The sequence below is a fragment of the Sinorhizobium glycinis genome, from assembly GCF_001651865.1.
Lineage (GTDB): Bacteria > Pseudomonadota > Alphaproteobacteria > Rhizobiales > Rhizobiaceae > Sinorhizobium > Sinorhizobium glycinis.
Genome location: NZ_LPUX01000062.1, coordinates 1 through 113,941 on the forward strand (window position 1 = coordinate 1; position 113,941 = coordinate 113,941).

Here is a 113,941-nt window from a genome sequence, read left to right on the forward strand (position 1 = left end):
CTATCTTCTGTCCTCACGCGCCAAAGGCGCTGCGGACGGCGCGCCGGACAACCGGCGGCTCGGCTCTGCCGGCTGCTGGAATCTCCGGACAAGGCGCAAAAGACGTGTTCAAAAAAACGAAGCAATCGCTTCACCAGCTTCTCGATTAAAGTTTGCGCCCTCCGGGCGCAAAAGCTTGCGCTTTGCCGACCTGGTGGTTCTGGCGGGGTGGCTGCACCCGTTCCCATTCCGAACACGGCCGTGAAACGCCCCAGCGCCGATGGTACTTCGTCTCAAGACGCGGGAGAGTAGGTCGCTGCCAGGTCTGCAAAGCGCAAGACAAACTCAAACAAAACATCTTCTCTCACACACTCGGCCCAGCCGAAAAGAAAGGGGCCGCAACACGCGGCCCTTATGTTTTGAAGAAATAACGCGGGGTGGAGCAGCCCGGTAGCTCGTCAGGCTCATAACCTGAAGGCCGCAGGTTCAAATCCTGCCCCCGCAACCAACGGCCAAATCCCCCCAGCCAGACCAATCACACAGAGCTCCTCCGCATCCGCGTCGACGGGCTCGTGCCGCTCCAAGCCCCCCCAAAAAGCACCCCGTTCAAGCACCACAGGTCGTCGTGACGACGCACATCAGGAAACGGTCTTCGGGAACGGCCGCGGTTTTCACGGACAGCAGGAATGGCGGCAATCCGGCAAGTCGTCGCCTTTGCCGGCGAGCGGCCACGGCCCTTACCGCCCGATCGAACGCTCCTGCATCTCCTCGCCGACAAACAATTGCACCATTGCACAGAGGGCATTTTACAGTCAGGTGGAACCACCTGACGTCGCAATAAAGGGTTGGAGCGGCGGAGCAAACGCATGATGTGCAGCGGTTTTTGGGAACACGTGACGTGCACAAAAGCAAAGACCTAAAGCGGGTCGCGATTTTTAAGTTCCCGATTCCCGAACGGGGTTGGCTGTGATTCCCTCGCTTTGACGGGGGGAGCTCATGGGCAACATCCGCTTGCTTTAAGTAGTCGTGTCGTTGCGTTTGTCGAGGACGGTCACAGCCACCGGGCTGCGGCCCGGCACTCCCGGGTGTCGCCGCGTTTCGTGAACAATCTGGTGAAGCTCAAACGCGCGACCGGATCGCTGGCACCGTGGCGGCGCGTGGCACACCTCGTGTTATGTATTAACGTTCGAAGGGTTCGCCGAGCGAGGCGACGCCGTTCAGCTTCAGCAGGCGGCGGTCTGCCGAAATGATGCCAAGCACGATGATGGTGACGACGTACGGCACGCTCGCAAGCACTTGTGACGGAACGTCCAATCCGCTCGCCTGGGCTGCCAGGCCCATTAGGGAAACGGCGCCGAAGAGGCATGCGCCGAGGAAGATCCGGCCGGTGAGCCACGTCCCGAATACAACAAGTGCGATGGCGATCCAGCCGCGCCCGGCGATCATTCCATCGGCCCAAAGCGGGGTGTAAACCACCGCCGCGTAGGCGCCGGCTAAGCCTGCCATCGTCCCGCCAAATGCGACGGCGGCGAAGCGGACGGCGATGACCGAATAGCCGATGGCGTGGGCGGCATTGGGGTTCTCGCCGATCGCCCGGATGACGAGACCGATCTTCGTATAGGCGAACATCGCCCATATGGCGAGGGTTGCGACAAGGGAAAGCCATACGACGACGTCCTGGATGAAAAGGACGCCGACTACCGGGATTTCGGGAAGCCATGGAAGGGCAGTCTTTGGAATCCCCTTGACGGTGAGGCTCTCATAGGTCTTGCCGAAAAGCGCCGAGAGACCTTGGCCCAGGATGCCTATGGCAAGGCCTGTCGCCACTTGGTTGGCCCGAAATCCGAGCGTGATGACGGCGAAAACAAGCGAAAGGACGGCGCTGCCGAGGCCGGCGGCGACGAAACCCAGAACATGTCCCCCGCCATGATGGACGATGATGAAGGCGAGCACCGCGCCAAACGCCATCAAGCCCTCTACGCCGAGGTTGAGAACCCCGGCGCGCTCGACCACCAGCTCGCCGAGAGCCGCCAGCAGAAACGGCGTCGCAGCTGCGAGCATACCGGCAAGAATGAACTCGATGGCGTTCATGGCTGGCTCCTGCAGGCGGCACGGCGCCATTCAAGACGGTACCGCACGAAGGCGACGGCGACGAGGTAGGCAAGAAGGAGGCTGCCCTGGAAGACGCGTACTGCTGCGATCGGCAGGCTTGCCGATACCATGGCATTGTCCCCCCCGATATAGAGCACCGCCATGCACAGCGCCGAGACAACGATGCCGATCGGATGCAGGCCGCCGAGATAGGCGACGATAATGGCCGCGTAGCCATAACCGGTCGAAATCGAGCGCTGCAACTGGCCGAGGGGACCGGCGACCTCCGCTGCGCCAGCGAGGCCGGCGGCGCATCCGCCAATGAGAAGGGAGAGCCAGATCGCCCATCCTTCGTTGAAGCCGGCGTAGCTGGCGGCACGCGGCGCCAAGCCGCCGACCTGGAGCTTGTAGCCGATGAAGCTCCTCTGCATGAAGATCCATGCCGCGATCGACAGGGCGATTGTCAGGAGCAGCGAGACGTTGACGCGCGTACCGGAGATCAGAATCGGCACCATCGCGTCATACTGAAACATCACGGACTGGGGGAAATTGAAGCCGTCAGGATCCTTCCAGGGACCAAGGAGAAGGTAATTGAGGAACTGCGCGGCAACGAGGCTCAGCATCAGGGAAACGAGGATCTCGTTCGCGTTGAGCCTGACGCGCCAGAAAGCGGTTAGCGAAGCCCATAGTGCGCCGCCGAGGGTACCCAGCAGCAGCATTGCCGGCCAGATCCACTGGCCGGTTGCCTGCGGAAACCATACCGGAATGGCCGAGGCGAATATCGCGCCCAGAATGAACTGGCCCTCGGCACCGATGTTGAAGACCTTGGCGCGAAAGCCGATCGCCAGGCCCTGTGCGATGAGGAGGAGCGGACCTGTCTTCAGCAGCACCTCCGAGAACGACGCCCAGGAGAGGAAGGGCTCGAGAAGCATCGCATAGACGACGGCGACCGGATCGCGGCCCATCAGCACGTAGAGCCCCAGATTGACAACGGTCGCCGCGGCGAGCGCGATCGGAGGCGCAAGCAGGGTCGCGGCAAGCGAGGCGTGCTCCCGGCGGACAAGCGTGGGAAGGAAGGCCCCGGAGAGAGTACTCATGCCAGGGCCTTCTGGTCTGCGGTTTGCGATGGAGTGTGTGCTCCAATCATGTATCGGCCGATCTCCTCGGGTCGCGTGTGCCGCGTGACGAGTGGCAGGCTGAGCCGGCCGTGGTGCAGCACCTGGATGAAATCGCAAAGTTCGAAGAGCTCCTCGAGCTCCTCGGAAATAACCAGGATTGCCATGCCTTCGTTGCGCAGCGTGATGAGCCGCCTGCGGATGGCGGATGCGGCCCCGACGTCGACGCCCCAGGTTGGCTGCGCCACGAACAGCAGTTTCGGAGAGAGCATGATCTCGCGCCCAATGATGAACTTCTGCAAATTGCCGCCTGAAAGCGACCCGGCTACTGCGTCCGGGCCGGGCGTGCGGACATCGTATTGGCCGATGCACGCGTTGGTAAACGCCGTCGCCTTTGCCTTGTCGATGAGACCATGGCTGAGAAGTTTGAGCGAATGCGCAGTCAGCAGACTGTTCAGGACGAGCGACATTTCGGGTACGACGCCGCGTCCGAGCCTGTCTTCGGGAACGAAGGCGAATCCAAGCTGCCGGCGGGCAGCTGCGTCGAGCGTCCCCGCGTCTTGTCCCATCATGAAGATCCGGTCGCGCAGTGCTCGCGGCAGGATCGTTTCGCCGGATATCAGCGCGGCAAGCTCGCTTTGCCCGTTGCCAGAAATTCCGGCTATTCCGAGGATTTCGCCGGCACGTACCGTGAGGCTGATATCGGAAAGCGGCATGGCAAAAGGGTCGTCCGACCGGTAGTCGAGGCCGATGATCTCTAGGCGCTTCTCGCCGCTAGACTGGGGAAGTGCCGGCATCGGTTCCGGCATATCGCGGCCGATCATCATGCGGGCAAGGTCATGCGCATCATGCTCGCGCGGGTCCACATGGCCCGTGACGCGCCCGCCGCGAAGGATCGTCGCCCTGTCGCAGATCGACCGAATTTCCTCGAGCTTGTGGGAGATGAACAGGATGGAAACGCCGCCGTCGCGCAGGCGACGCAAGGTGTCGAAGAGCTTGTCCACCGATTGCGGCGGCAGGACGGAGGTCGGTTCATCGAGGATCAGCAGCTTCGGATTGGTCATCAGGCATCTGATGATCTCCACCCGCTGCCGCTCGCCGACGGAAAGCGCATGGACATGGGCAAGCGGATCGACCTCGAGGCCGAAGTCGCGTCCGAGCGTCCGGATGCGTTGCGTGAGATCGGCTTTCCGGCCGGGCACGACCAGCTGGATGTTCTCCACGACCGTCAGGGTCTCGAAGAGCGAGAAGTGCTGGAAGACCATGCCGATCCCCTGGCGCCTCGCCTCCGCAGGGGAGGCAAGGCTCAAGGGCTGTCCGTCCCAGACGACGCTCCCGCCGTCCGGCTGCTCGACGCCGTAGACCAGCTTCATCAGCGTCGATTTGCCCGCCCCGTTCTCTCCGAGGATCGCATGGATCGACTGCGGAGCCACGTCCAGATCGACATCCTGGTTGGCTGTAATCTGGCCGTAGCTTTTGGAAATGCCGCGGAGCGACAGGAGAGGGGCGGTCATGGCTCACTTCGGCAGAGGGGTGGTGACGCCCTTGACGTGCCAGTCCATCGCAACGATTTCGCCATCCGGGAGCGTTGTACCGGTGGCCACCCCTTCGCTGCCGTCGGCCTTGGTGATCGGCCCGGTAAAGGGCGAGAAGCTGCCATCGGCGATCTTCGCCTCGATCGCCTTGATCCTGGTCATGACGTCGGCCGGGATATCCGCGTTCCAGTCGACGACCTCGACGACCGTGTCGGATACGCCGAGGAAGGCGTTGGCGCCCTTGAAGGTGCCGGCGAAATGGGCGTCGACCGAGGCCTTGAAGAAGGGCGACCAATCCGTCGCCACGCAGCCGAGATAGGTCTTGGGGGCGTATTTCTTCATCGACGAGTTGAGATTGAACGCGTAGACGCCGGCCTCCTCGCAGGCCGAGATGACGGACGGCGTGTCCTGCGCGTTGGAGAAGATCACGTCGCATTTCTGCGCCATGAGAGCCTTGGCGGCCTCCTGCTCCTTGGCCGGATCGAACCACGAGTTCACCCATACGACCGACACCTCCACATCGGGATTCACGGCTTGCGCGCCGAGCGTGAAGGCGTTGATGGATGTGATCAGCTCCGGGATGGCGAAGGCGGAGACCGAGCCCAGCTTTCCGGTCTTGGAGAGTGCGGCGGCAGCCATGCCGAGCAGGTAGGTCCCCTGGAAATATTTGGCTGCGAAGGGCGAGAAATTCGGCGCCACCTGGAAGCCGGAAGCGTGCAGTACGGTCACCGCGGGATTGCGGCGGGCGATCTGCAGGGCGCCGTTTTGGTAGCCGAAGGAGCCGGCGATCAGGAAGTTGTTCCCGTCGGAGACCGTCTTGTTCATGATGCGGTCGGCATCGGGACCTTCCGGGATGTTCTCGATAACGGTGACCTTCACCTTGTCGCCGTAGGCGGCTTTGACCGGATCGAGGCCGGCGGCAAGCGCATGACCCCAGCCGACGTCGCCGACGGGAGAGGGGATGACGAGGGTGATCCCGAGCGGCTCGTCGGCCGCCATTGCGGCCCGGCCGCCAAGCACGCTTGTGAGGCCGGCGGCGGCAATGCCCTTCATCAATGTTCTGCGGGTCAGGTTGTTCAGCATGTCAGTCCCCCTGTTGTGAATTTCAGAATTCTACCGTCGCAAGAGCGGCCTCGGCTTTCGCAAAGAGCCGGGCCTCGTCGAGCCCGATGAACTCGCCCTTCGCCCAGACGATGCGGCCGTTGATCATGGTCATGTCGGTCGGCATGCCGATGCCCACCTTGGCAATCAGGCTCAGCGGATCATGCCGCGTGCCGACGTAGTCCATGCGCCGCGTGTCAATCGCAAAAAGATCGGCGGCCATGCCGGGAGCAAGCCGGCCGATGTCGCGGCGGCCGAGAAGGGCCGCGCCGCCCGTCGTTGCATAGCCGAGGAAATCCGCCGGCGGCGGCACGGGATGCGCGCGCGTCGATGCCGTCAGGCACTGCAGCATGTAGGCGGAGTGTATGCAGTGCATCAGGTTCGAGTTGTCATTGGAGGCCGCGCCGTCGCAACCGAGACCGACGCGCAGACCAAAGGCCGACATGGCCGGAATATCGGTAATCTCGGCGCCGACCAGATAGACCGGCTCGGGGCAGTGTGAGACGCCGGTACCGCTTGCGGCCATTGTCCTGAGCTCGTCGTGGCTCAGTTCCCAGCAATGGGCGTAGAAAGTATCCGGGCCGGCAAATCCGAGCTCCGCGCAGTAATCGACCGTCCGCATGCCGTGCCGGGCCTCGATGACCGGGCTCTCGCCTTCGCCCACATGCGTGTGCATCTGCACGCCGCGATCGCGCGCCAGTGCGACCGACTCCACGAAAGTCTCGCGGTAGCAGTTAACGGGCTGGCAGGGCGCGACCACGACCTGCCGCATGCTGAAGGGGCTGGCATCGTGGTAGGTGTCGATCAGCCGCGCGCAATCGGCGACGAACTCGTCCGTCGTTTCCAGCATGGCGTCCGGGATGGTGGATCCTTCGGATTTCGGCAGCGTGTTGCCGCCGCGGCCCGCATGGAAGCGCATGCCGAGAAGGTCGGCGGCCTCGAACTGGCGGTCGATCAGCCGTTTGCCGGCGTGCCGCGGGAAGCAATACTGGTGGTCGAAGGCCGTGGTGCAGCCATGCTTGATCATCTCGGCCATCGCCGTGACGGAGGCGTGGTAGAAACAATCCTCGTTGAGCCGCGAGAAGATCGGATAGATGCGGTCGAGCCATTCGATGACCGACAGCTTCGTCCAGTCGAGATCCGCGCGGTTGCGGACGAAGCATTGGAAGAAGTGGTGGTGGGTATTGACGAGACCGGGATAGACGAACCAGCCGGTGGCGTCTTGCGTGATCGTCCCGGGCGGCAGCGGTCCTTTGTGAAGGTTTTCGCCGATTGCCTCGATCGCGGGGCCATTCGTCAGGAGGTCCACGTTCCGGGAGACGCCCGGACCGTTGCCCTCGTCCACGATGACGGCCGCGCAGTTCCTGAGAAGATAACCGGCCATGTCACACCTCGCCCGGTTCGACATGGGGTTCGGGCTTCAGCTCGTGCAGCCGGTGGATTCCGGGCATCTCGATGAAATTATCGAGGCCGCGGATCGCGCGGGACCAGAGCCTTATGGCGGGGTAGGGGTCGAGCGGGATACCGCCGTCCGGCGCGAGCGCGACGTAGGGGAAACAGGCGATGTCGGCAACCGTCGGCTGGTCGGAGGCGAGGAACCGCATGCCGCGCAGGCGCTGCTCCACCAGGCCCGCTTCCAGCTCGCGAAGCGCGGCGATGCCCTGCGCCTGAAGTGCGCCGATGTCGCCCGGCCGCTGGAGCATTTCGTGAAGGCGCGCGCCGCCGAGGCTCGCGGTCAGCCGGTGCGCGAACGAAAGCCACTGCTGGATGCGCGCCGCTTCCTCCGGCGCGCCGCTGCCGAGCCATTCCGGCGCGGCCCTGGCGGCAAGATAGGCGAGCATGGCGGCGGATTCGGTCAGGATCAGATCGCCATCCTCGAGGATCGGAATGGATCCCGCCGGATTGAGTGCCAGCAGCTCGGTGCCGCGATGCTCGGCGCCGGGATGAAAGTCGACCGGTCTGGTTTCCAGCTTCACGCCGGCCAGAGCCGCCATCAGGCGCACCTTGTAGCAGCTCGGTGAAAGGACGTAATCGTAGAGCTTCATTGCGCCACCAGCTGTGCGCCGTAGGTATAGTTATGGCGTTTCAGCCAGCGTCTGTAGGCGACCGAGGTAAGGTCGGCTCTCGTCGGGATTTCCATCCCGGGATCGAGCGGCAGGAGCCGCGGGATCTGATTTTCGAGGATCGAGCGGTCCTGCAGGAAGATCGTCTGCTGAAAGTGGATGAGGTCGGTCATCGGTGTGACATCGTCGAAGAGTGCCATCCATGGCCAGACGTCGCACAGATCTTCGGCGAGCGGCTGGACGAAGAGGGTGATGACGTCCCATTCGCCGGGCCGGGGCGGACAGGTCTTGTAGAGAACCGAGCAGGTCGGCGCCGGCACACGGTACATGTACTCCGTCGTGATGCCGCCGCTTGCCGATTTGGCAGCCTTCGGCTGGTAGAATTTCACCTGCGTCGCCCAGACCTCATCCTCTTTCTGCCGGATCTCGACCTTGTAGTCCTGCACCTCCGTATGCGGCTCTGCACCCAGGATGTCGGTGTGCACAAAGGGGAAATGCGCGATGTCGAGAAAGTTCTCGACGGCGCGCAGCGGCGAGCAGCGCACGCGAATCGCGCCGACGTCGACGAGTCGGCGGCCGGGCTGGTCAGCCTCGGGAATCGCGAAAAGATCCTTCTGGGGTTTGCCGAGAGAGGACCAGACATGACCGTAGCGGACGCAGACGGGGAGGGTACGCCCATCGCCGCACGTCACTCTAGCGCGGCGCTCGGCGTCGAGCGCCACCTCAATGGGCTCTCCCATCAGGGCGGTTTTGCGTCCCTTGACGTCGAGCTGGCTGAAAAGGCCGACCGGATACCACTCGTCGATCATCGCGTCTTGCATCATGGCGCGATCCCTTTCGTCTGAAGATCTTCGGCCGCCCGCCGCAGTCTCTCGACCGCACGTGACGCGCCGATGCGCTGGGAGAGGCTGCTGTTGTGGTCCAGCAGAACATGGATCAGCGTCTGCTCGTCACCCTGCGGGGCAAGCAGCAGCCGGATCTGCTGCGCATCCTGCGCTTGCCAGACCAGGCCGACGGCGCCTGCCTTTGCGCCGGCCGCGGCCTCGACAGCCGCAACACCTGTATGTGCTGTCAGTGAGCGCAGGGGAACGACGCCTTCAAGCCGCGGGGGCTGAGCTGTGGGTACTCCCACGGCAACCCAGATGACCCCGTCGGACTCTTCAACCGCATGCGTTCCTACACGTATTGTTTCCGGCGGCGTGAGACCCGGATGGGCCGGGATGCGCAAGCAGTTTCCGCTCCGGGCGTAACTCCAACCGTGATAGATGCAGGAAAGGGCCTCGCCACGCACGAAGCCATGCGAGAGGCGCATGCCCCGATGCGGACACCTGTCCGCCGATGCTGCTACCCGGCCCGACTGACTACGCCACAGGGCGATCGGTCCGGCTGGCGTCCGTGCCGGCATTACGGTTCCCGCTGGCAAATCCGCGGAAAGGGCGACTGGCGTCCACGAGTCCGTCTTGTCGGACAGCATAAATAGACTTTCTGAATGATACCAATGCTTTGGCTTGGCGAAAAACCGGAAGTCGACGCGAGCCTTTGCGGCTCAGTGTTGCCACGCTTGCATAATTTTTCTGCATTGGCAACTTTGATTAAATAAACGGCAGAATAAACTTTAGACGGTCAAGAGGGCCAGTCGCGCCACTGGTCGCCTCCGCCGTCGATCGGTCTGCGGTGTATCGTCTCGACCCAGACGTCGAACGGCCCGAGCGAGCATCCCAGCTCCATCATGTCGATCAGATCCACCGGTCCGGCGACCTCGAGTTCGATCCGGTCGGAACTGGTATGAGATATGGCCTGGGAGAGACCAAGCTTGGCGGCATGGCGCCGGATCCAGGGAATGAAGGAGACGGCGTCAAGATCGCCAAGAATAGTCATCCGCTCCCGGGAGTGGCTCTGATGTCGCTCCGTCATGAGGCCTCACGCTTCGTTATTGGCTCACAGCATAACGCCTGAATGAGCTTGCGAAAGGGTGATCGACGAAGGATAAGCTTTGCGGCGATGCAGAGAGCCCCCCGTCCATACGCATTTTCCCAGCGTCGTTCGCCTAAGTCGGCGCCATCCGCTATATGCGACGCTGCAGTGAGAGGCGGCGAATGTCGCTAGGATGTTCGCCGTGACCCTCCGCCAGAACACATTGTTCATGCCTCCCCCCAAGAAAGCCGGGCCTATGGAGTTCCCGTGCGGTACTGATCGACAAGGTTCCGACAGGCGCGGATCGTCAGCGCCATGACGGTAAGGGTCGTGCCGGCGATGCCGCTGCCGGGGAAGGCGCTGGCGTCGGTGACAATGAGATTGGGTGCGTCCCAAAGCTGGTTGTAGGAATTGACCACCGATTCTTTCGGTGTTTCCCCCATCCGCGCCCCGCCCGTTTCATGGATCGCCGCGCCCATGCACATGGTCTTGCGGAACCACTTGCGGAACACGAAGCGGCTGAAAGCGTCGGCGTCGGGGAAGGCGCCACGGCCGATCTCCTTGAGGCCTAAGGGCGAACCAATGAATTCCAGGTCGCCGCCGACCTCCCGGATCATATCGATCAGCGTTTCCTCCTGTCGGTGGAGCAATGCGTGCTCCTCATCATGCATCACGCAGCGGATGTGCGGCACGGGGATGTTCCAGGCGTCCCTGCGCCGGCTATCGAGCGTGACGCGGTTGTTGGCGTAGGGCAGCATGCGGCCGAAGCCGAAGAAGGCAAGCCGTGCATCGGCATCGTCTGGCACGGGGGCGCGGCCAATGCTGCCCTGATAATCGAAATCGCCACGGCCGGCGTCGCCCTCACCGAAGCGCGGAATGAAGATCCCGCCCGAAGGATTGTAGAACGGATCGACTGGCGCAGATGGGTCATGCGCCCAACCTTTGGCCCCTGAGAACGAACCGAAGGCGAGGCATGGAAGCTGGTCCATGAAATAGCGCCCAAGCGCTCCCGAGCTGTTACCGAGCCCGTCCGGATGTTTCCCTGAGGCAGAATTCAGAAGGAGCCGGACACTCTCGATCGGAGAGGCGCAGAGAACCACGTTTGCAGCACGGACCGTCTCCAGTTTGCCAGTGTGGCGGTCGATGAATTCCGCACCCGTAGCGCGGCCCGTCTTGTCATCGGTGTTGATGCGGCGAACGACAGCGTCATAGCGGATTGTCAGACGCCCGCTCGTCGCGGCATCGCGCAAGGGGCGCGGTACGCGCTCGGCGTCCGGGGCGATATAGCGCCATGAGATCACGTGCCTCTCCGGCCAGCGGCTTTCGACGGCCTGCTTGAAGGCCTGCTCCGCCGGCGTGACGCTTGCGGGCTTGGCATAGACGCCGTCCGGCAGCGTCGGCACGTTGTCCTTGTTCCCGTAAAGCCCGAGATAGGCCTCCACCTCGTCGTAGAAAGGCGCCAGTTCGTCATAGGAGATCGGCCAGTCTACGCCTTTTCCGGTGCGCGACCGGATCTTGAAATCCTCGTCTGTCCAACGCAACAGAACCCGGCCGAAACTGTGCAGGCGGCCGCCGCCCTGCCGGCCCCGGATCCAGAGGAAGGGCGCGTCTTTCGGCGTGGTGTAAGGGTTCTTGCGGTCATTGACGAAGAAATGGCTGAAACGTTCCGTGAAGAAGGCGGCGCGTGCCTGGATCGGCTGGCCCTTGATCGTGGCTCGCGCGCGTTCCCAGATATTGATGCTGCTCGCGGGTTCCTTCTTGCGCGAGGGGTCAAAGTCCTTCGGGCCGATGAAGGGGCCAGCCTCCAGAAGCAAGACTGACAAGCCCTTCGCGGTCAGCTCCCTGACCGCGAAGGAGCCCGCCGCGCCGGAACCGATCACCAGCGCATCAAAAATTTCCTGAGACATGTATTTTCAAACCCTACTTGTGAGCGTCACAGACGGGAACCGTCGGAGCCGAAAAGCGATGCCTTCGCGATGTCGAGCCCCGGTGCCATGTCGTCTCCCGGCTGCAGGGTCACGTCGCCCATGATTCGCAGAGACAGGCTCTGGCCGGCCCAGTCGAACCAGACAACGGCGTCTGCGCCCATCGGCTCCACGACGGAGACGCGGCCCGCAATGACGGGCAGGCCGCTTGCCACGCCGTCGAGCACCAGATGCTCGGGCCGGAAACCGAGCGTTGCCGGTCCTTCCGGCGTGAGTGCCCGGAAGGAGTGACCAGAGAGATCGACGGCAAGTCCGTTGCTGACGAAGACCGGCGAGCCGCTTGCGCGTTCGATCCGGCCCTCGACAAAGTTCATCGCGGGCGCGCCGATGAAGCCGGCGACGAAGAGATTGGCCGGGCGATGATAGATCTCGGCGGGGGAGCCGAGCTGCTGGATCACACCGTCCCGCATGATCGCGATCCGATCGGCCAAGGTGAGTGCCTCGACCTGGTCGTGGGTCACGTAGATCATGGTGTTGCCCAGGCCATGGTGCAGCTTCTTGATCTCGACGCGCAATTCGTTGCGCAGCTTGGCGTCGAGGTTCGAGAGGGGCTCGTCAAACAGGAAAACATCGACCTCGCGCACCAGCGCCCGCCCGATGGCGACACGCTGACGCTGGCCGCCCGAAAGCTCGGCGGGGCGCCGGTCGAGCAGCTTGTCGAGGTGGAGGAGGGCCGCAGTGCGCGCGACACGCGTCTCGATCTCGGCCTTCGGCAGGCCGGCGACGCGCAGGCCGAAGGAGAGATTCTTCCTGACGGACATGCGCGGATAGAGCGCGTAGGACTGGAAGACCATGCCGATGCCGCGGTCCTTCGGCTCTTCCCAGGTGACGTTCTTGCCGGAGATCCATATTTCGCCGGCGGTGATGTCCTGAAGGCCGGCGATCGCGTTCAGCAGCGTGGACTTGCCACAGCCGGAAGGGCCGAGCAGGACCAGGAACTCCTGGGGCGCGATGTCGATCGACATCTTCTCGATCACTGTATGGCCGCCATAGGCGATCTTCAGGTCCTTGATGGAGACGGCGGATTGCATGATTACCCCTTGACTGCGCCGGCGGTGATGCCGCGCACGAACCAGCGGCCGGACAGGAAATAGACGGCGAGCGGAACGATGGCGGTCAGGATCGTCGCCGCCATGTTCACGTTGTAGGTGCGTTCGCCCATGGTGGTATTGACGATGTTGTTGAGCTGAACCGTCATCGGCAGGTTGTCGCGCCCTGCGAAGACCAGACCGAGCAGGAAGTCGTTCCAGATGCCGGTGAACTGGAGCATCGAGACGACGACGATCATCGGAACCGCCATGGGCAGCATGATCTCGAAGAAGATGCGCCAGAAGCCGGCGCCATCGACCCGTGCGGCCTTGCACAGCTCCTCCGGCACGCTGACGAAGTAGTTGCGGAAGAGCAGCGTCACCAGCGGCAGACCGAAGATGACATGCACGAGGATGATGCCGGCCAGCGAATTGTAGAGACTGATATTTGCCATGGCCCGGACCATCGGATAGAGGAAGATCTGGTAGGGGATCAGGCCGCCGGCCATCAGCAGCCCGAACAGCACGCTTGCCCCGCGCGGCCGCCAGAGCGACAGCGCATAGCCGTTGACGGCGCCGATGAAGACAGAGAGCGCGACCGAGGGAACGGTGATCGCCACTGAATTCCAGAAGCCGATGCGGATGCCGACGCAAACCGTTCCCATGCAGGCGCCGGACCAGGCGGTGACCCAGGCGGAGAAGTCGGGCGCCTCCGGCAGGGCGAAGATGTGCCCCAGCCGGATCTCGTCCATCGTCTTCAGCGACGTGACGATCATCGTGTAGAGCGGCAGCAGGAAGAAAAGTGCGGCGACAAAAAGGAAGGCGTAGAGGCCGATGCGTCCGGCCGTAATCTGCGCCGGCTTCGGGCCGTTCGGATGAGGACGGGCCATCACGCGGCTCCTTTCGCCCTGTTGCTGCGCAAGTACATCGCGTAGCGGAACGGGGCGACGGCAAGGACGACTCCGAGGACGAGCATTGTCGCACCGGCCGTTGCAAGGCCGAGGTTCTGGCGACCGAACAGATTGTCCATGATGAATTTCGCCGGCACCTCCGTCGAATTGCCGGGGCCGCCATTGGTCATTGCGACGACGATGTCATAGGTTTTGATCACGCCCATGGCGAGTAGCATGCCGGCGGCGGCCAGCGCCGGCCCGAGCTGGGGCAGGATGATCGAGACATAGATCCGCCAGACGGGAATGCCGTCGATACGGGCGGCCTTCCATTGCTCGGCTTCGATGCCGCGCATGCCGGCAAGGGCGATGACCATGACGAGCCCCGCTCCCTGCCACACGCCGGCCAGGACCAGGGCGTAGATCGCCATGTTGCGGTTGACGACCCAGTCGAGGACAAACGTCTCCCAGCCGAGCGAGCGCACGCTCGCCTGGATACCGAGCGTGGGATTGAGCATCCACTGCCAGACCAGGCCCGTCACGACGAAGGACATGGCATAGGGATAGAGGAAGATGCTCCTGAAGGCGCTTTCGAAGCGGATTTTGCGGTCGAGAGCGGCAGCCAACAGGAAGCCGAGCACGAGACAGCCGCTCACGTAGAGCACGCCGAAAATCAGGACATTTTGAAGCGAGGCGAGCCATTTGGCGGAGTGGAACAGCTTCACGTATTGGGCGAAGCCGACATAGTTCGACGAGGGAAAGAGGGTCGAGTCCGTGAACGACATGCGGATCGACCAGAACATAGTGCCGATGTAGACCACGACCGCGGCGAACCATGTCGGCAGCAGCGCGAGGGTCACGGACAAGTTGCGCTTGCGTTTGGTGTGCATCGGCCAGCTCTCTGGACGGACGGAAGGCAAAGGGCTCGTGCCGCCGCAAGAGGCGGCGGCCGGCGACTGCAGCGCCGGGGTCAGACCGGCGCGGCCCCTATCTTACTCGAAGATCGCGAAGAAACTTTCGGCGCCAGAGGCCGCGTCCTGCGAACCGCTGCTCCAGTATTCGTCGACGAAGTCATCGAGCAGGCCGACCTGCTGGGGCGTGAGCACGATTGCCTGGTCCGGCACGATGCTGCCGGCGGTCATCAGTTCGAGGCCCTTCTTAGCGCAGACGTCCAGCTTGGATTTGTCGACGTCGGAACGCATCGGAACCGAACCTTTCTTGACCGAGAACTCGAGCTGGACCGCCGGGTCCATCACGACTTCGGCGAGCAGCTTCTGGGCCTTGTCGGTCTCGGCATTGCCGGTCTTGGGGAACCAGATGGAGTCGGCGATGTAGACCATGCCCGACGATTCCGGGGCGATCATGCAGCCGTAATCCTTGCCCGCCTCCTTGCCGGCGACGGTGAATTCGCCCTTGGCCCAGTCGCCCATGAACTGCACGCCGGCCTTGCCGGTGATGACCATGGCGGTGGCGTCGTTCCAGTTGCGGCCGGCGGCGCCGTCATCGACATAGGCACGCAGCTTGCCGAGGATTTCGAGGGTCTTCTTCACGCCCTCGACGGAGGCCTCGCCCTTGTCCTTGTCGACATAGATTTTCACGAAGCCGTCGATCCCGACCTGGGAGAGGAGGATCATGTTGAAGACCTTGCTCTGCTGCCACGGCTGGCCGCCCCAGGCGACCGGAACGATACCAGCAGCCTTCAGCTTGTCGAGGCCAGCGAAGAATTCGTCCCAGCTCTTGGGCTCATCCGCGATCCCCGCCTTTTCGAAGGCCTCCTTCGAATAGAAGACCCAGCTCTCACCGTGCGCGCCGGTCGGCGCAAGATAGACTTCGCCATTGTAGGAGATGAGATCGTAGATCGACTTCGGCAGGGCATCGGCCCACTTGCCGGCTGCAGCCAGGTCGGCGATCGGGTTCATCAGGCCCTGGTTGACGAAATCGGCCGCCGCAAGACCGATGACGCCCTGCTTGGCGCCCGGCGCATCACCTGCGACGATGCGGTTCTGGAAGGCGGCATCGGCGGCGCCGAAGCCGGCGATGGAGGAGTCTTTCCATACTCCGCCGCGCTTCTCGAACTCGGTCTTGATCACGTTCAGCGCGGCCGCCTCGCCGCCCGAGGTCCAGGACGACATGATCTCGATCGTCGGCTTGTCCTCAGCGTGGGCTGTGCCGAAAGCGGCGGTGAGCGCCGCTGCGGCAAGAAACAGTTTCATCGTATTCTTCATTGTTCCACCTCTTCAAAAGGGCCCTCTTTTCGGGGCGTTCGTCGTCTTGGGATTTAGACTCAGCGATAGATGGGCAGCAGGGCCTGCCGGACGAGCGTGAGCCCGTTGGCAATGTCGCGGACCGGATCGGACGCGGCATCGAGTTCGAGGATCGCCCAGCCTTCGAAGCTCCTGTCACGCAGGAGGCGGATCCAGGCCGGCCAGTCGACCCGGCCGAGGCCGAAGCCGCAGAAATAGGGCCGGTGGCGATCGTGGATATGCTCGTCGATAAGGGTATCGGCGGGCATCGGCCCGATCGCATCCTTCCAATGGGCGATGATCATCCGCTCGTGATGACGATCGACAAGCTGGACGGGATCAGAGCCGGCGACAATGATATGGGCCGTGTCCGGGCACATGTGCACGTAGGCCGGATCGGTCAGCAGCATCATCAGATCCACGTCACGCGCAGCGGCAAAGATCGAATGGGCCTCGGTGTGCAGGGCAAGCCGGAGGCCTCGGGCATAAAGGATCGCGCCAAGCCGGTTGAGGAAATCGGCGATCACCTTCGCGCGGTCGAAATCGTGGAACCTGACCGGCCGGGCGCCAAGCGTCTGACGAAGCGGCGCGCCGATCACCATGATGTCGCTGCCGCAGGCCCTGAGGAAGTCGGCATATCTTTCCGCCTTGTCGATGATGGCGCGCTGGGCTTCGGCTTGCGTGAAATCACCGGCGGCTTCCAGTTCTGCGAAAAAACCGCTGCACAGCGTGAGGCCGCGTCCGGAGAGTTCCGCCTCGAAAGCCTCCACGGATCCATAGGTCTTGATCGCGTCCTGCCAGTTGAAGGGAGAGAAGGTCAGCTCGACGCCGGTGACGCCAGAGGCCTGGACGCTGTCCAGGATCTTGTCCCAGAAGGCGCGCGGCTCCGTGCGCGCGTATTCTACGATGGCGCCATCGTCGGCAACGCCCCAGAAGCCGGGATGGAAGAAAGTCACGAGATCGACGCCGAAGCGGAGCCTGTCGCCAGAAGCCATAGTCAGTCCATTCCTCAGGCATGCTTACCGTTTGCGGAAACGTCGCTGCCGCATCAAATAAGCCGTTACTTTTCAACGCATTACCCGATGGCAATCGTTTGCCATGATTAGATAATAACCGGGCTGCTTTTTTATGCAAGCAAATTCTGGCAATCGTTTGCCATGGCGCAACGGTTGCCCTACAATTCTGAACCGAAGCATCCGGAGGAAAGAAAGAAACATGAGCAACAACAAGGATGTGCTCGGGGAGGAGCCGTCAGGCCCATTGATGGCGGACGTAGCGCGGCTCGCCGGGGTTGCGATTTCGACGGTCAGCCGGGCGCTCGCCAATCCCGGGCGCGTGAACGAGAAGACGCGCGCCAAGATCGATGCTGCGGCCAAGCAGCTGGGCTACACGCCGAATGCCATGGCGCGTGGCCTGAGGGTCGGCAAGTCCAACACGATCATGATCATCCTTCCGGGGTCGCTCTATTACGGCGCGTCTCAGGTCATTCCACAGGTGTTGCAGAGCATCAACAAGTCGCTGAGCCAGAATGGCTACAACCTGATGATCGCCAACCTCGATCGCGACGAGATTTCCGAACGGCACATTCTCGACCTCGCCTTCGGCGGCACGGCGCGGGGGGCCATCATCCTGTCGTCTAAACTCCCGGAGGTGGACGGGCGGTCTCTTGCAAATGCGGGCCTCCCGATCGTCTCGATGCTGCTCGACATGAGCGATGCCGGACTACCGAGCGTCGTGACGAACGACCGCGAGGCGGTGCGCGAAGCGACGGCGGAGTTGATCCGATTGGGTCATCGGCGGTTCCTTTACATTGCCGGCCCCGAGGGCAATTACCATGATGTAGAGCGTTACGGCGGCGTGCTCGAGGCGCTGGATGCAGCAGGATTGCCAGAGGAGGCCGTGGTGCGATCCGGAGGCAATCTGGATTATCAGCAAGGTTTCGAGATCGGTATCCAGGCCGCTGACGACTTTGCCGCACTCGCCGTCAAGCCGACGGCGGTGATCGCGACCAGCGACGACATGGCGATTTCCTTCATGAGCCGGATGCAGCAGGGGGGCCTGACGATCCCGGGCGACCTCTCGATCGTATCCTTCGATGGCTCGCCCGTCTGCGCCTTCTGCTCGCCGCCGCTGACCACGATCGAGCAGCCAGTGGAACATATGGGCCAAGCTGCCGTGGCCCTGCTGCTTGACGCTATCGATCGATCTGGAAAGGAACCGGCGACGCGCACGGTTGTCCGCAGCAGGCTCATCCTGCGGGAAAGCATAGCCGCTCCGACGGCAAGCCCTCGCAAACACACTGCTCGTTGATTTTCCAAGAAACGGCATAGCTCGCATTTCCAGCTAATACTTCGCCGAGCGAAACCTGCCGGTTGACGATGCGGTTGCTACACGTGGCGCGCACCTGCACATCCCCGACCGGCGCAACGAGGCCGACACGCTGATTGCGGCGAGGGCTCTCGTCCACGGCATGATGGTCGTGACGCGAAGCATCAGAGCGGCACTGGCGCCGTTGTTGTTGATCCTTGGCAAGGCTGAACTGCACCACTTCCACGCGGGTGCCTCCGGGCGACCTCGACTGCATGGTCGTCGTCTGATCGAATCCGTTCAAGGCGCCCAAGGTTCAAATTGTTGGGCCCGGAGACATAGGTGACAGAACGTACCTAAGACATGGGTGACAATCTCGTGCCCCGCGCTTTCACGACTCCTTCCGCGTGTTGGATGTCCGCCGAAGCGAGGCCCGGTCCGAGGCCTTAAGACCAGCAAAGCGAAAAGCCATGCCCGCGAAGACGAGCTGTCGCCAGTAAATCAAGACATTGGTAATGGCGCGCATATCCATCTCCTCACGCGAAGCGTCACGCAACGAAGGCCAAGCCAATACCGGCGCCCATGATCCCCGTCCCGATTGCGCGAAGCGCCGACGTGGGGCCGGCTCCGTGTCGGGCAAGTGAATGGACGGCGGCGATGCCGGTGATGTGGAGGATCACCGTGCCGCCGACGAAACCGAGGATATGGCCGAGCGGCGCTGCGGCCGGGCCCTCCGTCCCATGGGCAAAGCCATGGAAAAAGCCGAAGGTGACGGCGCCGGTGATGGCGAGCGCAACTGGTATGTTCGCGTTCGCGATCAACGCCGCGCCCAAGAGGACGACGGAGGTGATGATCGCCGTTTCGACGAGGGGGACCGTTACGCCGGTCAGGGCATACGCCGCGCCCGCAACCATGGCCGAGACGAAGGCGAGCGGCAGCCGGAAGAGCGCCGAGCCGCCGAGCCGTGCTGCGATCAGTCCGACCGCGATCATGGCGAGCAGGTGGTCGAGGCCGGAAAAGGGATGCAGGAAGCCGCTTGCAATGCCGTGGACATGATCGTTGCCGGTATGGGCGAGCGCCTGGCCGGGAAGGCTCGCGGTGATGATTGCGAGCGCCGTCAGAGTCTTGAAATTCATGGTGTTGCCTTTCTGAAGGAGGAATTCATTTGATCGGCTCGATGTCGAAATGCGAGGCGTCGGTCCGGTCCTCGAGCTTGCGCGCCTCGGCGAAGGAAAGCCGGACGACCGCCTGGCCGTCGTGATAGAGGAACGAGAGGTCGTGGCGGCGCGAGGTCATGCGTGCCGGCAGCACGTCGTAGCGCACGCCGCCGCCGCCGAGGAGCGGCACGACCGTGCCGATATCGGTACGATCCGTGGTCTCGACGCGCAGCAGATGCAGCGCTTTCCCGGAAGCGTCGACGCCGACAAAGGGGACGCCTGCAAGCCTGAGGAAGCTTGTCGGATCGCTCGCGCGAGTGAAGTTCTCGACGAAACTCGCCTCGACCAGATCGAGGTCGCGCTCGCGTGGCGGCGAGAGGTCCTCGCTTTCCGGTCGATGCGGCACCTGCCATTGTACGGTGCCGCGCGACCGGTTGTGGCCGGGTCCCGCATGCTGGTGATGGTCTTGATCATGGTCATGATGGTGCGACTGGGCGCCGTGGTGGTGATGGTGTCCGCCGTGCATGTCCGCCTCTCAGAAGCTCACTGGCTTGTCGATCAGGTGCTTGTGGGAGCCGAGCTTGCCATGTGCCAGCATCGAACCCAGCGCCTCCACCACCACCCGAACGCCAAAGAGCGCCGTGATGTCGGAGGTGTCGTAAGGCGGGCTGACCTCGACGACCTCGAGGCCGCAGAGCCCCTCTGCCGCGACCAGCCCGAGAATCTTCAGGGCTTCGCGCGGCAGGAAGCCGCCCGGTTCCGGCCAGCCGGTGCCGGGCACGAAGCCGCAATCGATGCTGTCGACGTCGAAGGAGATGTAGACGGCGTCCGCGTCCTTCCAAGCGAGTTCGAGCGCGATTTCCGCAGTCTTCTCCGGTCCGAGCTTCTCGATGTCGTCGATCGTCAGAACGTTGGTTCCGCGCTCGCGCGCCACCTTCACGCCGTCGCGCGGCACCTGCCAGCCGCCGATACCGAGCTGGACAAGATTTTTCGGCGAGACATTCGGCAGATTGGTTGCCCAGTACCAAGGCGTCGTGTGCATGCGCTCGTCGAGATCCTTTTCCTGGATGTCGATATGCCGGTCAAAATGGATGATCCCGATGCGCTTCGAGGTGCATTCGGCAATGCCGCGCACGCACGGAAAGCCGATCGAGTGGTCGCCCCCGAGCATGACCGGAAGCGCTCCGGAGGAGAAGACATGGCTGACGCCACGGGTGATCTGGTCGAAACTCTTTTCGAGGTTGGCTGGAATGGTGAAGACGTCGCCGGCATCGCAGAGGGTCATCTGTTCGCGCAGGTCGACGCCCATTTCGTAGTTGTAGGGCGTGTAGAGCGCCGAGATGCGGCGAATGCCCTGGGGGCCGAAGCGCGTGCCCGGCCGATAGGTCGTGCCGCTGTCGAAGGGAATGCCCAGCACGGCGGCGTCATATTTACCGACGTCGCGCACGTTTTCGACATAGGGCGCCTTCAGGAAGGTGTTGATGCCGGCAAAATGCGGCAGCTCGCCCCGTGCGAAGGTCGGGATCGACTTGTCCGTCAGGCTCTCGGAGCCCGGCAGGCCCATGTCGAGTGCCCACTGCTTTTCCCGCCCCCAGCCCTTGCCGGAGAGCTTCGCCTCCGCCTCGAGCGCCTTCCAGCCCTGGCTGTCGAGCATGTTGAAGTCGGGGTGGTGCCGGCGTTTGCGAACGGGCGTCCGGATCGCGCCGGCGCGGCGAGATTGGCGGCTTGGGGGTTCACGCATGGGACATGCTCCTCTTCGTTTCCTGGGATGCGGTGCTGGGCTCGATCGGCGGCGAAAAGCCGAGTACCGGGACAGGCCCGTCACGGCTCAAATCGAGGTCGTAGGTGATGCGGGCGCCGTAGCGCTCAGGCGCTTGCGGATCGATGCGCGGCCGATCGAAGGCGAGCAGTCGCGTCCCGAGGCCGAAGGCCTCCTTGAGGTCATGGGTGACCATGATCACGGTCATGCCGCGCTCGCGCCATAGCGGCTTGATCAGCGCGTGCATCTGCGCCCTGGTACCCGGGTCGAGCGCGCCGAAGGGCTCGTCGAGCAGCAGCACCTTCGGTTTCCTGGCGAGCGCCTGGGCGATCGCCAGCCGCTGCTGCTGGCCGCCCGAAAGCGCGCTCGGATACTTCCAAGCGTGCTCGCTGAGGCCCACCGCTTGAAGAAGCGCTTCCGCCTTCTCGCTGGCCGCCCTTCGCTTCGCTCCAAACAGCTTGGCCGTGAACGGGCTTTCGGCGAATTCGAAGGCGATCAGGACGTTCTGCACAACGTTCAGGTGCGGAAAAACCGAATACCGCTGGAAGACCACGCCGCGGTCCGGACCCGGCTCGCCCGGCAGCGCCGCGCCATCGAGCGTGATGATGCCGCGCGTGGGGCGCTCCTGCCCGAGGATCATCCGGAGAAAGGTGGATTTGCCGCAACCCGAGGGGCCGACGACGGAGACGAAGGCGCCGGAGGCGATGTCGAGCGAGATGTTTTCGAGCACGATCTGGTCGCCATATTCCATCCAGACATTGTGGACGCGGATCTCGCTCATCGGCGCGTCTCCTGAACGTAGGCCCAGGGGAAGGTGCGCCGGGCGAGCCGCGCCAGCAGCCAGTCGAGAAGGTAGGCGATGAGGGTGATCCAGGCGACGTAGGGCAGGATCACGTCCATGGCGAGATAGCGCCGGACGAGGAAGATGCGATAGCCGAGGCCGCTCTCGGCGGCGATCGCTTCCGCCGAGATCAAGAAGAGGAAGGCCGGGCCAAGTGAGAGCCTGAGCGCCTCGATGAGCCGCGGCATCGCTTGCGGCAGTGCCACGCGCAACATCAGTTGCCACGTCGAAGCGCCGAGCGTCTGCGCCTTGACGATCTGCTCGGTCGGGATGGCGGCAACGGTCATGGCGAGGTCGCGAACTAGGAACGGTGCAATGCCGATCACGATCAGCACGACCTTGGAGAGTTCACCAAGACCGAAGATGATGAAGAGCACCGGCAGGATCGCCATCGGCGGGATCATCGAAACGACGGCGACGAGCGGCGACAGCCCGGCGTCTGCCACCGGAAGCACGCCGAGGGTCAGCCCGAGCACCAAGCCGATGGCGGCGGCCGTGCCGAGGCCGATGAACAGCCGTTGGAGGCTCGCCGCTGTATCCGACCAGAGGGTCAGGTCTCCCGACCGGCGGTCGGGCTCGGTCGCCAGCCGGTCCATGCTTGTGGCCATTTCCGCGATCGGTGGCAGCAGCTTGTCGCCCGGATTTGCTGCCTGCCGTTCGGCCGAGACGACGACATAAAGGCAGGCGATCAGCAGGAAGGGCAGGAGGGCCAGCAGGATCCGCGTTCCCGATCCCGGGACAATATTGATGGCACGTCGCATGAGCCGATTCCCATCTTGAAGAGGCACGTCGGAGCTAAGATCGGCAGGGTGCGCCAGCCCCGCCGCCCGAGCGGATGGACCTAGAGCGAGCCGTCGGCGGCGAGCTTCATGTAGCTCGCGTCGAAGCGCAGCTTCACATTGTCTGCAGAACCCAGCACCCGGCCGCCCGGGAAGGCGATGCCCACGACGTCCTTATCCGCGGCGCCGTCGCCGAGAAGGCCATGGTCGAACGAGAAGGTCCGCACCAGATCCATGGTCTTGACGAGATCCTCGCTCTCGGTGAAGGCGACCGCCTCCTGAGGCGTCGGGAACAGCTTGGTCGCCGCCAGCTGGGCCTCGAAGCCGGCAAGGTCCGTGCCGGACATCGAGCCCATCGCGGCGCGCGCCGCCTTGCCCTTCTCGCCGGGATCCATGAGGGCCGACATCGTCTCGAACCAGATGCCGACGAGTGCCTTGCCGAGGTCCGGATTGTTGTTGAGTACCTCGGTATTGACCATCAACGTGTCGATGATCTCGCCCGGAATTTGCGTGGAATCGAAGAGCGCGGCGGAACCGGGCTCGGCCTTGACCTCGGCGAGCAACGGGTTCCAGGTGACCACGGTCGAGGTCTCGGGTGACTTGAAGGCGGCGACCATGTCGGCATCGGAGGTGTTGACGATCGTCACGTCCTTTTCGGAAAGGCCCGCCGTTTCGAGAGCGCGCGCCAGCAGGTAGTGCGAGACCGACAGTTCGACGAGATTGATGCTCTCACCCTTGAGGTCGGCAGGTGTCTTCGCCGTCTTGGAGACGATGCCGTCATTGCCGTTCGAGAAATCGCCGACGATCAGGATCGTCGTGTCGATACCGCCTGCGGCCGGAATGGTCAGGCCATCCATGTTCGTCGCCGTCACGCCGTCGAAGCCGCCGGCGGTGTACTGGTTGATCGACTCGACGTAGTCGTTGATCTGCTTGACGTTGATGGTGATGCCGTATTTGTCGGCCCATTTTTTGACGATGCCGGCATCCGCCGCATAGGGCCACGGCATCCAGCCGACATAGATCGTCCAGGCGATATTGAATTCCTTCTTCGGCTCCGCCTGGGTCCCGCCCGCCAGGAGCGTGAGCGAGAGGCCGAGGGCGGCCGAGAGGGCGCGAAAACCGAATCTGCCAGTTCCGAAACGCATCGTCTGTTCCCCTTGTTCAACTTGGGGCTCACGCTGCGCTCTGTTCTCGGAAATCATAGGCGGGATTCCCAAAGCAACGGCACCGCTGCATGAGCCTCCCGGGCTTTTATCCCGCCGTGGACCCGGTGGATGTCTCCCCACCGGAGGTTCTCTCGGTCCAGTCACGCCTTATCGGCATCGGAACCCTAGAAACATTTCCAGTATAATTCCATGTCTTCAAAAGTAAAGCGGAAGTTTTGCCGATTCACGCCCATAATTTGTGCGTTTAATGCTTATAAATTAATCAAATAGACCAATACTTATTACGCCAACATTTCAGGCGACCTTGTCGTCCCGTTCTTCCTGCGCTGAAACGTGACTGGCGATCGGCGCGTTTGGCAGGCCCGCCGAGAGTTATCTTGAGCAGAAGCGACGTTTCAAGGCCGCTCTCCCTCACCACGCGGCCTCCCCATCAGCACGCGGAGCGCTCTCAGGCCGCCAGGCTGGCGATGTAGGCACGCCACCCGCCATAGCGGCTGATGTCTGCAGCTCCGGCGAGCCCGGCCGGCTCGACTAAAAAGCCCTTGCAGGCCGTTCCGTCGGCAAGCTGGACGGTACCGATCGCAAGTGGTGATGGAACGGCTGCGACGAAGAGACCGAATGCCTCTGCCCCCAACTTCCAGACCTCAACCTCAATCGAGGCACCTTCACTCTCCTGACAACGCACGAGGCCGGGCTTCGCGGGCTCGGTGCCCGAAAGAGCATAAAGCCTGTAGCGTTTGGCCGTCAGCGCCCGCCGGGAAAATCTGGCGCCCAGGTCTCGCAACTGATCGTTCAAGGGCATGCCGGAAAGATGCGCGCCGACGACAACGAGTTCTATCATCTGGCCCTCATCGGCGTCGGCCGGGAGATAGTTCGCCGGCTGCGGCCATCCCGTGGCGCCGAGCGGCAGGGCGCTTAGCCGATGCAGTTCGGCAGCGAGCGACGCGGTCAGGGGGTCCTTGCCGGCAGGCGCAAGCAAGGTGACGCTCGCGGGTCGACCGTCGGATCTGAGACCGGTCGGCACGGCCATGCCGCACATGTCCAGCAGGTTGACGAAATTGGTATAGGTGCCGAGCCGCGCGTTTTCGCGGATCGGTTCCGCTTCGACTTCCATACGTGTGAAGTGCGTCGGCGCGGTCGGAACGCAGATCATGTCGACGGACGCGATGAGCGGCGCGACCTTTCGCTTCAGCGCCTGCAACGCATAGAAACCCTCGAAGGCATCCGCCGCCGACAGTGCCTTGGCGCCGCCATAGATCTTTCGCGTCACCGGGTGAAAGCTCGGCTCGTTCGCATTGAAGAAGTCCTTGACCGCTGCATAGCGTTCGGCGACCCAGGCGCCCTCGTAGAGAAGCGTGGCCGTGGCATAGAAATCGGCAAAGGGCAGTTCGACGATCTGATGCCCCAGTGAGCGCAGCATCTGAAGCGCCGCATCGTAGGCGCTCTCCATGAGTGCGTCCCCGAAGAAGCGCCGGTCGGCCGTTGCAGGAACGCCGACTTTGAGGACCGGTGGCAAGGAGAGAGCGCCCCTCGGCGCAATGACCCGGGAATAGGGGTCGCTCACATCGGGTCGCGCGGCGATTTCGAAGACTCGATAGGCGTCCGCGACGGCCAAGGCGAAGATCGAAACGCAATCGAGCGTGCGGCAGGCGGGCACGACACCCGTGGTCGACAGGGCCCCGATACTCGGCTTGAGGCCGACGATGTTGTTAAGCCCGGCCGGAATGCGGCCCGAGCCGGCCGTGTCGGTGCCGAGTGCGAAGCTGACGATACCGTGGGCGGTCGCCACCGCCGATCCGGAACTCGACCCGCCTGGCACCAGGTCTGGATCGAGCGCATTGCGTGGCACTGGGTAGGGGGTGCGCACACCGACGAGCCCGGTCGCGAACTGGTCGAGATTGGTCTTGCCGATGACGAGGGCGCCGGCCGCGCGCAGCAACCGCACGACGGTTGCGTCCCTTTGCGCAGGGTAGGCGAAGTCAGGGCAGGCGGCCGTCGTCGGCATGCCGGCCACGTCGATATTGTCCTTGACGGCGAAGGGAATGCCCCACAACGGTTTGGCGACAGGATCGAATGCGCCGAGAGCGGCGGCCTCGTCGAGGAGTTCGCTGCGATCGGCGAGATGGAGAAAGATACCCGGATCGTCGACGGCCGCGATGCGCCCGAAAACCGTCTCGATCGTCTGAGCTACGCTCCAACCCGATCGATAGGCGGCATGAAGAGAAGCAATGTCGAAAGCCTGTCCGTCTTTCATCGGTTCACTTTCCTTCAAGTATCGTCACGGGCCGATCCCACTGGATCAGAACGACACAGCCGGTATCGCTCCAGACGGAATGTTCCGTGCCGGCGGCATTGACGATGTAGGTGCCGGCCCCATAGTCGCCGCTTTCGTCGGACTGGGTGCCGGTGAGCACGAGGATCGTCTCCAGGCCCTCATGATGGTGGCGCGGCACGGAAGCGCCGGCCTCGTAGCGGAGCAATGCAACACCGGGCTGATCGCCATCGAACGGCCTTATCCAGTGGATCATCACGCCGTCGCGGAACGGCTCGAATTCGAGTTCGCGCCAGCTTCCCTGGGTCAGGCTCTCGCGTGTCGTCTCAGGCATGGGCAATCCCCTTGAGCACATCGGCAAGGTGCGCCGTCCACCCGACGATGGCGCCCTGGGCGCGGATCATCGCCATGGTTGCAGCCTTGAACTCGGGGAAGTAGCTTTCCGTCGCCTCCTCGACGAGCAGGCACTCGTAGCCGCGGTCGTTTGCCTCGCGCATGGTGGTCTGCACGCAGACCTCCGTCGTCACGCCGGCGAAGACGAGCTGGACGATACGCCGCTCCTTCAGGATGTAATCGAGCGGCGTCGCATAGAACGCGCCCTTGCCAGGCTTTTCGATGACAGTCTCGCCCTTGAGCGGCGCGAGTTCCGGCAGGATCGCGGTGCCCGGCTCGCCAGCAATCAGGACGCGCCCCATGGGACCTTCGTCGCCGATCCTCAAGCGAGGGCTGCCGCGTTCGCGCTTGGCGCGCGGCAGATCGGAAAGGTCCGGACGGTGACATTCCATGGTATGGATCACCGGCAGGCCGGCGGCGCGAAAGCCCTCGATCAGCCGCTTGACGTCGGGCACGATCTTCGCCACGCGCGCCACGTCATTGCCGAGGCTTGCGCCGAAGCCGCCTTCCTCCGTGAAGTCGCGCTGCATGTCGATGACGATGAGGGCGACGGCGTCGCGGTCGAGCCGCAACGGAAAAGGTTCTGCCTTGATCTCCGCCATCAGTGGTGCCCCGCCATATGGGCGCCGATGACGGCGACGTCCGCCTCGCGGGTCGGCGTCTCGTAGACGAGCTTGCCGTCCGACATGACGATGATCCGGTCCGACATTTCCATCAGCTCATCGAGATCCTCGGACATCAGGAGCACAGCAGCGCCGGCATTGCGCGCCTTCATGATGCGGGCGCGGATTTCCGCGACCGCTGAAAAGTCCAGGCCGAAACAGGGATTCGACACGATCAGGAGATCGACCTCGCCCGACAGTTCGCGCGCCAGCACGGCTCGCTGCACATTTCCGCCCGAAAGGGCTGCAATCGGCGAGGCGGGTGAGGCGGTCTTCACCTTGAAATCGGTAATCAGCGCCGTCGCCCGCTTCTTCATGCCGCGTGCGTCGAGCCAGATCGCATCGCTGCCGTCCTTGGCAAGGTCGAAGGTGCGGAAGGCGAGATTCTCCGTCACCGTCATCTTCTGGGCGCAGGCATTGTTGAGCGGCTCTTCCGGGATGAAGCGGACGTTGTTTGCCCTGGTCTCGAGCCGTGTTGCGCCGTAGGGCTTTCCCTTGACGATGACCGCCCCCTCGGCCGTGCGCTGGCCGGCGAGAACCTCGGAGAGCTCCTTCTGCCCATTGCCGGAAATCCCCGCGATGCCGACGATCTCCCCGGAGCGAACGACCAGATCATCGATCACGATCGGCTTCAGGCCGGTCCGGTCCGGCGCCTTGACCTTCTTGACCGCGAGCACCGGCAAGGCGTCCGGGGAAACGGGCAGGCGCGTGTCGAGTTCGGCGAGCTTGACGTCGCCGATCATCATCGCCGCCATATCCGCGGCGGAGAGCTCGGATACTTTGCCGGTGCCTGAAAGTGTGCCGCGCCGGAGCACGGAGACCGCATCGGCGAACTTCGTCACCTCGTGGAACTTGTGGGAAATCATCAGGACTGTCAGCTCGCCGCGTTCCGTCATGCCGCGCACGAGGCCGAGCATGTCATCGGCCTCGGCCGGAGTGAGAACGGAAGTCGGCTCATCGAGCACCAGGAACCGGCGCCCGAGATAGAGCTGCTTGATGATCTCGAGCTTCTGCTTCTCGCCGGCGGCGAGTTCGCTCACCGGACGATCGAGCGGTATGTCGAAGGGCATCGTCTCCATGAAGGCGGAAAGCCGCTTCTTCTCCTTCGACCAGTTGATGATCGCGGGCACGTGCGCGCGGCTGATGACCAGGTTTTCAGCGCCGGTCAGCGAAGGCACCAGCGTGAAGTGCTGATAGACCATCCCGAGGCCGTGAGCGGCCGCATCGCGTGGCGAAGCGATCGTCACTTCGCGGCCGTCGACCTGCAACTGCCCGGAAGTCGGGTGATAGAAGCCCATGATGCATTTCACGAGCGTGGACTTGCCAGCGCCGTTTTCGCCGAGAAGCGCATGGAAGGTGCCAGCCGGCACCTTGATCGACACATGGTCGAGCGCGGTGAAGGAGCCGAAGCGCATCGTCATCTCGACGGTCTCGATGCCGACGGCGGGAATGCTCTTTGGAGCATGGATTTCGCCGACGATCATGGCAACTGACCCACGAGCGTCGCAGAATTGGAGACGGAGCCGAAGACGCCGCCCTGCATCTTCACCATCTTGATCGCGGCAAGATGATTGCCGTAGTCGGTCGCGCCGCAGCAATCGGCGAGCAGCAGGCATTCGAAGCCGCGGTCATTGGCCTCTCTCATCGTCGTGTGCACGCAGACATCGGTGGTAATGCCGGTCAGGACGATGTTGTCGATGCGCTTTTGGTTGAGGATCAGTTCGAGGTCGGTGGCGCAGAAGGAGCCCTTGCCCGGCTTGTCGATGATTGTTTCCCTCTCGATCGGCTTCAGCTCGTCGATGATCTCCCAGCCGGGCTCGCCGCGCACCAGGATCCGCCCGCAGGGACCGGGATCGCCGATCCCTGCCTTGATCCGCTGCGAGCGCCAGCGCTTGTTTGCGGGAAGGTCGGCCAGATCCGGCCGGTGGCCCTCCCGCGTGTGGATGATGTGGTAGCCTTTGGCACGCATTGCCGAGAGCACCTTCCTGATCGGTTCGATCGGCGCGCGAACCAGCGAGAGATCATAGCCCATGTGGTCGACGTATCCGCCGGGACCGCAGAAATCGGCCTGCATGTCGATGATGATCAGCGCCGTGTTCTCGGGCCTAAGGTCGCCGTTATAGGGCCACGGATAGGGATCGGCATCGATATGGCTGAGCTTCTGGCTCGTGATCGGCAGGGAGGCGAGGCTGTTCATGACGGATCGCTCCTATTTGGTGATCGACAGTGCGCCGGGGGCGCCGGCGAGCGAGCGGGTGGGAGAGGATGTGGCGACCATGATGACGAGGGTCAGCACGTAGGGGGCGGCATAGAAGAGGTAGTAGCCCTTCGTGACGCCGACCGATTGCAGGGCGGGCCCAAGCGCGCCAGCGCCGCCGAAGAGAAGCGCGGCTAGGAAGCAGCCGATCGGGTTCCAGCGGGCGAAGATGACGAGTGCGACGGCCATGAGGCCTTGGCCCGAGGAGATGCCCTCGTTCCAGGAGCCCGGATAGTAGAGCGAGAGGTAGGCGCCGCCGATCGCTGCCAGCGCTCCGCCGGCGGCTGTTGCCAAGAGCCGCACCGTGTCGGGGTTCAAGCCCATTGCCCGGGCGGCGTCCGAACTGTCCCCGACAACGCGCAGGATCAGGCCGACACGGGTATTGCGGAAGGCCCACCAGAGAAGGAGGGCGAGGGCTGCGCCGATTAGGAAGAGGACGTTGATGTTGAGGGCGGCCTGAATCTGCGGCAGATTCGACCAGGCGCCGAAGGCGATGGCTGGCAGCTTCGGGGCGGCGGGCTGAATGAAGGGCTTGCCGAGGAAGAAGGCGAGGCCGAGGCCGAACTGCATCATGGCGATGCCGATTGCGATGTCGTTCACTTTCGGAAACTTGCAGATGAAGCCGTGGAGCAGCCCAAGACAGGCGCCGACTGCCATTGCCGCCAGAACGCCGAGCCATGGCGAGAGCGTCATGACCGCGACCCCATAGGCGGTCATTGCGCCGAAGACGAGCGTGCCTTCGAGGCCCAGATTGATGCGTCCGGAGCGCTCGGTGATCGCCTCGCCGAGACTGACGAAGATGAAAGGCGTGGAGACGCGGACCGCGCCGGCGAAGATCGCCAGCGGAACGCCCCAGACGCCGATGCCGGTGGCTTCCATCATGCGCTCCTTTTCCAGAGGTCCGGATTGAACATCTTGAAGCGGCCGTAGAACGTCTCGCAGAACAGGATGACGACGAAGAGCGTGCCCTGAAGCACCAGCACGGTTGCATCCGGCAGGCCCATGCGGCGCTGGATCAAACCACCGGAGGCATCGATGCCGCCGAGCAGCACCGCGACTGGAATGATCGCCAACGGATTGTGGCGCGCAAGGAAGGCGACGAGGATGCCGGTGTAGCCGTAACCTGCGGCAAGCGATGCATTGGCGCTGCCCTGCACCGCAGCGACTTCGATCATGCCAGCAAGACCGCCGAAGGCGCCGGCGAGCGCGGTGAAACCAACGATCAGCCTGCCCACCGGCAGCCCCTGGATCTGCGCGGCGCGGACGTTGCCGCCGGCAATGCGGGCGGCGAAGCCGAAGCTCGTCGCCTCGATCAGCACCCAGGAGAGAATGCAGGCGACAACGCCAACGACGAGGCCCCAATGAACGTCCATTCCGGGGATGCTGCCGAGCATGTAGTCCGGTGGCAACGGGGCAGTGGATGGCTTGTTGAGGCTTGCCGGATCGCGCAGCGGCCCCTCAATGAGGTGGTTCATGAAGGCAATTGCGATATAGGCGAGCAGAAGCGAGGCGATTGTCTCGTTGACGCCGCGATAGTGCCTGAGAAATCCCGCGAACCCTAACCAGACGGCTCCGACGAGCATGCCGGCAAGCGCCATGATGAGCCAGACGAGCGGAGCGGGTGCGTCGCCGACGAGGGGCAGGGCGATCGCGGCTCCGGCGACGCCGCCGAGTACGACCGCGCCTTCGGCGCCGATCACGACGAGGCCGAGCCTGGCGGGAAGGGCGACGCAGAGCGCGGTCAGGAGCAGCGGCGCGGCACGGCTTAGCGAATTCTGGACCGAGAACCAGGTGCCGAAGCCGCCGGCGAAGATAAGCTCGAAAAGCTGGATCGGCGATCTGCCGATCAGTGCGATGAACAGCGAAAAGAGCGCGAGCCCGACGAAGATGGCAAAGAGCGTAATCGCCAGCGGTTCGGCGCGGCGCGCCAGCCATTCGAGGAAGGGCCGGAGACTACCGGCCCGCCCGTCGAGCGTGGGTAAAGTGTGGGAGTTGGCTTCGAGGGTCATGATGCCGACGCCCTCAAGCGGTCGAGCCGACGACGCCCTCGACCAGGTAGTCCATGCTTTCGAGCTCGATCGCGTCCTCGGCGAAGGACTGCCCCTCGGCCACGACGACCTTGCCCTTGTTGTCCTTGATCGATCCCTTGAAGACCGAGAAGCCGCCGGCCATTATTTCGGCAAGTGTCGCTTCGAATTTCTTGCGCGCCTCCTCGGCAACCGCCGGGCCGAGCGGGCTCATCTTGACGAAGCCTTCCTTCAGGCCACCGCGCACGAAGTTGCCAAGTTTTTCCCCAGCCTGAGCCTTCTTCACGAAGTCCGTGTAGACATTGCCCCATGCCCATTCGGCGCCGGTGAGATACTTCTCGGGAGCGAGCGGACTTTGATTGGCGTGATAGCCACAGATGAACGCGCCGCGGTCCGCGCCTGTCTCGACGACGACCTTGGGGCTATCGACATGGCAAGTGATGACGTCCGCCCCCTGGTCGACCAGCGCGTTGGTGGCCTCCGCCTCCTTGACCGCGAGCGACCATTCTCCGGTGAAGATCACCTGGCAGGTGATCGCCGGGTCGACCGAGCGGGCGCCGAGCAGGAAGGAATTGATGTTCTGCAGCACCTGCGGAATGGGCTTGGCGGCGACGAAGCCGATCTTCTTGCTCTTGGTCGCGTAGCCGGCGGCAATGCCGTTCAGATATTGCCCCTGACCGATATAGCCGAAATAGGAACCGGTGTTACCCGGATGCTTGCCCTCCTGCCAAAGGCCGCCGCAGTGGCGGAACTGGATGTCGGGATATTTCTTCGCCATCTCCAGCATATGGGGATCGAAATAGCCGAAGGAGGTCGGAAAGACGAGCGTCGCCCCATCGAGGTTGATCATCGATTCCATCGTCTTCTGAACGTCGATGGCCTCGGGGACGTTTTCCTCCTCGACGACGGTGACGCCCGCAAGCGCCTTGATCGCCGCCGCTCCCTCCGCATGCGCCTGGTTGTAGCCGTAATCGTCCTTGGGGCCGACATAGATGAAGCCGACGGTCAATACGCTCTGGGCGGCGGCAGGCGAAAGGAGAAGACCCGGCGCGAGGCTCGCCACGGCGGCACCCGCGGCAGATGATTGCAGAAATGCGCGGCGGGATATGGCGTGGGAGGCATGAAGGAGTTTGGTCATTGGGATGCTCCTTGCGAGTGGCGATGGCCGGTTCGAAATCGATGCAATGAAAAGTGCATGCAATGTGTGTGCCAAGAAGTAACCCTATGATATCGTTGAGTCGCCCTCATTCGGGCGGATCGCCGTTGAGGAAACTGTATGCAGTCTTCAAGAGATATGCTGATTTTCTATGCGATGCTAATGGAATGGGCGAGAGGGTCTTGTGTGGACGCCAATCCCTACGGAAGCTAAGCTAGGCGAGCTTGGAAAAGAGGCTGAAGTTCCAGAGAATTAAGCTTCCAGTTTGACTTGCGGACCACGTGCGTGCATCTGTATGCAAATTCCAATGTCGAATCCTCGCGTGAAACAGCCAAGAAGAAGAGAGATCATTCGGGCAGGTACGACCGTCGATGAGATGGTGCGGGCGATCGCCGACATGATCGTCACTGGTGAAATGCAGCCCGGAGAGAAACTCGACGAATTCTCGCTCGCCGGTCGCTTCGAGGTCTCGCGGACCCCGGTGCGGGAAGCGCTGCGGCAACTCTGCGCCATGGGTCTCGTGGACCGGCAACCCAATCGCAGTGCAGTGGTCATGAACGTGACCGGTGAATACCTCGCCTCGATGTTCGAGGCCATGGCCGAACTTGAGAGGATTTGTGCGCGGCTTTCCGCCGAGCGAATGACCGTCGACGAGCGCCGCGCACTGGAAAAGATGCACGGAGACTCCATGCGCCTTGTCCATGCGGGCGCCGACGACGATTATGCCGCGCATAACATAGACTTCCATACAAGGCTTTATCGCGGCGCGCACAACGACCACATCTTCGAACTGGTCACGCAGACCCGGGCTCGACTTGCGCCCTTCCGTCGCGCCCAATTCCGTCTGCCGGGGCGGCTCGCGAAGTCCTATAAGGAACATCAGAGCATCGTCACAGCAATTCTTCGTGCCGATGCTGAAGAGGCCGCCAAGGCGGCCTATTGGCACGTATCGAACGTCAGCGACGCAAGCACGGTTTTCGTGAGCCGCAACAAAGGCTGACCGGGAGCGTTGGCACGCTCTCCCTCCTGGCCTTCTCCTCCCTAGAGCGCCGCGCTTATCAGACGCGCAAAGATCGAGGTCGATTTAAGGAGACATGCAGTAGCATGCTGCATCGCAGCGACGAATTGCTCTTGATGTGTTTAGTAAAGTGTATATCACTAAACATATTGCTCAACATGAGGGAGTATGGCTTGGGCATGTGAGCAACGGAGAATTTTCCGAGGCCGACGTCGGTCGGCTCTGTATCTGGGAGGAATACATGCGGAAGATGACGAAGGCCCTGACGGGCATGTCGTCGGCGCTCTTGCTGTCGACGGCGATACCGGGAATGGCGAAGGCCGATGAATTGACGCTGTGCTGGGCAGCCTGGGATCCGGCGAATGCGCTGGTTGAGCTCTCAAAGGATTTTACCGCAGCGACCGGCACCACGATGAAGTTCGAATTCGTGCCGTGGCCGAACTTCGCCGACCGCATCCTCAACGAGCTCAATTCGGGCGGCAAGCTCTGCGATCTCCTGATCGGCGACAGCCAGTGGATCGGCGGTTCCGCCGAGAACGGCTACTACGTGAAGCTCAACGATTTCTTCGACAAGGAAGGGATCAAGATGAGCGACTTCGCCGAAGCCGCGGTCAATGCCTATTCCACCTGGCCGAAAGGCACGCCGAACTATTGGGCGCTGCCGGCCATGGGCGATGCCAACGGCTGGTTCTATCGCAAGGACTGGTTCGCCAAGCCGGAATTGCAGGCCGAGTTCAAGCAGAAATATGGCCGCGACCTCGGGCCGCCGCAGACTTGGGACGAGTTGAAGCAGGTCGCCGAATTCTTCACAGGGCGCGAGATCGACGGGCAGAAGGTCTATGGCGCGGCGATCTTCACCGAGCGCGCCTCCGAGGGCATTACCATGGGCGCGACCTCGGCGCTCTATCCCTATGGCTTCAAATATCAGCAGACCGCCGGCAAATACGACATGGACGGCGCCGTCAATTCGCCCGATGCCGTCGCGGGGCTTGAGGCCTACAAGGCGCTTTACAAATGCTGCCAGCCGCCCGGCTATACAGACAGCTACATGGGCGAGGGGCTCGACGCCTTCAAATCCGGCCAGGTGGCGATGGCGATGAACTGGTTCGCCTTCTTCCCCGGCCTCTACAAGGACGAGAAGGTCGGCGGCGACAAGATCGGCTTCTTCGTCAATCCCAAGCAGAAGGTCGCCGCCTCGACACTCGGCGGGCAGGGGATGTCCGTCGTTGCCAATACCGACAACAGGGACGGCGCGCTCGCCTATATCAAATGGTTCGCCCAGCCTGAGGTGCAGAAGAAATGGTGGGCGCTTGGCGGCTATGCCGTGCACAACGCGGTCCTGAACGATCCGTCCTTCAAGGCGAGCCAGCCCTTCGCCGCCGACTTCCTCGTGGCGATGAACCAGGTGCAGGACTTCTGGCAGGAGCCCTCCTACGCGATCCTGCTGCAGGCCATGCAAAAGCGGCTGCATGACTATGTCGTCGCCGACCAGGGCACGGCGCAAGAGGCACTCGACGCTCTCGTCAACGACTGGAAGGAAATCTTCGAGGACGAAGGCAAGCTTTAGGCTCGCCCTGGAACACGGCCCGGCTGCGAAAGTCCGGGCCGTCGGCCTCGAACCATTCCTTACTCGACTTCAGGTGACGTCAGTGACCGATGCCCCTTCCACCATTGCCGAGCGATCCGCCGACATGCTTGCGCGCGCTACGCCATCAAAGATCGCGGTTCGGGTGCGTGGCCTTTCGGACCGCGCCATCGCCTGGCTGTTCATAACGCCCACGATCGCCTTGCTGCTGGCGATCAATATCTTTCCCCTGATCTGGGCCGTCTATCTGTCATTCACGAATTTCCGCGCCAACCGCCCCAACGCCGAAGTCGAGGGCGTCGGCTTACGCAATTACCAGCGCGTGCTGAACGATGCGGACATCTGGATCGCCATGCAGACGACGGCGCATTTCGTCTTCTGGACGATTCTCCTGCAGACGGTCATCGGCTTCGCGCTTGCCTATCTCATCGACCGCAAGTTCCGCGGCCATGCCTTCTGGACGACGGTCATCCTCATTCCGATGATGCTGTCACCGGCGGTCGTCGGCAATTTCTGGCGGTTCCTCTACCAGCCGCAGATCGGCCTCTTCAATTATATCGTCTCGTTCTTCACGGGCATTCCGCCGTCATCCTTCGAGATGCTCGGTTCTGTCAGTCTGGCACCGTGGGCGATCATCATCGTCGATACCTGGATGTGGACACCCTATGTCATGCTGATCTGCCTCGCCGGCCTCAGGTCCATTCCGGACTACATTTACGAGGCCGCCGAGGTGGATCGCGCCTCCGCCTGGCGGCAATTCTGGTCGATCACCGTGCCGATGGCGTTGCCCTTCATCATGCTCGCCGTGCTCTTCCGCGGCATCGAGAATTTCAAGATGTTTGACATGGTCATGTTGCTGACGGGCGGCGGACCCGGCTCGACCACCGAGGTCGCTTCGATAACGCTGAAGCGCGAAGCCTTCGAAAGCTGGCTGACCGGGCGCTCCTCGGCCTTCGCGATCATCCTTTTCGTCGCGGTGTTCGGCCTCGCCAACATCTATGTCAAGGCGCTCAACAAGGTGAAACAGCGATGAACTCGGTCAACACCGCCCATTCCGTGGTCGAGCCGACGCCGACCGTGAAGCGCATCGCCGGCGCGATCGTCATCCTCTATGCGCTGGTGACGATGATCCCGCTCGCCTGGATCTTCCTGACGAGCATCAAGTCGCCGCCGGATTCGATCAGCTATCCGCCGAAGATCGTCTTCACGCCGACGCTCGAGGGCTTCTGCAACCTCTTCACCACGCGCACTCGACAGACGCCGGACTACATCCAGTCGCTCCCGGCCCCGGCGGGAGCCTGCGACGAGATCGCCCGCAGCCGCAACATGGTGATCGCCGGGCCGTCGAACTACTGGCCGCGCTTCGGCAATTCGCTCGTAATCGCCTTTGGCTCGACCTTCCTCGCCGTCTCGCTCGGAACGCTTGCGGCCTATGGCTTCTCGCGCTTCCGCGTGCCACTCGCCGACGATCTCCTGTTCTTCATTCTGTCGACCCGGATGATGCCGCCGATCGCGGTCGCGATCCCGATCTACCTCATGTATCGCCAGTTCGGACTTTCCGACACGGCGCTCGGGATGATCCTGCTCTATACCGCCGTCAACGTCTCGCTCGCCGTCTGGCTTCTCAAGGGCTTCATCGACGAGATTCCCCGCGAATACGAGGAGGCGGCGATGATCGACGGCTATACCCGCCTGCAGGCCTTCTGGAAGGTCGTGCTGCCGCAAGCGACGACCGGGATTGCGGCGACCGCGATCTTCTGCCTGATCTTCGCCTGGAACGAATATGCCTTTGCGGTGCTACTCACCTCGGGGTCGGCACAGACCGCGCCGCCCTTCATACCGACGATTATCGGCGAAGGCGGGCAGGATTGGCCGGCGGTTGCCGCCGGCACGACGATCTTCCTGGTGCCGATCCTCGTCTTCACCATCATCCTGCGCAAGCAGCTGCTGCGCGGCATCACCTTCGGAGCGGTACGCAAATGACGAACCCGCAAGAAATCGTCCATGCTGCTCGACAGAAGCGGCCGTTCTTCCTCAGGCGCGGCCCGATGGAAAACATCGCGACGGTGTTGATCGCCGCAGGCTTCCTGATGTTGTTCCAGCCGTTCCTCCTGGCGCTCTACACCTATTCGCTCGCCATGCTTCTCACTGGAACCGTCCTGTTCATCATCGTCTCGAAATTTCCGGAGTAAGCGATGTCCGAGATCAAGATCGTAAACCTCCGCAAGCAGTTCGGCGATTTCGTCGCCGTCGAGGATTCGAGCTTCACCGTCGAGGACGGCGAGTTCCTGGCGCTGCTCGGTCCCTCCGGATGCGGCAAGACGACGACGCTTCGGATGATCGCCGGGCTCGAACTGCCGACCAGCGGCAAGATCCATCTGGATGGCGAGGACGTCACCTTCAACCGCGCGAGCGCCCGCGACATCGCCTTCGTCTTCCAGCTCTTCGCCCTCTATCCGCACATGAATGTGCGCCGGAACATCGGCTTCCCGCTCCTGTCCCAGGGCGTCGCCAAGGCGGAAATCCGCGCCCGCGTCGAGGAGACCGCGAAGCTCCTGAGGATCGACCATATCCTAGACCGCTCGGTTTCCGGCCTCGCCGGCGGCGACCGCCAGCGTGTTGCGCTCGGCCGCGCGATCATCCGGCGGCCCAAATGTTTCCTGATGGACGAGCCGCTCGGCACGCTCGACGCTGAATTCCGCGAGGTGATGGTCCATGAGCTGCGCGAGCTTCACAATCGCGTTCATGCGACGACCGTCTACGTGACCCATGACCAGCATGAAGCGATGGCGATGGCCGACAAGATCGCGGTTATGAACCACGGCGTGATCGAACAGTTCGGCACGCCGCAGGAAGTCTACAATCGTCCGGCCTCGATGTATGTCGCCGATTTCATCGGCTCGCCGCCGATGAACTTCATGCGTTTCCATTCGGGGCTCAAGAGAGGGACGCGAACGATCGTCCTCGACGGTGTCGAAGTCGCCGTGCCGGAGGTGGGGGAGGACGTGGCGCCGGGCGAAATGGCGCTCGGCGTTCGTCCAGAACATATCCGCTTCAGCGATAGGTCCTCCATCCGCGGCGCCGTCTATGGCAGCGAATATCTCGGCACCAACCAGATCGTCGCGGTCGAGACCGCTGTCGGCATCGTCAAGGCGCGCGTTTCGGCCGATCGCAGCTTCAGGCTCGGCGAAGCCGTCGGCCTTGAATTCAATCCGGCCAAGCTCGCCGTCTTCGATTGTGTCTCCGGCAGGGCGATCGCCTCCTCTCTTTACGCGGAGGCGCGCCATGGCTGAGGTCGTTCTTCAGGGTATCGGCAAGACCTTCGGCGACACGGTTGCGGTCGACGATCTCTCGCTGATCGTCAGGGATGGGGAATTCGTGGTCCTCCTCGGACCGACGGGTGCCGGCAAGACGACGACCCTGCGTTTGGTCGCCGGTCTCGAAATACCGGATCGTGGCCGGGTGACCATCGCCGGCCGCGACGTCGGACGGCAATCGCCGGCCGAGCGGGACGTGGCCTTCGTCTTCCAGCAATATTCGCTCTATCCGCATCTAAGCGTCTACGACAATCTCGCCTTTCCGCTACGCTCGCCGGCACGCCGCCTCGGTGCCGAGGAGATCGACCGCCGCGTGCGCGAGGTGGCGCGCATGGTTCGGATCGAGCACAAGCTGCAGAACCGCTCGACTCGGCTTTCGGGCGGTGAGATGCAGCGCGTCGCGATCGGCCGTGCGCTGGTGCGCCGCCCGGCGATCTATCTCATGGACGAACCGCTGTCTTCACTCGACGCGAAGCTCAGGGCGGAGCTTCGGCTGGAACTGAAGCGGATCCAAAAGGAGCTGGGCTCGACGCTGCTCTACGTGACCCACGACCAAGTGGAGGCGATGACGATGTCCGATCGCATCGGCATCCTGTCCGAGGGGCGGCTGGTGCAGGTCGGCACGCCGCGCGAGATCTATGCAGACCCGGCCAATCTGCATGTCGCGGCGCGCCTCGGACAACCGCACATAAACCTGCTGCCGATCGATCTCCTTCCTGGCGCTGCGGCGCCCTCCGGCGCCCGCACGATCGGTGCGCGAACCGAACACCTGGACATCGCCACACACGCTCAGGGCAATGCGGAGGTGGACTGGATCGAGCACCTCGGCGACCAGAATCACCTGCACATCCGAGTGAAGGAGCACAAGCTCGTGACGCTTGCCGATCCCTATCTCTCCATCAGACCGGGTGACCGGATCAACCTCACGCTGAGACAGCCCCTTTATTTCGGGTCGGACGGCGAACGGCTGCGCTGATGCTAACGTGTCGGCCAAAAGCGTGCAGCGGTTTTGGGCAATGAAGCGCGACCAATCGACAAGGTAATTGGATGAACACGATGAAGCACTTTTTCAACCGCAGGGAAAACATCGTCACCGAAGCGCTGGATGGCTTGCTGCAAACGGCGCCGGCCGGAAACCTCGCGCGCCTCGACACCTATCCCGACATCAAGGTGGTCCTGCGCGGCGACTGGGACAAGGCGAAGGTCGCGGTCATTTCGGGCGGCGGCGCTGGCCATGAGCCTTCGCATGCGGGCTTTGTCGGAAAAGGCATGTTGACTGCGGCGGTTTCCGGCGAGATCTTCGCCTCGCCGAGCGTCGATGCGGTGCTGACTGCGATCCGCGCGGTGACCGGGCCAAAGGGCTGCCTGCTGATTGTCAAGAACTACACGGGCGATCGCCTCAACTTCGGGCTCGCGGCAGAGAAGGCGCGCGTCGAAGGCTTTCGCGTCGAGATGGTGATCGTTGCCGATGACATCGCGCTCCCGGACATCGCCCAACCGCGCGGTGTCGCCGGAACGCTGTTCGTCCACAAGATTGCCGGACACCTAGCCGAGCAGGATGCAGATCTCGAGACCGTTGCCGCCGCCGCTCACTCGGCCACACGCGACATCGTTTCGCTCGGTGTGTCGCTCTCCTCCTGCTCCATTCCCGGCCAGGCCCATGCGGAGCGGCTCGAGGCGGACGAGGGGGAACTGGGGCTCGGCATTCACGGCGAACCCGGTGCCGAACGGATTGCCCTGCAGGAGGCACGCAGCATTGTTGCCACCATGTCCGAGCGGCTTTCCCGAGCTTTGCCGGGAGACGGCCACTATGCGCTTCTCATCAATAATCTCGGTGCCGTGCCGCCGATCGAGATGGGACTGATCGCCCACACTGTCCTTTCCTCCTTACTCGCCAAGCGTGTGACGCTGACGATAGGCCCGGCGCCGATGATGACGGCGCTGAACATGAACGGTTTTTCGCTCTCCCTGATCCGGCTTGATGATGAGCGTAAGGCAGCATTGACATCGCCGGTCGGTTCGCATGCCTGGATACCCGCCGTCGAGCGACATGGTGTCACCGTTCTGCCGGCGATTGCCGTGCCCGCCAGTGAGTCCGTGGCGGCCAGCCATGATCCGGCCGCCGATCGGCTGATCGCGGCGATCTGCGATCATCTGCTCTCGCTCGAGGCGGAGCTCAACCACCTCGACGGCCGGGCCGGTGATGGCGATACCGGCTCTACCGTGGCGACCGGTTCACGCAGCGTTCTGGCGCAGATCGAAAGGCTGCCGCTGAAGAATATCGCCGCGACGCTCTCGTCGATCGGCAGCATTCTCAGCACAAGCATGGGCGGCTCAAGCGGCGTGCTTCTGTCGATCTTCTTCACCGGTGCCGCCAAGGCCTATTCGGACACGAAAGACATGGCGGGCGCGCTCTTGGCGGGACTCGAACGGATGACCTTCTACGGCGGGGCGGGCGTCGGTGATCGCACGATGGTGGATGCTCTGGACCCGGCGCTGCGCGCCCTCAAGGCCGGCGGTCTTGCCGCGGCGGCTTCCGCAGCGCGGGCCGGCGCCGACGCGACACGGACAATGAAGAAGGCGAATGCGGGGCGAGCCTCCTATGTGGGAGAGCGGGACCTCGACGGCGTGCCGGATCCGGGAGCGATGGCGGTGGCCGCCGTCTTCGAAGTCGCAGCAGGGCTTCGTTAGGCAAATGCTCTGACGGTAGCCACCGATCGCGAGTATGATCGAGCGAGGGTTGGTAAAAGGTGTTGACCGTGCTGGCAAATGCAGCGCTCATCGGCGGGTTGATCGAAGCCTGTCGCGAGGTGATTGCCGCCAATGCCGATCATCTGTCGGAACTCGACAGGGCGATCGGCGACGGAGACCACGGCACCAACATGCGTCGCGGCTTGGAGGCGGTCTATGCCGACCGAAGCCGGCTCGTGCAGCTTCCCTTGCCGAAGGCACTGGAGGAGACGGGCCTCACGCTCGTCATGAGCGTCGGCGGCGCGGCCGGTCCGCTCTATGGGACGCTGCTGATCGAGATCGGCCGTCGGTTGGTCGGTGCGAACGGAGAGATCGACCTTGCACGCGCGCTTGAGCATGCCATCGATGCCGTCGCCCGTCGTGGGCGGGCAGGCCCCGGCGACAAGACGCTGCTCGACGTGCTTTACCCGGTGCATGCCGAAGTGGTAAGGCGCGCGGGATTGGCCGGCATCTCCCAGCAAGCGGAACGGGCGGCAAGCCTGACTTTCGGCATGAGGGCGATGCGCGGGCGCGCCGCCTTTCTCGGCGACCGGTCGGTCGGACATGTCGATCCGGGCGCGAAGAGTTGTGCGCTGCTGACGGCGGCGATCTGTCGTTTCTTGGAGGAGCAATGTCCGGCATGAACCCGAAATCCGCAAATGTCGGCATCGTCATTGTCTCGCATTCTCCGCTCGTCGCCGAGGGGGCTGCCGACATGGTGCGCCAGATGGTCGGCGATTGCGTGCCGCTCGCCTGGTCGGGCGGCAATGCGGAAGGTGGGCTCGGCACGCATGCGGCCGGCATATTGGCCGCGATCGAACGAGCCTGGTCGGATGCGGGGGTCGCCGTCTTCGTCGATCTGGGCGGGGCGGAGACCAACAGCGAGATGGCGATAGAGATGCTCGGAGAGCCGCGCTCCGGCAGGGTGATCATCTGCGACGCGCCACTCGTCGAGGGGGCGGTGATGGCTGCCGCCGAAGCATCGGGCGGAGCGGCTCTCGCCCGCGTCGTGGCGACCGCGGAGGAACTGTCGCCGTGATGGACAACAGGCCGCGACGGGAAGGGCCGGAGGCAGTCGACGTGCACGGTTACTGCCAGGCGGAGATCGAGGTGACGCACGGCTTCGGGCTGCATGCTCGTCCCTCGGTCATCTTCACGCGGCTCGCGAAGTCGTTTCCCTGCACGATCGAGATCGAGGTGAACGACAGCCACGTTTGGCTGAACGGCAAGAGCATCGTCAAGATCATGGGAGCCAGGATACGAAGGGGCTCGATCCTGAAAATCCGAGCCCGAGGCTTGCGCGCCGCAGAAGCGATCCATGCCCTCAAGGCGCTCGTCGAGCGCGACTTCGATGAAGAAAAGAAGCATGGCCGAAACGCTTGAAATCACCGGGGTCTCCGCCTCTCCGGGCGTCGCGGTCGGACCCGTCCACCTCGCCGCCGATGTAACGGCGGAGGCGCTTGCGCTCGGCGACACCATGGCCTCGGAAGGCGACAAGCTGCGGCAGGCCGTCGCCACCGCCCTCGCGGAGCTAGAGGCTCTCGCGGACCGGTCGGACGAGGAAAGTGCCGGCATTCTCGATTTCCAGATCGAGATGCTGCTCGATCCGGCTCTCGTCGAAATGGCCGAGGAGAGGATCGTCGCCGGCGATGGCGCCGCACTCGCCTGGTTCGGGGCGCTCAACGACTATATCGCCGATATCGAGCAGGCACCCGATGAGCAGCTCCGCGCCCGCGCGATCGACATCGTCGATATCCGCAATCGCGTTCTTAGCGCGTTGACGGGCCGCCCTCTGGAGGACTTTGCGCCGGGTTCGGTTTTTGTCGGCAAGGACCTTGAGCCCAGCCTCCTCCTTCAGCATGACTGGACCGCCGGCGGCGCCATCATCCTCTTCGAAGGCAGTGTTTCCAGCCACGTGGCCATGCTCGCCCGCAGCCGTTCAGTCCCCATGGTCGTAGCAACCGGGCGGTTCAAAGTCGCCGATGGTGTGCGCGTGCTTGTCGATGCGAATGACGGCCGCGTGGTTGTCGCGCCTGAAGATCAGCAGATTAACAAGGCGCGGTCGAGAACAACCGAGGCAAGGCCAACTGTTCCGTCTCGAGCGGGCGGCGTGATCGAGACCGCCGACGGGGTTGCGATCCGCCTGTCGGCGATCGTCAATGATCCGATTGAGCTCAAATCCATTGATCCCTCGTCCGTCGCTGGCATCGGCCTGATGCGGACAGAGTTTTTGGGCAATGTCTTCAATCAGGAAACACATTACGACGTCTATAGGCAGGCGCTGGACTGGGCGGGCGATGCGCCGGTGATTGTGCGCATGTTGGATCTCGGCGGCGACAAGATGGAGTTGGGCGTCGGGGCCAAGGAGAGCGAAGCGTTCCTGGGACGACGAGGCATCCGGCTGCTTCTGGCGCTTCCGGAAATAGCCCGTCTGCAGGCGCGCGCTTTGTTGCGGGCAGCGGCGCACGGCAATCTCGGCGTCCTCCTGCCAATGATTACGGTGCCGGAAGAACTCGATGCGATGCGGGCGATCTTCGAAGAGGAAGCGGCCGCGCTTGGCAGGAGGGGGGTGCAAACGCGCATGCCGGAGATTGGCATGATGGTGGAGGTGCCGGCGGCGGCGCTGATGCTCGATCGTTTTTTGCGGTCGGACTTCTTCTCCTTCGGGACAAACGACCTGGCGCAATATCTTGCGGCGGCCGCAAGGGACGACCAAAGCGTCGCCGCACTTTACAACGCCGCCACGCCGGCGGTCTTAAGGGTAATCGCGCAGGGCGTGGCGCTTGCCGAGGCGATGAAAAAATCGATCGGGATCTGCGGCGAGATGGCCTCCGACCCCCAGCATATACCGGCGCTCATGGCAGCGGGCCTTCGCCACTTCTCGATGGCGCCCAATCGCTTGGCGGACATAAGATCCACAATCGCCGGCATGTACTCGGACGGCCGGGCCGCGGCGGAGATGAAGTGAATGTCGCGCGAGACAGTTGAAGATCCCATCATCGCCTACAAGACGATCCTGGCGCAGATCATCGACAATCGGCCGTCGGGAACCCGTCAGCGGCTCGCCGCAGCACTCGGCAAACATCGCAGCTTTGTGACGCAGGTGACAAGCCCAGCCTACTCCACCCCGCTGCCGGCGCGTCATCTCGCGACGATCTTCCGTGTCTGCCACTTCAGCCCGGGCGAGCAGGAGCGCTTCCTTCAGGCCTATCAGTCCGCACACCCCGGTAAGCTGCCGGATTTCGGAAGCACGGAGAAGCTGCGCCAGCTCTCGCTGATCGTTCCCGATCTTGGCGACGAAAAGAAGAACCGCCTGTTCGACGAAGCGATCGAGGAACTCGTCCGGAGCATGGCGAAACTGGTTGGAACGATGGATTAGCGGGTTGCGATGTGTTTCAGTACGTCGCTGCCCCGACAAGACCCTCTAGTTTCGAGTCTGATCGAGGGCACCGGTGTCGAGGTTGAAGCGTTGCGGCTATTTTGCGCAGGGCAGGAGAGCACGGCGTCGTGGGAGGCGCACGATGAAGAAATTCATGAACCGAGCCGAGACGCTGGTGGCTGAAAGTCTCGCCGGCTTCGTCGCAGCCCACGAACGGCTCGTGGCTTTCGGCGCCGACAGGAAGTTCATTCGCCGACGCAGTCTTCGTCCGGGCAAGGTCGCGCTCATTTCGGGCGGCGGCGCCGGGCACGAGCCGATGCATGTCGGTTTTGTCGGGAAAGGTATGCTGGACGCCGCCTGCACCGGACATGTCTTCACCTCTCCGACACCGGACCAGATCATTGCCGCGATCCGGGAAACCGACGGCGGCGAGGGCTGTCTGCTCATCGTCAAGAATTATGACGGCGACGTCATGAATTTCGAAATGGCCGCCGAGCTCGCGGGGGCCGAGCACCGGATCGCCACCGTGATCGTGCGCGACGACGTCAACCCCGGCGGGTCGAAGCGCAGCCAAGGCAGGAGAGGCGTTGCGGGAACGCTCGTGGTCGAGAAGTTGCTCGGAGCAGCGGCGGAGGCCGGCTGGAGGCTCGATGAACTGAGCGCGCTTGGCGAGGACCTGAACGGCCGCATCCGCACCGTGGGCGTGTCGCTCCGCGGTGTCACCGTACCCGACACGGAGCGGGAGACCTTCGTGCTCCACGAAAATGAAATGGAGATGGGCGTCGGAATTCACGGAGAGCCCGGCCGCGCACGGGTCAAATTCGCGACCGCCGACGAAATCGTGGAAACGATGCTCGAGGCGATCTTGAGCGATCTGGCGCCGGACCAGAGCGACAAGCTGCTCCTCTTCATCAACGGCTTCGGTGGCACGCCGGTATCGGAGCTCTATCTCGCTTACAATTGCGCCCGAGCGCGGCTTGCGCGCTTGGGCGTCACGGTTGCCCGGTCGCTGGTCGGAACCTACGTCACCTCCCTGGACATGGCGGGCCTCTCGGTCACCGTTGCGCGCCTCGAGGAACGAGAGCTTTCCTTGTGGGACGCGCCGGCCGACACCGCGGCGCTGCGCTGGTGAGTCTGATCTGATATTTCACGCGGTGGTCCGACGGAATTTTAGGTCTTCGTGTTTTACGTCTGCAGCATTAGAGCGGGATGCGCTCACATACGTTCGCGTCGCCGCTCTAAACCTTTGTTTTTGCCGCATTTGTGCGACGTCAGGTGATTCCACCTGACTGCAAAATGCTCTAGTTGTTCTCCGGAACACGCATCGGCAGCCAAGGGTCGGACGCGATACCTGGCTCTGTTTTTCATCCCAGCGGTCCTGGTCCGCAATGCCCTTTCATATCTTGGACAGGAACCACTCAACGCCCATGCCTCTAAGGCGCCAACAAACAGAACGGCGACGCGCAGGCGATGCACGCACTTAGCGGTGAGGACGGGCTGCCCTACGCCTTTCCAATAACGGGGAGTTACGGTTCGATTCCGTTCAAGGCGAGGGATGGGAGTCGACATCCCGGACTGGTCGGCATGTTGCCGGCTTCCGATCGTCTCAGTCGGGTGTGGAGCGGAAGTCCGCCGCGTGGATGCGGGAGCGCAGCTTCGCGCGCCAAGTGCGGACATTAGTCTAGCAATACGTGTATCCAGGTTCCGGGGCCGGCGATGGCGTGCCGCTTGGAAGCATCGACCCAACCGCGTCCGTCCCGTATAGGGAAAGGATATCGGACGCGCTCGAACGGCGTCGTTCGAAGCGTGGTCCCGGTCTATCCTTTCGCTCGGGTCTTTTCAGCGCCAGCACGTTCGTAGAGGGAGGTTTTTCTGATCCAGCAGCCGATGCTCGACTGTTCATTCGATGGAGGGACCGCTGCGGTCGGCGTTACGCCTAGGTCTTGGAGCAGGAGATCTGGCGCTTCAGGCCGGTCCTGGTCGGATCCAAGGGCTACGCGGTCAGTGGTAATTCTTGAGGTTGATGGTCGTGCTGAATTCGCCGTTCATCAGTCGCTTCAGGTGAAAGCCAGCGAGCGGGTCCTCGGGGTTACGACCAACCAGCGCAGCGAATGAAGCTACGGCATGAGGATCGCCGGTCTGCAGTTCTTCGAAAGCAGCCATGTACGCCTGCGTTGCGCCGCTGGCATAGCTTTCGCCCTCAAGCGGCTCGAAAGCGCGGATCGGCTCCGTCCTGCCTCTGAGCAGGAGGTCGCCAACAGGACGACCGCAGAACCCCTGCATGTTCGCTGCGAGGCTGCCACTCACGCAAATGCGTGTGCCAAGCGACTTGTTGGCCGCTTCCAAGCGCGCGGCAACGTTGATGGTGTCGCCGTAGGCGCTGTAGTCGAAGAACTTTCCTCCGCCGAAGTTGCCGACCACGGCCGTGCCGGCATGCGCACCAATCCGGGTATGGCCAAGGGCTATTCCCTTTCTACACCAGTGTTCACGGAAAGACAGTGCGAAGGCGTCAAGTGCGAATGAGCAGGCGATCGCGCGACTGGCATGGTCCGGCTGATCGACCGGTGCGCCGAAAAGTACGTGGAGTGCGTCGCCAATGATCTTGGCGACAGTACCATCATGTGCGAACACGATGTCGGTCATGCCGACGATGTAATCATTGAGGAGCTGCCCGAGCACGTTCGGCTCGATCGTTTCCACCAGTGTGGTGAACCCCGTCAGATCGGTAAAGAGCGACGCAACATCCCGGCGTTTCCCGCCAAGATCAAGAGCGTCGTCGGCGCTGTTGGCTAGGCGTTCGGCGAGATTTGGCGAAAAGTAGCGGGAAAGTGACGCCCGCGCCTGCTCGGCCGCCGACTGCCTGCGCTGCGCTTCGCGCAACGCCTCCATGTGGTGGATCGTCTTGACGATCGTAGCCTCCAGGTCGGGAAAATCGATCGGCTTCGTTACGAAATCATATGCGCCGCGGTTCATCGCGGTCCGGATGTTGGCCATATCGCTGTAGGCGGAGACGATAATCGTGGACAGATCCTCGTCCCTCTGCTGAAGCTTCGCCAGCAGCGACAGGCCATCCATACGCGGCATGTTGATGTCGCTCAGCACAATATCCACGTCGTTGTTGGCAGCAAGCACGGCCAAGGCGTCAACTCCGTCGCAGGCGAAGAGGAAACGCAGTGAGCCGTCGCGGATTTGCTGCCGGAATTTCTGGAGAAGAAGCATCTCCAGGTCCGGCTCGTCGTCCACAACGAGTATGCTTGTGCTCATGCGAGGCCCCCAACCCGACTGTCGATTTCTTCTCGCAACGCAATGAAGTCGATCGGCTTGGTCAGCAACGCTTCTGCGCCACTTTCCATGGCTCGTCGCTTCGTGTCCGGATCGCCATAGGCTGTGATCATGATCACCGGCACATCGGGCCGTATGCTCCTCGCCTTCGGTAGCAGTTCGAGCCCGCTCATCCCTGGCATGTTCACATCGGACAGGATGAGAATAAGCGTGACGTCGCCCGCATCGGCGATCCGCTCGAGTGCGGATGACGCTGATCGCGTGAACTCCATTACAAAGCGGCCAGCGCGCAGGTCACGGCGGAACTGCTGTTTGAAAAGCAATTCGACGTCGGGCTCGTCATCGACCACCAGGATGAGGAGGCTCATGATCTGCCCTCCGGTGTTGTCATCGCCGGGGTCATCCGCGGCAGTCGAATGCGAAACTCGGTGTATTGACCGGGTTCTGTGTCCACCTCGATGGAACCAGCATGCTGCTTGACAATGATGTCGTAGCTGAGCGACAGGCCGAGGCCCGTCCCCTCGCCAGCAGGTTTGGTTGTGAAGAAAGGATTGAACATCTTCTCCTTCACCTCCGGCGGGATTCCCACACCATTGTCACGGATGATGATCTCAACGCTGTCTCCCAGATCTCTGGTCACCGCCGCGAGCGTCGGCTCATAACTGCCACCCAGCTCGGATGCCGCGCGTTTGCTCGTCGCATAGAAACCGTTTGAGATAAGGTTGAGAAGCACGCGTGTGATCTCCTGCGGGTATAGGTCGACCTCACCGGCCACTGGATCGAGTGATTTCTGCAGCGTGATCGTGAACCCCTGCATCTCGGCACGAGCCCCATGATAGGCGAGATTGAGGCTCTCCTCGACGAGGCCGTTGATATTGGTCGGGCGGCGCTCTCCCGCCCCCTGACGCGAATGCATAAGCATGTTCTTGACGATTGAATCGGCGCGTTTGCCGTGCTGGACGATCTTCTCAAGATTGCCCTTTATCGTCTCGGCGAGTGTGTCGATCTCGGCGCGCGGCGCGCCGTCGGCTACCGCGCCGCCCACCGCCTGCTGAAGCTCTTCGATCAATTCGACCGACAGCGCCGAGAAATTGTTGACGAAGTTCAACGGGTTCTTGATCTCGTGCGCAATTCCGGCGGTCAGTTGTCCGAGCGAGGCGAGCTTCTCCGTCTGGATCAATCGGTCCTGCGTGGTCTTGAGTTCCTCGAGGGAGCGCGACAGCTCCTCGGTTCTCGTCTGCACTTCCTGGAAAAGACGCACATTTTCGATCGCGATCACCGCCTGGTCGGCGAAGGTCGATGCCAGCTCGATCTGCTTATCGGTGAAGGGCCGCACGGTCGAGCGGGCCAATGCGAGCACCCCGATCGGGTTTCCTTCGCGCAGGAGCGGCACGCCAAGTACGCTACGAAACCCGCCAAGTCTTTGCGCTTCCGGCATGCCGTACTCGGGATCATCGAGGACGTCGGCGACCTGAACCGGCCGGACCTCAAGCAGGGTTCGCCCGACTATGCTGCCGCGCCCCGGCTCCAGTGGGAGCGCTCGGAAATATCGGTCGAACTCCTGCGAGAAGCCGAAGCGGGCGACAGGATAGTGCGCGTCACCCATCGGCCGGGTCATCGTCGCCATGTCCGCCTCGCAAAGACGGGCAGCGGACGCTACGAGGGTATCCAGAACCGATTGCAGGTCGAATGCGGAGCGGCTGATGACTTTCAGTACGTCGGCCGTTGCGGTCTGCTGCTTCAGCGCCTCGGCCAGTTCGGCGGTCCGCGCCTTCACCTCGTCGAACAGCCGGACGTTCTCGATCGCAATGACCGCCTGGTCGGCAAAGGTCTGGAGAAGTCCAATCTGCTTTTCGGTGAACGGCTTGACTTCCGTCCGGCGGATGACGAGGCCGCCAATTGCCTCGTGTTGCCGTAGCAGGGGCGCTGCAAGGATGGTGCGATGTCCCATCCGAACGGCCATGCGCTGGCCGTCAGGGAACTCCTCGGCGTCGGCGCTCAGGTCGGGGACATGCACCGGCTTTCGGTCCAGGACCGCCCGCCCCGTTACCCAGTCCCGTGACACTGGCCAGGCAAAGAAATCCATTGGAATCGGCCCATGATGCGCTCTCGCATTGAGCGTGTCACCATCCTTCAGGAATATCACTGCATCATAAGCGTCGCAAAGTCGCACGGCCGATTCGACAAGCGTATCCAGCACAGCCTGCAGATCGAATGCTGACCGGCTGATGACCTTGAGGACATCCGCTGTCGCAGTTTGCTGCTGTAGGGATTCTTTCAGCTCAAGATTGCGTTGCTCCAGATCGGTGAACAGCCGGACGTTCTCGATCGCGATCACCGCCTGATCGGCGAAGGTTCGCAGGAGCTCGACCTGTCGCTCCGGAAAACATCCGACCTCGCGCCGGTCGACGCCGATTGCTCCGATGGGACGGCCGTTCAGCGTGAGCGGCACACCGATGGCACTGCGGTAGGACATGATCTTCGCCAACGAGAGGAGTTGATACTCGGGATCGGCAAACACGTCCGCGATCTGCTCTATGGCGCCGCTGAGAAAGGCACGCCCCGTCACATTGGCCCTGCTTGGTTTTCGGGGAAAGATGGCTCGGACCGCTTCGATACCTTCGCGAGAGACACCATGATAAGCGACCGGGTGCATGAGTTCCCCGTCGAAACGGAAGACAAAGCAGAATTCCGCCGCGCAAAGTCTTGCTGCGTTCTTCGCGATTGAGTCGAACACCGGCTGCACGTCGGTGGGCGAAGTCGAGATGACGCGCAGGATTTCGCTCGTTGCCGTCTGCTGTTCGAGCGCCTCGGTGAGCTCTCGGTTGTGGGCCTTAGCCTCGTTGAACAGCCGGACGTTCTCGATCGCGATCACCGCCTGATCGGCGAATGTTCGCAGCAGCTCGACCTGCCGCTCGGGAAAGAGGCCGATCGCGCGCCGCGTGACGGCGATCGCTCCGATCGGACGTTCCTTCCACAAGAGCGGCACGCCAATGGCGCTGCGGTAGGACACGATCTTCGCGAGCGGCAGCATCTTATAATCAGGGTCGGTAAAGACGTCGGGGATCTGTTCGACGACACCGCCGATAAATGCTCGGCCCGTGACATTGCCTCTGTTTGGTTGCTGCGGAAACTTGGCGCCTACGGCTTCGATGCCCTCGCGCGAAATGCCGTGATACGCGGCCGGATGCAGCAGCGCGCCGTCGAACCGAAATACGAAACAGAATTCTGCCGCGCAAAGCCTCGCTGCGCTCTCCGCTATCGCGTCGAACACCGGCTGGACGTCGTCGGGTGAGGTGGAGATCACACGCAGAATTTCGCTCGTCGACGTCTGTTGCTCGAGGGTCTCGTCAAGCTCCCGCTTCAGCAGCTCGACCTGTTGCCTGAGACTGACGCTCGATTCATCCGCCTCGCGCCCCTCCACTGCAGTATCCCCCATGCAATCAGCTTGCGTCGACCATTACCGTCCTCCACCACGGGATGCGCCCCACGTCTAATCCCATGGCCGGTATGCCTGCCAGAAAGGCTAGAATACTCCATCTGATCAGTTGTGACGAGGTGACCTCACAGCCATGCGCGTCTGAGTCAGGCAATTGCTGCCACAAGAATCCCTTTCGGGCGGGCGAACGAACGCCCGCAGAGTGTCGATCTTTCCCATTCCCATCGTCGCAAAGAGCGGCCAGCACCGGAAATCCCAGGGTTATCGACGAGCGGCAGCAACGGGTCGAACTTTCCGGTTCCCGTTAGTCGGGGCGGCAGACCTTTCCGGTTCCCATCCGTTGTGGATGAGTTGAAACCGGTCGCTCGACGAATTTCTTTTCCGGAGACCCCTCTCCAAAGTGAGCGAGCAAGAAAATCGAGCGGCTGCATTGGAAATTGCTTGAATGGCGGGCGATGTGAGCCTCGCAAGGCAGTCCCTAGCGGCGCCAGAATGGTTTGCTTATCTCTGCATCGACCTGTGCTTGGGACAGCCCAACGTCATTCAAGAGTTCCGGTGTGTGCTCAGCCATCCGCGCGAGTTGCGCGCGAAAACGCAGTCGCTCGTCCCATGCCATGAGAAGACGAATCGGATTTCGCCAGCCATCGATGCGACCGCCGTCCTGGCTCGGATTTTGACTCAAGTCTAAACCTACGTTCCTAGAGAACCCGGACATTCCGCTCAGAATGTTGCTCATCGTCGTTCCTGATGGTTTTTGCCCATTCGGGCGGTTGATGAATGCAGCAACTCTAGGCGCACCAAGCGAATGAACCATCGCGCATGTGCAGTGTTTCGTCTCCCGCATTTGTAGTATTTTGCCCAGGCTGCAGTTGTAACTGAACTATTCGGGTGGCAGGTATCAGGCATGAATCGCATCCCGACGTCTCAGTCCGCGCCTGAAGCGCTGTCGGACCGCGAACGCGCCGTGGCCGAACGGTTTGCCGCAGGTCTGACATATCGCGAGATCGGCGAAGCTCTCTTCATCGCTCCCTCGACAGTCCGCACGCACCTCGCGACGATCTACGGCAAGCTCGGCGTACGAAACAAAATCGAGCTTGCCTCCTGTATCTCCAATGTGGAAGGCAAGCCGATACGGCCCGCAAAGGAGCAAGCAACGCCGATACTTGCCGTATTTCCGATCGAAAGCCTCAACCCGGAGGAGCAATGGCATCGTTTTGCTGACGGTCTTTCATCAGATATCTGTGTCGATCTGGCCCGGTATGCGGACATTCCGGTCATCGCGTTTCACACGATGAAACTGCTTGGAAACAAGCCAGAACGCCATGACGATCACGTCCAGGCCGTTGGTGCCACCTACGCCATTACCGGCCAGTTGCGCGCGGATGATCGACGGGTCCGACTGACCATCCAGCTTTCGGATACGCGCTCTGGGCAGATGCTGTGGAGCGAGCGCTACGATCGCCCGATGGAGGACTTCCTGACGCTCCAGGACAGTCTGACCGAGAGCGTTATCAATGTCCTTGCAGGCTGCTTCGGCACGCTTGCGGCGCTCGGACGCAATGCAAGCCGCCGCAAGGCACCTTCCAGCCTGCAGGCCTACGACTACTATCTCTTAGGTGTCGAGCAGCACAACAGGTTCGGCCGTGAAGGAAACGAGGCGGCAGTGGACCTTCTTTCACGATCCCTCGAATTGGATCCCACTCGTGCCAGGGCTTGGACAGAGCTGGCCTACGCCTACTCCATCCAAGCCTGCAATGGCTTCAGCACCAACCCGGAAGAAGCAATCCAGAAATGGCGGTCTGCGGTCGAGCAGGCGTTGCTTCTCGATCCGACAGAGCCCTCCGGTTATACTTGCCTGGGCGACCTCAAGGCATGTCACGGCGATCTGGCGGGTGCGGCCGACGCCCATGCGCGTGCGTTCAAATATGGAAGGAACCACGCCGACACGCTGGCGCTGCTTGCCGGCAGCAAGGCGTTGGTGGTCGGAGACCCGGCCGAGGCTGTTCCGCTGATTGAAAGAGCGCTGTATCTCAATCCCCTGTCGCCGCCGTGGTACTTCGGCATGAGAGGCAGGGTTATGTTTGTGTCCGGACAATACGAGGACTGTATTTCAGCGCTCGAAAAAAGTTCTCAGGAATCGCCAAACACGCTGATGTTCCTGGCAATGGCGCATGCTTTCTCGGGTGAGTCGGAGAAAGCGGAACGCGCCGCGCTTCTGCTTCGAAAGGAGTTCCCGTCTTTTTCGGTCAAAGGCTTCATTGCTGGCTACCCTGTCACCAATCCGCCCGCATTGCGAGCCATTTGGGAGGGCTCCCGATTGGCCATGCTCGACTGAAGCGATTGGCACTCGGCTTGGCGACTTGTTTCATTAGATACCCTTGATAATCCAAAAGAGCCGGCGCGAAAGCCGGTCGGCGCACGATCGGCGTTGCTAGACCGCTGAAGCCCGGCTGCGCTCGAGATAGATCTGTCGAAGCCGGGCCGCGATCGGTCCCGGCCGCCCGGGGCCGACCTCACGGCCATTGATCCTGACGACCGGGCTGACCAGACCGGAGGCCGAGGTCGAGAAGGCCTCCGCCGCATTCTCGGCCTCCTCGACCGTGAAGGGCCGCTCCTCGATCCTCAGCTGAAGATCCTCTGCGCACTGCAGAACGGCCTCGCGCGTTATCCCGTGCAGGATGTCGGTCGACAGATCCCTGGTCACGACAGTTCCTTCCGGCGTGACGATATAGGCATTGTTCGACGAGCCTTCGGTTACGTAACCGTCCTTGACAAGCCAAGCATCGTCGGCGCCCCGCGACTTGGCCTCCATCTTGGCCATTGAGGGATAGAGGAGCTGTACGGTCTTGATGTCGCAGCGCCGCCAGCGCAGGTCCTCCACGGTCACGACATGCTGGCCGCGCTCCGCAAGCGGGCTATCGACAAGCGATTTCTTTTGCGTGAAGAGCACCACGGTATTTGGCGTCTCTTCGGCCGGAAAGAGGAAGTCGCGATCGGCCGAACCGCGCGTCACCTGCAGGTAGACCAGGCCCTCCTCGATATCGTTCTGCCGGATCAGCTCGCGGTGAATGTCAAGCAGATCCTCGTCCGTCAGAGCGAAGGCCATGCCCAGTTCGCCGAGCGACCGGCGCAGGCGACGCATATGGCCGGCGAAATCCACGAGTTTGCCGTCGAGCACGAGCGTCACCTCATAGACGCCGTCGGCAAACAAAAACCCGCGATCGAAGACAGAAATCCGGGCCTCGGTTTCAGGCAGATAGTCTCCATTGACATAGACTTGGCGCATAGGATCAACCCCAGAGAGATGAAGGTGGCGGCTCCATGAGCGAGCCTTCGTAGTGAATTGATGTGTTCCGGTCTTTCGCGAGCAGAAGCGGCCCGTCGAGATCGACATATCTGGCGTCCTGCGCAAGCAGGAAAGCAGGCGCCATGGCAAGCGACGTGCCGAGCGTGCAGCCGACCATGATGTCGAAGCCTGCCGTCAGGGCGTCCCGCTTGAGTTCAAGCGCCTCGGTGAGCCCGCCGGCCTTGTCGAGCTTGATGTTGACGACGTCATATTTGCCGTTCAGCTTCTCAAGGGAATGCCGGTCACGGCAGCCCTCGTCCGCGCAGACCGGGAGCGGGCGTTCGATTTGCGCCAGGCCGGCATCGGCATTGGCAGGCAAAGGCTGCTCCACCATGACGACCCCGAGCCGCACGAATTCCGGCGCGAGACTGAGATATCGTTCGAGCGTCCAGCTTCCATTGGCATCGGCGATCAATGTGGAGTGCCGAGCTCCCGCACGCACGGCCTCAATACGCGCCAAATCGGCGTCCGAGCCCAGTTGAACCTTTATCAGCGGGCGATGGGCATTCCTCGCCGCCGCTTTCCGCAGGACGTCCGGCGAGGCAAGGGATAGCGTGTAAGCGGTGTTCAATCGCAAAGGCGGTGCAAGCCCAGCCAATTGCCATGCCGAAACTCCCCATTTCTTCGCCTCAAGGTCCCAGAACGCGCAATCGAGCGCGTTGCGCGCCGCACCGGCCGGCAGACGCAGTTGCAGGGCACTTCGGTCAAGCCCGTTCCGCAAGTCCGGTTGGATCGCCTGGATGACGCTGATCACATCCTCGACGGTTTCGCCATCCCTCCCGCTGGGTCCGCATTCACCGCGGCCGCAAACATCGCCATTGCGAAGTTCGACGGTGACAACGCGGATTTCAGTTCGCGCTCCACGCGCCAGGGCGAAGGCACCAGCGACAGGGAAGCGGTTTTCAGTGACGTGGAGCGAAAGACCGACATCCGGGCTGCGCGGATTGGGTGTCTCGATCATCGCCTTCAAGCCTCAAAGGATTTGTCCGAGGAAAGCCTTCGTTCGCGGATCCTGCGCATTGTCGAAGAAGGTCGAGGGCGGGCCATGTTCCACGATCACGCCAAGATCGGTGAAGTAAATGTGGTCGGCCACCTCGCGCGCGAAGCCCATTTCATGGGTGACGAGGATGCAGGTCATGCCGTCGGCGGCAAGTTCCTTGATCGTGACGAGCACTTCCTTCACGGTCTCGGGATCGAGCGCCGCCGTCACCTCGTCGAACAGCATGACGTCCGGCTGCATGGCAAGCGATCGGGCGATCGCCACACGCTGCTGCTGGCCGCCGGACAATTCGCCGGGATAGGCGTTTTCCTTCCCCTCCAGCCGCACCTTCTTCAGAAGCGACCGGGCGCGTGCCTCCACCTCCTGCTTCGGTTGGCCCAGTACCTTGACGGGCGCCATCATCACGTTCTGCAGCGCCGTCTTGTGCGGAAAGAGGTTGTATTGCTGGAAGACCATGCCGACCTTGCGGCGCAGCGCCAGCTTGTCGAGCTTCGGGTCATGGACCTCCTGCCCCTCGACCGTGATCGAGCCATCCTGAATATCTGCGAGCGCGTTTATACAGCGGATGAGGGTCGACTTTCCCGATCCGGAGGGACCGATGATGCAGACGACGTCGCCTTTCATAATGTCGAGCGAGATGCCCTTCAGCACTTCAATACTGCCGTAGGACTTGCGCACATTCTTGATCGACACGATCGGCTGGCCGGCCTTCCAGGGAGAATTGTCGCTCATGGGCAGATCCTTCAGAGTTTTACCGCGAAGCGCTTTTCAAGCGACATCGTCAGGCGGGCGATGGGGTAGCAATAGGCAAAGAAGATGATGAGGGCGAAGCCGTAGAAGGGAACCAAGAGCGACGGATGATTGCCCTCCGCCTCCATGGCCTGGCGCGTGAGCGTGATGATTTCCGTTACGCCGAGCAGGGAGACCAGCGGTGTCGCCATGGTCATGATGGCGTACCAGTTCATCCACGGCGGGATCATTCGTTTGAAGCATTGCGGCAGGATGATCTGCCACAGCGTCTGGGTGCGGCTGAAGGCGAGCGATTCAGCCGCCTCCCACTGGCCGCTCGGAACCGAGCGGATGGCCCCGCGGACGATCTCGGCGATGTTCGCCATGACTGGCAGGCTGAGCCCGAACACCGCCTTCATCCAATCCGGAACCGGGATAATCGCACCGCCGATGCGGAGCTCGAAGGGCAATGTAAGCATGACGACGAAGAGCAGCACCAGCCAGGGCGAGTTGCGAAAAAGCTGGACAGTAAACCAGGAGAAGAGACGCACGACGCGGCTGTGTGACACGCGCCCGAGCCCGAGAAAGATGCCGGCGATGGTGCCGAACACCACCGTCAGGAAGCTGATGAGGATGTTGAGAACAAACCCTTTCGTCACCAGCAGGGGCGTCCATTTCAGAAGGGTCGAGAGTACGCGCTCAGTCGTAAAGGTCGACTGCGCCATCGCGTAGACCGGCCAAAGCGCGAGGACGGCAGTCAAGGCGGGAAGCGTCCAACCCGGCATCGAGGCGAGCCAGCGCGAGAAGCCCAGCACATCGGGCTCCGGCACTTTCAGCGGCAACAGAACCGGAAGATCGGACTGACGGTCGCGGAGCGGAAGCTTGAAAGTATCAGACATTATCGACCTCCGCCGAAACCGGGGATGTAGAGGGCGCGCTCCCAGCGGTTCATCGCAAAGGCGAGCGCCCCGACGAGCAGGATGTAGGTGGCGAACAGGACCGTCATCGCCGCATTCTGCGCCGACGCGTAATCATTCCAGATCGAAACCATCTGGTAGAGCAGTTCGGGCACGGCGATCGCGATCGCCTGGGTCGTCGTCTTGACCAGATTGACCAGATTGTTGTTGAGCGCCGGCAGACTGACGCGAAGAGCCAGCGGCAGAACGACATAGGCGTATGTCTGCAGCCTGTTCATGCCCAGCGCCTCGCAGGCTTCCTTCGTCGTCTGCGGAATGGCCTCGATGCCTGCCCGGAAGATTTCGACATTGAAGGCGCCGGCGAAGAAGGACAGCGAGACGATTGCCCACCCGATGTTGGAGATGACAGGCTCTTCGGTCCAGCCGTCTGCCCCGATGATTGCTGGCGTGAACTGGCCGAGGGCGAAATAGAAGAACAAGAGCTGGATCATCGGCGGCGTGTTGCGGAAGAGCTGGATATAGCCTTGCGTCAGCCAGCGCAGGAAGGGGGAGCGCGCTCCTTGCGCCCATGCGCCCACTATGCCGATGATGAGGCTGAGCGCGACGCAGGCGACCGAAAGCTCGATCGTCACGGCAAGGCCGCTCACGACGCGCGCCCATTGCGACGGCTCGTAGAAGAAGATGAAATTCCATTTCGGATGAGTCTGCGCGAGCTCCCTGAAGAAGCTCTGGATGGTCTCGATCATGGCACGTCGATCCGAGGGGCAGGAGGAAACCACCGGTCACCAGAGACGATGACCGGTGGCGACAGATTCGGCTGCGGCTACTTGGCCAGCCAGTCCTTGAAGCGTTCCTGCTGCGCCTTCAGGAAGGCACTTTCCTGGACGCCCCACTTCTTCTCGAGTTCACTCAGGTGGCCCGACTGGAGCCAGTTGAATTCCATGCCGGACATGAACCGGCCGAAGACGCATTCGCGCTCGGCAAGCGGCACCGCAAGCGCCCAGGGATTGTCGTTTTCCGTCTTGAGCGGCATTTCGTAATCGGCATATTCGCCCGAAGCGAGATCGGCGGCGATCGAGGAGTCGTCGAACACCCAGGCCATGCACTTCTTGTCGCGCAGTGCCTGCTTGGCGGCGGCATTGTTGTCGAAGGCGATCACCTTGGCACCGTGGTGCTCTTCAATCGCCTTGTTGTGGAAGGAGCCCTGCAAACCGCAAACAGGCTTGTCCTTCAGCTGGGACCATTCCTTGAGGCCGAGGGCCTTGGGCGCCATGATGTTGGTGCCGGAGGTGTAGTAGTTCGGCAGCACCACGCCCACGATGTCGCGACGGTCCTTGCGGTCGCTCATAGTCGCGATCATCAGATCGATCTTGCCCTGTTCGAGGAACTGCATGCGGTTGGAAGACTGAACGCCGACGAGTTCGAGTTCGACGCCGATCGTGTCGGCCACTTCCTTGGCCATGTCTGCTTCCATGCCGACCAGCTTGCCGTCGGCATCGATGAAGCCCCAAGGCTTCGCGTCGGTTTTGACACCAACGACGATCTTGCCGCGTTCCTTGATCTTGGCCCAGGTGTCGTTGGTGCAGGCCGCATAGGCCGGCGCAAGACTACCAAGCGCCGTGGAGCAGATCACAGCAGCGGTGGTCGAAAGATTTGCAATCGTTCTCATGCTTCGTTCACCCTCTTGTTCTTTTGGAAAGGCAGTTGCGGACGACGTTTCCCGTCCTTGGCGGGCAAGGTGGCAGGCAGGTCCCGTTGTGGCAAATGCCGTTTTCCGATAGGTTATGCAAAATTTGCATGAGGCCGCATGATGGAACTCAACTGGTTTGAAGACTTCATGGAACTGGCGGCGGTGCGGAATTTTTCGACCGCGGCGGCCGCCCGCCATGTCACCCAGCCGGCCTTCAGCCGCCGGATCCGGGCACTGGAGAACTGGATCGGCACGGAGCTGATCGACCGCAGTTCCTACCCGGTGAAGCTGACAGGCGCCGGCGAAACGTTTCTGGAATCGAGCCGCGAACTGATGCGCGAAATCTATCGTGTCCGCGACGAATGCCGACAGCAGGCGCGCGCCGGCATCGAGGCCGTGACCTTCAGCGCGCTCCACACGATCGCGCTCAGTATCTTTCCCGATCTGCTGACGGCAATGGAAGCGCGCACCGGTCCCTTCATTACCCGAATGCACGCGACGGACTTCTACGATTGCGTGGAATCGCTGGCACTTGGCCGCTGCGACATCGCCTTCTGCTACTCGCACGAGCTCGGTCCGCCTGTCCTGCAGACCGGCCAGTTCGCTTCGAAAGTCATCAGGATTGACCCGTTCTACCTGGTCAGCAAAGCGGACCAGCAAGGAAAGCCGGTCATCGATCCGGCCACTTGGCCCAGAGACAGGGATCTGCCTCTGGTCGCCTATTCGTCCGACTGCTTTCTCGGAAAGGTTCAGACCCAGCTTATGCTCGACATGCAGAAGACTGGGCTCAGTTTTCGGGTGACTTACGAAAACTCCATGTCCGAAGCCGTCAAACGTATGATTTTGGCGGGAAAGGGGGTGGGCTGGTTGCCGGAAAGCGCGGCGGATCGCGAAGTCGAGCGGAACGAACTCTGCCTCATCGACAGCAAGAGCGTAGCCCTCAGCGTCCTTGCTATCCGCAAACAGGGTGTCGGGTCGGCGGCTCTCGAACGGTTCTGGTCAAATCTCCGCGAACTGTGACAACCCAGAGGCGGCCTGATCACCAGGTCCCTAGTTCGGATCTCCTCAAGGTGAGGGATAGGAGCCTACATCCCGCTGGCGGCGTATCGCCGGCTTCCGGTCGTCTCAGTCGGGTGAAAGCAAGAAATTCATCGCTGACGCACGGAAGAGCCGGTTTGCCGGCTGAACGGACCTTCGGGATTTCTCGACAGCTTTATCAGAGCGACGGCCCGGGGGACCTTAAGCCCCAAAGAATTTGAGACGCGGGACGTCTCACCGGCCATCGCCGTCGCGGGGATTTCCGTAAGGTGGCGGGTAAGATTCCGCTTGCTGCCCAAATCAGCCAACAAGGAGGTCGCGGATTCGTATTATACCGGCTCGGGCGCTACGAGGAAGCGCAGGCAGCCTATGGCACTGCAGCGACCATAGACCCGCTTGCTGCGAGGCTCGAGTGGTATCGAGCGCTGCCCTGGTCTCCGCGCAATCAGGCCCCCGCAACCAACACGCCGACATCCAAAGGCGCCCGCAGGGCGCCTTTGGCGTTTCAAAGCGGCGCCGGCTCTAGTTCAGCGCACGAGGTAGGTCTCGATCGCGGCGGCTCCGGATTGGCGGCGACGAATCATTCGCTTGCGGCGTTCGTTCGGGCCTCACGCCTCACCGGGTTCTTGCAAAAATTGTAGATCCGGCCGCGATAGGCCTTGTCGTTGAGGATGACTTCGGCCGCAACTCCATCGATCTCGCGCAGACCGCGGATGCGGTTGCCGCTGGCGTCATACTCTCCCTTCAACCCGTAGCCCTAGGAAAGTCCGCCCGGCATTCTTGCCCTTGCACGCCGCGGTCCTCACGCCCTCGCGGGTCCGGTAGCCATCTGCTCGACCGGTAGCGCCTGGATGCCCGGCCGCAATGGGGCCGGCGGCGCTTACACGCTATGGCAGCTGCTGCACTCAGCATAGTCATGGTATGACCTTGAGAATGGCATAGCTGATTTCATAGGATGATCTTCTGGCCTTTGGCGCCCACTGGGAGTATGCATGACCCAAGAAAGCCAAATCTGGAGGGATCATGCAGCAGGCCGAACGTCCGATGTCGCGCAGATCATTCGCGTCACAGGTGGCGGATGCCCTACGCAAGCAGATCGAAGCCGGATTTTACGCGCCCGGTGACAAGCTGCCGACGGAACCCGCCCTCATCGATCGCTTCGGCTTCAGCCGCACCGTGATCAGGGAGGCGATTGCCGCGCTGCGTGCCGACGGGCTTGTGGAGTCGCGACAGGGAGCGGGTGTGTTCGTGATCGGCCCGAAGCCTGCCGATGAAGGGCTGAAGCTGTTCACGGACGCGACCGACAAGATCTCAGACATCATCGAGGAGCTCGAGCTTCGCATAGGTATAGAGGTCGAAGCCGCAGGTCTCGCAGCAGCGCGCAGTTCGCCGGCGCAAGAGGCCGAAATCCTGGCGCAGGTCGAGAAATTCGCCGACCTTGTCGCCGAAGGCAAACCTACCGACGAGGCGGATTTTCAGTTCCACATGGCGATCGCCACTGCGACCAACAACGAGAGATTCAAAGCCTTCCTCGATCATGTCGGGCGTCGGATGATCCCGCGGGTGAAATTCAGGACGGTCATGGGCGGCGTCGATCCCTTGCCCAGCCGCGACCACCCGATCCTTGAGGAGCATCGTGAAATCGCCGATGCGATCCTCGCCCGCGACCCGGAGAAGGCGCGCGAGGCGATGCGCCGGCATCTCGTCACCGGAATCAAGCGCTATCGCTCATCGATGATCCGCCGCTCGTCCGCAGACCGCGAGAAGGGCGATTGACTCGCCTCTAAAGTCATCATATGAATTTTCCCACAACATCATATTAATACGTGGGAGGAATTCCTTTGTCGCCAGATGAAATCAAGTCGCGCATCGGCTCGGGCCTACTCTCGTTTCCGGTCACGCACTTCAACGACGACTTCAGCCAATCTCAAGAGCTATCGCGAGCACGTTGCGTGGCTCTCCGGCTTCGGCGCTGCGGCTCTCTTCGCGGCCGGCGGGACGGGCGAATTTTTCTCCCTCTCGCCCGAAGAGGTCGGCAAGGTTACGCGCGCGGCCAAGGATGCTTCCGGCGACGTGCCGATCATTGCCGGTTGCGGCTATGGCACATCGCTCGCCAATGAGACCGCCCGCCATGCCGAGGCTGCCGGCGCCGACGGTCTTCTGCTTTTGCCGCATTATCTGATGGAGGCGCCGCAGGAGGGCATCTACCGGCACGTCAAGGCCGCATGCGAATCCACCGGTCTTGGCGTCATCATCTACAATCGCGCCAATTCTGTCGCCAATGCCGAGACGGTGGCCCGTCTCGCCGACGCTTGCCCGAACCTCATCGGCTTCAAGGACGGCACCGGCAAGGTGGATCTCGTCCGCCACGTGACGGCGAAGCTCGGCGACCGGCTCACTTATATCGGCGGCATGCCGACGCACGAACTCTTCGCGGAGGGTTTCAACGGCGTGGGCGTCACGACCTATTCCTCTGCCGTCTTCAATTTCGTGCCGAAACTGGCGCAGCGCTTCTACAAGGCGATGCGTGCGAGCGACGGGGCGACCATGGAGGAAATCCTGCACCGCTTCTTCTTCCCCTTCGCGGCACTGCGCGACCGTGAGCAGGGTTATCCGGTTTCGATCATCAAGGCCGGTGTCGATCTCATCGGCCGGACGTCGGGTCCGGTGCGTCCGCCGCTGACGGACCTGAAGCCTGAGGAGAAGGAGATGCTGCGGGAGCTGATCGAGAAGGCTGCAGCCTGAACAGAAATCTCGGCAGGCCGGCGGGCGAATGGGACGAGGATGTCGGCCGGAGAGGCACCGGAATCCCCGATCCGCGCCGCCATGGTCGAGACCGGCGAAGCGGACCTGACGCCGTCGATTGACATTCAGGACGCAAGCAATCCGGAAACGGACATCGCCTATCTGAACTCGGAAACGACCGCGATCCGCATCGACGCGGCCGTGCCGCCGCTTGACGATCTGCGCGTGCGCAAGGCGCTCAATCTGGCGATCGACTGGGAAGGTCTCGCTCAGCTCTTCGGCGATGACGTCAAGCGGGCGTCGCAGATGGTCGTTCCGGGGATCAACGGCCATGACGACGCGCTCGAAGCGTGGCCCGTACCACCGTCGATGACGCGAAGGCGGCGATCGCCGCGGCCAAGGAACAGCAGCCCTCAGAAGCCATGTTTATCCTCATCATGCGGGCGATCGCACAGCGTACCGCCTGGAGCTGAATGCGGGTGCAAACGTGTGAACCGGCGTTCAAGACTTTAGTGCCGGCGCTCATCCAGGCTTTGAACGTTGTTCACCGGACGCCGTTTAGCTCGTCGGAGACACCCCGGGCAGTCTTCGGCAGAAGCAAAAGCTTGCTTCCCCAGTGCCGATCAACGAGCCACATCCCTCCTCCGGTGGATGTTGAAAATTGTTTACATTCTGGTGGGTCGGTGCCGCTCAGTCTGTACAGCCTTGTCCAAAGCATAAACCAGCGAATTCCTTCCAAGACACAGCCTATACGAGATGCGGAGCGAGCAGTCAGGCGATGCGCGGGGTCCCTGAGGAAGGGAATACGAAAATTATTTTCATGTGCCACTTGCGAAGCACAGAAATGGGCATACTATCATGGCATCCATTATAACGATACAGCGTCCAATATAATGGACAACAGCCGTTCGCGGCTGCAATTTTAACAAGGGGAAATGACGCCATGAAATTCCAAGCTTTGCGCAATCTGTCCTGCCACCGTACGCTGCTCGCAGGCGCGGCGACTGTCGCTTTCGTGCTTGCCGCCGGCGCCGGCCCGGCCTCCGCCGCGGCAAACTGCATCAAGGGTGACCGTAAGGCGCCATACACGGTAGGGTGGGCAAACATCTATTCCGTGCCGACCTGGATGAAGCAGACCGAGGGCACCATCACGGCGGAGGTCGAGGAGCTGAAGAAATCCGGCCTCGTGAAGGACCTGATGATCACAGACGCGCAGGGCAATGCCCAGACGCAGATCCAGCAGATCCAGTCGATGATCGACGCCAATGTCGATGCGATCATCGTCATCGCCGGCTCGTCGAGCGCCCTTGACCGCGTCATATCCGACGCCTGCGACAAGGGCATCGCCGTGGTGAACTTCGACAGTCTCGTCGATACCGATCAGGTCACCGCCAAGATCAACACCGACTCGAACGAATGGGGTGCAACCGCTGCGAAGTGGATGGTCGATCAACTGGGCGGCAAGGGCAAGATCATCGTCATGAACGGCCCGGCGGGGATTTCCGTCAGCGACGACCGCCGCAAGGGTGCCCAGCCGGTGCTCGATGCCAATCCCGGTCTCGAAATCATCACCGAAACCAACACCGAATATAACGCCGCTCCGGCGCAGGAGGCGATGACCAGCTTGCTCTTCGCAAATGCCGAAATCGACGGCGTGCTCTCGCTCGGCGGCGCGCTTTCGGCGGGCTCCGTCATGGCCTTCGATCGCCAGGGCCGCGGACAGGTGCCGACGACCGGCGAGAACGCGCGCCAGTTCCTGGAACTCTGGAAGGAAAAAGGCCTGAAGGGCTGGGCGACGATGCAGCCGAACTGGCTGGGTGCGCTTGCGGTCTATACCGCCGTCCAGGCCTTGGAGGGCAAGGACGTGCCAGCCTTCGTGAAGGTGCCGCTGCCGGTCATCGACGATACCACCATCGACACCTATCTCGCCCGCGCGGGACAGTTTCCGGCCGATGGCTATATCTATTCCGATTACGACAAGGCCCTCTTCGACAAGCTGCTGGCGCAGTAATCTCACGAAGCGTGGCTGACCCTCATGATGAAGACGCTGCCCCTGCTGGAAGCCCGGCAGGTGTTCAAGGGTTTTTTCGGCAATCCTGTTCTCAAGGGGGTCGATATCGCCCTTGAGCCCGGCCGGGTGCATGCGCTGCTCGGCGAGAACGGCGCTGGAAAATCGACGCTGATCAACCTGCTGTCCGGCGCCTTGCGGCCGGACAGCGGGGAGATCCGCGTTGATGGCGTGCCCGTGTCGCGTTTCCATCCAGCTGCGGCGCGCGCCGCGGGGATCGCCGTCGTGCAACAGGAGCTGAGCCTTACGGCGGAGCTCTCGATCGCCGAAAACATCGGGCTCGGAGCCTTTCCGCGAAGGTTTGGTCTCATCGATTATGCGGCGCTTTCCGCTCGCGCCAGCGAGGTGTGCGAACTCGTGGGGCTGACGGAATCGCTCTGTACGCCCGTCGGCGATCTGTCGCTGGGGCGGCGTCAGATGGTGGAGATCGCCAAGGCGCTCTTCCGCAAGCCGCGCGTGCTCATCCTCGATGAGCCCACTTCATCCCTGTCCGCCCACGAGGCTGGCATCCTGTCGCGGCTGATCGAGCGGCTCCGCGGTGCCGGCATCGCCTTGCTCTACATTTCGCATCGCCTGAACGAGGTGCAGGCGCTGTGCTCACACGTCACTGTTCTGAAGGACGGTGTGGTGACGGCGGATCAGCCCCTGGCCGGGATCGACGCGCAAGGCTTGGTTCGGCTGATGGTCGGCCGCGATGCGGGCGACCTTTTCCCGGCGTGGGAGCTGCCTCGGCGTGGCGAGGAACTCATCCGTCTGCGCGGCTTCTCCTCAGGCCTGGCGCGTGACGTCGACTTCTCCGCCTCGGCCGGCGAAATCGTCGGCATCGGCGGCCTTGTCGGCCAGGGGCAGGAGGACTTTCTTCTCGGCCTCTACGGCGCCATGGGCAGCTCCGCGCGGGAGGCGGTTATCGCCGGGCGAAGCGGCCCCTTGAAAAGCGTCGAGGCGGCGAATGCGGCAGGACTGGCCTATGTACCGGCGGACCGGAAAAGGGAAGGGCTCGTCCTGCCTCATTCGATCGCCTCGAACCTGCTGCTGCCCTCCCTCGGGCGGATTGCGAAACTCGGGCTCCGCGATCGCGGCGCAGAACGCAATCTCGTCGCTAGGCTCGTCAAACGCCTGAGGATCAAGGGGGAAACATCTCGACCGGTGCAGGCGCTTTCGGGTGGAAACCAGCAGAAGGTGGCGCTCGCCAAGTGGCTGCCGCTCGCCCCTTCCGTCCTGCTGCTGAACGATCCGACCCGCGGCGTCGATATCGAAACCAAGCGTGAGATCTACCTCATGCTGAAATCCTTCGCGCGCGAAGGAACGCTCATCATCCTTCTAAGTTCGGATACGCCCGAACTCGTTCACCTCTGCGATCGTGTCACGGTCTTTGGCGAAGGACGTGCCGTCGCGACTCTGCCGCGCGAGCTGATTTCCGAAGAGGCGATCGTCGGCGCCGCCATGGGCATCAACCCGAAAGGATCGGCGCCATGAACATTGCCTTCCTATCGCGACAGAACCTCTTTTTCTCCGTGCAACGCCGGCGCAATCGCGGATTGAATGGTCTTTACATCGTCGTGGGGCTCTTCCTTCTGGCCTATGCCATGCTCTTCCCCGGGCTTCTCGGCATCAGCGGTTTTTCCAAATTCACCCAGAATTGGTTTCCGCTTGCGCTCGTGACCATGGCGCAGGCCCTGCTCATGCTGAATGGCGGCATTTCGCTCGCCATCGGGCCGCTCGTCAGTCTCGGCGCGGTGATCGCGGCAACGACGATGGGCGGTCCGCTCGGACCGATCGGCGGACTGCTCGCCGTCGCCGCGAGCGGCCTCCTCGTCGGTGCGCTGATCGGCGTGATCGTCGCCCAGCTTCGGCTTCCGGCGATTATCGTCACGCTTGCCGGGTCGTTCATCATCGGCGGCATCGCCTTGATCATCCTGCCACGCCCCGGCGGCTTCATTCCGGATTGGCTTTCCAATCTGCTCGCAGGCAATGGCCCCGTCGCGTTCGGTCTATTGGTGCTTCTGCTCGTCTGCTGGAAACTGTTCCTGGCGACGCCGCTCGGTCTCGGTATCTATGCCGTCGGCGACAATCCCGTCGGCGCCTTTCGCTCCGGTGTGCCGGTCGACAGGGTCAGGGTCACCGCCTTTGCTCTCTCCGGCCTGCTGACGGCCCTGGTCGGGCTCTTCGTGGCGGCGCAAACCGGCTCCGGCGATCCGGTCATCGGCACCCCTTTCACGTTGAACTCGATAGCCGGGGCCGTGCTCGGCGGCGTCGGTTTTCTCGGAGGGAAAGGGACGATGCGCGGCGCCATCTGCGGCAGCCTGCTCCTGTCGGTAATGATCAACGTCATGTTCTTCCTCGGGTTTTCGCCGGTCACGCAATATGTCGCCCAGGGTCTCATCATCCTTGCGGCCGTTGCGATTCCGGAACTGACCAGCCAATGGAGCAGAAAGCCGTGAGCATCCTCAAAACCGCGCTGCGCAATCCGCCGCTCCTGACCTTGCTGCTCGTCGCGCTTGTCTGGCTTGCGGCAAGCCTGACGCTGCGCGGTTTTGGCGCCTACGGCCACCTTCGCTATCTGCTGGAGCTTTCGGCAGTGATCGGGATCGTGGCGGCCGGTCAGACCCTGGTCATCCTCATGGGAGGCATAGACCTGTCGGTCGGCGCCATCATCACGGTTACGGCGATCCTTCTGCCGCTGCTCTCGCCGTCTGCTGACCCGACCGGCCTCTCGGGCCTGGCGATCGCGCTGGCGATCGCCACCGGCATCGGCTTCCTCAATGGCGCCGGCGCCGCCTACCTCCGCGTGCCGCCCATCATCATGACGCTGGCCATGGCCACATTCCTGCAAGGCTTGCTGGTCATCGTCGCGGGGGGAAGCGCCGTCTCGGTAACCAATGCCGCGGTCCTGTGGCTTGGCCAGGCGCGTCCGCTCGGAGTGCCTTCGGGCGTGATGCTCTGGATCGCGGTTTCGGCGGTGGTGCTGGTTATCATTCACCGAACGCCGCTCGGCGCCCGTCTGCTGGCTCTCGGCGCCAATCCGCTGGCAAGCCGCCTTTCCGGCATCAACGTTACCCGAAGCATGCTGGTTCTATACGCCATGTCGGGATTCTTCGCCGGGCTTGCAGGCATCCTGATCCTTGGCATGAACAGGCAGGGCTATGTCGGCATCGGCGAGCCCTATCTGCTGACCTCGATTGCCGCCGTCGTCCTCGGCGGCACGTCGATCCTCGGGGGGCGCGGCACCTACGCGGGGACGATCCCCGGTGCGATACTGCTCGTAACCACCACGGCGCTGATCACCGTTGTCAACGCTTCGCCGGGCTGGCGGTCGATCATGTTCGGGTCGCTGATCCTCGCCCTTCTGCTCATCTCCGGCCGCGAGGGGCGGCGATGAAGGGTGCCTATCGAGGGCCGGTCATCGACCCGCACCACCACCTGTGGGATCTGTCGCTGCGGCGTCATCCCTGGCTCATGCGAGGGCAGCCAGGCGGCGAAGAGCCCGGCAACGTTGCTTCCCTCCAGCGCGACTATGGTGTGGCGGAATACCTTGCCGACGCCGCGCGACAAAACATCGTTGCGACGGTGCATGTAGAGGCCGGATGGTCGGACGACTTCCCGCTGGAGGAAACGCACTGGCTGGACGGGATCGACAAGCGCTCGGGGGTGGCTCGGCGCTATGTCGCCCGAGTACCGCTCGACCGGCCGGATGCCGGACGGTTACTCGAGGTCGAAGCCGCCAATCCGAACGTCGTCGGCGTTCGCGACATCGTGAGCTGGCATCCGGACCCTTCGAAGAGCTTTGCCGCGCGGGACGGCCGCATGAGCGATCGCCGCTGGCGGGCGGGACTTGCCGAGGCGAGCCGCCTCGGCCTCAGCTTCGACCTGATGTTGTTTCCGCGGCAGATGGGCGAGGCGGTGCGTCTTGTCGCCGATTTTCCGCAGACCCGCTTCGTGCTCAACCATTGCGGCAGCCCGATCGATCGCAGCGAGGAGGGGATGGCGCTCTGGCGAAAGGGCCTTCGGGAGCTCGCGAGGGCGGAGAACGTCTCCGTCAAGGTCTCCGATCTCGTGGCCTATGACCACGATTGGACGCTATCGAGCCTTCGACCGGTGATCGAGTTCTGCATCGAGTGCTTCGGACCGTCGCGGTCGATGTTTGCGAGCGACTTCCCCGTGGCGGCAGCGCACGCGACGTTTGACGAGGTCTACGGCGTATTCCGCACGGTTGCCGCCCCGCTCTCCTCAGAGGAACAGCGCGCGCTTTTCTTCAGCACGGCGAACGAAGCCTATCGCCTCGCCATTGCCGACACCACGACAGCGGAGGACGGCGAACATGCCTGAGGACATCCTCTCGAGACGCGGCCCCATGATCGACGACCGCATTCGCGGGTTCCCGGCTGGGCATTCGGCCATGCCGCTGAACGACATCTGCACGACGGGCTGGAAACCTTACGACGGCAGAATGTCCCTCCCGCTGATCTCGCTCGATCGGGACGCGTTCCGCGGCAATGTCGAATCGATGATGAGCTATGTGCGGGGTCAGGGCATCGAAATCGCACCCCATGCCAAGACGCCGATGTCGACGGCGCTCGCCGCCGAACTCCTGGCTGCCGGTGCATGGGGAACGACGGTCGCCGACATTCGCCAGGCATCGGTGATGCTGAAGGCCGGTTTCCGGCGGCTTATCCTGGCAAACGAGATCGGCGGCAGGGCCGCGGCCCAACGGCTTGCGGCACTGCTTGCCGGACACCCGGAAGCGGAACTGCATGTCTTCGTCGATTCGGTGGAGTTGGTGACCGCACTTCGCTCCACCTGGTCGGCGCGACGGGATCTGCCCGCGCTGGGGCTTCTCGTAGAATTGGGCAGCGGCCGCGCCGGCGCACGCACCCTGGCGGCAGCCCTGCAAATCGCCGACACCGCGCTCGCTGCGGAAACACCTCGCTTCCGCCTGTCGGGCCTCGCCTGCTACGAAGGTGCTGCCGCGACCGGCGACAGCATCGAGGCCGCGAGGAAAATCGGTGACCTGGTCGGGTCGATGAACGCTCTCCTGGGCCACGTCCGCGGGCGGATCGGTCCTCAGCGTCCGCTGATCGTCACTGCCGGCGGCTCGCTATACTTCGACATGGTGGTGAAGGGGCTGAAGCCCGCCACCGCCGCGGACGGCAATTCAAGGCTCGTGTTGCGCAGCGGCGCAATCTTCTTTCACGATCACGGGATCTATGAACGCGGGCTGCGGGCGCTCGACGACCGATCGGGGCTGGTGATCGACGGGGAGGTCAAAGCCGCAGCCTCTGCCTTTCGACCGGCGCTTCGCCTATGGGCCGAGGTCCTGTCCTGCCCCGAAGCGGGGCTCGCCATCTGCGGCATGGGACTGCGCGACGTGGCTATGGACCAGGGCCTGCCGCGGCCGCTTGCGGTCTATCGCGACGGTCGGAAGCTGTGCGACGCCGGCGGCGCCGAGGTCGTCAAGCTCAACGATCAGCATGCCTTCCTCCGCCTCCCCGGCACTTGGCACGCGGCGATCGGCGACGTCATGGAGTTCGGCATTTCCCACCCCTGCACGTGCCTGGACAGGCACGTCATCGTCTACGGACTCGACAGCGATCGCACCGTGACGGCCGCCTATCTCACCAGCTTCGGCTGATCCCTCCGGACAAGCAACGAGGAAACACGAACCATGATCATGCGCTATCACAAAGGGGCCCGAATGAGCCAGGCGGTCAGCTATGCCGGTCTCGTCTACATCGCCGGGCAGGTCGCCGACAATCGCAAGGCGGGAATCGAGGAACAGACGCGCGACGTTCTCCGCAAGATCGACGGGCTGTTGAAGGAGGCCGGCACCAGCCGGTCCAAGCTGCTGGCTGTGAACGTGTTTCTGCCGGCGATCGTCGATTTCGAGGCGATGAACGCGGTCTACGACGACTGGATCGATCTCGAAAACCCGCCGGCGCGGGCCTGCGTCGAGGCGCGCCTCGCCGACGCGGACCTGCGCGTCGAAATGACGGCCGTCGCCGCGCTTTGAGGCTGAGATGCACACGGGCCTTGTCCACGCAATCGACTTCGAGGCCGAAGGCCGGCAGGAAGGGTTTCTCAGCATTCCCCACTCTGTCGATCGCTCGCCCTACTACCAGATCAAGATTCCCTATGTCCGCGTCAAAAACGGCGATGGCGCGAACCTGCTGCTGGTCGCCGGCAATCACGGCGACGAATATGAGGGCGAACTGCAACTCGGCAGGCTGATGCGACGCATCGAGGCGCGGAAAATTCGAGGCACGGTGACGATCCTGGCGACCCTCAACGTTCCGGCCGTGATGGCGGCCAGGCGGTGCTCGCCTCTCGATGGCGGGAACCTCAATCGTGCCTTTCCGGGAAACCCGTCGGGAACGCCCACGGCGCGCCTTGCCCATTTCCTCGAGCATGATCTGTTTCCCCGCCACGACGTCGTGTTCGATCTCCATTCCGGCGGAACCTCGATGGCGCACCTGCCTTGCACGCTCATCGAGCGTCGGGATGACAAGGAGCGCTTGGAGCGCTCGATCCAATTGCTCAGCGCTATGGGATCGAGCCACGCCTTTATCGCGGACAACGGCATGCAGGCCCCGACCTCCATGGGGGCAGCCGCCCGGGCAAGCGTCATCGGGCTTTCCGGTGAGTTCGGTGGGGGCGGCGCGGTGACGCCGCGCACGATGGCCTTCACCGCCAATGCGATCGACCGGCTGATGCTGAAGCTCGGCATTATCGATGACCCGCTGTTGTCCCGCGGTCTCGAAGCGACGCTGCCGTCTTTGCAACTGCTCTCCCTCTCCCGGCACAGCCAGGCCGTCTACGCGACGCGACGCGGCTGGTTCGAGCCTGCGGTCTCACTGGGCGAGAGCGTCGAGGCAGGTGACCTGGCCGGCTGGTATCACGATCTCGAAAGATTCGATCTGCCGGAGGAGGAACTGCGCTTCGCCGAAGGCGGAATCGTGATCTCGCATCGCCTGCACTGCGACAGCCAGTCGGGCGATTGCCTGATCCAGGTGGCCGAACCGATCGACCGCAGCCAAATTTGCTGATCAAGCCGAGGGCGGAACCATGCACCTGTCCATGTGGACCTATCCCTGGGACGTTCAGGATCAGGGAATTGCGGGAACAGTATCGGATCTGAGGGAGAGGGCGGGTCTCAACACCGTCAGCCTGGCGACCTCCTACCATGCCGGGCGCTTTCTCCAGCCGCGCAGCCCCTCGCAAAAGGCTTACTTCCCGGAAGACGGAACGGTCTACTTTCGACCGGACCGAACGCTGTGGCACGACAAGGAGATCCGGCCTCTGATGGCGCGCAACGTCGAGGAGCGCGGCGACATGCTGGCTGCGTTGATCGCCGACCGGGCCCGGGGCGGCATGAAGGTCTCATGCTGGACCGTCTGTCTGCACAACACCCGCCTCGGCATGCTTCATCCCGGCGATGTGACGCGCAACGCCTATGGCAACCCGAATTACTACAATCTCTGTCCCTCGAGCCCGGCGGCCCGCGACTATGTCGTAACCCTGGTCCGGGACATCACCGTCAACTATCAACCGGATATGCTGGAACTCGAAAGTCCGAACTTCATGGGCTTCGCGCATGAATATCATCACGAAAAAGACGGCGTGGGGTTGAACGAGGAGGATGACTTTCTCCTGTCGATCTGCTTCTGCGAGCACTGCATCGCGCGAGCGGCGCATGCGGGTGTCGATGCGGAAGGCGCCCGGCAGACAGTCAGGCGTTTCATCGCCGAGATGTGCGAGCGTGAGATTCCGGAGAAGCAGTTCATCGACTTCCCCGCCGAGGGCATCGACGCCTTCAGAGATCATATGGCCCTTCACGACTATCTGACGTGGCGCACGGAGCCGGTCACGTCTCTCATCCGCGAGATCAAGAATGCGGCACGTCCCGGAACCAAGATCGTCCTGATCGATCTCAAGGACGGCTGGTTGGGTGGCGTGGATCTCGGCGCGGTCGGAGAAGTGTGCGACGGTGCGATCTTGTGTTGTTATTCCATGACGCCCGACGCAATCGCGAGCGTGATCGGCAGCGGTCGCGCGTCACTGGGCGCAGAGAAATTCCTCAGCGTCGGACTTCGGGTGTTTTATCCGGAGGTGGCATCGGTCGATCGTCTGGCCGAACGGGCGAAAGCGGCGGTCGGTGCCGGGGCGGACGGGGTGAACTTCTACAACTACGGTCTGATTCCGGCCCGCCGGCTTGATTGGGTGCGCATTGCGAGCGCTGGTTTGTCGAAACCTCCGCATCGCTGAGATCTCGGAAAATCGTCGAACGATGACGTCCGAGCTGTGGGTGTTGTTGGGCGGTCCAAGGGTGAATTGCGCAGGGCCTTGCCGGAGATCACGCAGCTGCTGAACGAGCTGGATCGGATCGTTGCGGATATGCAAAAGGCCCAGCACGATGGTAAGGGGCGGGATTTTCTCGCGCTCGACACCGCCTTCCACGACGCCCTCATCGCAGCCTCCGGCAATCCCTATTTCACGAGCGCCTATTCACTTATCGGGGCCAAGATGGCGGCGCTGCGATACCCGCTCGGCATGATGTGGTCGACCGCTTCGCGGCAGGATCGGCAGAAAGCCGCATGCGCAGTGCTGACTTCAGCCCGCTACACTCGCTGAAGCAGGCTTAAGCACTGTCGATGAATGATCCAGAGACCAAGATGCGAGATAACCGGAGACCTTCCAAAACAGGAGAGCTAGAGCGCCTCCGACAATGCCGTCGCTTGCGTAATGCCATCCGAGCTGGACTGACCCGATCGCGATTATGAGCGCAAAGCCGGTTCCAAGCCAGCGACGAAGATACCCCATGCTCCAGGTCGCGCAGGCGATTATGACCGCAAAGACGACGTGCAGACTTGGCATTGCGGAGATACCGGAAATCGCGCCGGTTTCGCTCGTATAGGCGGCCCAGAGGCCTTTTTGAGCAGTCAGTGCCCAGACCATCGCCGTCTCGGAATTCACTTGCTCTAGGAGCTGCATCAGCGGCGCATAGGTCCGATCTCCGGTTAGCGGCTCCACGAAGCATGGTCCGACCGATGAAAACACGATCGCAAGAACATTGCCTGCCACCAGCCATCCTAACAGCGCAGAGAACATGAACCGTAGGCGCAACAGATGATTGGAGGTCCACGCAGCCCAAACCAGGGAGCACGCAACGAGAATGAGCCACAGGTTGTAGAAGAAGTTTATAACGACGATAGCATAGGCGTTTCCAAAGGCAGCACTCGTCAGGACGTACGGGTCGATCCCGCCAAATATTGCACGATCAAATTCAATCAGGACAGGATCCCAAGAGAACGCATTGATGGCAGGTATGGTTGACTTGATCGTCGCAAAGACGGTGATCATGCCAATGAATATCACCATCGAATGAAGCGCATGGGCGTAACGATCGTCGCGGACCAACACGTCACGCACGTGCTTGATCAATGCAGCGGTGGGCCGCTCTCGCTGCTCGATCAAAAACCGAATGACAGTCCATAGCATATAACTCAGAGCATAGATGAGCATCGCCACCAATGAGCACTGGAGGAAGAAGATCCCGGCTTCGTAGTAGGGCTCGACACCCAAGTACCACACCAGCCCGCACATGGAAGCGATGTGCAATAGCAGGATCAAGTGGGCAAGGCGGTAGTCAGCCTTCGTTCGCCCCATTGCAGAAAGGAACGCCTTCATCAGAGTTCAACCGTGATTTCCCCAATCAATAGTTGAGTTGTTTCTCGTGTGCTGTCAACTCGCCCGCATTTGGTAGCCCAGGGGGCAGTTCCGAGGAGGCGCTGATGTTGGTAGCGCATCCGCCGGGCAAATAATTTAGCGCGCTCAGGCAAAGCCCGGCCGCAAGGCCATTGTGCCGAGTGCGGCGGCAACCATGATGACGCCATACGGGATTTTGCGCGTCGTGCGGATCTCTTCCAGGCGCACCACCACGGAAAAGTGCGCCAGCTGCAGCGGCATCGGCAGCTTGAGGATCAACAGTGCCGCGATGCCGCCGATCAGCAGGAAGATTGCGAAGGGCAGCATGCCGTGCCAACCGATGAAGAGGCCGATCGGCAGAAAAAGCTTGGAGTCGCCGGCGCCGAAGAGCTTGAATGACCAGAGGCCGAAGCCGAGGGCGAAGAGTAGCAGGCCGGCTCCGACATCGCCGGCAATGCCGGACGAGGAGAAGAGTGCCGCGCCCACATCTTCGGCCGTCAGCAGTTTCAACGCAGCTTGGAGCGCATAGACGGCGGTCAGGGCCAGCACGATCGCGTTCGGTATTTTCCAGAGCCGGAAATCGCTCCAGGCGGCATAAAGTAAAAGTAATACTGTTGACACAATCAAAATGTTGATTTCGCCAATCATCTTTATTCATGCTCCATACGGTCGGAACTGATCATTTTCTAAGAATTCGGGATTTTATAATCCCTACGGGTTATGTGATCGTCAATATATAATCCAGTCAGACTTAATTCGATACTGCTATCTTTTCGTCGTAAGAGAGGAGATTTCCATTTATTATCTTAACCATAAACTACATCTGCGGAAAACTGCTAAATATAAGGATTGACGATTTTGAGTTTAACGGTTTATTAATCAACGCAGTCGGCGAGATGGTCTCAACGGCGGCGCGGCCCGGGGATAATTGCGGCTCGCGGAGTATATTTTGGAGGTATTTCTCGATGAAAGCTTTTGTATCTAAAGTAGCCGCTTTCGCGCGGGAAGAAGACGGCGTTGCGCTGACCGAGTATCTTATTCTGCTCGCCCTGCTGGTTGGCGGCGTGATCGCGGCCGTGACCGCCGCGGGCTCAAACCTGAGCGCTGCTTGGGAGTCATGGGGATCGTGGTGGACGTCCGAAGTATCGGCGCCGTAAGGTTTGTCTCAAGAACCCAGGAGGGGTTTGTTAACCCCTCCTCGGTATTTTATTTATTGTCGGAAAAGTATTTCGATCAAGTATGGAGTGTCGGCGATGCGTTCTTCGACGGTCACTAGTCTTGCTGTCGCCATTTTGCTTGCTTCCGGAGCGGTCTTCGGGACGCGGACTTATCTCGCGGACCAGCAGGCCCGGCTTGCTGCAGCCAATTCTACAAAGGTTCCCGAGAAGACGCTCGTTGTTGCCGCCAAGCCGATGCGCTTCGGCGACCGGGTTCGCCCGGAAAATCTAAAAGCCATTCCCTGGCCCTCGGAAGAACAGCCGGAGGGTTCGTTCCTGACGATTGAGACGCTCCTCGGAGACGACACGGAGCCGCGTTATGCGATGGAGGCGATCGATCCGGGCGAGCCGGTGCTCTCCTCCAAGATTACGGGCGCAGGCGAGCGTGCCACGCTGTCGGCGGCGCTCGACCAGGGCATGAAGGCAGTCTCCATCCGCGTCAACGACGTGCTCGGCGTCGCCGGTTTCGTGCGTCCTTCGGATCGCGTGGATGTTCTCCTGACCCGCGTCGTCCGGCAACAGAACAACAGCGAGCAGACTTATGTGGACGTTCTGCTCCAGGGCGTGAAGGTGCTGGCGGTCGACCAGACCGCGGACGAGCGCAAGGACGAGCCTTCAATCGTAAAAACCGTCACCTTCGAGGTGACGACCGACGAGGCGCAGCGCCTGACGCTCGGCGCGAGCATCGGCACATTGTCCTTGGCGCTTCGCAACATCGCCTCTTCAAATGTCGAACAGACGCGGCCGATCACGGTTGCCGATCTTGGCGGCGGCCTGATCTCTGCGGATCTCGCTAAGTCCTCCGAAGATGGGCGATTCGCGACGATCGAGGATCTCGTGCGCAAGGTCGGGGACGAGCTCGGAAACCGGATCGACTCGGTCGAAAGTCGCATGAAAACACCAGTGCGCGAAAAACAGGTACAGATTGCAGAACGAAAAACAGAACCACTCTTGCCCGTAGAGCCGAAATGGGCCACGGTCGGCGTCTGGAACACGACGAAGCGCGAAGAGCACCGAGTCGGCATGATCCAATGAAGCGAGGGGTGCGGCTTTGCCCGCAGGCGCTGTGGCTGAACGAGGAGCGGAGGCAGACGCGGGAATGTCTAGGGGAATGAAGAGCAGGGCGGCAAGAGCCGGAACCCTGGCGGCGGTAGGCGCGGCAATTATTGCCTATGGTGGTTGGGGGCCCGGCCTTGTAGGCCCCGCCGATGCCCAGGAAAAATTCATAAGCCTGACCGGCTCGGTCCAGCAGGTGACGCTGGCGCCTAACGACACGATGACGATCCGGACCGGCAAGCCCTTCGGCGACCTTGTGATTGGCAGCGCCGACATGATCGACGTCGTGCCGCTTTCTGACCAGTCGCTCTTCATCCGCGGCAAGCAGATGGGTGCTACTAATATATCCGTCTATGACGACAATAAGGCGCTTGTCGGCGTTATCGATGTGCGCGTCGCCGCCGATTTCAGTGAAGTCGCATCGGCGATCCGCTCTACGGCACCCTCGGCGCAGGTGCGGGTCTTCAACTCCAACGATCGCATTCGCTTGACAGGGACGGTGCGGGACGCCGTCGAACTGCAGCGTGTGCTCGAGATCGCCCAGTCCTATTCAGAAACACCGGTGCTGAACCAATTGCGCGTCGCCGAATCGCAGCAGGTGATGTTGGAGGTTCGGGTGATCGAGGCCTCGCGCCAGACCGGCCGCGACCTCGGTATCGGCTGGTCCGGCCAGGGCAGGAACGGCATCGGCAAGGCGACGACCAGTCAGGGTATCGCGGTCAATGACGACGGCGCTCTTGTCCGGACACTCGAGGATGCTGCAGGTGCCGCAACCGGTATGCAGCCTTTCGGTCAGCTGATCGCCAAAGTGCTGGAGATTTCCGGTGGCCAGATTGACATCGTCATCAACGCCCTGGAGCAGAAGGGTTTGGTACGCCGGTTGGCGCAGCCGAACCTGATCGCCATGAGCGGCGAAACGGCAAGCTTCCACGCCGGCGGCGAGGTGCCGATCCAGTCAACGGTCGCGAACGGTGCGACGCTTGCAACCGAGACCGATTACCGCCCCTTCGGCGTGCGGCTCACCTTCTCGCCTGTGGTGCTCGACGGCGGTCTGATCAGCCTGAAGATTGAGCCGGAGGTCTCGGAACTCGACACCTCGATCAACGTCAATGGCAATCCCGGCTTCATCTCGCGCGCTGCAAGCACGACGGTGGCACTGCGTGACGGCCAAAGCTTTGCCATGGCGGGCCTGCTTCAATCGGTCAATGCCAAGGACGTTCAGCAATTGCCATGGCTGGGACAGGTTCCAGTGATCGGCGCGCTGTTCCGCTCGACAAGCTTCCTGAAACGGGAGTCGGACCTCGTCATCGTCGTCACCCCGCATATCGTGCGGCCGTCGAAGCCGGGCGAAGACCTCTACAGCCCGCTCGAACAGACGCGCTCGTCAAACGACGTCGAGCTCTTCGCGCTCGGTATCCTAGAGGTGGATAAGGATATGCTGCGTCGCTTCCGCAATGGCGAAGGCGTGAAAGGGCCCTATGGCCATCGTCTCGATCTCGACGTGGGAGGCGCAGTTGTCCTTTCCAAGAAGTAAGCGCGCGCTGTTAGCTATCGCCGCCGCCGGCCTGCTCTCCGGCTGCGCCGATTATCTGAACCATCGTGACTCGATCACCTTCGGGGTCGGAAATGCGGTGGAGGCCAACAAGGCCATTCATATCCAGGACCCGTTCCCGCGGGCAGCGTATAACACGCAGATCGCCAGTGACGGGAAGGTCATGCACCGCGTCATCCGCACCTATCAGGGCGGCGGACAGACAAGCGCCCCGGCACCGCAGGCGGTGATCCTGCCGGTGGCCACGCCGCCGAACGGAGCGACGGCGCGGTAACGGTGGCGAATTGAACGGCAGATCGAGCCGGAAGGGAATGTGAACCGAATACCAGCTTGTGAACCGAATACCAGCTTGAATAATCTTGGGTCGCATCGGCCCAAGATCCTGAGTAAGGCGATCCGACTTTATAGGTTTTTTATAGTCGAGACGCGGGATGCGAGCGAATAACCGCTCACGATTTCCAAACTCCCGCTCTCGTTTTTTTAAGCATGTAGTTGTCTCAGGGGCGCTCGCGGTGTCCTGAGCGACGCGCAAGAGTCTCGGCGGATGAACCGGCGCGACCGAGGAGCAGCCAATGTCGTTGCGTAAGGCTATTAAACGTTTCCTGGATGACAATCGTGGCTATGTCATCGCCTTGACGCTGATTTCCATGCCACTTCTGCTCGGTTTCTCGCTGCTCGTGATCGATGTGGGCCGTAGCGGCAATCTCCACACCGACCTGCAGAATGCGGTGGATGCCATGGCGCTCGCCGGCGCCCGCGAGCTCGACGGCCGCGACGACGCGATTACCCGCGCCGATGCGGCAATTGAGGCGCTTGCCAACAGCGCCGCCTTCGGGGGCGGCGGCACCGGCATGCAGCTCGGTTCGCACATCACCGTTACCTATGATGCGGGGAACGATGCAGGAAGTACGGTAACCGTCACCTATCTCAAGGAAATTCCGGCTGACGATGACGATGCGATCGAGACTTCGATGATCACCACGGATCCGAACGAAGCCTCTTATGCCTGGGTCATTGCCAAGGAACAGGCGATGACGACGATCTTCCCGATCCCGGTCGGTCTTGATCGCGACACGATCAACGTTTCCGCCGATGCGGTCGCGGTCTATCGGTCCAGCGCCTGCGACGTCACGCCGATCTATATCTGCAATCCGTTCGAGCCGGCCGGCAACACGAGCGCCGCCGGCAACGAGGCGGCCGCAGAGGCGCTTCATACCAACTTCGCCGCCGGCAACCTGTACGGCCGCCAGATAGAGCTTCACAGCACCTCGTCGTCGGCTCCAGGCCCCGGCAACTTCGGCTTCCTTGCAACCTACGGTAACGGCGCCAATGTCCTTGCAGAAGCTCTGGCAACCGGCTCTCCGGGCGTCTGCTACAAGCAGGACGCGCTGGAGACGAAGACCGGCGCGATGGCCGGACCGGTCGAGGCAGGGCTCAACACACGCTTCGGCATGTATTCAGGGTCATTCGGCAGTGCGCGCGGCGATGGACGTTACCGGCCGGCCCGCAACGTCCGCTCGGCACAGAATCAGACAGGCGGCGCCAACAAGATCTGCGGCGAATACAACCCCATCATGGCCGGAAGCACTGTCGGCGATATCAACCAGGCCGTGCCTCTTGGATATGGCGCCTCGATGACATCGCTTGCCGGCGGCCAGATCAGCAGCGGCAATGACTGGCAGTATGGGAGCTACTGGAACGTCGCCCAAGGGACCGCCGCACCTTCCGTCAGCACGATCCTGAGCAACCATTCCAGCTATCCGTCGCCGACCGGCTCTCCGTCGCAACCTTCAGCCTACGACGTCTATCGCTACGAGCTCGACAACTCGGCGCTGATCAACCACGCCTCGGCGAGCGGCGAGACCGGTGCGCCTCGGACCGGCGGCCAGTGCTATACCGGGCCGGATCTTTCGAACTACACTGATGGCGACTATGGCGACCGGCGTGAGATTTTTGCCGCGATCGTCAACTGCGGCTATGAAAACGCCGTCGGCCATCTGAACGGCCACAAGGAGACGCAGGCCGTTGCCTTTGCCCGGATGTTCCTGACCAAGCCGGCCATCAAGCTCGGCAGCGAACGCTACCTTTCGCTCGAAATGATTGACATCACAGGCAAGGGCGGCCGCGGTACGCTCGATGAATTCCTGCGCGAGGAAGCGGAGTTGGTCCGATGAATGCGTTCAGGAATTTCCTTCGCCGTCGATTGATGTTCCATTTTTGGATGAACGACGAGGCGGCTGTTCTTACAGAGACGATCATCGTGGTGCCATTCGTCACCCTGATTGCAGCGGGCATCCTGGAATTTGGCAATCTTTTCTGGGAGCGAATGCAGATCGACGCCGGATTGCGCGATGCCGGCCGCTATCTCTCGCGCTGCCGGCCGACGTCGCCGACCTACACCTCGACCTGCACGCAGGCGACCGCGAAACTCATCGCCTTCTACGGCACGCAGAGCCCGGCCGCGAATGCGGTCCTGCGGGTACCCGGCTGGGGCCCGAATCTTGCCGACATCACCGTCAACCCGGTCGGCGCCGATGGGACGTTCACCATCGTGACCGCGCATCTTTACGAATCGTCGCCGCTGTTCGCCTTGGTCGGCATCGACGACATCACCATCAGCGCCTCGCATGAAGAGAGGTATATGGGATGGTAGCCTCTCGATTCCTCAAGTCTTTCCGGAAGGATGAAAGCGGCGTCGCTCTTACCGAGGCGCTGATCACTTTTCCGATCGTGCTCTTGATGTTTGCCGCCTTCATCGAATTTGGGTACGCGATGTCGCAATGGAACCAGACCGTCAAGGCGCTGCAATATGGTGCGAGACTCGCGGCCGTCTCCGACCCCTTGACCAGTGACTTCGGCGCGAAGTTTCCGACCGAGGCCGCCAATCCGCTGAATAATGGCGACGCAACGCCGAACGATGCGACCGTATCCTCCACCTGCGGTCCCGCGCTTGCCAATTGCACCGCGGAACTGAACCGGATCGTGCTTGGCAGTGACGGCGCCTGCGGGACGGTGGGCGATCCGCGCCCCGGGATCTGCGACATCAATTGGCGCGTTACGCCGGACAAGCTTGTGGTGACCTACCAGCGTTCCGGGCTCGGCTACTGGGGGCGTCCCGAGGGTCCGGTGCTGACCATGCGGCTCGAAGTTCGCGATGTTACCCTTGAGCTCCTCTTCCTGGGGCCATTGCTCGGGTTCGATGAAATCGAGGTTCCAGCTCACCCGGTGACGATCACGACTGAAGACCTGCAAACATGCTCAACGTGCTAAACCCTTGATATTGCGTGGGGAAGCGAGATGACAGCTCATATGAACTTCGTAGCGACCACAAGGATCCTTGTCCTGTCCGACGATGCGGCGGCCGCAAGCTTCATGCTCGACACCTTCGGATCGCTTTCGCGCTACGACGTACGCCACATGGCGTTGAAGGCGCTTGTGGAGAAGGGGCGGGTCGACCCGTCGCAATTCGACATGATCGTGCTCGATGTCGACAATGGCGAAGTCCTGCAGCAGCCGGAACTTCTCTCCTTCCGAACCAATAACCGCAACATTCCGCTCGTGGTCGTCTCCGAGGAACTCGCGGATGACCGGATGCGGCTTCTGTTCCGCTTGAACGGCAATGACTGGCTGAAGAAGCCGCTGGAACGCCGCGCACTGATCGACATGATCTCGACGCACGCGCCGACGGCGGGTGCGAATGACAGCCGTGTGCATGCCGTCGTATCGGCGGTCGGCGGGGCGGGCGCCAGCGTCATTGCCTCGTCGCTCGCCCATGTGCTGGCGCAGCCCACGAAGAATTCCGCGCCGCGTGTCAATCTTTTCGATCTCGACTTCTCATCGGGGTCGCTCGGCCACTATCTCAACCTTGTCAATGACTACGATCTGGTTCCGGTCATTGGCAATCCGTCACGGGTCGATGTCGAATTCATAGACCTGGTCCGCAAGCGCCATTCCGGCGGCTTTTCGCTGCTGTCCTTCAAGCAGCCCTCCGTCCTCCTCTCGCCCAAGGGGGCGGAACTGGTGCTGCGCATGCTCGATGTCGTCGCCTTCGAAAGCGACCAGACCGTCATCGACGTGCCCTACTACCAGACACCGTGGAAGGACGATGTGCTTGCATCGGTCAACAGCGTCACGATCGTCACTGAGACGACGATCCCGGCGCTTCACCAGGCCAAGGATCTGTTCGTCAATCTGACGCGGCTGCGCGGCAGTTCCGATTCGATCTTCGTCGTCATCAACAAATATCGCAGCAGGCTCTTCAGCCTGGGGGTACGCCGGCAGCAGGTCGACAAGGTTTTCAAGGATACCCACGCCCAACTCATCGACTATGACTGGGAAACGCTGAGCGAGGCGCTCAACCGCGGCGTCCTGCCGTTCGAGGTAAATCACCGTTCGCGCTTCTGCCGTGGGGTTGGCAAACTCGGAGCGCTCGTACGATGAGGGCGCGGGCGCAGGAGAGCAGGATGCCGGGGCGACACGGGACATGGCGTGGCTGGACGATTTGCGCGGTGTTCGTCCTCGGCCTAGTCAACCTTGCGGGCGGAGCTTTGGCCAGCCAACAGGTGCCGCGGAATCTCGGCCCGAGCACGGCAACCATCGTGAGCGCAGGGCAGAGCTATCCCCCGGGCACAATCGTGGTTCTCAGCGACAAGCGAACGCTGGATCTCGTTCTCTCCGGCGATCGCGCCGTCCGTTACCGGATCGGTGTCGGCCGCGACGGTTTCCGCTGGAGCGGTGTGGTGAGGGTCGGCCGCAAAGCGGAATGGCCGGACTGGCGGCCACCGGCCGAAATGAAGGAGCGTGTGCCCGGGCTTCCGGAGCTCGTGCCGGCCGGACCGTTCAATCCGATGGGGGCGCGCGGGATCTATCTCTACCGCGGGAATGCGGACACGCTCTACCGCATCCATGGGACGAATGAGCAGTCGACGGTCGGGGAGTTTGCGTCCTCCGGCTGTTTCCGCATGAGCAATGCCGACGTCATCGATCTCTACAAACGCGTGAAGGTCGGGGCCACGGTCGTCGTAAAGTAGTTGTAAGGAGTAAGGCTGATGGCGAACGGGTTTATAGGACGCTTTTACAAGCAGCCGCCGCAGGAGAGTGCGGGGCTCAGGCAGATTGCCGAGGTTGCCGAGATTGCCGCCAATGGTGCAGCGGCGGTCGCTGCAATGCCAAAGGAAGTGGTTGCCGAGGCGGCCGTGGAAGAGCAGGCCCCGCTTGGCCTCGACATGGTGTCGGAGAGGGTAAACCTGCACCGCCACTTGCTGGACCAGATCAATCTCGGCATTCTTGACACACTCGACAACGAAGAGATCGCCGCCGAGATCCGGCCGCTCGTCAAGGAATACATCCGCCGCAACAACTCTCCGCTGAACGCCAAGGAAATCACCGATCTCGTTCGCGACATCACCGACGAGATGCTCGGCCTCGGGCCGATCGAACCGCTGCTCGCGGACGAGAGCGTCGCCGATATCCTCATCAACGGCCACAAAAGCGTCTATGTGGAGCGTCGGGGACAGCTGGAGAGCACCGCGGTCCGTTTCAAGGACGAGGATCATCTGCTTCGGGTGATCAACAAGATCGTCTCTGCCGTCGGACGCCGCGTCGACGAATCCACCCCGATGGTCGATGCCCGTCTCAAGGACGGCTCGCGCGTCAACGTCGCGATCCGGCCGATCTCGGTCGACGGGCCGCTCGTCTCGATCCGCAAGTTCACCCGCAAGCCGCTGACGCTGGAGCGCCTCGTCGAATACGGTGCCATGGCGGATGCGATGCGCATCCTCTTGAGCGCGGCGGTCAAGGGCAGGGTGTCGATGATCATCTCGGGCGGTACCGGCTCGGGCAAGACGACATTGCTCAATGCGCTTTCCTCGCAGATCTCGGAGAAGGAACGGCTGATCACCATCGAGGATGCAGCGGAACTGCAACTGCAGCAGCCGCATGTCGGGCGAATGGAAACCAGGCCGCCGACGCTCGACGGCCGCAACGAGATCCGCCAACGAGAACTCCTGAAAAACGCGCTGCGCATGCGGCCTGACCGCATTATCGTCGGCGAAGTGCGTGGCGAGGAGGCCTTCGACATGCTGCAGGCGATGAATACCGGTCACGAAGGATCGATGACCACCATTCACGCCAATACGCCGCGCGATGCGGTGAGCCGCCTCGAACAGATGATCGGCATGGCCGGCATGCCGATGTCGCAGTTGAGCGTCCGCTCCCAGATAGCCTCGGCGATCACGCTCATCGTCCAGGCGCAGCGCTTGAGTGACGGCAGCCGCAAGGTCGTTTCGGTCTCCGAGATCACCGGCATGGAAGGCGAGGTCGTGCAGATGCAGGAGATCATGCGCTTCAAGAAAACCGGCACCGACGAAAATGGCCGCATTCAAGGCGAGTTCCGCGCCACCGGCCTGCGGCCGCGCTTCGTCGAGGAATTCGCGGAACTCGGCATCATCATTCCCGCGGCGATCTTCGAACCCGGGAAGCCACTTCAGACGGGGCCCGGCAGGTCATGACCCTCATCCTCCTCTATGCCGCTGTATTCGTCGCGGCGCTGGTGGCCGCAGAAGCGCTGCTGCGCAGCTACTTCCGAAGCTCGGAACGCCACAAGGCGGTGAACCAGCGCCTGCGCCTGCTCGAGGGCAGCGAGAACCACCGCGAGACATACCGCGAAATGCTGAAGGTCCGCGGTGCCGACAAGGACTGGCGGTTGCAGCCTCTGATGCAGCGGCTGCGGCAATATTACGTGCAATCGGGCATCAAGTTCGATGCAAAGAGATTTGCCCTTTACGGCGCCGCCGGCGCCATAGCCACTTGGCTGGCCATTCAGTTCTTCATCCCGAGCAACCTGGTTCGGATACCGCTCTTCCTTGCCGCCTGTCTGCTTGCTCCGACGATTATTGTCTGGCGGGTGCGCGCCAGGCGCATGCACAAATTCGCAGAAAAGCTTTCGGAAGCGCTCGACGTAGCCAACCGGAGTCTTTCGGCGGGACACCCGCTGCCGGCGGCGATCGCGCTTGTCGCGCGCGAAATGCCAGACCCGATCGGCACCGAGTTCGGTCTGCTGTCGGACGAACTGACTTATGGCGTCACGCTCGACGATGCGCTCATGAACCTCAATGAGCGGGTGGGCGTCGAAGACCTCAACCTCCTTGCCATATCGCTCAGCGTCCAGGCAGGGACCGGCGGCAACCTCGTGGAGATCCTGCAGAACCTGTCAAAGACTCTGCGCGACAGGTTCATGCTCAAGGCCAAGGTTAAGGCAATCTCCGCGGAGGGGCGCATCACCGCGATCTTCATGTCGATCTATCCATTCCTGCTCTATGGCATGATCAAGGCGCTGTCGCCGACCTATTTCGACCCCCTCTGGAACAGCGGCTACGGAACCATCATCGTGACGGGGCTGCTCGTCGTGATGGCGATCGGCAATGTCATTCTCTACAAAATGGTTAACTTCGAGTACTGAGGCGCCGCCATGTGGAACGAGTACGGCATATACCTCATCGTTTTTTTCTCCGTCATGATCTTCTCCGCGGCAGCATCAGAGGTCGTGTTCCGTCGCCGCGAGGTGGGTGTCCGGCTTTCGGAGGCCGGGTCGCGGGCCACGGGCGACGATATCGGAGATGGCGCGATCGCGGATCTCGGTGAGGAAGAGAATCGGCTGATCCGCCGCTATTTCGAGATCACCCGTCGGGATACCAACGCCAATTCGACGCAGAACCGGCTCATTCGCGCCGGCTATTTCAGCGCCAACGCAGTCACCAAGTTCCAAGCGATCCGCGCGATCGCCTGCATGGGCATGCTGATCCTGACAGTCTGGACGTTCAACCGCTTTTTTCCCGAGACGTCGCGGCTTATGACGTTGCTTGTCGCAATGTTCGCCGCCGGTACGACGTTCATTCTGGTGAACATCTATATCGACCGGCGCGGCGACGCCAAGGAGCGCGAGTATCGCCGCCTCTTCCCCGACTTCATGGACATGCTGATCGTCTGCCTCGATGCGGGTATGAGCGTTGAGGCGGCGGCAAACCGCGTCGCGCGGGAGTTCGTCAGCAAGAAACAGGATTTCGGCCTGCATCTCTCGATCATGATGCTCGAGGTGCGCGGCGGTCGGCGGTTGCGCGAAGCGCTCGCCAATCTTGCGACGCGCCTAAGGATCGACGAGGCGCGCGCGCTCGCGGTGCTTTTCCGCCAGTCGGAGGAGCTCGGTACCAGCGTCACGCAGACGCTCCGGGTCTACAGCAAGGAAATGCGCGACCTGCGCGTTGTCCGGGCGGAGGAAAAGGCCAACGCATTGCCGATCAAGATGCTGCTGCCGCTCGGCGCCTTCCTATTCCCGGTGAGCCTTGTCATCGTGTTGGTGCCGGTCGTCATTCGCGTCATCAGTCTCATCGTCGGCCTGACGCCCGGTGGCTAAAGAAAAGCGAGGTTCCCATGCATTCGCTCGATCAGGTTCATGAAGATATCGCGCCGGCACTTGACGCCCGTATGCCGCTGGCGCCGATGAGCGTGGAAGAATCAGGGCTCGAATTCTCCTTCCTGCTGCGGCTGGCGGCAAAATGCGCGACCGAACAGGACACGGTGACGCCGTCGCATCTGGCGGATCGGATGAAGCTTCCAAAGGTGGTGATCAATCTTCTGATCAAGGAACTGGTGAAGCTCGCCTATATGGAGGCGCGAGGGCTCGCCGGCGAGGACGTCCGGTCCGATATCCGCTACGCGCTTTCCACGAAGGGCATGGAATATGCCCACACTGCCATCCGGCAATCCTCCTATGTCGGGCCGGCGCCGGTCTCGCTCGACGCCTTCTGCCGCCAGCTCGGCCTGCAGTCCATCCATCACGAGCGGGTGACGCAGGATGGCCTCGTCGCGAGCCTCGAGGGCCTCGTATTGTCGCCGTTTTTGGTCGAGAAGCTCGGCCCGGCAATGAATTCGGGGCAATCCATTCTGCTTTACGGGCCGCCCGGCAACGGCAAGACCAGCATCGCCGAGCGCACGTCGCGCCTGTTCCGGCAGACGATCTTCGTGCCCTATGCCATCGAGGTCGGCGGCTACGTCATCAGCTTCTACGACGAGGCGGTTCACCAGCCGGTGACCGGGACGCCCTATGCGAAGGCCGATCAGCGTTGGGTGGAATGCCGGCGGCCGGTGATCAAGACCGGCGGCGAACTGACGCTCGATCTCCTCGACCTTTCCTACAGCGAAGGCTCGACCGTCTACGAGGCGCCGCTGCACCTCAAGGCCTCCGGCGGCGTCTTCATCATCGACGACTTCGGGCGCCAGCAGGTGATGCCGCAGGCGCTCATCAACCGCTGGATCGTGCCGCTCGAGCGCGGCTACGACTTCCTGACCCTGCATACGGGGAAGAAGTTCAAGGTCCCCTTCGACGAACTCGTCGTCTTTTCGACCAATATTGCCCCGAAGGACCTCTCCGACGAGGCCGGCTTGCGGCGGCTGAAATATAAGATATTCGTCAACAATCCTTCGCGAGCAGAATATATCCGGATATTCGAGGATTATGCGCGAGGTGTGTCGGTGGAAATGTCTGTGCCGGACCTGGAACTGTTCTACGATCGCAAATACGGTGCCGAATCACTCGGCTCCTGCTACCATCCCAAGTATCTTCTGGACTTCATAGGATCCTATTGCGAGTTCAACGGGTTCCGGAAGGTGGCGTCGCTGGAGATGCTGGAACGGGCGTGGGAAGGCGTGTTCACGACGGACTAAAGCGCGTCGCATCCAATCGAATTCATGCGACGCGCTTTAGGTCTTTGTTTTTGTGCATGTCGTTGTCCCAAAACCGCTATACACTTTTGGGCGACATGCACTAGCCGCCGTCGAGCGAACGGGCGGCATGTGACTACGACTGGTAGGCGGCACATGGAATCTTGGCGGGGCGGTTGCCTCGGCAACCATCCCCCGACCTGTCGGGGACAGGTATTTTCGAGGGCCACGGCCCGGCTTGCGGCGGAGTGAGGTGATGGTCAGCATGGCGAATATCGAGGTCGAACCCGACGCGCGGCGTGAGCGAACGGCGGACGAGCCGACCCGGAAGCGGGTCGCGCCATTCATCGCCCTGGCACTGGTGTTTCTCCCGCTGAACGCCGGGATCCTGCTCTACACGGCCAAGAACGCAGCCGACGTCCGGGAAAGCCGCGAGGTCCTCGCAGGCGTCAAGCGTTCCCTCGACGGACTGAAGCTGCAGCTCGAAAAGCAGGGCCGCAACATCGCCAGGGGCGCAAAGGCCGATGAGGTGGCGATCGTTCGCCAGCGACTGGAAAACCTGCAGAAGGCAGTCTCCGAACTCGACGGCGGGGTGCGCTCGGGGCTGCCGAGTTCCGGCGGTTCCGTTATCCTCAGCGCTCCCGGCAAGGAAGTGACGCAGCGCCTCGAGCCCTCTTTGAGTGCCGCTGCCACGAACCTGGATGCGCAGGATGGCAGTCTGCCCTCCGTCGAGGCCGAGGGCGTTTCCATGTCCAATTTGCCGCGCTACGAAAGATCGGTTTCGCCCGAAGGCAAACTCATTCTCCGCAAGGTGCGCTAGGTCGTGTGGACAATTATCTGATCCACAAAACGATGGCTGCGATTGTGATGACGGCGCGGTAGTTCCTGGCGGTTTTCTCGAAGCGTGTAGCGACCCTTCGGAACTGCTTGAGTTTCGAGAAACAGCACTCGATAAGGTGAAGCGACGGAAGACGCTGTTCCATTCGCCGAACACCTCGGGCAGATCGCGCCAGGGCGAGCCGGTCCGCACGATCCACAACACGGCTTCGACAAACAGGCGATTGTCCCAACCCGACGAGCCGCGCGTCCGCTCGTCGGCGATGATATGCAGCGCGATACGCTCCAAAAAGCGTCGCTGCCTCTGCGCAACAAGTCATCGCTTTAAATGACCTGGGGCGTCAGCGTTGAGACTGGCAACGCGACGCGATCCCGAACCAGATCATTAGTGTCGCCGCATATGAGACGTAGGCATCGACAGCATAGTGCCAGCCCAAGTGTATCGACCCCAGAAATATCAGAACGAAATGAATCTTGAGTGCCCACCGTATGGCGAGGTGGAAGCTCCTTGAAGCGAGGACCATCAGGAGCGCCGTCGCATTGTGAAGGCTGGGCATGGCTGAAATGCCCATGTCGGTGCCTGCACCTGCATAGCCCTGCCAGAGCATGTCCTGGACGTTGAGAGCAAACATCGGCGCGTTTTGATCAGCAGCCTTGAGGTAGGACATCAGCCCGGCATAGGGGGATTCCTCAAGGCCGAGGTTGCCGAAAAAACATGGGCCAGCCGATGCGAAAGCGGTTGCCATGAAACTACCCAGAACGATCCACAGCAGCGCAAACGTGACTAGGAATTGAGTGCGTTGAGGTCGCTCGCTGAACGCAACGGCCATCCAGAACGTCCACATCACCATGAACCAAATACTGTAGTTCGTGCTGAGTAGGAACGTCACCGGCCAATAGCCCAAGAGCGGCTGAAGCCACTGCCACGGTAGCCGGCCGAAGTGAAGTGTTCGGTCAAGATCGCTCAGCGTCTGGTCCCAGGCAAACTCGGGGAGATGAGTTTTCCACTGCCAAAATACGCTTGTAAGGATCACTTGCGCGCCGGCAACAGGGAGATAGAGCGCAGCCGTTGCGAGTGACGTGCCGCGGATATCGCGGATGATCGCGGTAATCGGGCGATCTGCTTGATTGACCAGGACATGATAGGTGCCCCTCATACCCGCCGCGAATAGCGCTGTCATCGAGACTAGGCCCACCAAAGATATGGCGAAATACCTAATCCAGTCGCCAGGTGCCAATTCAATAATGCTAAAGCCCAGCAGTAGATACACAACCGGCAAAGATACGATCACCGCATCTCGGCGTGCGCCAGCAAGCAATGCGCTCACAAGTGTTTGAGGATTAAGCATACTTGCCGACGTCGCCATTGCCTATCTCCCGCACAATACAACCGAGAGGCCGTAGGGTCTCACAGTGCATGTGGCAGTCAAGGACTAGGGAGACCACCCAAATGGATTGCTCGCTCACCCGCTGGCTACCTCGACTATCGAGCGGCCGCGCAGCACTTTTCGCGCGAGAGGGGAGATTTATGGGGAACATGGTCGCTTCGATCCTGGCAAGCAACGGAAGCGGAAGGCTGGGCGGAATGCGCCGCATCAGTCTAGTCTCAGTCTAGGTTCGGCGCCTTCATCGCGGCTATACAACAGGAAGGGGGCACGTCCCCGAACCTCAGCGCGGCTTCGCGAGAGCTGCCGGACGGATGTTCGGCGTTGCGGACAGCCGGAACGTCTGCGCCGGTGCCGGGCGCCCGACATGGAAGCCCTGGACCTGGTCGATCCGGAATTGCCGCATCAGCGCCAGCTGTTCCTCGGTCTCCACGCCCTCCACAAGGATCTTGTGACCGCGATTGCGCACGAGTCCGATGATGTCCTGCAGCATCGCCTTTCCCCTGGGGTTGTCGCAATCGTGCAGGAAGGAGCGATCGATCTTCACCGTATCGAAATCGATCAGGCGAAGCCACGACAGGCCTGCGAAACCCGTTCCGAAATCGTCGAGCCATATCCTGACGCCCAGGGTCTTGAGATCGCTGATGCAGCGAAGGATATCGGAATGCATCTCCATCTCCAGCCCCTCGGTGATTTCGAGGGCCAGCCTGCCGCCCGCCACGCCCGTTTCGCCGAGAATCGCTGCCACCGTGGCCGCGAAGCCCGGTGATCTCAACTGGATCGGTGAGACGTTCACACTGACGACCGGCACGTGCTCGTCCGCCAGAAGCTCGCGGCACACTGTCCTGATCGCCCAACGGCCGAGGTCCAGGATGGCGCCGGTGCGCTCCGCGATGGGGATGAAGAGGCTCGGAGGAACCGAGGTGCCATCCAGCATTCTCAAGCGCATGAGCGCCTCGACTGCTTCGATGCGGCCGGGTGCGACGTTTCGGATCGGCTGATAGACAAGCGAGACCAGATCCTGGTCGATGGCAATTTTCAACAGGGCGGCGATGTTCTCGCTCTCGTCGCTGCTGAGCGGATCATTCGGATCGAAGAGCCTGGCGCAGTTCCGGCCGTTCGCCTTTGCGCCATAGAGTGCCCGGTCCGCCTCGTGGATCAGCCTCTCGAGCTTCGAGCCCGTCTGATTTCTGGTAAACGCGGCGCCGACGCTGACGGTGACGATCGACATGCCGTCGCGTCGCTGCCCGTGTTCCAGAGCAAGTTTTTCCACGCTGTAACGGATCGCCTCGGCAAGATCGGCCGCCTGTTCGCTGCTCTCCAGGCGGGCCAGCACGATGAACTCTTCGCCGCCATAGCGCCCGATCGAGCCGTTGTAAGGGTCGATCGAATCCTTGAGCGCACTGGCGACCAGAACGAGGCAGCGGTCGCCCTCCTGGTGTCCGTAAAAGTCGTTGTATTTCTTGAAGAAGTCGACGTCGATGAGGAACGCCGCGAAACTCGTACCCTTCTTCTGCCAGTCGGTCCAGTAATCCCTGAGCTTCTGGTCGACGGCGCGGCGGTTGTCGAGCCCCGTCAGCGAGTCGGTGTTCGACAGCCGCAACAGGGCCCTGCCGCGCTCGGAAGCCTCCTTCTGCTGAATGCGCGCTTCGAATGCGTTGAGAAAGACCTTGTAACGCTCCTTGTTGAGCTTCCAGTTCACATAGGAAGTGAAAACGAAGCAGGAGATGTTGAAGGTGCCGAATGCGAGCCGATAGGAGACCTCCGCCGGAGAGAAGGAGAGCACGGCCGCAAAGAATATCAAAAGGATGGTGACAGATGCGAGCAGCGAAATACGGAAGTGAAAGCTGAAAAACAGATTGACGCTCATCATGAAGATGGCGCCGAAAACCATGTAATAGGAGATGCTCTCGGTATCCGCGGTCATCATCGCCGGATAGAGCCAGCCGGCGTAGGCGGCCACGAGTGCTGCAGCAGCTGTGACATCGATCGCGTTCGCCCCGGCGTTTAGCCGGATCTGCGTTTCGATCACCATAAGCGCGACGGTAGCGATCGTGAATCGCGCGGCGATCGTATAATGCGCAACGTCCGGAACCAGCAGAATGTCGGTAATCGAAAACAGCAGATACACCGCGACTGCAGTCCAGAAGCCGTGCCGCGTTGCCTGCTTTCGGGCGCCTTCGCCTTCTTTTTCGTAGAGCGCGCGAAGCTCAGTCGAGGCCGGTCTCGGCGGCTCACTATGGAGATCGATCTCAACTACGTCGGCCAGCGTGTGCGTCATGCACCGATCCATTGCTTTTGCGTCTTCTTATAAAGCCCGAAGTCTCTCTTAAACGAGTGCTACGGGGACGTCCTGGAGTTGCCGCCTGCTGTGGCAAGTTACTGAGGGCGTGCAGCGTTAATCGGCACATTAGTTCAGGTCCATTAAGTTTTGCTGAATTGGAATCGGGTCAAAGACATACGTAATAGTGTAGCGAAATAGCTCAGTCGGAAGGCTTGTTAACCATATTATTCGAAAGTACGAAATTGGATTTGGCGCGCGTCCGGTTCTTGCGCATACTGTTAACAATCTATTAACGGATGAGTCTCGCGTGACCCAAATTCAGATTGCCCTCGACGGCGAAAGCCTGATTACCCCCACAGCCATTACAACCGAACTCTCAACAGCCAAGACGGATCGTCATGATGAGCAGCTGGCAACAGGCGAAGCCGAAGTGGCTCTCGCGCTGATGATTGTCCAGCAGCAGATCGAGCTGCGCCGTGATCCGCCGGTGATAATCCACCAGCTGATCGGCGCACTTCACGAGGTGCGCCGCAAGTTCGACCCGAGCGTCTGGCAAGCGCTGATTCCGATTGTACAGAACCACCCGGTGTCGGATTATTTCCATCAGGATCCGTTCACGCGCTGGTCCTTCCAGAAACCACGCGGTTATTCCGGTGACGCGCAGCTGATCGACTTCATCTATGGTCATCCGAGCGTTTCCGAGAAAATCGCGGAGGCCACTCCGCTCGGGCGCACGCTTTACGAGTATACGAGGAATGCGCCGTCTTCGGTCGCGGTGCGGGAACGACGCGACCTCCTGACGCAGCATGTCGACGCGATTGCGACCGAACGTGGCACTGAGACGGAAATCCTGACGATTGCGGCGGGACACCTGCGCGAGGCAGACCGCTCGGTGGCACTGCGGGAGCGGCGGATCAAGCGCTGGGTTGCCCTCGATCAGGATCCCTTGAGCGTCGGCTCTATGGCGCGTGACTTCACAGGAACGTGCGTCGAGGCGATCGACGGTTCCGTTCGTGGTCTTCTGACCAGGTCCCAGGAGCTTGGGCAGTTCGACTTCATCTACGCGGCCGGCCTCTATGATTACCTCGCCGACAAGGTGGCGGTGAAGCTCACGCAACGATGCCTCGAGATGCTGAAGCCCAATGGCGTCTTCCTCTTCGCCAATTTCGCGCGCGACATCAGCGATGACGGTTACATGGAGACTTTGATGAATTGGGCGCTGTTGTTGCGCTCGGAAGCCGATATGTGGAGCATCATCAATTCGAGCGTCGACCGCAACACGGTCAACGCGCGACTGGAATTCGGCGCCAACCGAAACATCGTCTACGGCATCCTGCAGAAACGTTCGTAAGTATCGCCGAAGCCCGTTCATAGTGGGCTTGAATTTAATGCAATAAGGGGCATTTCCACTCGGAAAATGCCCCTTATTGCATTCGCCCCTTCTGCGTCCGGAAGACCACGGCGCATAGGTCAGCGCTGAGCGTATTTAACGCTGTTCTTCATCAGCTCGAGGTTTCGCGCGGTCGTCTCGTTGCCGGGATCGAGCTCGTAGGCTTTCAGGAAATAACGGCGCGCTGTGGGAAGGTCGCCGCGCAAAAGATGGGAATAGCCGAGATTGTTGTAATAGACCGGGCTGCTGCCGATCATCTTGCCCAGCTGCTGGTAGGCCCGATCCGATGTGTCGAACCGGCCGACCATGTCGGCGGAGGCGGCAAAGCCCAGCCAGGCGGCCGGATCCTTCGGAAAGACGGCGACGGCGCGCTTATAGATCGCGTAGGACTTACCGTAGTTCTTTTCCTTGAACTGCAGCTTGCCCGTCGTGATCAATTCATCGTTCTTGTAGAAGGCGACTGCCGAATCGTCCTCCAGCGTCTTGGCGCTATCGCCAAAAGCCGCCACGTCATCGAATGCGGCCGACTGGCAACCGGTCAGGATAGTTGCGACTACAAATAGCAATGGAAGGCGGCGAAACTGCGAGCTCATGTGATATGCGACCATTCATTCCCCCAAGCTTCGGGTCATCCTAGCCATGCATGTGCCGGTGCTCACGGGAAATCTTCCAGAAAAAAGCTAACAAACTAAGAATTGGTGCAACGAGTCGCATTAAAGAGACACATTCGTGGACCAGCACAACCGGCAACACCATTGGCGGCTGAAGCGATTCCTGGCAAGCGTTTTCTAAAATTTTTTCCGGGGATAGCCGGAAACAGGTGCTTTACTAACTGAATCCTCCCCGAATAGATCGAGGCAAGGCCTCGGTTCCGCTTTGCCTCCGATTATTCCATTTCGATGAGATCCGCTTTCTGTACAGAAGGGAATGCGAGAGATGCGATCCACGGTTCTGAGCGTCGTTCGACTGGCACCCTGCTTCTCCTATGCGCTTGCCGCGGTTCTTGCCCTGAGCATGGGCCTGCTTGCGCACTATCCCTCAAGCGTCCTTGTCTGGTGGCTCTACATGACGGTGCTCCCGGCGATGCATGTACCGGTATTGCTGCTTCTGTCGGTACCGGGCATCGGACCGGGAGTTGCGATCGTGCTATTGGCGTGCTTGGCGTTCTTGGGGGTTCATCTTGCAGCATGGCCAGAACAGTATCCGCGGATCCGCTTCGTTTACGCGCATGTCGCGCTGCTTGCGACGGCGTGTGGGATCATCCGGGCTGCCAATATCCAGGCTGGACCCTCCATGTTGACGCTGCCGCGTCTGCTGCGCGGCGACTGGAGCCTGCAACTGACGACGAGCTCGGCCATCTGGGTCGCACTGTTCCTGCTCGTGTCCGCGGCCTGCCTTGGCTCCCATATGGCAATCATCAGAAGCATTCGTTTCAAATGATGTGCCGCGACCCCTTCATCCAACTGCGCCGGTGAAGCTGCCTCGGGCTCCCGCGTGTCAGTGTTTCCGTCTCGACGCCCTGCTGTCGAATTGAGACGGCTTCGCATGCAGGTGGACGGAGGCGCCCCCGGGCAAGGACGGCTGGAGGAGCGCCGCCGGCGGCAGGAGCTGAACGGATATTGAGGAGCCCGCCGGGGTATTGCCGGACCGATGGTCCGCCTGAAGAAGCGATCCCCGGGGCGCTCGTCTGGTTGCCCTCTCGCCTTCCATCCCCGAGCGCATTTTCAGGCGCAACACCGCTTCCTGCGATCTGAGCTTGCATCGAAGATGGTCCGGATCATCGGAAATGATCTCTTCGAAACTCAGGAACGTAGCGATCGCGGCATCTTTTTGGCCTGCGGCCAGAAGGCAGACGGCCAGTTTGTACCGGATGAGGCCCAGGTGCGGGCGTCGGACAATCAGGTCCTCGAAGGTTTTGCTCGCCTCACGGTAGGAGGCTTGCGCCATCTGGGCGTCGCCCAGCCGGTGCTGGATCTTGTCCGCCTCCGGCATGGCCGACAGCAGGCCGCGATAAAGATGTTCCGCCTCCGCGTGATTGCCCCTGTCGGTGCAGAGCTGTGCCAAGCCGTAGCGGGCGTAGGTATGCTTGGGGGCGGCATGTATCACTTGCCGATACCCCGTCTCCGCCGCGTCCAGCTTGCCTCGTCCGTGCAGGTCCATGGCCCGCTCGAATACGATGTCGACGCTGCGCTGGTTCAGGCAGCCATGCAAGTTCCGGCCTGTCCGCGTCCTGAGGAGGAGGCAGCGAATGCGCCGGTCCGGGGTGCCGGATCCCCCCGCGCTGTAGCCGATGTCCTCGCGGATGAACTGTTCGTCGGCGAGAGCGTGGAGCAATCGCTCGATCCGGACGGAGGAGAGCTCAAGGTAGTCAAGGCGCAGGCTCGCCCAGTTCTCACGGCGGATGAAGCTCGCGGATGCATCCATCGCCTCGTTCTCCAGGCCGGGCGCGCAAAGCAGACCGGTGCGGCCGGTGCCGTGATTGCCGACCAGCAGGATCTCGTCGCAGAACAGGCCGCTTCTCCTGTCCCGATGGGTTGCTACCCGCAGCGGAAGGAAAGCGTGATAGTCCTGGTCCTCGGCTCTTCTCAATGCCAGAATGAACCAGCTCAACTGCCGGGGCAGGTATTGGTGCAGCCACTCCCAGGAAAGACAGGGATGAGATTCGGGATCGCTGTGATAGAGCTTGTCCCAGTTCTCGCGAATTTTCTCAAATTCCTCAGCGGATTCGATAATATCTATTATCATGGTCCCCTCGCGAGGAAATAAGTAAAAATAAAATAACTTGAAAATTATACATCCGAATCCAATGATCGAGAAGTTGCATTGTGAGTTAGCACTTCTCGTAACAGGAATATAGGATCACACTATTTGCGTAATCACCGGAGGGGTATGTGTCGGAGTCATCCGCCGAATTGCGTAGCCTGGGATGGTGAAAAGAAGAGACCTCTGCTGAGGATCAGAGCCGGTCCAGGAAGAACATTCTCAAAATCACAGTGCCACAGCGAGCTTTCTGTCTCTGATAGGACGCATGGCGCTGTAGTTTCCTCCTCCGGCCCTAAATCGAGCTCTCGTCGAAGTTCGGCCGCGAACGGATGAAAGCCCAGACGGCCTTGTTGATGTCGGTAATCTCGCGGATCGCGGTGTCGAGGCGCTCCAACTCTCGGGAATCGAGCTGCTCCACCTTGCCGTAACGCACGTCCTTCTCGCCCTCGACCAACCGCATCAACTGCGTGCTCGAAATCTCCCCCTGTTCGTCGAAGGAATAGATGCAATGGTTATATTTGTTGCGCATCTTCGATTGCTGCTTCAAACGTTCCGTAATGGCGAGAACCCGGTCACGCGTCTCGGCCGGCGTCGTCGAAAGCTTCGCCAGGCGTTCCGTCAGATCGATCCGGGCGCGCGTCGTATTGAGCGTCAGGAAGACGATGACGGCCGATTCCTTGTCCACCTTCAGAAGGTGGGCGATGACGTAGATCAGGAGGCTCTCGGTATTGGTCCAGACATAATTCAAGCGACCAACCAGCAAAAGCACGTCTTGCACAGCCGCCATGGCGGTTCTCTCCCAATGGTGTTCCCGCCAGCTCTGCCGCAGGGCCAAGACAGAGCTGCGACCGAAATTCGGCAATATGTTACCCGATCCTTGGTGCATGCCTACAGCATGTTTTCTTAAATCGCAGCCGATATAAGAATTCAAAGTGCTCAGCGACCTTTGCGCGTCGGACAAGACGCGCGGCGCTGTAGCGACCACACCGCTCCTCAGGTCTCCTTGAAGGCACGCGACATGCTGTCGGTGATCGGCTTCGTCAGATATTCGAAGAAGGTTCGTTCCGCGGTGGTGATCAGTACTTCCGCCGGCATGCCAGGGACGGGGTGGAAGCCGTAGATACGGCCGATCTCGCTTGCCGGTACTTCGACGCGGACGATATAGACGTCGCGCTGCTGGCCGCCAGCCACTTCCTCGATGGAGTCGGCGGATACGTAGAAGACCTTTCCGTTCAAGACGGGGGTGGTGCGGCGGTTCAGTGCCGACAGGCGGATCGTCGCATCTTCTCCGACCTTGAGCTGGTCGATTGCGGTGCGCAGCACCTGCGCCTCGATGATCAGCGGCACGTTGGCTGGCAGGATTTCCATGATCGGCTTGCCCGTCGCGATAACCCCGCCTGCCGTATGGAAATAGCTGCGCACCACCGTACCGTCGACCGGCGAGCGGATGGTGGCGCGCCCGAGAACCTCGGCGGCCTCGCGGACCTGCTCGCGCACGCTGTCGAGATCGGCTTCTGCCGCCTGCAGGCCGTCGAGTGCCGCCTGCCTGTCGGTATTGATGGCAATGACCGCCTCCTGGCGGTAGCGGTCGATCTGGGTACGGCTCTCCTTCACTTCCGATTCGAGCCGGCCGATCTCGCCGATCGCATCGGCGATCGCGCGATCGAGTGCCAACAGTTCCGGCCGCCTGATCAGGCCGCTGTCGGCAAGCTTGCTCTTGACATTCCGCTCCTCGTTCAGAATCTGCAATTGCCTGTTGAAGGACGCCTTCTGCAGTTCATAACCCTTCGCCCGGAACTCGAGCGATCGAATGTTCTGGTCGATGAGGTTCAGCTGGTCTCTGAGCTTGATCTTCTTGCTGTGAAAATTGACGTTCTGGCTGTCGATGATCGCGGCGACGTCCGGATCGTCGGCGGCGGCGGCAACGATGTCGGGGAGCCTGAAGCTGTCGCCGCCCACCGATTCGGCCTTGAGGCGCGCGACGACCGCCTCCAGCCGCAGTCGCTTGAGATTGAGCATGCGGGCATTGGCGCGGGCCGCGGTCTGGTCGAGCTTCACGAGAATGTCGCCGGCCTGGACGTTGTCACCTTCGGCGACCAGCAACTCCTCGATGAGGCCGCCTTCCAGGTGCTGGACGATCTTGTTGTTGCCGTTGGCGACGAAGCTGCCCTGGGCTATGATGGCCGCGGCGAGCGGTGCGGCGAAAGCCCAGTAACCGAAGCCGCCGAAGCATGCCGCGATCAGCGCCAGCCCCGCCAGGGCATAGGATCTGATCGATCGCGGAACCTCGGCATACCACTCCACAGGGTTCTCAGTCGTTTGCGATTCCCGTGGCATCGTCATTCTCCCTGGATGCGCTGTTGCCGCCGGCCGCCAGTCGCCTTCACGCCGAGTGCCGCCAGCACCTCGTTCCGTTCGCCGTACATGGCGACCGTCCCTTCGTTGAGGACCATGATCTTGTCGACGCATTGCAGCAGAGCCGGGCGCTGGGTGACGGTCACCGTGGTAATCCCCTGCTTCCTGGCATGCAGCAGAGCCCGTGCCAGCGCCGCCTCTCCGTTGCTGTCGAGATTTGAGTTCGGCTCGTCGAGAACGACGAATTTCGGATTGCCGAAGAAGGCGCGCGCCAGGGCTATGCGTTGTTTCTGGCCGCCGGAGAGCGGGGCGCCGTCGGCGGCGACGACCGTCTCGTAGCCTTGCGGAAAGGTCGCGATCAACTCGTGGACGTCGGCGAGCACGGCGGCCTCGTAGACCATGCGATCATCGACATCGTCGCGCATGCGGCAGATATTGGCCTTGATCGTGCCGGGAAAGAGCTGAACGTCCTGGGGCAGGTAGCCGATGCTCTCGCCGAACTGGCGCGGATCCCAGTTTCGCAGATCCATGAGGTCAAGGCGGACGCTGCCGGAGGTCGGCAGAATCGAGCCGACCAGCATCTTGCCGAGCGTCGTCTTGCCGGATCCGGAATTGCCGATGATCGCCAGCGCCTCTCCTTTCGCCAAGGAGAAGGAGATGCCGTTCAGGATCACGCGCTTCTGGGGCGGCGGGACGAAGAGAATGCGTTCGACGTCCAGCCTGCCCGCCGGGTTCGGCAGGCGCAGCCGCGGAAAATTGAGCGGCGAATTCAGCAGAAGCTGCTTAATCCGCCCGTAGGCCGCGCGTGCGTGGTTGAGCTGGTTCCAGCCTTCGATGGCGCCTTCGACCGGAGCGAGGGCGCGGCCGGCGATGATCGAGGCGGCGATGACCATGCCGCCGGTCAAATGGCCGGCCATGGCAAGATGGGCGCCCCAGCCGAGAAGGGCGACCTGGGCGACCATCCGCGTCGCCCTCGACGCGCCGGTGAAGACGATGTTGCGATCCTGGGCATAGACCTGGGACTTGAGCGAGGCCGCGGTCTCGTGGCCCCACATTTTCACGGCCTCCGGGATCATCGCGAGGGCATTGATGATCTGCGCGTTCCGCGACATGGAATCGACATGGAAATTCGCCCGGCCGAGGAAGGCATTTGCATCGCTGAAAGGCTTGGCGGTCGATTTCTGATTGAAATAGGCGATGCAGAAGAGAATGACGCAGCACAGGATGACGATCAGGCCGAGCTGCGGCTGGATCATATAGACGACCACCACGAAAAGCGGCGTCAGCGGAGCGTCGAGAAATGAGATCAGGATCCCGGACGTGATGAAGGCTCGCAGTTGCTGCAGGTCGCCGAGCACCTGATAGTCCCGCCCGTTGCCCTGCAGCGAGGCGCGCGCCGCGGCGCTGAGGATCGGCGCGCCGAGTTGGACCTCGATCTCGACGGCGGTACGCATCAGGATGAAGCGGCGGATCACGTCGAGGAGGACCTGGAGGACGATGGCCCCGAGAACGGCGACGGTCAGCATGATCAGCGTGTCCAGCGAGCGGCTCGTGAGCACCCGGTCGGAAATCTGGAACAGGTAGATCGGGATGGCCAGCACGAGGACGTTGATCGCTATGGTGAAGGCGATGACGATCAGCATGTTGCGCTTGACGACGGCCATGCCGTTACGCAGGCTGGCGGCGAAATTCACCGGCCCGGTGCGCTGGTGGAATGCGTTCTTGCGGCTGTCTGCGCCGCTGTCCTGCACTTTCCTGCCGTCCCTGGCGCCGTCTTGCGTGCGGGGGCGAAGGTCGCCCTCCTTCATCGGTCCAGGCTCATTGTCGATCGTTGGCGGCAGAGACTGACCCTGCCGGGCCTGTTTTTCGCGGACATCGGTTCTCTTGCGCCGGCGTGGCTTCGTGCCTGGCCCAGGTAGCGCAGGCTTGGCGGTGGGCACCTGGACCGCCGGCTGCTCGGTCTGGTCCGGCATGGCCTTCCTCAACTCGCTGATGGATTCCTTCAGGGACTCGAAGGGTTGGCCCGGCAATTCGGCTTCGGTTATCTCCGGCGGCCCTGCGTCCGAAGCCTGCCGGCGCGGCGACTTGCCTCTACCGTCATACCATCTCGACAGATTGTTCATCCCCACTCCTTGCATCGCTGCGGCGCCACGCTTCGAAGGACAGGACCGTCTTGGGTCCTGGATTTCATTCGGAGACCCACGGGATTCATGTCAGCACGTTATGAATGACGTCGTCCCATTGACTGTTCGACCACCCAGTGTCGCTGCCGGTGTCGGTGATGGCATCGCCTATAGGGTCGCTCGCGTCCTCGCCAATGAAGGCGATCACTTCGTTCGCGAGCGCCGCCGGCTGCAGGTCGGTTTGCCCGTCGACGATTCCCGACTGGATGAGAATCGCGTCCGAATAGACGCCGCCCGCCACGTAGGTCGTGTGACTGAAGCCGTCTTGATCGATGATCCCGGCGATGTTGATGACCGCGTTGCCGTCGGTCTGGATCGTGATCTCGGCGTCCGATTCCTCTTGCAGCACCTTGCTGGCCACATAGCTCACGGCATCGGCGTCTCCGACAATGCTGATCTGATTGATGACGTTGACGTCATAGAGGTTGCCGGTGATGTAAAGGATGTGCAGGCTCGCATAGCCTTCGAAATTGTGGTCCTGCGCCAGTTCCTCCGGCAGTTCGTCGATGCCGGCCTGAATATTGTCGACTGCTTGCTGAATGTAGTCCGGCATCGCCTCGAAGTCGTCTCCGCCCATGTTCGTGATCGATGCCGAGTTCCAGATGAGGTTGCCGGAATCGTCGGTGGTCATGCCGCTCCCGGCCGTGACGCCCTCGATATGGTCGTTGTCGTAGAGAACCGAAACCTGGCTGATGACATTGATGTCCAGCACCTGGCCGCCGACCACGACCAGATCGTAGCTATGCCCGGCGCCAATGAAGGAGAGGAAGTTGACGGCCGTGTTGCCGCCGGTGAGCACTGTCGTTTCCACGCCGGTCGTCGTGACGGTGACCGTGTCGTTGTCGCTGACGAAGTTATATTGCTCGACCCAGCGGACGAAGGAAAGGTCGCCTTCGACGACGCTCACCTGCCAGCTCGTCGGGAACACCGGGGATGCGTCCGAAACATCGTCCCCGTCATCCGACGCCGCTTCGACTTCGCGCTGCTGGAAGCTTGCAATATTCAGGGCGACCGTCTGCGACACGGTCTCGGAAGCGTGAACGATCGTGCCGTTCAGCGTGTCGTTGTCGGCATAGACATAGGATTGCGTGATGACATCGATCTGATGGTAATCGCCCATCACCGCCGTGACAGGTGCGACAATGCTCGTGCCGACGATGCTCACAATGTTGGCGACGACGTTGTCGCCCGCGTCGACGTGCAGCCCATCGCCGTTGTCGCCGCCCGTGGTCTTGCCGTCTGTATCGATCTGGAAGGCCGGTGGGGGCGCGCAGCCCTCGGGCAGGCCGTCGTCGAGCCGGGAGGCGACCTCGGCACGCGTGCCGTTGACATAGATGCCGTCGATCCGGTCTGCAGCGACAACCGAGTCGCCGCGCTCGTTCTTTGCCAATTCGTCGGGTGAGACGGTCTCGGGAGTTCGGATGCCGCTATCCCCCGAGGGCTGGACGGGTCCTTGCGATGGGCCATCGCGCATGTCCGCGGAAAACGTCTTGAGATCGGCCGCCACGGCGGCTGGAGGGTCGGCCGCATTCGCACCGCTCGGCTGCACGAGAGCGGACGTCTCGGACGCTGCCTCGACGTATTCGGCAAGCTCGGCATCGACATAGCTGACGTCGCGCGGCGCGGCGGTTCCTTCCGTCATGTTGACCACGTCGTCGTCATGGAGGGCGCTGGGCTGGACGACATGGCTGACAAGCGAGCCGGGTCCATCGCTGACGGTCAGGGAGTCTGCCGCGGGTGTCTCGATCGGACGAGCATCAAAGATCCCGGTGACCTTGAGCGTGTGAGCCGCGCTGTCCTCGGTCGCTGCTTCGGTTGCATTGCGGTGGGTCGCATCATAGCCGGAGGGATGGGTTTGGTGGGGCGATTCCAATCGGGACACGTCATAGGGAGCAAGCTTGTAGACGACCTCGGGATCATAGCTCTTCAGCTCGAAGCGCAATTCGTGCGTCGCCGCCGGGGCATCCGCGGCCGTCTCCGTCGGCGCGGCCTTCGACGCTCCCTGACCCTGGAGATATTGGATTCTTAGGCGCGCCTCATCGGCGGCCGCTTCGAACCAGCCGATGAAATGCGCAACAATCTCATTGACCTTCTCAGCATCCATGTCCCGATCCCTTCCCTTTTCCGCGGCAAAGGGAGACTTCGGCTTGCGCAGGCGTGCTTGCGTCCGGTGACCGGAGCGCCATCAGCCTGCTCCATCGCACCAACCGCCACGGCCGATGCATCCGACTCTTCATCAGTGTCAATCGATGTCGCTGTCCTGCCCGGCGGACGACGCGTGTATGTCGCTGCCTATGGCACCGACATTCGCGACGTTGCTGAGAAGGTTCGCACCCTGGACGATTTCGTAGCCTGCATCCGAGTGTGCGCCGATAGCCGTGGTTTCCGCAGAGGGGCGGGGGGCGAGATCGTTGTGGACCTTGAGATCCCAGTCGCAAGTGGCGTCGAGGCCGTGGTCCGTGCCTGCGCCGACCGCGTCAAGATTGGTGTCGCCATGGTTGTCGTTCATCCTGCTGGTATAGGCGCGGTCCTGATCTGCCAGGCTGTTCGCCTGCAAGACGTTGAAGCCGGCCTCGTTACCACCGTCGAAAGACCTACTCAGAACATGGTCGAGATTGAAGGTGAGGGAAAGGCGATCGTCGAGAGAGAAGGCAAGGTCACCAGCATCGGCATGAGGCGGTGCGCCGTCGCTGCCGTTTGTTCTCGTGGCGGTGCCCGCCGCCAATCCGTCGACGAGCGCACCAACCTTCAGCTCGTCGTCGGTGCTGAAGTTATCAGGGAGCCCAAGGTTTCGTGCTGAGGAATCGGGCATCACAACTTCCTCGAAAACTCTTTCGTAAGAGGGAGCCAGCACCGAAACCCTTCATCTTTTATAGGATTCTTAGGGCGCTGGCTCTCTTGTAATCAGATGAACCCGGTGATTCATCTTTGGGATTCCGATATTTTTCATTTCTTTCAATACAAGTCTTGGGCAGATGTTTCTCTGTCCTAAATTGCTAGGTCTTAAAAATACTCAGTCATACACTTTGTCATATGAACGCAATACAAATTCTTCCGAACCTAAGCAGTACATTGCCCGGAGACGCATAAAACTTATGCGACGTTGGCAGTGTGTTCTGGAATGCGCGCAAGCGATAGATACCAATTATGGTTAGTCTGGGTAGTCGCTTGGCGGATCGCAGTGAGGAGAGACGGGAGGTCGACAACAGGCGGGAAGTGATCTGACGGTGGATCGATGTGTTGCGGCCTCGGCCGTCCTGACGCCCCCGCGCAATCCGCCTCACCGTTATGGTTAAGGCGATGTTAACATTGCGAATCCGTCGCGGCCGCCACGACCTGCCGCGTTGCGTGCCATGCGTCCGATCGGCACCGACTTCCTTTTGTGCAGGCCTGGAACCGAAGGGGGGGCAGGCGCAGCGGGTGATGCCTGGGGCGGATTCCACCGGCACGGGGGGCGCGGACCGCCATTGCGGCAAGGGCTGCGATAACCCGTTGTTGGTATCGCGGTCCATCGGATCAGGCTAGAACGTACGGGGCCGCGATCTACATCTTGGCCTTGAATGTCGTCGCGACCCCGCCGTTTCCGCCCCAGCTCTCGGTCCGCCCGATACCCCTGAAAAGCAAAGGGTGGTCGAAGGACGTGAAAAATGCACGGCCGCTTTCCGGACTTGTCCAAGGCTTTGGGTGGATTGGCCCAAAATTGGTTCGTTTCTGACCGATCTAGACGGGGCTATGCGGCGAAACTAACCCGTTTGGGTGGTTTCGCATCCCCCATATTTACGATATGTTAGCCATTACGAATTTTTCACTCGTGGAGAATTCGTTTTTTATTCGAATAAATTTTTTAAACATTGGCGTTCTCCGAGAGGGGTCTCATACCCGCAAATATTCAGGGAATGCCCAAGGAGGGATAAATGTATCGCGAAAGCTCTACATTGAGCAATTTTGAAGACAATAATAAGGTTTTAGCAAAGAAAAGTAAGATCGTGATGCTCGCCAAGGCCGACCTGCTTGCCGAATGCCTGACGCAAGCGATCGGCACCCGCTTTCAAGGCCATGAGGTGGTGAGCCTTTCGGAAGGCGACAGCCTGCTCGATGGCAATCTCGTCGATGTCGCCCTGGTGATGCTCTACCGCATGCCGGCAAGCACTTTCCCGTCGATCATCAGAATGATCCATGAGTTCCACCCGAAGGCTTCGATCGGAATCGTGGTGGAGAATGCGGATGAACTCGATACCTCGATCGCCGGCTTCGTCGACGAGGGGCTGATCCACGGCGTGCTCCCCTTGAACCTGCATCTCGACGTCTGTCTGACCGCCATCGATCTCCTGATGAAGGGCGGCGAGCACTTTCCCGCAGCCTTGCTCAGGCGCTTGGCGCCGCGGGGGTTTGCAGGAGGCAGTTCCCCTGTTCAACGGCCATCGGTCGTCGAAGCCATCGACCCGGAGCGGCGGGGCGAGAGCGGCAGGGGTATGCTGACGACGCGCGAGATCCAAATTCTCGATCTGATCTGCATGGGCACGCAGAACAAGATCATCGCCGACCGGCTCGGGCTTTCGGAAAACACCGTCAAGGTGCATGTCCGCAATATTTACAAGAAGATGAACGTGCGCAACCGCACCGAAGCGGCGTCGCGCTATTTCCGGCACGAAGGCGATCTGGGCGCGCCTCGCGGGCGCTGGCCGAACTGACGACTGCATGTTTTGATTCAAGAATAAGAGCATGCAGCGAAACGAAGTGACTACGGCGTCCTTTGGGCGTCTGAAAAGACGCACGCCGCTGTAGGTGTTTTCAACAAAGCCGCGCGCCCGGAACGGCGCGCGGCTTTGACGCGACTCGAACGACGCGCTCTACTGCGTGTTTCCTTAAATCGGAGCCGATTCAAGTGCCACAGCGAGCTTTGTGCGTCTGATAAGACGCACGGCGCTGCAATTACTCGGCCGCAGCAGGAGGCTTGCCCAGAGCGCCGCGCCGGATCTGATCGGCCTCGATCGACTCGAACAGCGCCCGGAAATTGCCCTCACCGAAGCCTTCGTCTCCCTTGCGCTGGATGAATTCGAAGAAGATCGGCCCGATGACGGTTTTCGAGAAGATCTGCAGGAGGATCTTCGTCATGCCGCCGTTCACCACGCCCTCGCCGTCAATCAGGATGCCGTGCTTCTTCATCCGCTCGATCGGCTCTTCATGGCCGTGGACCCGCTCGTGCGACATCTCGTAGTAGGTGTCGGGCGGCCGGGGCATGAATTTGAGGCCGTTCTCGGCCAGCCTGTCGGTCGCGTCGTAGATCGTTTCGGTGCCGACGGCGATGTGCTGGATGCCTTCGCCCTTGTACTTCTTCAGGTATTCCTCGATCTGGCTGGTGTCGTCCTTCGACTCGTTCAAGGGAATGCGGATCTTGCCGCAGGGGGAGGTGATCGCCCGGCTCAGGAGCCCGGTGATGCGGCCGTCGATGTCGAAGAAATGGATCTGCTTGAAGTTGAACAGTTCGCGATAGAAGCCCCACCACTTGTCCATTTGACCGCGGTAGACATTGTGCGTCAGGTGGTCGAGATAGTAGAAGCCGACGCCCGCGGGTTTCGGATTGCGTTCATCGAGCCACGCGAACTCGGCGTCGTAGGCGGACCCTTTATCGCCGTAGGTCTCCACGAAGTAGAGAAGCGACCCGCCGATGCCGACGATCGCCGGCACGTCGAGGCTCTTGTCGCTGCCGGTATAGGGTTCGGCGCCCCTGGCGACCGCATGCTCGAAGGCATGCTTCGCATCGACGACCCGCCAAGCCATCGACGGGGCGCAGGGCCCGTGCCTGCCGACAAAGCGCATGGCATGCGAGCCGGGTTCGGCGTTCAGAATGTAGTTGATGTCGCCTTGCCGCCAAACGGTGATGTTCTTCGTCCGGTGTTTTGCCACTGGCGTGTAGCCCATGCGGCGGAACAATTCCTCAAGCTTCTCCGGCTCCGGATGGGCGAATTCGACGAACTCGAAGCCGTCGGTTCCGGCGGGGTTGTCCGCCGAGATCTTTGCGGGCGGGGCATCATGCGGGAACGGGCCCATCGAAACTCTCCTCTCGTGCCTCCGAACTTTGTTGAAGTATGGCGCAGATTCGATGCATGTTGCTTGTATTCTTGCGCGATTCAGCGAGGATCGTGCATGAATTGTGCGATGGATGGCGTGGGGGTGCATGAATGGAGCAGCTTGACGGATTCGACCTCAAGATCCTCGGCGAACTGCAGCGCGACGGGCATCTCACGAACAACGAACTGTCCGAGCGGATCGCACTCTCGCCGTCGCAGTGTTCGCGGCGCCGCTCGCGGCTCGAGGCGGAAGGCTTCATCACCGGCTATCAGGCACAGATCGATCGTCAGAAGCTCGGCCTCGATCTGATGGTGGTCATCTCGGTGACGCTCGCCACCCACAATCGTGACAATGCCAAGCGCTTCGCCAAGCTCGTCTCCGGCCTGCCGGAAGTGCTGGAAGCCTATGCGCTGACCGGCGAGATGGACTATCACCTGCGCGTCGTGACGCCGGACCTCGCCGGGCTGTCGCGCTTCGTCAACGATGTGCTGCTGCCGCATGACAGCGTCCAGCACGTGAAGACCTCGATCGTGCTGGAGACGCTCAAGAGTTTCGAAGGCCTGCCGATACCGGAGCGCGTAAAGGGGTAAGTTCGGGTTTGTTGCGAAGCTTATTGCAGTCGCCCAAAGGTGGGTAGCGGTGTTGGGACTACGACACGCACAAAAACAAAGACCTAAAGCGCATGGCATGAATACGATTGAATGCGACGCGCTTTAGAATTCCCCTCCCCACAAGGGGGAGGGGCTTGGCGTCCGTGGCGATCGCCTGTGATTCCAACAGCTTAGCGTCCGTTGCAAGGGGCACGATGGCCGGAGACGTTGCGGCACCGTAAGTCCCTCCCCCTTGTGGGGAGGGGTTGGGGAGGGGTCACGTCAAGGCCGCACTCCCGGATGCGCCCGCTTTCCTCATCGCCCGCTCGACTGCCTGCAGGCCGTTCGAGAGCGCCTCCACATTCTCCGCCCCAAGCATCGACAGCAACTCCGCCTGATAGCGGCTCGCGAGTCCCGTCAGCTCCCGGTAGGCTTGCTTGCCGGCGGGCGTCAGCGCAAGGTGCTCGACGCGACGGTCGCGGCCATCCTCCTCGCGCTTCAGCCAGCGGCGCTGCTCCAGGCCAAATACGGCGCGGCTCACCTTGGTCTTGTGCATCGACGAATGGGCGCCGATTTCGGTTGCCGTCATTGGCCGCTCCGAGCTGCCGAGCGCGGCGAGGGTTCGCCATTCGGGCCGGGTCAACTGATAACGCGCCTTGTATTGCGCGGCAAAGCGGAGCGCCACGAATTCCGCCGCCCGATTCAGCCGGTAGGGGAGGAAGGTTTCCAGTTCGAACACCTCGGTCAAACAGGCTCTCCGCCGTTGATAGTTACAAAATCAATAGTTACGCTTGCAACTAATATGCCATCCTGAAGAGGAGATGCAAGCGATGTTGGACACGGCGGAAAAGCGGCGCGAAGCAAACACGGCCGAGACGGAAACGCTCACCTATATGCCGGGCTTCGGCAATGATTTCGAGACCGAAAGCCTTCCCGGCGCCCTGCCCCAGGGGCAGAACAGCCCGCAGAAATGCAACTACGGTCTTTACGCCGAACAGCTCTCCGGCTCGCCCTTCACGGCGCCGCGCGGCACCAACGAGCGGTCCTGGCTCTACCGCATCCGGCCGAGCGTCCGCCACACCGGGCGCTTCAGGAAGATCGACTATCCGCACTGGAAGACGGCGCCGCATGTCGTCGAACATTCGCTGGCGCTCGGGCAATTGCGCTGGAGCCCCCTGCCGGTCCCGACCGGGGAACTGAACTTCCTCGAAGGCGTCCGCACCATGACCACGGCGGGCGATGTGCTGACCCAGGTCGGCATGGCGGCGCATGCCTATGTCTTCAATGCCGACATGGAGGACGACTATTTCTTCAATGCCGACGGAGAGCTGCTGATCGTGCCCGAAACCGGTGCGATTCGCGTCTTTACCGAACTCGGCAAGATGGACGTGGCGCCGTCGGAAATCTGTCTCGTGCCACGCGGCACGATGTTCAAGGTCAGCTGCCTCGGCGAGGAGAAGGCCTGGCGGGGCTATATCTGCGAGAATTACGGCGCGAAATTCACCTTGCCGGATCGCGGACCGATAGGCGCCAATTGCCTCGCCAACCCGCGCGACTTCAAGACGCCGGTCGCCGCCTTCGAGGACAAGGAGACGCCCTGCCGGGTGCAGGTGAAGTGGTGCGGTTCCTTCCATGTCGTCGAGATCGGCCACTCGCCGCTCGACGTTGTCGCCTGGCACGGCAACTACGCGCCCTACAAATACGACCTGAAGACCTTCTCGCCGGTCGGCGCCATCCTGTTCGACCATCCGGACCCATCGATCTTCACGGTGTTGACCGCGCCGTCGGGGGAGGAAGGCACCGCCAATATCGACTTCGTCCTCTTCCCGCCGCGCTGGCTGGTCGCCGAGCACACCTTCCGCCCGCCCTGGTACCACCGCAACATCATGAGCGAGTTCATGGGGCTGATCTACGGCCGCTATGATGCGAAGGAGGAGGGTTTCGTGCCGGGCGGCATGAGCCTGCACAACATGATGCTGGCACACGGGCCGGATTTCTCCGGCTTCGAGAAGGCCTCGAACGCCGAGTTGAAGCCGGTCAAGCTCGACAACACCATGGCTTTCATGTTCGAGACGCGTTTCCCGCAGCAGCTGACGACGTTTGCGGCCGAGCTCGAGACGCTGCAGGACGATTACATCGACTGCTGGTCCGGTCTCGACCGGAAATTCGACGGCACGCCCGGAATCAAGTGACTTTCGTCGAAGAACCGTGACATGCTGGCAAAGTCCGCATCGTCCGGCGCGGATCAACGACACATATCGGGAAACACCATGAAACTCGCGACGCTGAAAGACTCCACCCGCGACGGCAAGCTCGTCGTGGTCTCGAAAGACCTGACTCGTTGCTCCGAGGTGGGGCACATCGCCCGCACGCTGCAGGCGGCGCTCGACGATTGGGCGCATGCTGGGCCGCGGCTGGCGCGCGTCGCCGAAGGGATCGAGACCGGCTCCCAGCCGACCATGCGGTTCCATGAGCACGATGCCGCGTCGCCGCTGCCGCGCGCCTTCCAATGGGCCGACGGTTCCGCTTACGTCAATCACGTCGAACTGGTCAGAAGGGCGCGCAATGCCGATATGCCGGAGAGTTTCTGGACCGACCCTTTGATCTATCAGGGCGGCTCTGACAGTTTCCTCGGCCCGCGTGATCCGATCGTCACGGCCGACGAGGCCTGGGGCATCGACATGGAGGGCGAGGTGGCGGTGATCGTCGACGACGTGCCGATGGGCGCGACGGCCGGGGAGGCGCGTGAGGCGATCCGGCTCGTCATGCTCGTCAACGACGTATCTCTGCGCGGACTTGTTCCGGGCGAGCTCGCCAAGAGCTTCGGTTTCTACCAGTCGAAGCCGTCCTCCGCCTTCTCGCCCGTCGCCGTGACGCCCGATGAATTGGGCGGGGCCTGGGACGGCGGCAAATTGCACCTGCCGCTTCGCGTCGATCTTAACGGCAAGCCCTTCGGTCGCGCCAATGCCGGGATCGACATGACCTTCGACTTCCCGCAACTGATTGCGCACGCGGCCCGCACCCGGCCGCTCTCTGCCGGCACCATCATCGGTTCCGGCACGGTCTCGAACAAGCTCGGGGCGGGTCCGGGCAAGCCGGTTTCGGAAGGCGGTGTCGGCTATTCCTGCATCGCCGAGTTGCGCATGATCGAGACGATCGAGAGCGGCGCGCCGACAACGCCTTTCCTGAAATTCGGTGACGCCGTCAGGATCGAGATGAAGGACGCCGCCGGCCATTCGATCTTCGGCGCCATCGAGCAGAAGGTGCAGAGATACGAGCGCGCCTGAGGTGCGGTCGGGAGGATCCGATGAGTGAAACCGTTCTCTACGACTATTGGCGCTCGTCGGCGAGCTATCGCGTGCGGATCGCCCTCAATCTCATCGGTGAAAGCTACCGTTCCGTCCCCGTCGATCTTCTCGCCCGGGCGCATCGCGCGCCCGAGCATCTCGGCCGCAACCCGCAGGGACTGGTCCCGGTACTCGACATCGACGGCGAACGGTTCACCCAGTCGCTCGCCATCATCGAGTATCTCGCCGAGACGAGGCCGGAGAGCGGCCTTCTTCCGGGCGTTGCCGTCGGCCGCCAGCGGGTGCGTGCGCTTTCCCATGCGATTGCGATGGATATCCATCCCGTCTGCAATCTTGGCGTGGTCGCCCATGTGACGGCCGTCGCGGAGAACGGCGAGGCGGCGCGACGCGCGTGGATGCAGAAGTTCATCGGCGAGGGTCTTGCCGCCTTCGAACGGATGCTGGATCACCCCGCGACCGGAGCCTTCTGTCACGGCGAGGCGCCGACCATGGCGGATATCTGCCTCGTGCCGCAGGTCTACAATGCCCGCCGTTGGGAAGTCGATCTTTCCGCCTGTCCGCGCATCGTCGCCATCGAAGCGCGCTGTGCCGCGATCGACGCCTTCGCGCGGGCGCATCCCGACCGGTCGAAGTAGTCTCTCGCATCTACGTTTACGCACTCGGCCGTGGCCCGTTCGGTCCAGCCGATGTCGCGAATGGATCGGCGGGGCCGAGATCGTCACGCTAGTTTTCGCGTGACTGCCCGTGTAAGGGGGCGCGGAAACACCTCAAGAACGAGAGACCCATCGATGAAAAGCTATGTGCTGACCGTCACCTGCAAATCCACCCGCGGCATCGTTGCTGCCGTTACCGGCTATCTCGCGGAGAAGGGCTGTTACATCAGCGATAGCTCGCAATTCGACGATCTCGAAACGGGCCTCTTCTTCATGCGGCTCACCTTCATCAGCCAGGAAGGCGCGAAACTCGAGGAGCTGCGCGAAGGCTTCGCTCCGGTCATCAAGCGCTTCGACATGACGATGGAAATCCGTGATTCCGAAGAGCGCATGAAGGTGCTGCTGATGGTGTCGCGTTTCGGCCACTGCCTGAACGACCTGCTCTACCGCTGGAAGATCGGCGCCCTGCCGATCGACATCGTCGGCGTCGTCTCCAACCACTTCGACTACCAGAAGGTCGTCGTCAACCACGACATCCCCTTCCACTGCATCAAGGTGACGAAGGAGAACAAGCCGAAGGCGGAAGCCCAGCTCCTGGACTTCGTCGAGCAGACCGGCGCTGAACTGATCGTGCTGGCCCGCTACATGCAGGTGCTGTCGGACGCGCTCTGCAAGAAGATGTCGGGCCGGATCATCAACATCCACCACTCGTTCTTGCCGTCGTTCAAGGGCGCCAACCCCTACAAGCAGGCCTATGAGCGCGGCGTCAAGCTGATCGGCGCGACGGCGCATTACGTCACCGCCGACCTCGACGAAGGCCCGATCATCGAGCAGGACATCGCCCGCATCACCCATGCGCAATCCGCCGAGGATTACGTGTCGATCGGCCGCGACGTCGAAAGCCAGGTGCTGGCCCGTGCCGTCCACGCCCATATCCACCACCGCACCTTCATCAACGGCAACCGCGTCGTGGTGTTTCCGCCGAGCCCGGGGAGCTATGCGTCGGAACGGATGGGGTGACGACGGCGTTGCCTCGCCGTATTCGGCGGCTATAGTCTCTCATGACGTGACGAATCCACGTCCTGCGGCGAGATAACGGCGATTGCCCCTCACCCTAACCCTCTCCCCGCAGGCGGGGAGAGGGGACTTGGGCGGTGCCACTTGCCCCTTCTCCCCCCTGCGGGGAGAAGGTCGCGGCAGCGGGATGAGGGGCTGACACCGCTCATGCTGCTTGAGGAAGCCGGTCATCGGCCGCATGGGAGGACGAAGATGAGCAATCGCGACCCAGTGGTTATCGTTTCGGCGGCACGCACGCCGATGGGCGCCTTTCAGGGCGGTCTCAAGGATTTGACGGCGCCGGAACTCGGCGCCGTCGCGTTGAAAGCGGCGCTCGATCGCGCCGGCCTCGATGCGGTCGATGAAGTGCTGATGGGCAACGTACTGCCCGCCGGCCTTGGGCAGAACCCCGCCCGGCAGGCGGCGCTCGGCGCCGGCCTCGGGACGGAAACGCCGTCGACGACGGTCTCGAAGGTCTGCGGTTCGGGCATGAAGGCGCTGATGCTCGGCCATGACGCACTCATCTCCGGCAGCGCATCCGTCGTCGCCGTCGGCGGCATGGAGTCGATGACCAACGCCCCATACCTCCTGCCGAAGGCCCGCGGCGGCTTCCGGCTCGGCCATGGCGAGGTCAAGGACCACATGTTCCTCGACGGGCTGGAGGACGCCTATTCCGGGCGCCTAATGGGCACCTATGCCGAGGACACCGCCCAGCATTACCAATTTTCCCGCTCCGACCAGGATACTTTCGCGCTGCGCTCGTTGGAGCGGGCGCTGAAGGCGGCGGAGGACGGATCCTTCGCCGACGAGATCGTCGGCAT

104 protein-coding genes, 1 tRNA gene, 1 rRNA gene, 4 pseudogenes and 1 riboswitch (1 of these 111 cut by a window edge) are annotated in these 113,941 nt (G+C 61.9%); of the genes and pseudogenes, 56 read left to right on the forward strand and 54 right to left on the reverse strand.

The genetic code is table 11. The features are described from left to right. Window positions 1-189: 189 nt before the first annotated feature. A 5S ribosomal RNA gene (rrf, locus tag AU381_RS18155) occupies window positions 190-304 on the forward strand. 106 nt (window positions 305-410) lie between these two features. Further along, window positions 411-487, forward strand: a tRNA-Met gene (locus tag AU381_RS18160). Window positions 488-1,158: 671 nt separating this feature from the next. On the opposite strand, the gene AU381_RS18165 is transcribed toward AU381_RS18160, so the two are convergent. The 15 genes from AU381_RS18165 to AU381_RS18235 form a co-directional block, all read right to left on the reverse strand. After that, on the reverse strand, window positions 1,159-2,070 hold the full coding sequence (locus AU381_RS18165) for an ABC transporter permease (protein WP_064243154.1): 912 nt from the start codon (window positions 2,068-2,070) through the stop codon (window positions 1,159-1,161). Further along, on the reverse strand, window positions 2,067-3,167 hold the full coding sequence (locus AU381_RS18170) for an ABC transporter permease (protein ID WP_064243155.1): 1,101 nt from the start codon (window positions 3,165-3,167) through the stop codon (window positions 2,067-2,069). Before AU381_RS18170 ends, AU381_RS18165 begins: the two co-directional genes overlap by 4 nt. Beyond that, complete coding sequence (locus AU381_RS18175) at window positions 3,164-4,699, reverse strand: ABC transporter ATP-binding protein (protein WP_064243156.1); 1,536 nt, start codon at window positions 4,697-4,699, stop codon at window positions 3,164-3,166. The genes AU381_RS18170 and AU381_RS18175 overlap by 4 nt, the downstream gene beginning before the upstream one ends. 3 nt (window positions 4,700-4,702) lie before the next feature. Further along, window positions 4,703-5,800, reverse strand: a complete 1,098-nt coding sequence (locus AU381_RS18180) for a BMP family ABC transporter substrate-binding protein (protein WP_174552537.1) — start codon at window positions 5,798-5,800, stop codon at window positions 4,703-4,705. Between the two features lie 25 nt (window positions 5,801-5,825). Continuing rightward, window positions 5,826-7,205 carry an amidohydrolase gene (locus tag AU381_RS18185; RefSeq protein ID WP_064243158.1) on the reverse strand — a complete coding sequence of 460 codons (1,380 nt, stop codon included), beginning with the start codon at window positions 7,203-7,205 and terminating at the stop codon, window positions 5,826-5,828. A gap of 1 nt (window position 7,206) precedes the next feature. Next, a complete protein-coding gene (locus AU381_RS18190; protein WP_064243159.1) occupies window positions 7,207-7,866 on the reverse strand; it encodes a glutathione S-transferase family protein in 660 nt (219 codons plus the stop codon). After that, window positions 7,863-8,708, reverse strand: a complete 846-nt coding sequence (locus tag AU381_RS18195; RefSeq protein WP_064243160.1) for an aromatic ring-hydroxylating oxygenase subunit alpha — start codon at window positions 8,706-8,708, stop codon at window positions 7,863-7,865. Before AU381_RS18195 ends, AU381_RS18190 begins: the two co-directional genes overlap by 4 nt. After that, window positions 8,705-9,358: a Rieske (2Fe-2S) protein gene (locus tag AU381_RS18200; RefSeq protein ID WP_064243161.1), complete on the reverse strand. Its 654-nt coding sequence runs from the start codon at window positions 9,356-9,358 to the stop codon at window positions 8,705-8,707. The genes AU381_RS18195 and AU381_RS18200 overlap by 4 nt, the downstream gene beginning before the upstream one ends. Window positions 9,359-9,507: 149 nt before the next feature. Next, window positions 9,508-9,798, reverse strand: a complete 291-nt coding sequence (locus AU381_RS18205) for an acylphosphatase (RefSeq protein ID WP_064243162.1) — start codon at window positions 9,796-9,798, stop codon at window positions 9,508-9,510. Between the two features lie 254 nt (window positions 9,799-10,052). Next, on the reverse strand, window positions 10,053-11,705 hold the full coding sequence (locus tag AU381_RS18210) for a GMC oxidoreductase (RefSeq protein WP_064243163.1): 1,653 nt from the start codon (window positions 11,703-11,705) through the stop codon (window positions 10,053-10,055). A 26-nt stretch (window positions 11,706-11,731) separates the two neighbouring features. Next, a complete protein-coding gene (locus AU381_RS18215) occupies window positions 11,732-12,814 on the reverse strand; it encodes an ABC transporter ATP-binding protein (protein ID WP_064243164.1) in 1,083 nt (360 codons plus the stop codon). A 2-nt stretch (window positions 12,815-12,816) separates the two neighbouring features. After that, window positions 12,817-13,701, reverse strand: a complete 885-nt coding sequence (locus tag AU381_RS18220) for a carbohydrate ABC transporter permease (RefSeq protein WP_064243165.1) — start codon at window positions 13,699-13,701, stop codon at window positions 12,817-12,819. Continuing rightward, on the reverse strand, window positions 13,701-14,591 hold the full coding sequence (locus AU381_RS18225) for a carbohydrate ABC transporter permease (protein ID WP_064243166.1): 891 nt from the start codon (window positions 14,589-14,591) through the stop codon (window positions 13,701-13,703). Before AU381_RS18225 ends, AU381_RS18220 begins: the two co-directional genes overlap by 1 nt. 102 nt (window positions 14,592-14,693) lie before the next feature. Next, window positions 14,694-15,926 carry an ABC transporter substrate-binding protein gene (locus AU381_RS18230; protein WP_064243167.1) on the reverse strand — a complete coding sequence of 411 codons (1,233 nt, stop codon included), beginning with the start codon at window positions 15,924-15,926 and terminating at the stop codon, window positions 14,694-14,696. A gap of 59 nt (window positions 15,927-15,985) precedes the next feature. Next, the gene (locus AU381_RS18235) at window positions 15,986-16,939 is read right to left on the reverse strand and encodes a sugar phosphate isomerase/epimerase family protein (protein ID WP_064243168.1); all 954 of its coding nucleotides are present in this window, start codon (window positions 16,937-16,939) and stop codon (window positions 15,986-15,988) included. A 220-nt stretch (window positions 16,940-17,159) separates the two neighbouring features. Here AU381_RS18235 and AU381_RS18240 point away from each other — a divergent pair, with 220 nt between their 5' ends. Together AU381_RS18240 and AU381_RS30775 are read left to right on the forward strand one after the other, a co-directional pair. Beyond that, window positions 17,160-18,254, forward strand: a complete 1,095-nt coding sequence (locus AU381_RS18240) for a LacI family DNA-binding transcriptional regulator (protein WP_064243169.1) — start codon at window positions 17,160-17,162, stop codon at window positions 18,252-18,254. Between the two features lie 40 nt (window positions 18,255-18,294). Continuing rightward, window positions 18,295-18,482: pseudogene (locus AU381_RS30775) on the forward strand (PIN domain-containing protein); the annotation flags it as partial. Between the two features lie 317 nt (window positions 18,483-18,799). Here the strand turns inward: AU381_RS30775 and AU381_RS18245 are convergent. From AU381_RS18245 to AU381_RS18310, 14 genes are all read right to left on the reverse strand, one after another. Continuing rightward, complete coding sequence (locus tag AU381_RS18245; RefSeq protein WP_064243170.1) at window positions 18,800-19,387, reverse strand: HupE/UreJ family protein; 588 nt, start codon at window positions 19,385-19,387, stop codon at window positions 18,800-18,802. A gap of 25 nt (window positions 19,388-19,412) precedes the next feature. After that, on the reverse strand, window positions 19,413-19,934 hold the full coding sequence (locus tag AU381_RS18250; protein ID WP_064243171.1) for a hypothetical protein: 522 nt from the start codon (window positions 19,932-19,934) through the stop codon (window positions 19,413-19,415). Window positions 19,935-19,943: 9 nt separating this feature from the next. Then, window positions 19,944-21,149 carry an agmatinase family protein gene (locus tag AU381_RS18255; RefSeq protein WP_064243172.1) on the reverse strand — a complete coding sequence of 402 codons (1,206 nt, stop codon included), beginning with the start codon at window positions 21,147-21,149 and terminating at the stop codon, window positions 19,944-19,946. Continuing rightward, entirely contained in the window at window positions 21,142-21,948 is an 807-nt protein-coding gene (locus AU381_RS18260) for an ABC transporter ATP-binding protein (protein ID WP_064243173.1), read from the reverse strand. Before AU381_RS18260 ends, AU381_RS18255 begins: the two co-directional genes overlap by 8 nt. After that, entirely contained in the window at window positions 21,945-22,769 is an 825-nt protein-coding gene (locus AU381_RS18265) for an ABC transporter permease (RefSeq protein ID WP_064243174.1), read from the reverse strand. The genes AU381_RS18260 and AU381_RS18265 overlap by 4 nt, the downstream gene beginning before the upstream one ends. Window positions 22,770-22,849: 80 nt before the next feature. Beyond that, entirely contained in the window at window positions 22,850-23,932 is a 1,083-nt protein-coding gene (locus AU381_RS18270) for a putative urea ABC transporter substrate-binding protein (RefSeq protein WP_064243175.1), read from the reverse strand. A 93-nt stretch (window positions 23,933-24,025) separates the two neighbouring features. Beyond that, window positions 24,026-24,132: riboswitch (guanidine-I (ykkC/yxkD leader) on the reverse strand. Window positions 24,133-24,401: 269 nt separating this feature from the next. Then, the gene (gene atzF, locus AU381_RS18275; RefSeq protein WP_064243176.1) at window positions 24,402-26,207 is read right to left on the reverse strand and encodes an allophanate hydrolase; all 1,806 of its coding nucleotides are present in this window, start codon (window positions 26,205-26,207) and stop codon (window positions 24,402-24,404) included. A gap of 4 nt (window positions 26,208-26,211) precedes the next feature. Then, the gene (locus AU381_RS18280; RefSeq protein WP_064243177.1) at window positions 26,212-26,559 is read right to left on the reverse strand and encodes a cupin domain-containing protein; all 348 of its coding nucleotides are present in this window, start codon (window positions 26,557-26,559) and stop codon (window positions 26,212-26,214) included. Next, window positions 26,552-27,220, reverse strand: a complete 669-nt coding sequence (locus AU381_RS18285) for a cysteine hydrolase family protein (RefSeq protein WP_064243178.1) — start codon at window positions 27,218-27,220, stop codon at window positions 26,552-26,554. Before AU381_RS18285 ends, AU381_RS18280 begins: the two co-directional genes overlap by 8 nt. Next, window positions 27,220-28,764: an ABC transporter ATP-binding protein gene (locus tag AU381_RS18290; RefSeq protein ID WP_064243179.1), complete on the reverse strand. Its 1,545-nt coding sequence runs from the start codon at window positions 28,762-28,764 to the stop codon at window positions 27,220-27,222. Before AU381_RS18290 ends, AU381_RS18285 begins: the two co-directional genes overlap by 1 nt. Further along, on the reverse strand, window positions 28,761-29,477 hold the full coding sequence (gene biuH / locus AU381_RS18295) for a biuret amidohydrolase (RefSeq protein ID WP_064243180.1): 717 nt from the start codon (window positions 29,475-29,477) through the stop codon (window positions 28,761-28,763). The genes AU381_RS18290 and biuH overlap by 4 nt, the downstream gene beginning before the upstream one ends. A 12-nt stretch (window positions 29,478-29,489) precedes the next feature. Next, window positions 29,490-30,416 (reverse strand): ABC transporter permease, encoded by a 927-nt coding sequence (locus AU381_RS18300; RefSeq protein WP_064243444.1) that lies wholly within the window; start codon window positions 30,414-30,416, stop codon window positions 29,490-29,492. Then, a complete protein-coding gene (locus AU381_RS18305) occupies window positions 30,416-31,546 on the reverse strand; it encodes an ABC transporter permease (protein WP_064243181.1) in 1,131 nt (376 codons plus the stop codon). The genes AU381_RS18300 and AU381_RS18305 overlap by 1 nt, the downstream gene beginning before the upstream one ends. A gap of 13 nt (window positions 31,547-31,559) precedes the next feature. After that, window positions 31,560-32,702 carry a BMP family ABC transporter substrate-binding protein gene (locus AU381_RS18310; protein ID WP_064243182.1) on the reverse strand — a complete coding sequence of 381 codons (1,143 nt, stop codon included), beginning with the start codon at window positions 32,700-32,702 and terminating at the stop codon, window positions 31,560-31,562. A gap of 340 nt (window positions 32,703-33,042) precedes the next feature. On the opposite strand from AU381_RS18310, the gene AU381_RS18315 reads away from it, so the two are divergent. From AU381_RS18315 to dhaK, 14 genes are all read left to right on the forward strand, one after another. After that, complete coding sequence (locus tag AU381_RS18315; protein ID WP_162273439.1) at window positions 33,043-33,720, forward strand: GntR family transcriptional regulator; 678 nt, start codon at window positions 33,043-33,045, stop codon at window positions 33,718-33,720. A 259-nt stretch (window positions 33,721-33,979) separates the two neighbouring features. Continuing rightward, on the forward strand, window positions 33,980-35,305 hold the full coding sequence (locus AU381_RS18320) for an ABC transporter substrate-binding protein (protein WP_064243446.1): 1,326 nt from the start codon (window positions 33,980-33,982) through the stop codon (window positions 35,303-35,305). Between the two features lie 124 nt (window positions 35,306-35,429). Beyond that, on the forward strand, window positions 35,430-36,356 hold the full coding sequence (locus AU381_RS18325; protein ID WP_082910213.1) for a carbohydrate ABC transporter permease: 927 nt from the start codon (window positions 35,430-35,432) through the stop codon (window positions 36,354-36,356). Further along, on the forward strand, window positions 36,353-37,306 hold the full coding sequence (locus tag AU381_RS18330) for a carbohydrate ABC transporter permease (protein WP_064243184.1): 954 nt from the start codon (window positions 36,353-36,355) through the stop codon (window positions 37,304-37,306). The genes AU381_RS18325 and AU381_RS18330 overlap by 4 nt, the downstream gene beginning before the upstream one ends. Next, window positions 37,303-37,515 carry a hypothetical protein gene (locus tag AU381_RS18335; RefSeq protein WP_064243185.1) on the forward strand — a complete coding sequence of 71 codons (213 nt, stop codon included), beginning with the start codon at window positions 37,303-37,305 and terminating at the stop codon, window positions 37,513-37,515. The genes AU381_RS18330 and AU381_RS18335 overlap by 4 nt, the downstream gene beginning before the upstream one ends. A gap of 3 nt (window positions 37,516-37,518) precedes the next feature. Next, window positions 37,519-38,616 carry an ABC transporter ATP-binding protein gene (locus AU381_RS18340; protein WP_064243186.1) on the forward strand — a complete coding sequence of 366 codons (1,098 nt, stop codon included), beginning with the start codon at window positions 37,519-37,521 and terminating at the stop codon, window positions 38,614-38,616. Then, entirely contained in the window at window positions 38,609-39,616 is a 1,008-nt protein-coding gene (locus tag AU381_RS18345) for an ABC transporter ATP-binding protein (protein WP_064243187.1), read from the forward strand. Before AU381_RS18340 ends, AU381_RS18345 begins: the two co-directional genes overlap by 8 nt. Window positions 39,617-39,696: 80 nt before the next feature. Next, window positions 39,697-41,331, forward strand: a complete 1,635-nt coding sequence (locus AU381_RS18350) for a dihydroxyacetone kinase subunit DhaK (RefSeq protein WP_064243447.1) — start codon at window positions 39,697-39,699, stop codon at window positions 41,329-41,331. Between the two features lie 62 nt (window positions 41,332-41,393). Continuing rightward, window positions 41,394-42,014, forward strand: a complete 621-nt coding sequence (gene dhaL / locus AU381_RS18355) for a dihydroxyacetone kinase subunit DhaL (protein ID WP_064243188.1) — start codon at window positions 41,394-41,396, stop codon at window positions 42,012-42,014. Continuing rightward, on the forward strand, window positions 42,011-42,409 hold the full coding sequence (dhaM, locus tag AU381_RS18360; protein WP_064243448.1) for a dihydroxyacetone kinase phosphoryl donor subunit DhaM: 399 nt from the start codon (window positions 42,011-42,013) through the stop codon (window positions 42,407-42,409). Before dhaL ends, dhaM begins: the two co-directional genes overlap by 4 nt. Further along, on the forward strand, window positions 42,409-42,753 hold the full coding sequence (locus tag AU381_RS18365) for an HPr family phosphocarrier protein (RefSeq protein ID WP_064243189.1): 345 nt from the start codon (window positions 42,409-42,411) through the stop codon (window positions 42,751-42,753). Before dhaM ends, AU381_RS18365 begins: the two co-directional genes overlap by 1 nt. Beyond that, window positions 42,737-44,338 (forward strand): putative PEP-binding protein, encoded by a 1,602-nt coding sequence (locus AU381_RS18370; RefSeq protein WP_064243190.1) that lies wholly within the window; start codon window positions 42,737-42,739, stop codon window positions 44,336-44,338. The genes AU381_RS18365 and AU381_RS18370 overlap by 17 nt, the downstream gene beginning before the upstream one ends. After that, the gene (locus tag AU381_RS18375; RefSeq protein WP_064243191.1) at window positions 44,339-44,749 is read left to right on the forward strand and encodes a hypothetical protein; all 411 of its coding nucleotides are present in this window, start codon (window positions 44,339-44,341) and stop codon (window positions 44,747-44,749) included. It abuts the gene before it with no gap. A gap of 142 nt (window positions 44,750-44,891) precedes the next feature. Next, entirely contained in the window at window positions 44,892-45,881 is a 990-nt protein-coding gene (gene dhaK, locus AU381_RS18380; RefSeq protein ID WP_064243192.1) for a dihydroxyacetone kinase subunit DhaK, read from the forward strand. An 869-nt stretch (window positions 45,882-46,750) separates the two neighbouring features. Here dhaK and AU381_RS18385 read toward each other — a convergent pair. From AU381_RS18385 to AU381_RS29830, 4 genes are all read right to left on the reverse strand, one after another. Beyond that, entirely contained in the window at window positions 46,751-48,013 is a 1,263-nt protein-coding gene (locus AU381_RS18385) for an adenylate/guanylate cyclase domain-containing protein (protein WP_064243193.1), read from the reverse strand. Continuing rightward, a complete protein-coding gene (locus AU381_RS18390; protein ID WP_064243194.1) occupies window positions 48,010-48,399 on the reverse strand; it encodes a response regulator in 390 nt (129 codons plus the stop codon). The genes AU381_RS18385 and AU381_RS18390 overlap by 4 nt, the downstream gene beginning before the upstream one ends. Then, complete coding sequence (locus AU381_RS18395) at window positions 48,396-51,470, reverse strand: GAF domain-containing protein (protein ID WP_064243195.1); 3,075 nt, start codon at window positions 51,468-51,470, stop codon at window positions 48,396-48,398. The genes AU381_RS18390 and AU381_RS18395 overlap by 4 nt, the downstream gene beginning before the upstream one ends. Before the next feature lie 478 nt (window positions 51,471-51,948). Further along, complete coding sequence (locus AU381_RS29830; RefSeq protein ID WP_156528634.1) at window positions 51,949-52,206, reverse strand: DUF1127 domain-containing protein; 258 nt, start codon at window positions 52,204-52,206, stop codon at window positions 51,949-51,951. A gap of 168 nt (window positions 52,207-52,374) precedes the next feature. On the opposite strand from AU381_RS29830, the gene AU381_RS18405 reads away from it, so the two are divergent. Beyond that, window positions 52,375-53,805, forward strand: coding sequence for a LuxR C-terminal-related transcriptional regulator (locus AU381_RS18405; RefSeq protein ID WP_064243197.1), 1,431 nt, complete (start codon window positions 52,375-52,377; stop codon window positions 53,803-53,805). Between the two features lie 96 nt (window positions 53,806-53,901). On the opposite strand, the gene AU381_RS18410 is transcribed toward AU381_RS18405, so the two are convergent. The 6 genes from AU381_RS18410 to AU381_RS18435 form a co-directional block, all read right to left on the reverse strand. Further along, the gene (locus AU381_RS18410) at window positions 53,902-54,756 is read right to left on the reverse strand and encodes a D-amino-acid transaminase (RefSeq protein WP_064243198.1); all 855 of its coding nucleotides are present in this window, start codon (window positions 54,754-54,756) and stop codon (window positions 53,902-53,904) included. Window positions 54,757-54,760: 4 nt separating this feature from the next. Then, window positions 54,761-55,777 carry an N-acetyl-D-Glu racemase DgcA gene (gene dgcA, locus AU381_RS18415; protein ID WP_064243449.1) on the reverse strand — a complete coding sequence of 339 codons (1,017 nt, stop codon included), beginning with the start codon at window positions 55,775-55,777 and terminating at the stop codon, window positions 54,761-54,763. Window positions 55,778-55,789: 12 nt separating this feature from the next. Continuing rightward, window positions 55,790-56,548, reverse strand: coding sequence for an amino acid ABC transporter ATP-binding protein (locus tag AU381_RS18420; RefSeq protein WP_064243199.1), 759 nt, complete (start codon window positions 56,546-56,548; stop codon window positions 55,790-55,792). Between the two features lie 11 nt (window positions 56,549-56,559). Then, complete coding sequence (locus tag AU381_RS18425) at window positions 56,560-57,444, reverse strand: amino acid ABC transporter permease (RefSeq protein WP_064243200.1); 885 nt, start codon at window positions 57,442-57,444, stop codon at window positions 56,560-56,562. Continuing rightward, window positions 57,444-58,208: an amino acid ABC transporter permease gene (locus AU381_RS18430; protein ID WP_064243201.1), complete on the reverse strand. Its 765-nt coding sequence runs from the start codon at window positions 58,206-58,208 to the stop codon at window positions 57,444-57,446. Before AU381_RS18430 ends, AU381_RS18425 begins: the two co-directional genes overlap by 1 nt. A 77-nt stretch (window positions 58,209-58,285) precedes the next feature. Then, entirely contained in the window at window positions 58,286-59,131 is an 846-nt protein-coding gene (locus AU381_RS18435) for a transporter substrate-binding domain-containing protein (protein WP_064243202.1), read from the reverse strand. Between the two features lie 138 nt (window positions 59,132-59,269). On the opposite strand from AU381_RS18435, the gene AU381_RS18440 reads away from it, so the two are divergent. Next, window positions 59,270-60,172: a LysR substrate-binding domain-containing protein gene (locus AU381_RS18440; RefSeq protein ID WP_082910175.1), complete on the forward strand. Its 903-nt coding sequence runs from the start codon at window positions 59,270-59,272 to the stop codon at window positions 60,170-60,172. 598 nt (window positions 60,173-60,770) lie between these two features. Here the strand turns inward: AU381_RS18440 and AU381_RS29835 are convergent. Beyond that, window positions 60,771-60,938, reverse strand: a complete 168-nt coding sequence (locus AU381_RS29835) for a hypothetical protein (RefSeq protein WP_156528635.1) — start codon at window positions 60,936-60,938, stop codon at window positions 60,771-60,773. 275 nt (window positions 60,939-61,213) lie between these two features. Here AU381_RS29835 and AU381_RS18445 point away from each other — a divergent pair, with 275 nt between their 5' ends. From AU381_RS18445 to AU381_RS18505, 13 genes and pseudogenes are all read left to right on the forward strand, one after another. Then, a complete protein-coding gene (locus AU381_RS18445; RefSeq protein WP_064243203.1) occupies window positions 61,214-61,966 on the forward strand; it encodes a FadR/GntR family transcriptional regulator in 753 nt (250 codons plus the stop codon). 65 nt (window positions 61,967-62,031) lie between these two features. Then, window positions 62,032-62,935 (forward strand): annotated as a pseudogene (kdgD, locus tag AU381_RS18450) (5-dehydro-4-deoxyglucarate dehydratase). Window positions 62,936-62,992: 57 nt separating this feature from the next. Continuing rightward, window positions 62,993-63,289: pseudogene (locus tag AU381_RS31095) on the forward strand (ABC transporter substrate-binding protein); the annotation flags it as partial. A 589-nt stretch (window positions 63,290-63,878) separates the two neighbouring features. Continuing rightward, window positions 63,879-64,946, forward strand: coding sequence for an ABC transporter substrate-binding protein (locus AU381_RS18460; RefSeq protein WP_064243205.1), 1,068 nt, complete (start codon window positions 63,879-63,881; stop codon window positions 64,944-64,946). A gap of 24 nt (window positions 64,947-64,970) precedes the next feature. Further along, window positions 64,971-66,479 carry a sugar ABC transporter ATP-binding protein gene (locus tag AU381_RS18465; protein ID WP_064243206.1) on the forward strand — a complete coding sequence of 503 codons (1,509 nt, stop codon included), beginning with the start codon at window positions 64,971-64,973 and terminating at the stop codon, window positions 66,477-66,479. Then, window positions 66,476-67,444, forward strand: a complete 969-nt coding sequence (locus AU381_RS18470; RefSeq protein WP_174552535.1) for an ABC transporter permease — start codon at window positions 66,476-66,478, stop codon at window positions 67,442-67,444. Before AU381_RS18465 ends, AU381_RS18470 begins: the two co-directional genes overlap by 4 nt. Beyond that, entirely contained in the window at window positions 67,441-68,382 is a 942-nt protein-coding gene (locus AU381_RS18475; protein WP_082910215.1) for an ABC transporter permease, read from the forward strand. Before AU381_RS18470 ends, AU381_RS18475 begins: the two co-directional genes overlap by 4 nt. After that, entirely contained in the window at window positions 68,379-69,329 is a 951-nt protein-coding gene (locus AU381_RS18480; protein WP_064243208.1) for an amidohydrolase family protein, read from the forward strand. The genes AU381_RS18475 and AU381_RS18480 overlap by 4 nt, the downstream gene beginning before the upstream one ends. Further along, a complete protein-coding gene (locus tag AU381_RS18485; protein WP_064243209.1) occupies window positions 69,322-70,632 on the forward strand; it encodes an alanine racemase in 1,311 nt (436 codons plus the stop codon). Before AU381_RS18480 ends, AU381_RS18485 begins: the two co-directional genes overlap by 8 nt. Window positions 70,633-70,665: 33 nt before the next feature. Next, window positions 70,666-71,010 (forward strand): RidA family protein, encoded by a 345-nt coding sequence (locus tag AU381_RS18490; RefSeq protein WP_064243210.1) that lies wholly within the window; start codon window positions 70,666-70,668, stop codon window positions 71,008-71,010. A gap of 7 nt (window positions 71,011-71,017) precedes the next feature. Further along, window positions 71,018-72,043, forward strand: coding sequence for a M14 family metallopeptidase (locus tag AU381_RS18495; RefSeq protein WP_064243211.1), 1,026 nt, complete (start codon window positions 71,018-71,020; stop codon window positions 72,041-72,043). Window positions 72,044-72,062: 19 nt separating this feature from the next. Next, window positions 72,063-73,262: a glycoside hydrolase family protein gene (locus tag AU381_RS18500; RefSeq protein ID WP_064243212.1), complete on the forward strand. Its 1,200-nt coding sequence runs from the start codon at window positions 72,063-72,065 to the stop codon at window positions 73,260-73,262. A 78-nt stretch (window positions 73,263-73,340) separates the two neighbouring features. Beyond that, entirely contained in the window at window positions 73,341-73,628 is a 288-nt protein-coding gene (locus tag AU381_RS18505; RefSeq protein WP_064243213.1) for an FCD domain-containing protein, read from the forward strand. On the opposite strand, the gene AU381_RS18510 is transcribed toward AU381_RS18505, so the two are convergent. Together AU381_RS18510 and AU381_RS18515 are read right to left on the reverse strand one after the other, a co-directional pair. Further along, entirely contained in the window at window positions 73,608-74,684 is a 1,077-nt protein-coding gene (locus AU381_RS18510) for a phosphatase PAP2 family protein (protein ID WP_064243214.1), read from the reverse strand. The genes AU381_RS18505 and AU381_RS18510 overlap by 21 nt on opposite strands. Window positions 74,685-74,828: 144 nt before the next feature. Beyond that, a complete protein-coding gene (locus tag AU381_RS18515; RefSeq protein ID WP_064243215.1) occupies window positions 74,829-75,350 on the reverse strand; it encodes a prepilin peptidase in 522 nt (173 codons plus the stop codon). A gap of 317 nt (window positions 75,351-75,667) precedes the next feature. Between AU381_RS18515 and AU381_RS18520 the strand changes: the two genes are divergently transcribed. The 14 genes from AU381_RS18520 (at window position 75,668) to AU381_RS18585 (ending at window position 89,064) form a co-directional block, all read left to right on the forward strand. Continuing rightward, entirely contained in the window at window positions 75,668-75,859 is a 192-nt protein-coding gene (locus AU381_RS18520; RefSeq protein ID WP_064243216.1) for a Flp family type IVb pilin, read from the forward strand. A 96-nt stretch (window positions 75,860-75,955) separates the two neighbouring features. Then, the gene (cpaB, locus tag AU381_RS18525) at window positions 75,956-76,954 is read left to right on the forward strand and encodes a Flp pilus assembly protein CpaB (protein WP_064243217.1); all 999 of its coding nucleotides are present in this window, start codon (window positions 75,956-75,958) and stop codon (window positions 76,952-76,954) included. A gap of 64 nt (window positions 76,955-77,018) precedes the next feature. Continuing rightward, window positions 77,019-78,509, forward strand: a complete 1,491-nt coding sequence (locus tag AU381_RS18530) for a type II and III secretion system protein family protein (protein ID WP_064243218.1) — start codon at window positions 77,019-77,021, stop codon at window positions 78,507-78,509. Then, window positions 78,454-78,801: a hypothetical protein gene (locus AU381_RS18535; protein ID WP_064243219.1), complete on the forward strand. Its 348-nt coding sequence runs from the start codon at window positions 78,454-78,456 to the stop codon at window positions 78,799-78,801. Before AU381_RS18530 ends, AU381_RS18535 begins: the two co-directional genes overlap by 56 nt. 298 nt (window positions 78,802-79,099) lie before the next feature. Next, entirely contained in the window at window positions 79,100-80,701 is a 1,602-nt protein-coding gene (locus AU381_RS18540; RefSeq protein WP_064243220.1) for a TadE/TadG family type IV pilus assembly protein, read from the forward strand. Next, window positions 80,698-81,180: a TadE/TadG family type IV pilus assembly protein gene (locus AU381_RS18545; protein ID WP_064243221.1), complete on the forward strand. Its 483-nt coding sequence runs from the start codon at window positions 80,698-80,700 to the stop codon at window positions 81,178-81,180. The genes AU381_RS18540 and AU381_RS18545 overlap by 4 nt, the downstream gene beginning before the upstream one ends. Then, window positions 81,174-81,797: a TadE/TadG family type IV pilus assembly protein gene (locus AU381_RS18550; RefSeq protein WP_064243222.1), complete on the forward strand. Its 624-nt coding sequence runs from the start codon at window positions 81,174-81,176 to the stop codon at window positions 81,795-81,797. The genes AU381_RS18545 and AU381_RS18550 overlap by 7 nt, the downstream gene beginning before the upstream one ends. A gap of 27 nt (window positions 81,798-81,824) precedes the next feature. Continuing rightward, entirely contained in the window at window positions 81,825-82,967 is a 1,143-nt protein-coding gene (locus tag AU381_RS18555; protein WP_064243223.1) for a MinD/ParA family protein, read from the forward strand. Between the two features lie 23 nt (window positions 82,968-82,990). Further along, window positions 82,991-83,557, forward strand: a complete 567-nt coding sequence (locus tag AU381_RS18560; RefSeq protein WP_064243224.1) for a L,D-transpeptidase — start codon at window positions 82,991-82,993, stop codon at window positions 83,555-83,557. Between the two features lie 18 nt (window positions 83,558-83,575). Continuing rightward, the gene (locus AU381_RS18565; protein WP_064243225.1) at window positions 83,576-85,036 is read left to right on the forward strand and encodes a TadA family conjugal transfer-associated ATPase; all 1,461 of its coding nucleotides are present in this window, start codon (window positions 83,576-83,578) and stop codon (window positions 85,034-85,036) included. Next, window positions 85,033-85,986, forward strand: a complete 954-nt coding sequence (locus tag AU381_RS18570; RefSeq protein WP_064243226.1) for a type II secretion system F family protein — start codon at window positions 85,033-85,035, stop codon at window positions 85,984-85,986. Before AU381_RS18565 ends, AU381_RS18570 begins: the two co-directional genes overlap by 4 nt. Before the next feature lie 9 nt (window positions 85,987-85,995). Then, window positions 85,996-86,937: a type II secretion system F family protein gene (locus AU381_RS18575; protein WP_064243227.1), complete on the forward strand. Its 942-nt coding sequence runs from the start codon at window positions 85,996-85,998 to the stop codon at window positions 86,935-86,937. Window positions 86,938-86,954: 17 nt separating this feature from the next. Further along, the gene (locus AU381_RS18580) at window positions 86,955-88,247 is read left to right on the forward strand and encodes a hypothetical protein (RefSeq protein ID WP_064243228.1); all 1,293 of its coding nucleotides are present in this window, start codon (window positions 86,955-86,957) and stop codon (window positions 88,245-88,247) included. A 253-nt stretch (window positions 88,248-88,500) separates the two neighbouring features. Continuing rightward, on the forward strand, window positions 88,501-89,064 hold the full coding sequence (locus tag AU381_RS18585) for a hypothetical protein (RefSeq protein ID WP_064243229.1): 564 nt from the start codon (window positions 88,501-88,503) through the stop codon (window positions 89,062-89,064). A gap of 138 nt (window positions 89,065-89,202) precedes the next feature. Here the strand turns inward: AU381_RS18585 and AU381_RS31245 are convergent. The 3 genes and pseudogenes from AU381_RS31245 to AU381_RS18600 form a co-directional block, all read right to left on the reverse strand. Next, window positions 89,203-89,370, reverse strand: a pseudogene (locus AU381_RS31245) (transposase); the annotation flags it as partial. A 52-nt stretch (window positions 89,371-89,422) separates the two neighbouring features. Next, on the reverse strand, window positions 89,423-90,448 hold the full coding sequence (locus AU381_RS18595; RefSeq protein WP_064243230.1) for a phosphatase PAP2 family protein: 1,026 nt from the start codon (window positions 90,446-90,448) through the stop codon (window positions 89,423-89,425). Between the two features lie 301 nt (window positions 90,449-90,749). Further along, window positions 90,750-92,747 (reverse strand): putative bifunctional diguanylate cyclase/phosphodiesterase, encoded by a 1,998-nt coding sequence (locus AU381_RS18600; RefSeq protein ID WP_064243452.1) that lies wholly within the window; start codon window positions 92,745-92,747, stop codon window positions 90,750-90,752. Window positions 92,748-93,057: 310 nt separating this feature from the next. Between AU381_RS18600 and AU381_RS18605 the strand changes: the two genes are divergently transcribed. Next, entirely contained in the window at window positions 93,058-94,101 is a 1,044-nt protein-coding gene (locus AU381_RS18605; protein ID WP_064243231.1) for a class I SAM-dependent methyltransferase, read from the forward strand. A gap of 119 nt (window positions 94,102-94,220) precedes the next feature. Here AU381_RS18605 and AU381_RS18610 read toward each other — a convergent pair whose 3' ends face one another. Next, on the reverse strand, window positions 94,221-94,733 hold the full coding sequence (locus AU381_RS18610; protein ID WP_064243453.1) for a tetratricopeptide repeat protein: 513 nt from the start codon (window positions 94,731-94,733) through the stop codon (window positions 94,221-94,223). A gap of 343 nt (window positions 94,734-95,076) precedes the next feature. On the opposite strand from AU381_RS18610, the gene AU381_RS18615 reads away from it, so the two are divergent. Next, window positions 95,077-95,580, forward strand: coding sequence for a hypothetical protein (locus tag AU381_RS18615; RefSeq protein WP_064243232.1), 504 nt, complete (start codon window positions 95,077-95,079; stop codon window positions 95,578-95,580). A gap of 57 nt (window positions 95,581-95,637) precedes the next feature. Here the strand turns inward: AU381_RS18615 and AU381_RS18620 are convergent, their stop codons facing one another. The 6 genes from AU381_RS18620 to AU381_RS18645 form a co-directional block, all read right to left on the reverse strand. After that, window positions 95,638-96,885, reverse strand: a complete 1,248-nt coding sequence (locus AU381_RS18620) for a tetratricopeptide repeat protein (RefSeq protein ID WP_064243233.1) — start codon at window positions 96,883-96,885, stop codon at window positions 95,638-95,640. Window positions 96,886-97,195: 310 nt separating this feature from the next. After that, window positions 97,196-97,690, reverse strand: a complete 495-nt coding sequence (locus tag AU381_RS18625; RefSeq protein ID WP_064243234.1) for a hypothetical protein — start codon at window positions 97,688-97,690, stop codon at window positions 97,196-97,198. A gap of 206 nt (window positions 97,691-97,896) precedes the next feature. Continuing rightward, complete coding sequence (locus AU381_RS18630) at window positions 97,897-99,240, reverse strand: HlyD family type I secretion periplasmic adaptor subunit (RefSeq protein ID WP_064243235.1); 1,344 nt, start codon at window positions 99,238-99,240, stop codon at window positions 97,897-97,899. Window positions 99,241-99,242: 2 nt separating this feature from the next. Continuing rightward, on the reverse strand, window positions 99,243-101,381 hold the full coding sequence (locus AU381_RS18635; protein WP_064243236.1) for a type I secretion system permease/ATPase: 2,139 nt from the start codon (window positions 101,379-101,381) through the stop codon (window positions 99,243-99,245). 85 nt (window positions 101,382-101,466) lie between these two features. Next, window positions 101,467-103,545, reverse strand: coding sequence for a hypothetical protein (locus AU381_RS18640; protein WP_064243237.1), 2,079 nt, complete (start codon window positions 103,543-103,545; stop codon window positions 101,467-101,469). Window positions 103,546-103,683: 138 nt separating this feature from the next. Next, entirely contained in the window at window positions 103,684-104,253 is a 570-nt protein-coding gene (locus AU381_RS18645; protein ID WP_064243238.1) for a hypothetical protein, read from the reverse strand. A gap of 1,102 nt (window positions 104,254-105,355) precedes the next feature. On the opposite strand from AU381_RS18645, the gene AU381_RS18650 reads away from it, so the two are divergent. Continuing rightward, window positions 105,356-106,132, forward strand: a complete 777-nt coding sequence (locus AU381_RS18650) for a helix-turn-helix transcriptional regulator (RefSeq protein WP_064243239.1) — start codon at window positions 105,356-105,358, stop codon at window positions 106,130-106,132. A gap of 241 nt (window positions 106,133-106,373) precedes the next feature. Here the strand turns inward: AU381_RS18650 and hppD are convergent, their stop codons facing one another. Next, window positions 106,374-107,492, reverse strand: a complete 1,119-nt coding sequence (gene hppD, locus AU381_RS18655; RefSeq protein ID WP_064243240.1) for a 4-hydroxyphenylpyruvate dioxygenase — start codon at window positions 107,490-107,492, stop codon at window positions 106,374-106,376. 131 nt (window positions 107,493-107,623) lie between these two features. Here hppD and AU381_RS18660 point away from each other — a divergent pair, with 131 nt between their 5' ends. Beyond that, complete coding sequence (locus tag AU381_RS18660; protein WP_064243241.1) at window positions 107,624-108,103, forward strand: Lrp/AsnC family transcriptional regulator; 480 nt, start codon at window positions 107,624-107,626, stop codon at window positions 108,101-108,103. A gap of 277 nt (window positions 108,104-108,380) precedes the next feature. Here AU381_RS18660 and AU381_RS18665 read toward each other — a convergent pair whose 3' ends face one another. Then, window positions 108,381-108,851 carry a MarR family winged helix-turn-helix transcriptional regulator gene (locus AU381_RS18665; RefSeq protein WP_064243242.1) on the reverse strand — a complete coding sequence of 157 codons (471 nt, stop codon included), beginning with the start codon at window positions 108,849-108,851 and terminating at the stop codon, window positions 108,381-108,383. Window positions 108,852-108,933: 82 nt separating this feature from the next. Here AU381_RS18665 and hmgA point away from each other — a divergent pair, with 82 nt between their 5' ends. From hmgA to AU381_RS18690, 5 genes are all read left to right on the forward strand, one after another. Next, window positions 108,934-110,295, forward strand: coding sequence for a homogentisate 1,2-dioxygenase (gene hmgA / locus AU381_RS18670; RefSeq protein WP_064243243.1), 1,362 nt, complete (start codon window positions 108,934-108,936; stop codon window positions 110,293-110,295). Window positions 110,296-110,373: 78 nt separating this feature from the next. Continuing rightward, window positions 110,374-111,390, forward strand: coding sequence for a fumarylacetoacetate hydrolase family protein (locus AU381_RS18675; RefSeq protein ID WP_064243244.1), 1,017 nt, complete (start codon window positions 110,374-110,376; stop codon window positions 111,388-111,390). A gap of 20 nt (window positions 111,391-111,410) precedes the next feature. Then, complete coding sequence (maiA, locus tag AU381_RS18680; RefSeq protein WP_064243245.1) at window positions 111,411-112,046, forward strand: maleylacetoacetate isomerase; 636 nt, start codon at window positions 111,411-111,413, stop codon at window positions 112,044-112,046. Window positions 112,047-112,199: 153 nt separating this feature from the next. Beyond that, window positions 112,200-113,084: a formyltetrahydrofolate deformylase gene (purU, locus tag AU381_RS18685; RefSeq protein WP_064243246.1), complete on the forward strand. Its 885-nt coding sequence runs from the start codon at window positions 112,200-112,202 to the stop codon at window positions 113,082-113,084. Window positions 113,085-113,333: 249 nt separating this feature from the next. Next, window positions 113,334-113,941, forward strand: partial view of an acetyl-CoA C-acyltransferase gene (locus AU381_RS18690; RefSeq protein ID WP_064243454.1) — the 5' portion only. 574 nt of this gene lie beyond the right edge of the window; 608 of the gene's 1,182 nt are visible here — the first part of the coding sequence; its start codon is at window positions 113,334-113,336; the stop codon falls past the right edge of the window.

What these genes read in the sequence shown, in the direction of transcription:
- AU381_RS18165 (WP_064243154.1), bottom strand. Translation starts at nt 2,070, where the DNA reads ATGAACGCCATCGAGTTCATTCTTGCCGGTATGCTCGCAGCTGCGACG.
- AU381_RS18170 (WP_064243155.1), bottom strand. Translation starts at nt 3,167, where the DNA reads ATGAGTACTCTCTCCGGGGCCTTCCTTCCCACGCTTGTCCGCCGGGAG.
- AU381_RS18175 (WP_064243156.1), bottom strand. Translation starts at nt 4,699, where the DNA reads ATGACCGCCCCTCTCCTGTCGCTCCGCGGCATTTCCAAAAGCTACGGC.
- AU381_RS18185 (WP_064243158.1), bottom strand. Translation starts at nt 7,205, where the DNA reads ATGGCCGGTTATCTTCTCAGGAACTGCGCGGCCGTCATCGTGGACGAG.
- AU381_RS18190 (WP_064243159.1), bottom strand. Translation starts at nt 7,866, where the DNA reads ATGAAGCTCTACGATTACGTCCTTTCACCGAGCTGCTACAAGGTGCGC.
- AU381_RS18195 (WP_064243160.1), bottom strand. Translation starts at nt 8,708, where the DNA reads ATGATGCAAGACGCGATGATCGACGAGTGGTATCCGGTCGGCCTTTTC.
- AU381_RS18200 (WP_064243161.1), bottom strand. Translation starts at nt 9,358, where the DNA reads ATGCTGTCCGACAAGACGGACTCGTGGACGCCAGTCGCCCTTTCCGCG.
- AU381_RS18205 (WP_064243162.1), bottom strand. Translation starts at nt 9,798, where the DNA reads ATGACGGAGCGACATCAGAGCCACTCCCGGGAGCGGATGACTATTCTT.
- AU381_RS18210 (WP_064243163.1), bottom strand. Translation starts at nt 11,705, where the DNA reads ATGTCTCAGGAAATTTTTGATGCGCTGGTGATCGGTTCCGGCGCGGCG.
- AU381_RS18215 (WP_064243164.1), bottom strand. Translation starts at nt 12,814, where the DNA reads ATGCAATCCGCCGTCTCCATCAAGGACCTGAAGATCGCCTATGGCGGC.
- AU381_RS18220 (WP_064243165.1), bottom strand. Translation starts at nt 13,701, where the DNA reads ATGGCCCGTCCTCATCCGAACGGCCCGAAGCCGGCGCAGATTACGGCC.
- AU381_RS18225 (WP_064243166.1), bottom strand. Translation starts at nt 14,591, where the DNA reads ATGCACACCAAACGCAAGCGCAACTTGTCCGTGACCCTCGCGCTGCTG.
- AU381_RS18230 (WP_064243167.1), bottom strand. Translation starts at nt 15,926, where the DNA reads ATGAAGAATACGATGAAACTGTTTCTTGCCGCAGCGGCGCTCACCGCC.
- AU381_RS18235 (WP_064243168.1), bottom strand. Translation starts at nt 16,939, where the DNA reads ATGGCTTCTGGCGACAGGCTCCGCTTCGGCGTCGATCTCGTGACTTTC.
- AU381_RS18240 (WP_064243169.1), top strand. Translation starts at nt 17,160, where the DNA reads ATGAGCAACAACAAGGATGTGCTCGGGGAGGAGCCGTCAGGCCCATTG.
- AU381_RS18245 (WP_064243170.1), bottom strand. Translation starts at nt 19,387, where the DNA reads ATGAATTTCAAGACTCTGACGGCGCTCGCAATCATCACCGCGAGCCTT.
- AU381_RS18250 (WP_064243171.1), bottom strand. Translation starts at nt 19,934, where the DNA reads ATGCACGGCGGACACCATCACCACCACGGCGCCCAGTCGCACCATCAT.
- AU381_RS18255 (WP_064243172.1), bottom strand. Translation starts at nt 21,149, where the DNA reads ATGCGTGAACCCCCAAGCCGCCAATCTCGCCGCGCCGGCGCGATCCGG.
- AU381_RS18260 (WP_064243173.1), bottom strand. Translation starts at nt 21,948, where the DNA reads ATGAGCGAGATCCGCGTCCACAATGTCTGGATGGAATATGGCGACCAG.
- AU381_RS18265 (WP_064243174.1), bottom strand. Translation starts at nt 22,769, where the DNA reads ATGCGACGTGCCATCAATATTGTCCCGGGATCGGGAACGCGGATCCTG.
- AU381_RS18270 (WP_064243175.1), bottom strand. Translation starts at nt 23,932, where the DNA reads ATGCGTTTCGGAACTGGCAGATTCGGTTTTCGCGCCCTCTCGGCCGCC.
- atzF (WP_064243176.1), bottom strand. Translation starts at nt 26,207, where the DNA reads ATGAAAGACGGACAGGCTTTCGACATTGCTTCTCTTCATGCCGCCTAT.
- AU381_RS18280 (WP_064243177.1), bottom strand. Translation starts at nt 26,559, where the DNA reads ATGCCTGAGACGACACGCGAGAGCCTGACCCAGGGAAGCTGGCGCGAA.
- AU381_RS18285 (WP_064243178.1), bottom strand. Translation starts at nt 27,220, where the DNA reads ATGGCGGAGATCAAGGCAGAACCTTTTCCGTTGCGGCTCGACCGCGAC.
- AU381_RS18290 (WP_064243179.1), bottom strand. Translation starts at nt 28,764, where the DNA reads ATGATCGTCGGCGAAATCCATGCTCCAAAGAGCATTCCCGCCGTCGGC.
- biuH (WP_064243180.1), bottom strand. Translation starts at nt 29,477, where the DNA reads ATGAACAGCCTCGCCTCCCTGCCGATCACGAGCCAGAAGCTCAGCCAT.
- AU381_RS18300 (WP_064243444.1), bottom strand. Translation starts at nt 30,416, where the DNA reads ATGGAAGCCACCGGCATCGGCGTCTGGGGCGTTCCGCTGGCGATCTTC.
- AU381_RS18305 (WP_064243181.1), bottom strand. Translation starts at nt 31,546, where the DNA reads ATGACCCTCGAAGCCAACTCCCACACTTTACCCACGCTCGACGGGCGG.
- AU381_RS18310 (WP_064243182.1), bottom strand. Translation starts at nt 32,702, where the DNA reads ATGACCAAACTCCTTCATGCCTCCCACGCCATATCCCGCCGCGCATTT.
- AU381_RS18320 (WP_064243446.1), top strand. Translation starts at nt 33,980, where the DNA reads ATGCGGAAGATGACGAAGGCCCTGACGGGCATGTCGTCGGCGCTCTTG.
- AU381_RS18325 (WP_082910213.1), top strand. Translation starts at nt 35,430, where the DNA reads ATGCTTGCGCGCGCTACGCCATCAAAGATCGCGGTTCGGGTGCGTGGC.
- AU381_RS18330 (WP_064243184.1), top strand. Translation starts at nt 36,353, where the DNA reads ATGAACTCGGTCAACACCGCCCATTCCGTGGTCGAGCCGACGCCGACC.
- AU381_RS18335 (WP_064243185.1), top strand. Translation starts at nt 37,303, where the DNA reads ATGACGAACCCGCAAGAAATCGTCCATGCTGCTCGACAGAAGCGGCCG.
- AU381_RS18340 (WP_064243186.1), top strand. Translation starts at nt 37,519, where the DNA reads ATGTCCGAGATCAAGATCGTAAACCTCCGCAAGCAGTTCGGCGATTTC.
- AU381_RS18345 (WP_064243187.1), top strand. Translation starts at nt 38,609, where the DNA reads ATGGCTGAGGTCGTTCTTCAGGGTATCGGCAAGACCTTCGGCGACACG.
- AU381_RS18350 (WP_064243447.1), top strand. Translation starts at nt 39,697, where the DNA reads ATGAAGCACTTTTTCAACCGCAGGGAAAACATCGTCACCGAAGCGCTG.
- dhaM (WP_064243448.1), top strand. Translation starts at nt 42,011, where the DNA reads ATGAACCCGAAATCCGCAAATGTCGGCATCGTCATTGTCTCGCATTCT.
- AU381_RS18365 (WP_064243189.1), top strand. Translation starts at nt 42,409, where the DNA reads ATGGACAACAGGCCGCGACGGGAAGGGCCGGAGGCAGTCGACGTGCAC.
- AU381_RS18370 (WP_064243190.1), top strand. Translation starts at nt 42,737, where the DNA reads ATGGCCGAAACGCTTGAAATCACCGGGGTCTCCGCCTCTCCGGGCGTC.
- AU381_RS18375 (WP_064243191.1), top strand. Translation starts at nt 44,339, where the DNA reads ATGTCGCGCGAGACAGTTGAAGATCCCATCATCGCCTACAAGACGATC.
- dhaK (WP_064243192.1), top strand. Translation starts at nt 44,892, where the DNA reads ATGAAGAAATTCATGAACCGAGCCGAGACGCTGGTGGCTGAAAGTCTC.
- AU381_RS18385 (WP_064243193.1), bottom strand. Translation starts at nt 48,013, where the DNA reads ATGAGCACAAGCATACTCGTTGTGGACGACGAGCCGGACCTGGAGATG.
- AU381_RS18390 (WP_064243194.1), bottom strand. Translation starts at nt 48,399, where the DNA reads ATGAGCCTCCTCATCCTGGTGGTCGATGACGAGCCCGACGTCGAATTG.
- AU381_RS18395 (WP_064243195.1), bottom strand. Translation starts at nt 51,470, where the DNA reads ATGGGGGATACTGCAGTGGAGGGGCGCGAGGCGGATGAATCGAGCGTC.
- AU381_RS29830 (WP_156528634.1), bottom strand. Translation starts at nt 52,206, where the DNA reads ATGAGCAACATTCTGAGCGGAATGTCCGGGTTCTCTAGGAACGTAGGT.
- AU381_RS18405 (WP_064243197.1), top strand. Translation starts at nt 52,375, where the DNA reads ATGAATCGCATCCCGACGTCTCAGTCCGCGCCTGAAGCGCTGTCGGAC.
- AU381_RS18410 (WP_064243198.1), bottom strand. Translation starts at nt 54,756, where the DNA reads ATGCGCCAAGTCTATGTCAATGGAGACTATCTGCCTGAAACCGAGGCC.
- dgcA (WP_064243449.1), bottom strand. Translation starts at nt 55,777, where the DNA reads ATGATCGAGACACCCAATCCGCGCAGCCCGGATGTCGGTCTTTCGCTC.
- AU381_RS18420 (WP_064243199.1), bottom strand. Translation starts at nt 56,548, where the DNA reads ATGAGCGACAATTCTCCCTGGAAGGCCGGCCAGCCGATCGTGTCGATC.
- AU381_RS18425 (WP_064243200.1), bottom strand. Translation starts at nt 57,444, where the DNA reads ATGTCTGATACTTTCAAGCTTCCGCTCCGCGACCGTCAGTCCGATCTT.
- AU381_RS18430 (WP_064243201.1), bottom strand. Translation starts at nt 58,208, where the DNA reads ATGATCGAGACCATCCAGAGCTTCTTCAGGGAGCTCGCGCAGACTCAT.
- AU381_RS18435 (WP_064243202.1), bottom strand. Translation starts at nt 59,131, where the DNA reads ATGAGAACGATTGCAAATCTTTCGACCACCGCTGCTGTGATCTGCTCC.
- AU381_RS18440 (WP_082910175.1), top strand. Translation starts at nt 59,270, where the DNA reads ATGATGGAACTCAACTGGTTTGAAGACTTCATGGAACTGGCGGCGGTG.
- AU381_RS18445 (WP_064243203.1), top strand. Translation starts at nt 61,214, where the DNA reads ATGCAGCAGGCCGAACGTCCGATGTCGCGCAGATCATTCGCGTCACAG.
- AU381_RS18460 (WP_064243205.1), top strand. Translation starts at nt 63,879, where the DNA reads ATGAAATTCCAAGCTTTGCGCAATCTGTCCTGCCACCGTACGCTGCTC.
- AU381_RS18465 (WP_064243206.1), top strand. Translation starts at nt 64,971, where the DNA reads ATGATGAAGACGCTGCCCCTGCTGGAAGCCCGGCAGGTGTTCAAGGGT.
- AU381_RS18470 (WP_174552535.1), top strand. Translation starts at nt 66,476, where the DNA reads ATGAACATTGCCTTCCTATCGCGACAGAACCTCTTTTTCTCCGTGCAA.
- AU381_RS18480 (WP_064243208.1), top strand. Translation starts at nt 68,379, where the DNA reads ATGAAGGGTGCCTATCGAGGGCCGGTCATCGACCCGCACCACCACCTG.
- AU381_RS18485 (WP_064243209.1), top strand. Translation starts at nt 69,322, where the DNA reads ATGCCTGAGGACATCCTCTCGAGACGCGGCCCCATGATCGACGACCGC.
- AU381_RS18490 (WP_064243210.1), top strand. Translation starts at nt 70,666, where the DNA reads ATGATCATGCGCTATCACAAAGGGGCCCGAATGAGCCAGGCGGTCAGC.
- AU381_RS18495 (WP_064243211.1), top strand. Translation starts at nt 71,018, where the DNA reads ATGCACACGGGCCTTGTCCACGCAATCGACTTCGAGGCCGAAGGCCGG.
- AU381_RS18500 (WP_064243212.1), top strand. Translation starts at nt 72,063, where the DNA reads ATGCACCTGTCCATGTGGACCTATCCCTGGGACGTTCAGGATCAGGGA.
- AU381_RS18510 (WP_064243214.1), bottom strand. Translation starts at nt 74,684, where the DNA reads ATGAAGGCGTTCCTTTCTGCAATGGGGCGAACGAAGGCTGACTACCGC.
- AU381_RS18515 (WP_064243215.1), bottom strand. Translation starts at nt 75,350, where the DNA reads ATGATTGGCGAAATCAACATTTTGATTGTGTCAACAGTATTACTTTTA.
- AU381_RS18520 (WP_064243216.1), top strand. Translation starts at nt 75,668, where the DNA reads ATGAAAGCTTTTGTATCTAAAGTAGCCGCTTTCGCGCGGGAAGAAGAC.
- cpaB (WP_064243217.1), top strand. Translation starts at nt 75,956, where the DNA reads ATGCGTTCTTCGACGGTCACTAGTCTTGCTGTCGCCATTTTGCTTGCT.
- AU381_RS18530 (WP_064243218.1), top strand. Translation starts at nt 77,019, where the DNA reads ATGTCTAGGGGAATGAAGAGCAGGGCGGCAAGAGCCGGAACCCTGGCG.
- AU381_RS18535 (WP_064243219.1), top strand. Translation starts at nt 78,454, where the DNA reads ATGGCCATCGTCTCGATCTCGACGTGGGAGGCGCAGTTGTCCTTTCCA.
- AU381_RS18540 (WP_064243220.1), top strand. Translation starts at nt 79,100, where the DNA reads ATGTCGTTGCGTAAGGCTATTAAACGTTTCCTGGATGACAATCGTGGC.
- AU381_RS18545 (WP_064243221.1), top strand. Translation starts at nt 80,698, where the DNA reads ATGAATGCGTTCAGGAATTTCCTTCGCCGTCGATTGATGTTCCATTTT.
- AU381_RS18550 (WP_064243222.1), top strand. Translation starts at nt 81,174, where the DNA reads ATGGTAGCCTCTCGATTCCTCAAGTCTTTCCGGAAGGATGAAAGCGGC.
- AU381_RS18555 (WP_064243223.1), top strand. Translation starts at nt 81,825, where the DNA reads ATGACAGCTCATATGAACTTCGTAGCGACCACAAGGATCCTTGTCCTG.
- AU381_RS18560 (WP_064243224.1), top strand. Translation starts at nt 82,991, where the DNA reads ATGCCGGGGCGACACGGGACATGGCGTGGCTGGACGATTTGCGCGGTG.
- AU381_RS18565 (WP_064243225.1), top strand. Translation starts at nt 83,576, where the DNA reads ATGGCGAACGGGTTTATAGGACGCTTTTACAAGCAGCCGCCGCAGGAG.
- AU381_RS18570 (WP_064243226.1), top strand. Translation starts at nt 85,033, where the DNA reads ATGACCCTCATCCTCCTCTATGCCGCTGTATTCGTCGCGGCGCTGGTG.
- AU381_RS18575 (WP_064243227.1), top strand. Translation starts at nt 85,996, where the DNA reads ATGTGGAACGAGTACGGCATATACCTCATCGTTTTTTTCTCCGTCATG.
- AU381_RS18580 (WP_064243228.1), top strand. Translation starts at nt 86,955, where the DNA reads ATGCATTCGCTCGATCAGGTTCATGAAGATATCGCGCCGGCACTTGAC.
- AU381_RS18585 (WP_064243229.1), top strand. Translation starts at nt 88,501, where the DNA reads ATGGTCAGCATGGCGAATATCGAGGTCGAACCCGACGCGCGGCGTGAG.
- AU381_RS18595 (WP_064243230.1), bottom strand. Translation starts at nt 90,448, where the DNA reads ATGGCGACGTCGGCAAGTATGCTTAATCCTCAAACACTTGTGAGCGCA.
- AU381_RS18600 (WP_064243452.1), bottom strand. Translation starts at nt 92,747, where the DNA reads ATGACGCACACGCTGGCCGACGTAGTTGAGATCGATCTCCATAGTGAG.
- AU381_RS18610 (WP_064243453.1), bottom strand. Translation starts at nt 94,733, where the DNA reads ATGAGCTCGCAGTTTCGCCGCCTTCCATTGCTATTTGTAGTCGCAACT.
- AU381_RS18615 (WP_064243232.1), top strand. Translation starts at nt 95,077, where the DNA reads ATGCGATCCACGGTTCTGAGCGTCGTTCGACTGGCACCCTGCTTCTCC.
- AU381_RS18620 (WP_064243233.1), bottom strand. Translation starts at nt 96,885, where the DNA reads ATGATAATAGATATTATCGAATCCGCTGAGGAATTTGAGAAAATTCGC.
- AU381_RS18625 (WP_064243234.1), bottom strand. Translation starts at nt 97,690, where the DNA reads ATGGCGGCTGTGCAAGACGTGCTTTTGCTGGTTGGTCGCTTGAATTAT.
- AU381_RS18630 (WP_064243235.1), bottom strand. Translation starts at nt 99,240, where the DNA reads ATGCCACGGGAATCGCAAACGACTGAGAACCCTGTGGAGTGGTATGCC.
- AU381_RS18635 (WP_064243236.1), bottom strand. Translation starts at nt 101,381, where the DNA reads ATGAACAATCTGTCGAGATGGTATGACGGTAGAGGCAAGTCGCCGCGC.
- AU381_RS18640 (WP_064243237.1), bottom strand. Translation starts at nt 103,545, where the DNA reads ATGGATGCTGAGAAGGTCAATGAGATTGTTGCGCATTTCATCGGCTGG.
- AU381_RS18645 (WP_064243238.1), bottom strand. Translation starts at nt 104,253, where the DNA reads ATGCCCGATTCCTCAGCACGAAACCTTGGGCTCCCTGATAACTTCAGC.
- AU381_RS18650 (WP_064243239.1), top strand. Translation starts at nt 105,356, where the DNA reads ATGTATCGCGAAAGCTCTACATTGAGCAATTTTGAAGACAATAATAAG.
- hppD (WP_064243240.1), bottom strand. Translation starts at nt 107,492, where the DNA reads ATGGGCCCGTTCCCGCATGATGCCCCGCCCGCAAAGATCTCGGCGGAC.
- AU381_RS18660 (WP_064243241.1), top strand. Translation starts at nt 107,624, where the DNA reads ATGGAGCAGCTTGACGGATTCGACCTCAAGATCCTCGGCGAACTGCAG.
- hmgA (WP_064243243.1), top strand. Translation starts at nt 108,934, where the DNA reads ATGTTGGACACGGCGGAAAAGCGGCGCGAAGCAAACACGGCCGAGACG.
- AU381_RS18675 (WP_064243244.1), top strand. Translation starts at nt 110,374, where the DNA reads ATGAAACTCGCGACGCTGAAAGACTCCACCCGCGACGGCAAGCTCGTC.
- maiA (WP_064243245.1), top strand. Translation starts at nt 111,411, where the DNA reads ATGAGTGAAACCGTTCTCTACGACTATTGGCGCTCGTCGGCGAGCTAT.
- purU (WP_064243246.1), top strand. Translation starts at nt 112,200, where the DNA reads ATGAAAAGCTATGTGCTGACCGTCACCTGCAAATCCACCCGCGGCATC.